Origin of the sequence: Domibacillus tundrae (genome assembly GCF_000970675.1) — a bacterium.
Taxonomy (GTDB): Bacteria; Bacillota; Bacilli; order Bacillales; family Domibacillaceae; genus Domibacillus; species Domibacillus tundrae.
This window is the reverse complement of record NZ_LAJA01000012.1, coordinates 1-83,553: the sequence shown is the minus strand read 5'-3', so window position 1 is coordinate 83,553 and position 83,553 is coordinate 1. Positions and strand designations below refer to the sequence as shown.

Below are 83,553 nucleotides of genomic sequence, written 5' to 3'. Positions count from 1 at the left end.
TCGCCGGCTTTTGTATGTAGGAAAACAAGAAAATTATGCATGCATCGAAGTGGACTATGATCCGATTTTCGCATTCTCGATGCACGAGAATGCGAATCTCAAGCACGGTTAAAAACGAATATTTTTTAAATGATCATGCATCCGGTCTTCCTGAATTCGCTCCAAGTATAAATTAGTGGTGGAAATATCTGCATGTCCAGCAAGATCTTTTACAACGGCAAGAGGCACGTCCTGTTCAAGGAGTGATGTCACAAAAGTGTGTCGAAACCAGTGTGGGCTCACAGCGGAATTGCTGCCTGCAAGCTGAACAGCTTCTTTCACAATTTTATAAAGAGCTGCATATGATAACTTTTTTTTATCTGTAAGTGGATCCACTTTGTTATACATGGCATAAAACAATGGCTCGCTTGAATGCGGGTCAAGATCCTCGAAGTCACCGCAAATGTTTCGATAGTTAAATAAAAGAGACTCTGTTTCGTTCATAACCGGCAGTGTCCGCTCTTTGCCGCCTTTTCCGACTACGTCTACAAGCAAATCTCCCCGCCGATTGCGCCGAAAGCTTCCCCAGTTTAATTGAATGAGCTCGGATGCTCGAATGCCGAGTGTTAACAATAAAAAGCCGATCAGCCGATTGCGCGCTTTCAATTGTTTGTCATTTTTATCTGTTTTGACAGTTTTTGCGAAGCAATCGATAATATGTTTTGCTTCATTAGAAGACAACTCACGCATTTCAGTCCTGTTTTCGCTTGAATGTGACACGTGTCCTTTTTGGATAAGTGGCTTTTGAATCCAGACAGACAGCCGTGTTCCATAAAAGTGAGTGTTAAAGCCAAATTCGAGAAAACGGCGAAAGAATTCCAGTTTGCGAAGTGCACTTTTTGGCTTGTATGATTCAATGATTAAGCGATTATAAGCTTTTACTTCCGGAAAGCCGATATTTCGGAAGGTGAGAGAGTGGGCAGCGAGATACGAAAGCAATGTTTTCGCATCACTCCGATATGCTTTTATCGTATGAGGGGAAAAGGTCCGGTTTTCTTTTAAAATCCCTATCGCAAAAAAATATTCCAAAAATTCTTCATCGGTACAATGGGTCAATGATAAATTGCGTTCTTCATCGAGTAAATGTTGTTTGGATTGAAGCAGCTGCAAAAAAGCGTCGTATGAAGATAAAATTGCGGGTACATTCATGCCTTTCCCTCCTTTACAGTAATATTATTATGTATAGTAAAGATAATCAGACATTATCTTTACTTCTAATTATAACAGTTTTAAATTTGCAAAGAAAGCATGTATTCATGTATATTGAAGCGGTTCACTCGTTTTAAAACAAGGAAAACGTAAGGGGAAAGTGACGAAAAGGAGACTGAATATGAGAATTGGCTACGCCTGTATCAATATGAAAATGCCTTCTAAGTTTAAAACGTGCCGGCTGAAAACGGCCGAGCTGGAAGGGATGCAAAAAGTAAAAGAACTTACACTTCATAATTTAAATGAAACGCTGCAGATCATAAAGTGGAACATTGCACATAATATTTATTTTTACAGGATGAGCAGCAATCTCGTGCCGCTTGGAACGCATCCGGTTATGACATGGGCATGGGAAGAGGATGATGAGGTCCGCTATATTACTGATCAAATCAAAGAACTGGTTGAAGCGTATAAGCTTCGTTTATCTGTTCATCCCGGACAATATACGCTTATCAATTCACCCAATGAAGGAGTCGTCCGCAAGTCCATTTTGGACTTAAAACATCATCAACAATTGCTGGCGCTTACCGGAGGATCGGATATGATTTTACATGTTGGCGGTGCATATGGAGATAAAGAAGCCGCGAAAAAACGCTTCGTTTCTGCTTACCAGCTGCTTCCTGATGCTATTAAAAATGTTCTGCGAATTGAAAACGACGATAAAATTTTCACGATTGATGATGTACTGAATATTTGTCAACAAACAGGTGCGGCCGCTTGTTTTGATATTCATCACCATACGTGTCATCATGAAGAAGAAGCTGACATTAAAAATGTGATGCAGCGGGCAATAGCCACATGGGAAAAGATCGGCATCCCGCCGAAAATGCACATCAGCTCCGGAAAAACAGGGAAAACAGACCGGGCGCACCATGCATATATTTTAGAAGAGGACTGGCATTATTTTCTGAAACACCTGCCGGATCATTCGGTGGATGTAATGGTGGAAGCGAAAATGAAAGAACAAGCCGTGTTAAAAATAAGAGAAAGAACCCAGTGAAAAAGCGCTCATCCAAAAATGGAAGGGCGCTTTTAACGTAACAATGGAATTCGTTGTTGATATTGATGAATAAGAGATTGATTGTATTCATCGGCATCTGGCCGGTTGCCGCTTAAAAAAATCGGCGGGTTAAAACCGCACTTGATCATTTTTTCGATTGAGGCTGCGATGATGCCATTTAATAAGGCTACGCCAATCACCGTTGAAACCGGTGAAAACGGGGCAGGAGCCTTCTCGTGTGTTAAAATCGCGTCTCCGTACGGGGCGCCATTATCGATCACAAGGTCAGCGGCATCACCCAGTTTAATCTGTTTCTTATGTCTAGACAGGGCATTTTCTGAATATGCCGCTGATGTAATAGCGATCGTTTTGGCACCGGCTTTTTGACCTTGAAGCAGCATATCAACTGGAACAGGATTGATGCCGGATGTGGAGATGACAATCAACATATCGCCAGAACGTATATCCAATTCGTCTACAAATGAATCTGTGTAGCTGTTTTGGCGCTCGAGCATTGAAGAGTGAACGGCTCCTTTATGCAGCATCAACTCGTCCAATAAAATTGGACAGATGCAGGCGAGCCCGCCAGCCCGGTAAAATAATTCCTCCGCCAGCATATGAGAATGACCGCAGCCAAATCCATGAATAACGCCGCCTTTTTGAACAAAATCAAATATCCACTCAGCCGCAAGATCTGCCTGCTTTGTTTGTTTTTGTGCAGTCTCCACCAGCATATTCGCTGCCTGTTGAACATATTGCAAATACATCCTGTCCTCCCTTTACCGGTTAATATCGATCGTGAACTTGTAGCGGTCCGCCCGGTAAGATGATTTCACGTACTCAAGTGGTGTTCCATCTTTTAAAAAGGTATTTCGTTCAATTAATAAAACGGGCGCGCCTTTTTGAACGAGCAGATGCGGCCGTTCTATTTCATTAACAATAGCCGCTTCAATGGATTGAACGGCATGTCCAATCGCAAGGCCGAGCTCCTCTTCAATGTAATGATAAAGGGACGCGGCGGTAATGGTTTCAGTCAGTCCTTTTACGAGGTTCGCTGAAATATAAACGGTTTCAAGTGCCATCGGAACATCGTCTGCCAGTCGAATCCGCTTAATTTCATAAACCGGTGTGTGTTCTTTTAAAGAAAGCCGTTCTGCGACTTTTGCATCCGCTGGAATGATTTCAAAGGCAAGCAGCGTATTAGCTGGGGTCATCCCACGCGCTTTCATATCTTCTGTGAAACTTGTCAGCCCGGAAAGCTTTTGCTCAAGCTTCTGTTCTGCCACAAACGTGCCGCGCCCTTTTTGGCGATACAACAGTCCTTCGTTCACAAGATTGGTGATCGCCTGCCGAACCGTCATTCGGCTCACATCAAGCAGCTCTGCATATTCGCGTTCAGAAGGAAGCAAATTGCCCGGTGTCAGTTCACCGTTTTCAATTTGCTGGCGGATAGAATGCTCCAGCTGAAAATAAATCGGCATAGGCGAGTGTTTATCAATCATCGTGTTCTTCCTTTCACGTAACTATTGAGAGCGCTTCATCATCTGCTATTATTGTAACATGGGGGTGATGATGCAACACGGACGCAGGAAAGTCTTCCGAAATTTTCCCTGACAATAACTGATGGACTGCTTCTGCTTTTTTTGCGCCGGAAGCCAGCAGCAAAATCTCGCTGCTTTTCATAATAGAAGCAATGCCCATTGTGATCGCCTGCTTTGGTACCTCTTCAATCGATTGGAAGAACCGGGCATTCGCTTGGCGGGTTGACTGGGCTAATGTTGTAATATGAGTCGTTTGATTAAAAGAGGTGCCGGGTTCATTAAATCCGATATGCCCATTTTGTCCGATCCCGAGAACCTGTACGTCAATGCCTTTTTCATCAATGATGGATTCGTAGCGTGTACATTCTTTTTGTAAGTCTGCTGCTTCTCCATTTGGAAGATAGCTATTTGATAAAGGAATATTCAGATGGCGAAAAAGGTTTTCTTTCATAAACGAGTGGTAGCTGTTCGGATTTGAAGCAGGCAGGCAGATGTATTCATCTAAATTGATCGTTGTAACATGCTCATAAGATGTTCCATGTTCCTTGCGGTCGAGAATTAATTGTTCATACAATCCTTTTGGCGTGGAGCCGGTTGCCAGGCCAAGGGCGAGGCTTGGGTTCTTCTCTATCTTTTTTAATAAAAATTCAGCGGCTCTTTTGCTCATTTCTTCGTAGTTAGACACTTGAATAATCTCCATCATTTTGTCTCCTTTTGAAAAGCGATCATGCCGCGGCAAATCGTTTTTTGGACACGGAACTCCTTGTCGTAAATAACAATGTCCGCATCTTTTCCGATCGTGATGCTGCCTTTGCGGTCATATAGATTGGCTTGCTTCGCAGGGTTTTCTGCGGTCATTTTTATAATGTCCTGCATAGTGCAATCTGTGAATTTTCTCATGTTTTGAATGGCTTTTTGCATCGATAATGTACTGCCGGCGAGTGTGCCATCACGAAGAACGGCTTTTCCATTCGTGACGCTGACCGCCTGGCCGCCTAATTCATACTCCCCATCCGGCAAGCCTTTTGCGCGCATGGAATCCGTAATAAGAATGGTACGATTGGCCGTTTTTTGGCTAAATGCAAGCCGGACCATATGCGGGTGAATATGAATGCCGTCCACAATCATCTCCGTATACAGCCCATTATGGAGCAAAGCGCCGCCGGCAGTGCCTGGTTCACGGTGGTGCATGCCACGCATTCCGTTATATAGATGCGTAATATGTGTTAAACCGACTTTTGCGGCTTCATTAAGCTGGGCAAATGTTGAATCTGTATGGCCGGCCGAAGCGGTAATATGTAACTGGGCTAAAAATGATACAAGTTCTAAGCCATTTTGTTCCTCGGGTGCCAATGTGACCAGCCTGATTTTTTCTCCTGAGAGTAGGTGCCATCTTTTGAAAAGAGACACATCTGGTTTTAATATAGCATCGCGCGGCTGCGCGCCGGGGTGTTTTTTTGAAATAAACGGACCCTCTAAATGAATACCGGCAATCTCTGCTGTTCCCGGTGTCTGCTCATAAGCAGCAATGCAGCTGAGTGCTTTTTCAATGGCTTCTATTTGCTGTGTCATGGTCGTCGCTAGAAAAGTGGTCGTTCCTTCTGAAGGGAGATAAGCCGCCATTTTATGCAGAGAATCAAGGGACGCATCTATCACGTCCGCGCCCGCTGCACCGTGAATATGAATATCAATAGCCCCGGGCAAAACGAGCGCTTCATCCGAAACGGTTATAACTTCAATCGATTCATGCTGTGGACTTTGTGAAATGGGTCCCACTGCGGCAATTTTGCCATCCGTTATACGGATAAAACCGGGTTTGAACACCACATTTTCCGCATAAACCGAGCCGCCTTCAATTACATAATCATTCATTGTAACGCACCTCTTATTTTCTTTTAGTATAAACAGTTTAAAGGAATAAAAACTAGTTGTCTATACCAATATTTGATGGTTTTTAAAAAATATTCGAGGTTTTAATTTGAAATATTCTTCAATTGGTATAGACAACTATACTTATATATGAAAAAGCGCTTTCTGATTGTTGTCTTGTTTATCTTCTGACGAAAATTTCGAGTTTCTCAAAATGCAAGACACCGTTCGAATTAATGAACGGTGTCTCTTTTGAATTCATTGTCTTAGTTAGAAGGAGAATCATCATCTTGAGAACTTGCCGGGGCAGGATCCTCCTCACTATGTGTGTCTCCAGCATGAGGAAGCTGCACAGGGTGGGAAGCCAAGGTGCTGTGAGAATGTTGCAATCGCGGGGACAATTTTATCGGTTTTGCATACTTTATAAAGAAAACCTTAAGAAAGGGGAGAAAGTACCTGATGAAACCTGATAAAAATAACCTTCCAAGCCTATTTGATGGATCTTTTAATCATTTTATCAAGACTTTTGATTCTTTTTTTGACGAACCATTTCGACATTTCGATGATTTTCTTAGCCGAGATTCTTTTTCTGTTAATGTCCATGAAACAGCCAATGACGTTGTGATTGAAGCAGAACTTCCAGGCTGCAAGAGAGATCAAATTCAGGTAGAAATTTTACGCAATGATCGATTAAGGATTCTTGTAGAAAATGACGTAACAACAGAAGTAAAAAAGGATGAAAATATCCAGTATTATAAAAAACGAGCAGCGGGAAAAATGGAAAGAATCATTCAATTGCCGTTTCCTGTCACAGATGAGGCTCCGAAAGCGACTTGCCGAGATGGATTATTAAAAGTTGTCCTTAAAAAAGGAAAGCGACGATTTGTTGACATTGAATGAATTCCTTAAAATGGAGGCTTTGTCTATAAGCTGAAGGGGGCCGGTACTTTAACGGCCTCTTTTTTCTTTGATTAAAAATATTTCTATATTTGTAACGGTATAAGAATGGGGAATTAATAAATAATAAACCCAAGTACTACATTTTTCATAAGAACGAGGTGTTTTATGCTTTGGAAACAAGATGTTTTAGCTATCTGTTTATTTTCTCTGCAGTTATTCCAGATTTTCTTTCCTTCTCCTGCTAATGGACAAGTGCTGGACCGGCCTTACTATGAGGAAAAAGGTGATGTTATTTGGGACATACCAACAAAGGAAAAGATTGTAGCAATTACCTTTGATGATGGACCAGACCCTATTTACACACCGCAAATTTTAGACGTATTAAAGAATAATAACGCTCACGCTACCTTTTTTTTATTAGGGCACCGCGTAAAAAAATATACAGAAATTGTCCAGCGTGAAGTACGAGAGGGTCATGAAATTGGAAATCATACCTATACGCATCCGAGTTTTTACAATATCTCACAATCAACATTATTAAATGAGATCGACAAGACAGAAAAGTTAATGAATTTCCAAGAAAGCTACAACGTGAAATTATTTCGACCACCTGGGGGCGCTGTAAATAAAGGAATAATTGATGCGTTAAAGAAACAAAATTACACGATCATTTTATGGTCGTGGCACCAGGATACAAAAGATTGGTCCAATCCAGGGGTGGATACCATCGTAAACCAGGTGCTTTCAGACGTTCGAAACGGTGACATTATTTTATTCCACGATTCTGGCGGCAATCGGACTCAAACAGTCAAAGCATTGAAGGTTTTATTACCTGAACTAAAAGAAAGGGGATATAAATTTGTTACAGTAGGGCAATTGCTGCAAAATCACCCTAAATTTCAAATCCCACTAAACGAATTCGGATAAACAAAATCATTGAAAGCAAAAAGAACCTTAAAACGATCAATAATAATCAAAAAAGGTTGGTTTAATGAGCCGACTTTTTTAGCTTTGAAAAAAAGCTTGCTGGACGTGAAGGGGATTTATTCAACTGAACAGTATCTTGTTTTTAATAAGGGCTTATATGAATGCCGTCATCATTTTTCCAATCAGCAAAAAATGTGTTGGTATTAAAAACTGCAAGAGATTTGAAACGAAAGAACTACAATGAAACATTAAAAATAAATACAAAGAATTAAAAAGCAAGTATCTTGGTTTTTAAAGAAATGTGCGGGGTATAAAAGCAATATAGCAATAAAAATTGTAATACTGGGTGGGATGGCATGAGTGGCCTTCAAGGTATCCGGCGTAGGTGGGGCCGATACGAAGAACAGAAATAATTTTTCGTTCTTTTTGTTGCTAGCAAATGAAAACTGCATTTAATTTTGATCCGTTACTATCCTTGAACGTTTATATTTTCAGAATAGATCAAGCCCTATCTAATGCGGATAGGGCTTGATTTATTTTACGGCTTCTAATCGGCTCTTTTATTCTTTTCCTTCTTGAGAGAAGAATCCTCCTAATGGTGTAGAAGAAGGTTATAAAAGATATAGATAATCCCTTGTCGTCGGTAATTCATTATTCACTCCTTTGCTAATGAGGAATTGATGCAAATCTGAGTTTCCGATGTGAAAATTGGCTGCGCATGCATTTAAATAAAGGCGCCACATGCGGATAAAACGGTCATCGAATTTTTTTTCGACTTTATCGATATTCTTTTCAAAATTCATAATCCAGTGTTGAAGTGTCCGATAATAATGCAGACGGAGGCTTTCAAGGTCGATGATTCGAAAATTATGAAGTGACATGTGATTGATCAGTTCTCTTACGGAAGGGATATATCCGCCGGGAAAAATGTATTTCCCCAAAAATGTATTTACCTCTGTCTCAAATAGGCCCGTAATACAGTGAATCAGCGCTATCCCTTTTTCTTTTAACAGCTTATCAACTTCATCCATAAAAATAGGGATATTTGCTTGTCCAACATGCTCAAGCATGCCAACACTGACAATCCGGTCAAACATCATTTTTTCCTTCCTTAATTCACGATAATCGACAAGACGTACTTCTACCTGGCCGACAAGTCCATTTTCCTCAATACGCTTTTTTGTTTCCAGGTATTGCTCCTCGCTCAATGTAATCCCCACGGCCTTCACCTGATAGAATTTAGCCGCTTCGATAATCAAATATCCCCATCCGCATCCAATATCAAGTAATGTCTGGCCGGGTTTTAGATTTAATTTCTTTAATGTATGGTGAATTTTGTTCATTTGAGCTTCATATAAGGTGTCTTCTTTTGTTTTAAAATAAGCGCATGAGTAACTCATAGTCTCATCAAGCCATAAACGATAAAAATCATTACCTAAATCATAATGATAAGAAATGTCTTCTTTTGACTTCTTCACCGTGTTTGATTTGATTTTGGATATCTTTCCAAGGACTTTATGCTGGTTTAAGAAACTATCTTTATTACTGAAAATAGATTCAATAATTTTCTCTATGTTCCCCTCGATGACCAATTCACCGGACATGTAAGCTTCAGCAAGTGCCAACGTCGTGTCGCTTACTAATTTTTTTGTGTTCAGCGGTTTTTTGAAAATCAGTCGAAAGGCAGGTTCCCCTTTATTGAAAGCTTTTTCTTCTCCGTCCCAGAAAGTAACGAGAAACGGGTCGTTAGAGGCTTTTTCTAAAATTTTTTTGTAAATGGGCTTTTCTAGGATTGCAGCCATATTTCATCTCCCCAATTTTTTTGGAATTTTCAGAATTAAAACTCCGCATTAGGTTAAGTTAATTTTCCCCTTCAATAATAAGCTGATCGATCAAATAACTGGAGATTAATGTATTTTGGTTTAGTATGGGCTGTTATAAGTAAAATCATACATATTGGAATGGTGTTTTAAAGTAATAAATAGTTATATGCAATCGATGTTTTAAAAAGAACACACTGTTAAGATACTATTCGCGCTTTCATTATTTTTTTAGCGTCCAACATTTGGTTTATGCCGGATTTCATGCTTCATCATTCCCTGATTTCCTTTCTTATGATTGCCCCTTTTTTAGAAGGGACATAATGAGTATGAAATTTATAAATGAGGTGATGGGTTGAAACGTAAATTAATCATAATTCTAGGCGCGATATTTGTTCTGCTAATGACTGTTGCGTTGATCATTCATATCATGCATGATAATGACTCCGGCCGTCGTGTAGCAATTGGAGGAATCATTGTTAGTGCTTTGCCCATGATGTTGTTATTTTTAAAAAATAATCCATTTAATATTCCTATCATTATGGGGTATTATGTTTTCCTTTTTTGTGCGACTTTTTTGGGCGCCACTTTGCATTTTTACGTCACGTTCAAATGGTGGGATATGGCCCTTCATTTTTATGCGGGACTCTTCACGGGGTTTATTGGGATTGCGCTTTATAAGCTTTTCATCCCGCCAGAGGTACGAAAAGATGTGTCATGCTGGATTCTTTTTCTTTTTGTCCTTTCGCTCGGAACATTTGCGAATGCCCTTTGGGAGATCTATGAATTCGCAGGAGACCAGACGGTTACCCGCACTATGCAAAAAGGCGGAAATACAGACACTATGGGTGACCTGCTTTTTGGAATAGCAGGGGGCCTTCTGGCAGCAATTTATGCAAGCAGTCAAAAACAAAAGGTATGAGAAATAAGAGGGGAAGGCGAACAGATGAAAAGCAGGATAGTTATTTTCCTTAGTGCTGCATACGTTCTTTTCATGGCTGTATTAGCTTTTTTTTACTACGCCAATGGTGATCATAAAAAGGCTCTTGTTGCAGCAGGCGGCGTTGTATGTGGAGCAATTCCTCTCCTTTTGGCGCTTTTTATCAGGCTCCAATTTAATTTGCCCCTTATCGTTTTTTATTTTTTGTTTCTCTTGGGTTCACAATATTTTGGATCGATTTTAGGATGGTACGGGCTTGGCTGGTGGGATTTCTTTTTGCACGTCATGAGCGGAGTCCTTCTTGCATTTGCAGGTATTGCTTTGTATGAGCGCTTTGTTCATAGAAGAGCGGGCAAAGAGATCTCATCTTGGTTTGTCTTTCTATTTACTCTTTCTTTTGCCGTATTAGGCGGCGTTGTGTGGGAGATTTATGAATTTAGCATGGATCAATTTTTCGGAATGACTTTGCAAGGCGGCGGGAATAAAGATACCATGCTGGATTTAATAGCAGATACGCTTGGAGGAATCGTTATTGCGTTACAGGCTGGTTTAAGGAAGCATTTGAATACGTCTAAAGACAAGGAAAAGCAGGAGGGATAGGGGCATGACAGCGGCATATTTACTCCGTTTATTGTAGTCAGGTAATGGTAAATTAACAAAGAAAAAACCCAAAATTTTGGCTCAAAAGGCCAAAATTTCGGGTTTTTCAATTACACGACCGGAATCCAGCCCGGGATACTTTGATAGTACTCCATCATTTCATCCGAAAGGACCAATTCTTTTTGATCTTCTTTCGGTAAAGTGGTACGAATTGTTTCTTCCTGACCTTTTTCTACCTTTTGTATCCACTTAGGCTCCATAATTAAGGCGCGGCCTAACGCAATTAATGGTACGCCCGTATCCAGTGCTGCGAGTACATCCTCTGGTGTGTGCAGCATGCCGACACCGATTACTGGAACACGGTCTCCTACACGCTCTTGAATCATTACGACACGAGATGTTTTGTCATTTGTATCACGGATGGATCCGTTCCAAAACGCGCCAACGGAAATGTGAAGATAATCCAATTGTTGGTCAGCTAACTTATCCACTAATACCAATGTATCTTCCATGGTGATACCAGGATTTTCTCTTTCTTCAGGGGACAAACGGTAACCAACAATAAAAGGTTTTTCAGCGTGGTCAGCAACGGCTTTTTTCACTGCCTCTACAACTGCCAACGGGAAAGCCAAACGCTTTTCAAGTGTGCCTCCCCATTTATCTGTTCTTCGGTTTGAATGCGGGGAAAAGAACTGCTGAAGCAAGTAAGTATTCGCTCCGTGAATTTCAACTCCATCAAATCCCGCTTCAATTGCTCTGCGAGTCGTTTCTCCAAAGGCTTGCACCATTTCCGCAATTTCTTCAGCTGTCATCTCGCGAGGTACCATAGCGTCATCACGTTCTGCTGCTACTGCACTCGGGCTAATAGGCTGGCCATCCGGTAAAAGTTCAGGCGGACACATTCTCCCGCCATGAAAAATTTGCAAAATGGCTTTAGCGCCTTCTTCTTGAATGGTTGTTGCTAATCGTTTTAGACTCGGGATCAATTCGTCAGAATCTGCTCCAAATTCACCCGGGAATCCTTGGCCGTTTCTTTTTACATACGTGCAGGCAGTGATAACAGTACCAACGCCGCCAGAACGCGCGCGATAATAAGCGAGCTCTTCATCTGACACTTCTCCGTTATCGTAGGCAGCAGTGTTCGTCATCGGTGCCATCACTATACGATTTTTAATTTCGACTCCAGAAGGGAATGTAAAAGGTTTAAAAGCTGGTTCATATTTAGAATTCATTGTTAAATCTCCTTTTGGTATAGTACGCTGCACACGTTTTCCACATATAAACAACGTGTGCAGCGTACTTAATTAATGAATAATCCAGTTGTTGCAAGTTGGTGTTTTTTATTTTGTAATATCGGCCACAATTTCATAAGAACGAAGACGCGCCTGATGATCAAAAATTTGACCGATGACCATCATTTCGTCCGCCTGGGTATCATCTAAAAACGCCTGCATTTTTTCTTTCACGGTTTCGGGGCTGCCAACGATGGAAGAGCCCAGCTGATGCTGCAAAGCGTCGATTTGATATTTGCTCCAATGATCTTCCAAATTTTCTACAGGTGGCTGCAACGGCACTTCATTCCCTTGGCTCAAGTTTAAAAATTGCTGCTGCAGGGTAGTGGCCAATAGTTTTGCTTCCGCATCCGTATCTGCGGCAATGACGTTAACCCCAACCATTGCATACGGTTTGTCAAGAATATTCGAAGGCTGGAAAGAACGACGGTATAAATCCAGAGCTCCCAGTGTGTTGTTAGGAGAGAAGTGGCTGGCAAAGGCGAATGGCAGACCGAGCTGGCCAGCCAGCTGTGCGCTGAATCCGCTTGAACCGAGCAGCCAGACTGGAATATTCAGACCTTCTCCAGGAATAGCTCGTACATGCATTTTTCCTGCCGCCAAAGACGGGTCAAAATAGGCGAGAAGTTCCATCAATTGTTCCGGAAAATCCTCACCATTACTTCCAAGGTTACGCCGCAAAGCCTGTGCGGTACGCTGGTCAGTGCCCGGCGCACGGCCAAGGCCGAGATCGATACGTCCTGGAAACAGTGATTCGAGTGTCCCAAACTGCTCGGCGATGACGAGGGGAGCATGATTTGGCAGCATAATCCCGCCAGAACCAACCCTGATTTTTGATGTGGCGGCTGCCACATGACCGATTACGATAGAAGTGGCCGAACTGGCAATGAAGGGCATATTGTGATGTTCAGCGAGCCAGTACCGGTTAAAGCCCCATTTTTCAGCATGCTGGGCAAGATCCAGCGTGTTTTGAAACGAAATGGCGGGAGTACCACCGACTACAATCGGCGAAAGATCCAATACTGAATATTTAATATCGCGTAGTTGTTTTGTGTTTTTAGAGCCAGACATAGTTTCAACTTCTTTCTATTTATAATACAAGCTAAAGGAAATTTTTTTGTCTCTTTTATTTTTCTTAAACAACTTCTTTGCCGCTACGTTCAACCTTTTAGTAGTTTGCAGCTTTAGCCAAAATTTCATAAGAGCGCAGCCGGGCCTGGTGATCAAAAATTTCGGTGTGGGCCATTATTTCGTCTGCTTCCGTTTTTTCAATCAACTCTGATAATTGTTGTTTAATACCAGATGGATCGCCAATGAGGGACGTGAAAAGCTGTTCTTCTACTGCTTCGCGCTCACGCTCACTCCAAATTGTCTCCATGCTGTCCACAGGAGGCTGCAATGGTGCAGGCTGCCCACGGGTTAACAATAAAAATTTTTGATACATGGAGGTGGCAAGCCTCTGCGCTTCTTTCTCCTCATCTGCTGCAACTACTTGAACAGATAAAAGTACATATGGTTTATCAAGCACTTCGGACGGGCGGAAATGCTTCCGGTAAACGGCCAGTGCTTCCATCATATTGCCTGGAGCAAAATGGCCGGCAAAAGAAAACGGCAGCCCAAGTTTCCCAGCCAGTTGGGCGCTGTAAAGCCCTGAGCCCAACAGCCAAATCGGCACTTCGCTATTCTCGCCAGGAATCGCATGGAATGTGTGTGATCCATTAGCCAATGATGTTCCTGAACCGTATAAGTAAGCGGTCAGTTCTTGAAGACGCTCTGCAAATTCCGGTTCTCTGGCAGCACGTGGACGCAATACTTGGGCTGTGTAGGCATCGGTGCCTGGCGCGCGGCCTAAGCCAAGATCAATCCGTCCGGGAAAAAAGGCTTCTAGCGTCCCGAATTGTTCGGCCACCGACAATGGAGAGTAGTGAGAAAGCAGCATTGCACCGGAACCAATACGCATTTTTTCGGTTACAGATGCTACTCTTCCAATGACAACCGGCGAAGCAGAACTGGCCATTCCCACCCAATTGTGATGCTCAGCCAACCAAAACCGCTTGTACCCCCATTTTTCTGCTTTCTTAGCTAAATCAAGGGTATTATGAAGGGACAGCTCAGCAGAACCTCCTGCTATAATGGGAGATGGATCAAGTACAGAAAGCGGTGTTTTTACTAAATCAGCCATAAATAAAGATATCCTTTCCTAAAACATATATAATTTTCAACACTTCATCTTTCTCCTTACTTTTGCTCTTTTGCCGCATGTTTATGTGTGGGGAAGTAAGGTAAAACGTCCTCACCAAGCTCCTGAATAATATCCTCAGCCGGACGCTGGGCAAAGTACAAGACGAATGCCAGATGATTAACACCTATTGTCTGAAAGTCCTGAAGCAGTTCGATTAAATAGTTGCGTCCAAGATGGAAACCCAGTGGGATTTTCACCGGTTGTTTATCGGGATTTTCCGATAAGTCGATAAATAAAGTCTGCGTAAAAGGCTTAAATTTTCCTGGTGCTTTTACATTTGTCAATCCACGATAATCCTGAATCAGCCTTGCTTGCTGCTTAATGTCTCTAGGATATTGAATCCATCCATCCCCATGTTCAGCAATCCACTCAATCGACTGGCTGCTGAAGCCTGTCGGCATGACCGGAATAGAAGAGTAAGGCTTCGGAAACATTCTCATCTCTCTGCCGTCAATGACGCCTGACCCCGAATGGATGGTCGGGCTTTCTTCATGGAGTAATCGATCAAGAGTAGTGTAATTCTCATTAAATATAACGCCGCTTTTTTCTTTTGATACACCAAGAGCGAAGAAATCTTTTTCCCGGTCGCCAGAAGCGACCCCCATGATGAGACGTTCAGGAAACAATCGATCAATGGAGACGGCTTCCTTTGCGACTCGTACAGGATGGCGAAGGGGAAGGACGACGCTTGCTGTACCTAATGCGATTTGTTTTGTTTGTGCAGCCAGATACGTTAAATAAATCCAGATATCATACATTTGGCCATTATCATCAATCATAAGGTTCTGCATCGTCACATCCCGCAGCCAAAGTGCTGAAAATCCAAAGTCTTCAATTTTACGGGCCAGATTCAATTGATTTTCCATAATAGGCATCTTGCTCATTTTTGCAGTCGGCAGGACAAAGCCAAGTGTCATTTTGTTCTTTTGGTACATTCTTTGATAGGCACCATGTTCTAATAAGCTCATTTGGTTCCTCCTTCGCCGTGTGTTATAGATTTAAACCGATGTATTGGCTGAATTGTTTAATCATTTCTTCATTTCTTCGATAATACGTCCATTGCCCGATTCTTTTCGTTTCCAGTAACCCGCTCTGCAGAAGGATGGATAAGTATTGGGAAGTTGTGGACTGGGAGGTGCCTGTTTTTTTATGAATATCGCTCACACAAACGCCGCCTTCAAAATCTGCCTCTTTAATCACATGTGCCTGCGCTGAAAAGTTTGTTTCCGCATTTTTAAGCATTTGGAGGATATTTAATCTTGTCTGATTAGAAAGTGCTTTAAAGATTTCAACTGCTTTTTCGTCATTCATCGCATGTAATTCCTGTTTCAAAATTGTCAGCACCCTTCTTTCTTCAGTATGTCCAGAGATTTTAAACTAACCATATGATAATATTTACATATCGGCAAATAACGATATACCGATATTATGCCTGTTTTATCAAAATGTCAAATAGTATGAACTTTTTATGTCCAGCCAAATAAATGCTAACAATGATGCGAAATTTGTCGATAAATAAATATGATAACAAAAAAAGAATGAGGTGCACAATTTTGAATTGGTTTTACAATTTAAAAACGTCGGTGAAATTAGTATCAGCGTTTGCAATTATGGCGATTATCGTCGGGTTAGTGGGTATCTTTGGTTTAACAAACTTAGGGAAAGTGAATGAACAGCTTACTTTCATGTATGATGAACGGGTTGTCCCAATCAGTGATTTGGGGAGTACTGAAACGAATTATCAGCGTATTCGTGTTAATATTCGCGATATGGTGTTTGTAGCAAAAACACCTGAGGAAAAGAAAGAGTTGGAGGATAGATTGAAGGAAATTCAAGCAGAAATTGATACCAGTATTGAAAAGTTTGAAAATACATATGTGGTAGAATCTGAACAACAGCTGCTTGATCAATTACATCCCGCATTAGAAGAATACTATGGCTATTTAGACGAAGCAAAAGGGTATGCTTACGCGAATGATACGGAAGCTTATCTTGCATTAGCGCCTACGTTTAAAGCAGCTGGTGATAACGTACAGGCTACTTTAAAGGGATTAATCCAATTAAATATAGAGCTTGGCGAAAAATCAAATGCAGAAGCGGACGCATTAGCACATTCTGCTCGTACAATAACAATAATAGTCATTGTTTTGGCGGTATTATTTAGTATTGGATTCGGATATTCTATCGCCCGTATCATTTCAAAACCATTAAAGAATGTTGTGGCATTAGTGGAGAATGTGTCCAAAGGTGATTTAACGAAAACAACAGACATTCATACAAAAGATGAAGTAGGACTATTAGCAGTTTCAGTCAACAACATGATCATGAGTTTGAGAAAAACAGTTGGAAGTATTATTGTATCATCTGAAAATGTGGCTGCATCCTCACAAGAAATTTCAGCTACGACCGAGGAAATCGCAGGCAGTGCCTCTAATCAAGCCAATGACGCGCAGACCATCACAGAATTATTCCGGGACATTGCCAATAGCACAGAAAGTCAAGCCAATGATACCCATGTAATGAAAGAACAATTTAATGAGTTAAACGAGGCCATTAATTCCATCTCGAAAAGCGCAGAAGAAACATCAAATCTTTCAGAAGGAATGCTTCAAGTCTCAAATGAGGCAGGGAAAATTGTTAAAACATCTATGGATGGCATGAATCAAGTAAGTGCTCAAATGAGCCTTCTTGAGGAAGATGCAGAGAAAATTGGTCAGATTATCACCGTTATTAGCGGAATCGCGAATCAAACGAACCTATTAGCCCTAAATGCGGCGATTGAAGCGGCACGTGCAGGAGAGCAAGGAAAGGGATTTGCCGTAGTAGCAGATGAAGTTCGAAAATTAGCAGAACAGAGCAGTACGGCGACAAAAGAAATAACGGATATTATTAAAGAAATTCAAAGTAATACGAAACAAAGTGTTATATATGTGAATGACGGGGTAAGTGCAACGAATGAGACGGAGAAAGCATTCGACTATATTTCTGAGATGGTTCGCGAGTCCGTTACAAAGATAAATGAAATTGCAGCAGCCAGTGAACAGCAGTCCGCCCAGTCAAGTGAAGTGATGCGTTCTATTGAGAGCATTGCAGCAGCCAGTGAGCAGCAGTCTGCTCAAACAGGGAATGTAATGCGTGCGATTGAAAGTATTGCTGGCGCCAGTGAAGAAGCAGCTGCAGCCAGTGAAGAAACGGCGGCAACAACCCAGTCCCTTGCAAGTCTTGCTGAGGATTTGAATCAAACAGTATCTGGCTTCAAACTAAAATAAACATACTAGTAATTTTCTTGGATTAATTGTTTTAATTAATTGAAAGGAACACTTACCATATATTACTTTTACACAAAAAGGACTGTCTATTTTTTCAGACAGTCCTTTTCTAATCCAAATTTAAGCGCTCGTATTGCCGCTATATGTATGAGGATGGGGTTGAGTACCATTACTGGACGTGTTCTTTTGTGAGAATTCGAAGAGGAATTTGGCCTATCGTTTTCTGAAACTGATGAGGATATGATGTGTCAGGTGCATTTTACTTTCATGAGAGAAAGATGAAGAGTAAGATGTAGTTTGAAAAAGAAATTTTATTTTAAGTATGCAGGCAGGTAACATGGTAAAACTAACGAAAACATAAAAGGGGATAATTTCTATGTCATTGAGTGCAAAACGTGTAGTTGTTGTTGGAGGTACTTCTGGTATTGGATTAGCTGCCGCGAAGGCCTTTCTTGATGAATCAGCACAGGTTATTATCGCAAGCAGATCTGCTTCAAAACTATCTGAGGCAAAAAGTGCGCTGGATGGAGATGTTGAAGCATATGAAATTGATTTTCGCAGTGAAGAGAAAGCAGCCCAATTTTTCAACAAGGTTGGGAAATTTGATCACTTGGTGATTACGGCGGGAGAGGGCGCAATGGGTTCATTCAGCGATTTGCCTGTTAAAGATGCAAAAGCTGCTTTTGACAGCAAGTTCTGGGGACAATATATTACCGTTCATGCAGCAATCCCGTTTTTGAATACTGGAGGATCTATTACGTTAACATCAGGTGTTTACGGCAAACGGCCTCCTGTTGGTGCTTCTACCTTAGCAGCTATTAATTCAGGTATTGAAGGATTGGTACGTGGCCTTGCAGTGGATTTGGCTCCGACACGAGTAAATGTTGTTTCACCTGGAATTGTAGACACACCTCTTTACGCCGGTATGCCGGCAGAACAGCGTGGGGAATTGTTTACTGGGATCGCGCAGCAGTTGCCAGTAGGACGTGTCGCAACATCTGAAGACATTGCAGAATCATATGTTTACTTGGCCAAAAATGGATTTACAACAGGCTCTGTTGTTCTCATTGATGGCGGCGCTCACTTGGTGTAATGATGGAAATTAAGCGATATCAAGCATGATTTATATGCATAAGTCTCTTATCATTTGAAGAAATAAAATTATTAAAAAAGAGTTATTCGGCAGCTTTACACCACGTAGAGCTGCCTTTCATTTTGAATAAAGGCGTGATTGAACAGCGGGCGTTCACGGTTCATGAGCAAAACTATTTCCGCTTACGCTTGGCGATACACACGTTTATTTAGATAGAAAAATAGAGTAGATAAACCGCCAAAGCGGATAAATCGTTTGGCGGTTCGTTTTAGTTTCTTATCTTCTTGAACTTTCTTATCAGCTAGATAAATGGCGATAAGACCTTTGTTAATAAGTTGATGAAATTTCCAATCCGGCAAATTGCGAATACTTAACTCGGCTTTTTCTTTGAAATATTTGATTCTTTGTACCATCTTTTCTTCATTTTCGTAGTAGAAGATAAAATTTAAATCATTCTCTTTCCGATCCTCTTCTTGATCAATGAAATAATCCAGCATAATATGGAGCCCCTGAACCCAAGGGAAATATCCATTTTTTATTGTGTTCACTTCTTCGGTTTTCAAAGAATTTGAGGTGTAGGCAGCCAAACAAAAAATGCCTAATGTAGAACCTGCACAGGCTGAAAACTCATACCAAGTCATTGCAGATACTTCCTGCTTGTGCCGCGCAAACCAATTTTCTAATAATTCAACACGTTTATTTTTTTCGACGTGTTTGAAAACCTGTAAGTCACAATAATACCTTGCTAATTGATGCATTGAATCTTGAGCACTTCGAAATCCAGGAAGGTCTTTTAAAATATTTTGACAGGTTAACACAAGAGAAGCCAAATACCCGCCATCATCTTGATTTTGCCGATATCGATAATAATTTACCGGTTCTTCTCCAGGGGTTAAGGCGTGCTGCATAGACTGATGAAGCATCCGGAAATCCCTTTCTTCCAAAGAGGTACTCCTATCACAAAGATTATCCAAGTAATCACTGATCGTTTGATAGGCCACAATAAATCGAATAATGTTTTTGCGCTCTTGTCCAGCAAGCAGTCCATAAACAGCCCCGCCTTCACAGTGGAAAGTCTTTTCTTTAATGCTGGAAAGAGCTTGTTTTCGTAATTCGTCATCCGGGATTTTGTCTGCCTTCACCTTCCACTCGTTTAAATAATGACGAGTGTCCGGAAGTACCTCCTGTTGTATTTTATACAACAATGTCCATGGTTTCGTTGGTACTTTCAAGTGCATACCCTCCTAAACTGAATTATTAACTTATTCGACTTTATAGAAGATACTCCTTCTTTTAAAATCCATACAGCGGAATGACAAGTAAGGTTTACAAAAGATTGTATGAAAAAAACTAGGACGGTTATCTTAATTATGAAACGTTTTTCATTAACTGGGAAGTATCGATATGCAATCAAAAGCAGCCGTTACATTTGGAAAAGGTGAACCATTTCAAATTACAGAAATTTCAATCGATGACCCTAAACCAGGTGAGGTTTTAGTCCGCCTTGTTGCGTCGGGAATTTGTCATACAGATGTTCTTGCACAAAATTAAGCTTACCTAGTGCCACTTCCTGCAGTGCTGGGACATGAAGGTTCTGGGGTAGTGGAAAAAGTAGGCATGGGTGTAACAACGATTCAGCCTGGTGATCACGTAGTTTTATCGTATAGTTCTTGTGGCGGCTATCCGAACTGTTTAAAAGGAAAACCGTATGCATGCGAAGTATTTTATGATTTAAATTTTACTGGCAAAATGGCAGATGGCACGTCTCGTTTACACAAGGATGGTCAAGAACTTTCTAACTTTTTTGGCCAGTCAAGCTTCTCCTATTATTGCGTAGCAAATCAACGAAATGTTGTAAAGGTGCAAAAAGATGTTCCTCTTGAAATGCTCGGACCACTCGGCTGCGGTATTCAGACAGGAAGCGGTGCTGTACTAAATAATTTAAAGCCTGATCCTGGTTCCAGTATTGCTGTTTTTGGAATTGGTGCAGTTGGCTTAGGTGCAGTTATGGCCGCTAAAGTATCTCATTGCGGCATAATTATTGCGATTGATATTCAAGATAACCGCCTTGAATTAGCAAAAGAATTAGGTGCAACTCATACCATCAACGCAAAGGAACAAAATGTTGTGGAAACAATCATGAGCATTACTGGCAAAGGTGTCAATAATGCCGTTGAAGCTAGCGGCCGTCCTGAGAATACACGTTTCGCGGTTGACTCTCTTGCTGTGCTGGGACATGTCGTACAAGTTGGGGCTCCAGCATTAGGAACTGAAGTTACATTGGATATGAATACAATCCTGTTTGAAAGAAACCTAAATGGATTCTTGATGGGGAAAGCGTTCCGCAATTGTATATTCCGATGCTGATTGAGCTGTATAAACAAGGGGTATTTCCTTTTGATAAATTAATCAAATACTACACGTTAGATACTATTAATGAAGCTATCGCAGATTCTAAAAAGGGGACAACTCTTAAGGCAATTATGAAATTTAGTTCATAAGATTTAAATGATGAACTAGAAAAGATTCCTGCAAAAGAAAAAATACCGATTTATTATTGGTTCATAAATAAATCGGTAATTTTTATGATGATAAATTTTCTGTTACGTCTGTTTATTTTCTTGGAATTAAGGTTGAACAGCTAAAGAAACCCTTTTAACGTTTAATAAAAGTGGTGTTAAACCGGGTGAAAGGAGAAGATTTGATGGATGTTGGCTTATTATTGGAGTACGGCTGGGTTCTGATCATTTTAATCGGACTGGAAGGAATATTAGCTGCGGATAACGCTCTTGTTATTGCCACAATGGTGAAACATTTACCGCCCGCGCAAAGAAAGAAAGCTTTATTCTATGGTCTTGCTGGAGCATTTATTTTTAGGTTTGCCTCCTTGTTTATTATTTCGTATTTAGTTCACATTTGGCAGGTGCAGGCAATTGGCGCCCTGTATTTGTTTGGTATTGCTCTTTATCATTTAGTAAAGAAGTTTGTGCTAAAAAGCCATTTAAAGAAAGAAGAAAAGGACAAAAAGGGTTCTGGTTTTTGGATGACTGTTATCAAGGTGGAGCTGGCGGACATTGCATTTGCCGTTGATGCGATTCTGGCCGCTGTGGCATTAGCCATTACGCTTCCGGGGACAAACCTGCCGACAATCGGCGGGCTGGATGGCGGTCATTTTGCGATCGTACTTGCCGGTGGAATCATTGGACTCGTTATTATGAGATTTGCGGCCGGATATTTTGTGATTTTGCTGGACCGGAAGCCCGGTCTCGAAACAGCGGCGTTTCTTGTTGTTGCGTGGGTAGGGGTGAAACTCGGCGTTTATGCCTTATCTCATCCAGAGCTGGCCATTATATCAGAAGACTTCGGAAAAGGAACAACATGGAAAATGTTTTTTTGGTCGGTCCTTCTCCTGATCGGCGTAGGGGGCTGGTTCCTTTCGAAAGATAAACCGCCTAATGATTTGAAAGAAAAGGAAGAAAACGAAGAAGTATTAAAAGAAACCAACGTGTTAAAAAAATAAAAGAAAAATAACTATTACTTAAAAGTTCATACGTGATTAGTATGAAAAAAGAAAAAGACGAATACTAAAATTTTTAAAAAGCTTATAGACCGCCGACAATATGGGCTGAGTCTATAAGCTGATTTTTTTTATTAGGCTTATTCCGACTTATAGTTCCACTTCGTTTAGAATTGTTCTATTATTGACTTGATGGCAGCCACTTAAATAAGGTGGTTCTTTTTGACGCGAAAATGTACCAGATAAGCATAGGAGTGATTTCAAAAGGGTAAAAAGGGATAGGAATGGAGTGTGATAATATGATTCAGTTTGACCAGGTGGAAAAGAAATACCCGGATGGCACCCAAGCGGTCCAGCAACTTGACTTAATCATTAAAAAAGGAGAATTTTTCATTTTAATTGGACCAAGCGGCTGTGGGAAAACGACGACGCTGAAAATGATCAACCGGCTCATTCCAATTTCTGACGGCACGCTGCGGATTGACGGAAAAAAAATCAGCGAATTTGATATTCACGAACTTCGCTGGAACATCGGCTATGTCCTGCAGCAAATCGCCCTGTTTCCACATATGACGATTGCGGAAAACATCGCGGTCGTTCCAGAGATGCGCAAGTGGAACCGCTCGAAAATCAGCCGCCGCGTCGATGAGCTGCTTGAGATGGTCGGCCTTGAACCATCCGTTTATCGAAACCGGAAACCGTCTGAGCTCTCGGGAGGCCAGCAGCAGCGAATAGGCGTTATCCGGGCGCTTGCAGCCGATCCGGAAGTGATTTTAATGGATGAACCCTTTAGTGCGCTTGACCCGATCAGCCGGGAAAAGCTGCAGGATGACCTTTTAGAGCTGCAGCGTAAAATTCAAAAAACAATTGTGTTCGTGACACATGACATGAAAGAAGCCATCAAGCTCGGTGACCGTCTTTGTGTAATGAAAGATGGCAAGGTTGTCCAGGTCGGTACGCCCGAAGAAATTATCGAACATCCGGTGAATGATTTTGTGAAAAGCTTTATTGGTTCGCATGACCGGATAGAAGGCAGAAAAGTAAAAGAAGTAGTGGTGCAATTTCCAATTGGACTAAAAGAAGGACGGACGATTTCTGCAGGCGCACCGATTAGTGAAGCGCTCCAGCTGTTAGCGGAAACGGACGTCCTAATCATCGAAGAAAATGGACAGCCAATCGGCTCCGTGACGAGGGAAACTATTATTCAGTTTCTTGCCGGGGAGGTGCGGGCATGAATGGGCTGACAACCGTTTTTTTCGAGCGGAAAGAAGAATTACTCGCAGCACTTCTTGAACATATTCAAATTTCATTTATTGCTCTTTTTTTCGCGGTTTTAATCGCGATTCCACTTGGCATTTATTTAACGAGAAAGCAAAAAGCGGCGGAAAGCATTATCGGGATTACAGCCGTTATGCAGACGATCCCGTCTTTGGCGCTGCTTGGTTTGCTTATTCCTCTTTTCGGCATTGGAAAGGTTCCCGCTATTATCGCGCTTGTTGTCTATGCATTGCTGCCGATTTTGCGTAATACATACACGGGTATTAAAGAAGTTGATCCTTCTTTAATTGAAGCGGCACGGGGAATGGGGATGAACCAAAAACGCCGGCTTATGAAGGTGGAGCTGCCACTGGCAATGCCGGTGATTATGGCGGGAATTCGAACAGCCATGGTGCTGATTGTCGGCACGGCGACACTTGCCGCCTTAATCGGCGCCGGCGGTCTCGGTGATATTATTTTACTTGGTATTGACCGCAACAATACAGCGCTTATCGTTCTTGGAGCGATTCCGGCTGCGCTGCTGGCGATTTCGTTTGATATTCTATTACGCCGATTTGAGACCCTTTCCTTTAAAAAAGCGGGGGCGATGCTTGGCATTTTGCTTGCTGCCTCACTGCTTGTCATCGTAGGACCGTTTTTCGGAAGGCAGGATAAAGAAATTGTCATTGGAGCAAAACTTGGCACGGAGCCGGAAATTTTAATCAACATGTATAAATTGTTGATTGAGCAGGACACGGATCTTTCGGTTGAGTTAAAGCCGGGACTTGGCAAAACGTCATTTGTCTTTAACGCGCTTGATTCTGGCAGCATTGATCTATATCCGGAGTTTACGGGAACTGCCATTTCGGAATTTTTAAAAGAAACGGCCGAAAGCACTGATTCCCGAGCTGTGTATGAGCAGGCGAGAGACGGCATGAGCGAGCAATTTGACATGACCATGCTTGAGCCGATGCAATACAATAACACATATGCGCTTGCGATTCCAACCGCTTTAGCAGAGCAAAATGACATTCAGACGATTACAGATGTAAAGCAAATTGAAAGCCAGATTAAGGCTGGCTTTACACTTGAATTTTCAGACAGGGAAGATGGTTATCTCGGCATTCAAGAATCGTACGGCATTGATTTCCCATCTGTCGTCACAATGGAGCCGAAGCTGCGCTATCAGGCGCTTCAAAGCGGAGACATCAACCTCATTGATGCATATTCAACAGACAGTGAGCTGCAAGTGTATGACTTAACCGTTTTAGAAGATGATCAAAACTTATTCCCGCCATACCAAGGCGCGCCTCTTTTAATGGAGGAAACGGCAGAAGAATACCCGGAGCTGGTTGAATCGTTGAATAAGCTCGCCGGCAAAATTACCGACGATGAAATGCGTGCGATGAACTATCAAGTCAATGCGGAAAGTAAAAGTGTTGAAGCAACAGCACGTGAATTTTTAGAAAAAGAAGGTCTCCTGCAGGAGTAAACAGTAAATACTGATTGAAAAAAATGCAAGGATACAGTACAGAATGAAAAGCTGCGCAAGACCATCCTGGCGCAGCTTTTTTGTTTATAAACGCATTTTAATCTGCACGAACTCATCGGTCATCCGCTAAATACTCTACTACGGACAATTGCCAAGAAAGACACTTTCAGAAATATTTACCAACTCTATAAATAAGAAAAAACATAGCTTTACTTTTTCGCTATGTTATAACATTAAACCGATATATTTAAATCTAATAAAGATTGGACGGAATTATTGTGCTATGAGCGAATTTGGCTACTTTGCAATATGTATATTATTTTTAATAGGGATAACAATGATGTGGAGAATGAGAAGTTTGGAAAATCAAAAAAGGCTGGGAATGCTTAGCGAGGAGTTGTTGGAAAGTAAACAACAATTGCAAACTGTTTTCAATAATATTGATGTAGCGGTTTGGTGTTATGATGGGCGGTCTCAAAAAATACCTTATACGTCAAAAGGGATGAAGAAGATTACAGGGTATCCATCGGAACAATTTATAGATCGGGAATCTTGGAAAACAATCATTCATCCTGATGATGTATCCATTTTCGAAGCCTCATCAGGAGATAACAGAAATGGTATTTCGCGTATTAGTGAATATCGAATTATTCATGCCGATGGCCATATCCGATGGATTCAAAATAGGATTACGCCAACAATGGATCTGTCTGGAAAGATCATCCGTTTAGATGGAGTTGTTATTGATATCACCTCAAGAAAAGAGATGGAAACAGCACTTGTCGAGAGCGATGCCAAAAATCGATTCATTGTTGAAAACATAGCTGATTTAAACGGCGTCTTAGAACCAGATGGAACGATACGTTATGCTTTTAGAAAAGGAGCAGGATTTTATAGTGAAGGTGTAGAGGGTGTTTCACTATTTCAATTTATTGACCCAGAAGATCTTAGTTATGTTCAAGAAATATTTTCTAACTTGACGGAGAAAAAAATCAACCAGCTGTTTCAATTTCGATTTGTTCATGCGGAAGGCTATTCTGTATTTGTAGAATGCATGGCGACGCCTGTTCTTAATCATGACGGGGAAGTTGAAAGTATTGTAGCTGTCGCAAGGGACGTGACGGAAAAAGGACGAATGGAAAAGGAATTGAAAGAAAGTGAAGAGCTGAACCGGCTTCTTGTTGAACTTTCACCGGAAGCGATTATTTTTCATTATGATTATAAATGTATTTATATTAATTCAGCTGCTCTTGTATTTATTGGCGCTTCAAGTGCAGAAGATATTATAGGACGGTCTATCTTTGATTTTATTCACCCCGATTTTCAAAAAATGGCGAATTCCCACTTGAAAGGAGTATACGAGCAGCAAACCGGTACGTCTCTTATTGAACTTAAAATGATCCGCAAAGATCAAACGGTTATAGATGTAGAGGCTATCGTTACGCCTATTTCATACATGGGCAAAAACGCTGGTTTCTCGCTAATTCGGGATGTAACAAAACAAAAAAAAATGGAAGAAGAAAGGAATCGCGCAGAACAAAAAATTCGAGAAAGTGAAGAACGCTATTCCTGCTTACAGACAAGCCTGGACCGCTTTTCGCATGATCTTTTTGGGATTATGAAGGTATCTGAACTTAATCGCCGTTTTGTAAAAGAAGTGCAGAACGTGATTAAAATAAAACATGTCAGTGTCATTGAAGTACAGGAGGATAAGACATTTATAACAAAAAGCGGCAATTCTGATCTACAACAAGAACTGCAGGGAGATATTGGAACACTTCCGATAAGTAATCTTCCAGTAAACGAACTTATCGAAACATTAAACGGCTACGTATTAAAAATTGGTGAAATTAGCGGGAAAAACTATTTACTTTACATTGGGGGAAAACCTGAATCTTTAACGTTCTCATCAAAGAAAGTGTGGCTTAAGACGGTAAGCCGGTATATTAACGTTTTATATGACAATTTCCGGCTGATTGAAGATTTAACGAAGGAGCTGGATACGATCACCTCTAATCAAATGGCTCCCGCTTGGCTTTTGCGTCTATTATTTAAATTGTCTGAAAATGAAAGAAAGCATTTATCTCAGGATTTGCATGATTCTGCGCTGCAAGAGCAGATTATCTGGTATCGGAAGCTTGATCATCTATCGACAGATCCACTTATTCCCCCACAGATGCGGGAACAGCTGCAGCAAATTGTGCAGGGCTTATTAGATGTCATTTATCAAATACGCATAACGTGCAATGAATTGCGGCCGCCTATGCTTAAAGAGGAAGGACTCATTTCATCCTTAGAGGCGTTATTTGAATTTACTCAATTGCGGGCTAATTATTCTATTCAGTTTGATAAGGTCTAGTTTTATCATACGCTGACGGACGATCTGTTAATTGGCTTATATCGTATCGTCCAAGAGCTTTTAGCGAACGCCACGAAGCATTCCGGTGCAGCAGAAGTTCACATCACACTTGCGAGCTATCCCGATCGAATTAAATTGGTCTACCGAGATGATGGAATCGGAATGGATGTAAAAGGGATAGAAGACTCCTTTAGCAGTATGGGGGTATATGGAATGAAAGAGCGAGTGCGCAGTATGGACGGGAAAATTGACTTCCATTCCCTGCCTAATAAAGGGCTCACCATTTCCATTTCACTGCCATCACTTTTAGGAGGGGGCCACACCACTCTTACCCAGGGAGGGTTCGATCATGATTGAGATTTTACTGGTTGACGATCATCCAACCGTTATGGAAGGTACAAAAATGCTCCTGGAACAGGAAGAGGATATAAAAGTGTCTTTGGCGTATTCGGGCAATCAAGCACTCGAGATGGCAGGTACGCAGCAATTTGACATTATGTTATTCGATTTGCATATGCCGGACATTAATGGAATTGACCTTACAAAGCAAGTATTAACCCTGAAGCCAAATGCAGTCATCTTAATTTACAGCGGCTTTGAATTTAAAAACCATTTTAACCTGCTAATTGAATCTGGTGTATCCGGCTTCGTGCAGAAAACAGTTAATAAAGAACAGCTTGTCAGAACCGTTCGGTGTGCTTTGAAGGGTGAAGTAATTTTGCCGCTTTCTTTAGTAAAACAACTGAGAAGAACCACTCTTCATGTGTCGGATGTAAAAAAAGAAATTGATGTGCAGGCGATAAGTAACAAAGAATATAAGATATTAAGAGAAATATCCAAAGGAAGGAGCAATAAAGAAATTGCGGATAGTTTATTAATGAGCCAACGTTCATTAGAATACAGCTTAACGAATATTTTTCAAAAATTAAATGTGAAATCGCGCATTGAGGCAGCAATGAAGGCTAAGGAAACCGGACTATTATCTGACCAGGACATTTCCCCGCTTTAACATTCATGGGGCCTTCAAAACAGATATTGCTTTTAACAGCATGCTCTCCCGTACGCCAGCTTGGTGGTGCGGGATTTTTAACCGCTTTTTATCATTCTTCAAAAATCGACAAAAACTGCGTGGTACCGCAAAAAGAATTGCGCCATCCCGCCAATGATTTTCGGTTACGAAAGTCCTGCTTCAATATATAATTAAATCAGCTTATTAAAAGGAAACTGTAGCAATGGCTCATTCTTTTATTGAACTCGCAGAAGAACTGGATCATTCTACCCTGGTTTTTAAAGTAAGTTGATTTGCCATATGAAAAAATATGAACCCCAGTCCAAATATGGATTGGGGTTCATATATAAAAATAAAAGAAATTGAATGGATGATAGCAATTGAGTTAACTTTGCAGGAAATCTGCTGTTTTTAATTCTATAACAGGGATGGGTGAAAGGTGAAGAGATACAAAGGAATGACGCTTCGGTTCATGATTGGTGTATTAGTACTGGTTTCTGCGTTGTTAACAGCAATAGTAGGCGGTTATTCGGCTTTTAGTTCAACACGAAACTCATTGGCATTAAATCATTTGGAGAACAACTATCAATATGCCAAAAAGATTTCATCAGAAACCCATATATTATTAACCAGCATGCAGGAGAATATGAATTTTATTGCAAATAACGCTCAAGAACAAACATTAACACAGAAAGAAACAGACCTTTTGCTGCAGGCGAATAAACAGTATTTTAATTCAATTTTTTTCGCTGATTCAAATCGGGTGATTCAACAAGTTAGCCCAACTGGTTCAGGTTTGGCCGTAGGGACCCAGTTAACTTCCGAAGTATCGATTGAGGCAGTCGAGTTGAAGAAACCATTTATTTCAGACCCTTATTTGGCGACATCAGGAAGGCTTATTCTCCTCGTTTCTTCTCCTGTTTTTGATAAAGAAGGAACATATAAAGGATTTGTAGGCGGAACGATTTATTTAGAGGAAGACAATGTGTTAAGCAATATGCTGAATGAACACTTTTATGGAAACGGCTCCTATGTGTATGTGGTCGACAGGCAGGGCCATTTAATCTTTCATCCAAATAAGAAGCGCATCAATGAATTTGTATCTGGAAATGCCATCATTCAAAAAGTAATATCAGGGAAAAGCAGCTTCGAGCAAACAAAAAATTCATTAGGAACTGAATATTTTACTGGATACTCCTATGAAAAAAGCAGTGGCTGGGGAATTGTTTCTCAAACGCCTGTTTCAGTATTAAAAGAACCGTTGAATAAATTAATTGTTTCAATGATTATGCAAGGGCTGCCATTTCTTCTTTTTATTTTGCTGATAGCATTTGGGGTTTCTTTCATCATTTCAAAGCCTCTTTATCAGCTGGCTAAATTTTCAGAAGATGCGATTGCAGACAATAAAACTGCTCCTCTTGACCGGCCAATCATTCGTTCGAGAGTATATGAAGTGCGCCAGCTTGCCCATCATATCCATAATCATTTTGACCAGTTGAATAGTGAGAATCGAATCGATGGATTAACAGGGATAGCAAACCGCAAGACATTCGAACAGGTCATGCAAGGATGGATTGAAAGCCAACTTCCTTTTTGCCTCATTTTGCTGGATATTGATCATTTTAAAAAGGTGAATGATACATACGGGCATGTAAAAGGGGATGAGGTTTTAGTGTTTACAGCGTCCATTATGCAGAAGTTTTCTAGAGTAGAAGATGTATGCTTCCGATTTGGAGGAGAAGAGTTTGGGATTCTTGTCAAGACAGGAAACATGGAAACAGCAGCCAGTTTAGCAGAACGCTTAAGAAGTGAAATAGAAACAAGTAAAAGTCCTACAGGAGGGGCTGTTACGATCTCTCTTGGTATAGCTGTTTACCCGGAAAATGCCGGGCAATCAACTGAAGTGATAGAAAAAGCGGACTTTGCTCTTTATCAATCAAAAGCAGATGGCCGAAACAAAACAACGATTTATGCAGATTGAGAAAATAGTTCTCAGGAGATGTGATGAATGGAAGAATGGAATGAAACGCCTCACCCATTAAGGAAAGACGACCATTATTTGCGTGATTTTATTACTCAATTAACGGATCATAATGAAAAAAATCATGCTGAACTTTCTTTTTATCAAACCATGTTTCATACGCTGATTGAAAACGCTTCAGTAGGTATGTACATACTAGGAGATGAAACGTATTCATACGTTAATACCTATTATGCTGACCTTTTAGGTTATACAAAATCAGAATTAACAAACGGGGAAGTGCCATTAGATAAAATTATCCATCCAGATGATTTTCCGATGATACAGAAAAAGATTGAAAAAAGGAAATTAAAAGAAAAAATTGAGGGAAGCTACAGAATTCGCAAGCTTAAAAAGGACGGTAGTTTAATTCACACTGAAATTCATTCTACACTGGCAGAGATCGATGGGAATGTTACGTTATTCGGGACTGTTATTGATATTACAGAACGAGTGTTTGCAGAAAATCTGCTTCAGGAAAGCAATGAGCGATACGAGTCCCTCTTTCATAACAGTCCAGATGCTATTTTCACGTTTGATGACGACGGGAAATTTATTCATGCGAACCCTGCTAGTGAAGCGATCACGGGCTATTCAGTAAATGAATTGTTGAAAATGTCTTTCGCGCCCCTCGTTATCCCAGAGGATCTGCCAAAAGCCATTACGCATTTTGAAAAAGCAAAGAAGGGAATATCGAGCAGTTCCGAGATCATTATTACGAAAAAAAATGGAGAGGAAATCCATTTAAACGCTACTCATTTTCCGATGAAAGTAAATGAAGAAATTATTGGCACGTATGGGATCGCAAGAGATATTACGCAAAAAATTCTTCTGGACCAGCAAATGGAACAGCTCGCTTTTTATGACACACTGACAAAGTTGCCAAATCGGAAGCTGTTTGAAGATCGGCTCAGCCAAATGGTTCGTTTTTCAAGTGAGAATGGGCGTTCATTTGCCGTTTTGTTTCTTGATATCGATCGTTTCAAGCTCATTAATGATTCATTAGGCCACCATATTGGCGATGAGCTGCTGAAAATGTTTGCGGAAAGGCTAAAGCAAAATCTCCGAAAAACGGATACGATCAGCCGGCTGTCTGGAGACGAATTCACCATTCTTCTGCCAGAGGTTTCTCAGGAAGAAGCGATTAAATTGGCTGAACATATTAATCAGATCATGAAAGAGCACTTTGATGTTGCCGGGCATTCAATAACTGTAGACATAAGTATAGGGCTGGCTTTTAGCAGCGGTAAAGAAGAAAATAATGCTCAAGAATTGATCAGGCATGCCGATACAGCGATGTATTATACGAAAAAATATAAAAGGAACAGCTATACAATCTTTACGAAAGAAATGGATTTAAAGGCATCCTATAAACTTACCATTGAACGCGATTTAAAGAGTGCCGTTTCAAATAATGAGCTGGAATTATACTATCAGCCGATTATGGATTTAAAAACAGGAAATCTGACGGCGCTGGAAGCGTTAATTCGATGGAATCATCCGGAATTCGGGCTGATCCCGCCAAATGATTTTATCCCTGTTGCCGAGGAAAGCGGCCAGATTATCAGCATTGGGACTTGGGTACTCCAAACCGCCTGCCGGCAAAGTAAAATATGGCAGGATTCAGGAATTCCTTCCTTCAAAGTAGCCGTTAATATCTCGACGAAACAACTGCAGCAGACGGAATTTGTTGATGACGTTTTAACTATATTAGAAGAAACAAACCTAGAATCAAAATGGCTGGAGCTTGAGGTAACGGAAAGCATTTTGCTGGATGACGTAGGATTAATAAAAGAAAGCCTTTTAAAATTAAAACAAGCAGGCATTTCGATATCCATCGATGATTTTGGAACAGGCTACACCTCTTTAAGTTATTTACGGCAATATCCATTTGATAAAGTGAAAATAGACCGCTGTTTTATCGATGATATTAACAATGACTTGAATGGTAAAAGAATTACATCCGCGATCATATCATTAGCCCATAGTCTGGAAATGAATGTGGTAGGGGAAGGGATTGAAGATGAAATCCAGCTGGAGTATTTAAAAGAAGAAAACTGCGATGAAGGGCAGGGATACTTTTTTAACCGTCCTTTGCCTGCTCATTCACTGCCGTTTAACCAACGGTGAATCCCAAAAAGCTGCCTGTAAATAGGCAGCTTTTTAAATCTCATTATGTGAAATAGAAAAAGGCGATTTTCTAGTGAATACCGTCCTTTTTAAAATAAACTCATTACGGTATTTTAATCGTTAGGTTGGGGCAAATCAACATTTTCAATCATCTCTTTTAATTGAATTTTCAGGCTTTTCTTGACATATCCGATGTCTTTTTTTGAAGCATTCAGCTTGTTTCTATATTGTTTCACTTTATTCAGCCAATCCTGCACATCATTTATAGCTCCAAATTGAGTTTGTATTTTTTTATAGTACTCTTTTTCTGAAGTGAAATTTTGATCCATCAGTTCGCTTAATTCCTTATAAATATACCGCAAGGATTTTGATTGGATGCGAACTTTATGCAGTGCCTCGATCGATTTTGAATTTTGTTTTCCATGCATTCTAACTGCTTTATGATAAGCATCAACTTTATGGGAAAAACGCTGTTCATATTCATTGAGTCTTTTTTCTTTTTCAAGCGTCAGAACATAGAAAGCTAACTCTTTCGATAAAAATTGCTCCCAATCATGAAAAAAGTCTGCATTCATAATGAAAGGCATTTGTGACTGGAGCTCTTTTTGAATATTTTTCCGCTTTATCGTTACTTTTTTTACCATTCCTTTATAAATTTTGTTTTCCTTTTCCCGTTTTTCAAATGCCTCAATGAAGACATCTGCTTCCCGGATGGTATTCAGTAACTTGTGAATACGCTTTATTCTAATTAGAACAGAATGTTTTTTCTTTACTTCCAAAAATTGAAGGATTGATTTTAGTTTGCGGCCACTCACACGTGCCTGATGGATGTCTTCTGAATGCCCCACCTTTACACAGCGCTTACAAAAATGTTTATAATCGTTCATTTGTTTTTGAAGCAATGCTTCCCATTGCATCATCCGTTCACCATTTCCTTCATTTAGGCACTCATCACAAATATATTCTTGTTTTATGGGAAGTAATAAATGTTCCCGTTGGCAAAAGAGACATGATTTCCTTTCATTTGTCATTATCTCGTCACCTGCTTTCATATTTTTATTTCTGTTTTCCCGTTTTTTACGAAAAAGCAACAAAACGTTTATTGACGAATAATAGTGTGTTTTTCTCTTAATATGTTCGATGTTTACGTGTTATAATGGGTTCGAATTCATGTTAAAAGCAAAAAGGAACCATAAATAACGGATATTAAGGAGAATGCTTAGATGAATGGATTACAGTCAAAAACAATCATGATGCTCGGATCGGGAGAACTTGGCAAAGAAGTCGTATTAGAAGCGCAGCGGCTCGGGGTGAAGACGATTGCTGTGGACCGTTATGAAAACGCACCGGCGATGCAAGTGGCTCATTCTTCCCATGTCATTAATATGCTTGATGGTACAGCATTACGCGCATTGATTGAGCAGGAAAAACCCGATTACATTATCCCGGAAATTGAAGCGATTGCGACGGAAACACTCATTGAGCTTGAAAAAGAAGGCTTTAACGTCGTTCCTACGGCGAAAGCGACGAATTTGACAATGGACCGGGAAGGCATTCGCCGTTTGGCAAGCGAAACACTGGGATTGCCGACAGCAAAATATGAATTCGCTAATACACTCGAAGAACTGGAAGAAGCGGTACAAAAAATCGGTACCCCATGTGTCATTAAGCCGATCATGAGCTCGTCCGGAAAAGGGCAAAGTGTCTGCCGTTCGTTTGATGATGTGGCATTGTCTTGGAATGCTGCGATGGAAGGCGGACGCGCGAAAAAAACACGTGTCATCGTAGAAGAATTTATTACATTTGAATCTGAAATTACACTGCTGACAGTTCGTTCTGTATCGGGCACCTCATACTGCGCACCGATCGGCCACATTCAGCAGGACGGCGACTACATCGAATCATGGCAGCCTCATAATATGACGGATATACATATTGCGGAAGCAGAAGAGATTGCCAAAAAAATTACTGACGCGCTCGGCGGCTATGGCTTATTTGGTGTGGAGCTGTTTATTACAAAAGACGGCATCTACTTTAGTGAAGTGTCGCCGCGTCCGCATGATACCGGTATGGTGACGATGGTGACGCAGGACTTGTCGGAATTCGCCATTCACATTCGGGCGATTCTTGGGTACCCAATTCCTGCGATCCGTCTTCTTTCACCTGGCGCAAGCCGTACGATAAAAGCGTGGGAGGAACAATCTTCTTACGAGATCAATGGGGTTGAAAAAGCGCTGGAAACACCGGATACGCAAGTGCGTGCTTTCGGAAAACCGGAAACAAAAGTCGGCCGCCGCATGGCAGTCGTGTTAAACGCGGCAGAATCAGTGGAAAAAGCACGCAAGCAGGCGGAACAAGCTGCATCCGTTATTTCTGTGAAATATAACTAAAAAACAGGCTGTCTGGGAAACCCAGGCAGCCTGTTCTATGAAGCATCAGATGTGAGCGAAGCTAAAATCGCTTTTGTTTCCGCTATTTTTTCTTTATTACCCTGCTTCATATAGTCATGAAGCTCACTTAAATAATAGTCGAGTTCTTTATAGTGCACTTCTTTTGAAAGAGCCGCTTTTTTCTTTTCGTGCTGCTCTGCCTGTGTTGTAAATTGAATAGTCCGGTTCAGTCGGGTTAAGACATCATCATCGACAATTTTAGCATAGATAAGCTCCATCGTGTCGCGGTGACGGACGAATGCAAACTGATTATTCGCAGCGGCATGATAAACATTTAAAATCATCGTGCCCCGGTCAAAGCCCCAGAAAATTAAATAGTGCTGCTGTGCCAGCTCATGAACGATGCCTTTTAACTGGTCCTTTGACAAGTGAAGAGACAAGTTTTTATGTTCAATCATACTTGAAACCTCCTTCTGTTAAGTAAGCGTTTTCATCATCTATATTATATGCTAAAAGACCGTATTTGTTCAAGGAATCGAACTGCATAATCACCAGTCCGACCGCTCTTTATCCTGTAATTCTTCCGCTGCAACCTGTAAATCATACATGGAGACTATAAAAATTGGATAATCCCCTTTTTTAGTCCGCTTGTCTGCGGCCTCTTTTAAAAATTTAGGTGACCCTTCTTTTTCTTCATCATAAACAAGCAAAAGCGCCTCCGTGTTGTCTAATGAAAATTCATCTCTTGCCTTAAACTGCCACGGCCCGATGTATGGTTTTTTGGAAACAGCCTGGGCGAAATCCGCCTGGGCGATGATGCTTTTGTAATGTTCCTGCCGCTCTTCCTTCCAGTTTTTCTCCTGTTCCAAAAACGGCATGAGCACGCCGAGCTTCAAGTCAGGAAATTCTTCTTTTAATGAAAAAACAACCTCTGCGCCCCATAATTCAATGCCTGGCTGCCCGCCAATAATCACCCATTGGAGTCCTTCATCGATCAGCGTACGCAGCTGCTGCTCAATCGCATTTTTGATGATAAAAATCCCCGGATGCTTCTGATCCCATATGCCAAGCTCATGGCTTTTATAGCCCGAAAGCAAAATCGTTTTGATCAATTGAACCACCTCGCGTCCATTATACATGGAACAATGGTAAAATGAAAAAAGACCAGCAGGAGAAGGAGAAAACTATGAACGTTTTTACTATAGAAGCATTAACAAAAACATTAGGTGAAAAAACGCTGTTTCACGATATTTCGTTTTCCATTACAGAAGGAGATAAAATTGGTGTTCTTGGCATTAACGGCACCGGAAAATCCACGCTGCTAAATGTGATTGCAGGGCTGGATGACTATGATACGGGAAAAAAAGATCATCCGAATGATTACTCGATTTCGTATTTGTCTCAAAATCCTGAATTTGATGAACGTTTGACGATTATCGATTATATGTATGCAAGCCAGTCGCCGGTTTTTACAGCTATTAAGGAATATGAACTGGCATTATTGAAGCTGCAGGAAAAACCGGAAGACGAAACGGTTCAGCAAGAATTGATGACGCGTCAACAGCGAATGGATGACCTTAACGCATGGGATACGAGCGCCGAAGCAAAAACCATTTTAATGAAACTCGGTTTGCCTGATTTCACCCGTAAGCTGTCTGAACTGTCCGGCGGCCAGAAAAAGCGGGCGGCGCTGGCGAAAACACTTATTGATACATCGGATCTGCTTATTTTGGATGAACCGACTAACCATCTGGACTACGACAGCATCAAGTGGCTGCAGGAGTATTTAAAGAAAGCGCAAAAAGCGGTTTTGTTCGTCACGCATGACCGGTATTTCCTTGATGCAGTGGCCGATAAAATTTGGGAGCTTGAGCGTGGGAAATTATATGAATATAAAGGGAACTATGCAGATTTCCTAGAGTCGAAGGCAATTCGAGAAGAAAATGAATCGCTTGAACAAAGCAAAAAAGAAAGCTTGTTTAAAAAAGAGCTCGCCTGGATGCGAAAAGGCGCCAAAGCGCGGACAACAAAACAAAAAGCCCGCATTCAGCGCTTTGAAACGCTCGATGCCGATGTGAAGAATAAAACGGAAAGCGGGTCGCTCGAAATGGATCTGGGCGGCGCCCGCCTCGGCAAAAAAGTATTAGAATTAAAAAATGTTCAAAAATCGTTTGGCAGCCAGTCTATTTTAGCTGATTTTTCATTTCTCTTTAAACGGGGAGACCGGATTGGCATTGTCGGCCACAACGGCAGCGGGAAATCGACGCTTCTAAACATCATCGCCGGACGCGAAGCCGTTGATGCAGGAGAGCTGGATCTGGGGCAGACCGTGAAAATTGGCTACTACACACAGGAAAATGAGGATATGGATGAAGGCAAACGCATGATTGAGTACATTCGTGAAACGGCGGAATCAATTCAGCTAAAAGACGGCAGCTTTATTTCCGCTGCGCAAATGCTGGAGAAGTTTTTGTTTCCGATGCATACGCACGGCACGCTCATTCGCAAGCTGTCTGGCGGGGAAAAACGGCGTCTTTATTTATTGAATATTTTAATGTCAGCCCCAAATGTCCTGCTTTTGGATGAACCGACCAATGACTTGGACACACAGACGCTGACGATTTTGGAAGAGTACCTCGAGCACTTTCCGGGCGTCGTTGTAACAGTGTCACATGACCGGTATTTTCTTGATAAAGCGTGTCATCAGCTGCTTGTTTTTAAAGGACATGGTGTTGTGGACTATTACTATGGCAGCTACTCTGACTTTCTTGAAGAAGAACAGGAGTCTCCTGCTTTAGAAGAAAAAATGAAAACAGCCGCAGCACCACCGCCCCGTCCGGAACGAAAAAAGAAAATGTCGTACTCGGAAACACGGGAGTGGGAAACGATTGAAGACGACATGGAAGCAGCAGAAAGGCGATTAGAAGAGATCGCTGCTGAAATGGCAACAGCCGGCAGTGATTTTGAAAAATTAAACAGCCTAATGGCAGAAGAAACAGCGTTGAAAGAAAAACTTGATCATATGCTGGAGCGGTGGGAGTATCTGGCCCAAAAAGTGGAAGGATAAAAGGAAGGGCTTCCGATTTTTCGGAAGCCTTTTAAATTATCTTAAAATCGTTGCACGCCAGCCGCCGCCGCCCTGGTCACAGGTGAATTGACCGGAGGCAGTTCTGCCGTCACTCGAGAGCGTGCCTCTGTAATCACAATTGTTCCCGTCGCTGCTATTTCGTCTCTCAATCCGAACATTATTTCCTTGCAGATAGATGGTCAAAACAGCCGTTACATCTCTGTGGCCGGGCTGTGTCCATCTGGCGTCAAAAACATTGCTGTTTCCGCGCCGTGTCCATACGCCGTTCCAGCCGCCTTCTTGTTCATTCCATCTTCTTCCTAATCGGTCCTGTGGCTGCGGTGGCTGCGGCTGATCACGTCGTTCAATGACCGCACTCCATGCTCCGCCACCGCGGTTGCAGACGTTTTGGCCGCTTGCGGTTCTCCCGCCAGCACCAAACGTTCCTGTGTAGGTGCAATTATTCCCATCACTGCTGTTTCGCCGTACAATTAAAACATTGTGCCCGAATGTATACATGGTCAGTACAGCTGTAATATCCGTTTGTCCTGCCATGGACCATCTTCCATCAAACACGTTGCTATTTCCGCGCCGTGTCCATACGCCGCGCCAGCCGCCTTCCTGCACAATCCAGCGCCGTCCTAATCCGAATGACTGAGGCAGTACATCTCCCACAACTACAGGGAATGCCTCATAGGGAGAAACACCAAAAAACCCTGGATTTACTTCGGAATATGGGTACCAGTATGGATACATGCTTTTTTCTCCTCCATCTGTACAAAATTAAAAAACATCGCCCTCCATCATATGTAAAAATGCAGCTGGGTGTACATGAGTCAGTTATTCATTGTAAAAGCCTTAGAGCTGAAAGGAAACTTGATCATAACCGGGAATCGCAGAAGGTTAAGTCGACAAAACATGCTAAAAAAATCGGTTTTCGTTTGACACAATTTTCTTTTTTCGCACGGTATGATAAAAGAAAAAAAGGGTGAGTGGAAGTAATGAACCGAAATATTAACTGGTGCTGCAGCACATGTCAAAAGCCAATTCTTGCAAATGACCTGATTGCCTGGACGAAAAAAGAGACGCTCGTTCATTTGATTTGCGACGCCTCACAGCTGATGCAGGGTGTTCACTATATTGGGCGGGCGGAACAAGTGATGAATGAAGCAGTATCGGACCAGCGACAGGCTTAAAAAGAGTATAAATGAAACGCATTGCTTTATTTATTAATAGAGAACCCCTATTTCAAGTACATTTGGACTCTGCTGGTTTTTATCAGTGCTCTTTCCCCAACATAATAAACTCTATTGTATCCGCTTACACCGTCATTATTTTTGACGGTTTTTTTTCATTCCATAATCCGTTTATATGGACTGGGGAACCGATCCTGATGCATAATTTTCCCCTTTCAAACAAAGGATATCTTTTGTATTGATAAAACTAATTTTGGATTGAAGGAATTTACAAAATTAAAAAAATGTCCAACAAAAGATGAACAGAGGGACTTTATATGACAACGATTTTAATTGCGCTTATTCCCGCAATTGCCTGGGGAAGTATTGTGCTTGTAAGTGTTAAATTAGGAGGCGACTCTTACAGCCAGACGTTAGGTATAACGATTGGCGCGCTGGTATTTGCATCCGGCATTTATGTATGGGCTCATCCTGTTATCAATATGACCGCATGGATAGCCGGTATTATATCCGGCCTTTTTTGGGCGGTTGGCCAGAAGAACCAGCTTGGCAGCGTCCCATATCTTGGCGTATCCAAAACGGTACCTATTTCAACCGGCATGCAGCTTGCTGCGACAACTCTTTTTGGCGTGATCGTATTTAAGGAGTGGGCGACAACTACAGCTATTTTGCTTGGCAGTGCGTCCATCATTCTTATTATTGTGGGGGTTATTCTTACCACGATGACAGGAAGTGGAAACGAAAAAGACTTGAAATCCGGCAAAAGGCGAAAAGGGATCATGCTCCTGCTTCTTTCAACGGCGGGATATCTTGGTTATGTCGTGATCATCCGCTGGTTTAACATTGATGGCTGGACGGTCATTCTGCCCCAGGCTATTGGGATGTTCGGCGGGGCCATCGTTCTTACATTTACACATAAACCATTTAACAAATATGCTGTCCGGAATACTCTTTCCGGCTTAATCTGGGGAATCGGCAACCTTGGCCTGCTCCTATCCCTGCCGCGTATAGGGGTCGCTACCAGTTTTTCTTTATCGCAGACAGGAATCGTCATTTCCACGTTTGGCGGTATTTTTCTGCTGGGGGAAAAGAAGACGAAAAAACAGCTTCTCTTTGTCATTATTGGAAGCATCTTAATCATTGCCGGCGGGGTGATGATTGGTTTCACTAAAAAATAACTCAAATATGGAGGGATGAGAATGTATAGAGATTTGGAGGGGAAAGTGGTTGTGATTACTGGTGCCTCTTCCGGACTCGGGCGGGCTATGGCCATCCGCTTTGGACAGGAAAAAGCAAAGGTCGTTGTGAATTACTTCAAAAATGAAGCAGACGGAGAAAAAGTGGTGAAAGAGGTTCAGGCGGCAGGAGGCGAAGCGATTCATGTTCAAGGGGATGTTTCTAAAGAACAGGATGTTAAAAGCCTGATCGCCAAAGCGGTCGAAACTTTTGGTGCCCTGGACATCATGATTAATAACGCGGGAATTGAAAATGAAGTACCTTCTGACAAATTACCGATAGAGGACTGGAATAGAGTCATCGAAACGAACTTGACTGGTATGTTTCTGGGATGCCGGGAGTCTATCGCCTATATGCTGGACCATAATATAAAAGGGACTGTTATCAATATGTCCAGTGTTCATGAGGTCATTCCCTGGCCGCACTTTGTCCATTATGCAGCAAGCAAAGGGGGCGTCAAGATGCTGACACAGACGCTTGCGTTAGAATACGCACCAAAAGGAATCCGTATTAACAGCATTGGTCCGGGTGCCATTGACACGCCGATTAATGCCGGAAAATTTTCCGATCCGAAAGCAAAAGCGGATGTCGAATCATTGATCCCAATGGGGTATATCGGAAAACCAGAAGAAATTGCCGCAGTGGCCGCATGGCTTGCTTCTTCAGAATCGAGTTATGTAACAGGGGTTACGTTATTTGCCGATGGAGGAATGACGAAATATCCGGGCTTTCAAGCCGGCAGAGGATGAGTCAAATGAAACGGCAGCGTTGGATAGTGGATTCATGAATGTTATCTACTAATAGAAAAAATATTAAGTGATATATACAAACCAAAGCCGCTTTCAATGACAATTGAACGCGGCTTTACGTTTTATGTAAGTATTCTAGATTGCGGCAATGGACTATGCTTTTTGTGTTTTGCTCTGTACCCAGGCGGAGCGGGTCAGTTTTATAGGCAGCGTTGACGCTTTATATTTGAAAACGGAGGCAGCCAATAAAGCACAAAAGGAGTATACAAGCTGGCCCGAATATACAGCAGCTTTTTTAGCCGGTATCCAGTTTACAAAAGGGACAGATGAAGCTTTTCGCGAGTCAATGAAGGATAAGGAAGCATTTATCGTCAAGCTGCTGGCATCAGATCACAGCCCCTTGCAGAAATTAAGCTGGAACACAGATCTTTTCGTACTGAAAGAGAGGAATGAGGAGAGCCGGCTCAAAATCCAGTAAAAACTGTCTTTTAAGCCGGCTCTGGTTTTATTCTTTTAAGCAGATTTTGTTCGGCTGATCATCTTTGGTTTAGTGCCGAATGAATTTTTGTAAGCAATGAAATATAATAACGAAACCAAAACGGCGCCGCCAATGACATTACCTAGAAATACTGCGATGAAATTAGGCACATATTCAGCCCATGTGACCTGACCGGCGAAAATAGCCGCAGGAATGACAAACATATTGGCTACAACGTGCTGAAATCCAATCGCGACAAAGGCCATGACCGGAAACCAAATACCAAGAATTTTGCCGGTAAAATCTTTGCTTCCCAGTGCCAGCCAAACCGCGAGGCAAACGAGCCAGTTGCATCCGATTGCAGAAATAAATGCCTGAAGGAAACTTTCATCTAATTTTGCTTGTGCGATTGCTGTTGTTTTGGCTAGAAACGGACCTTCTTCTGTTAATCCGACAATATGACCAAAGAAATAAGCCACAAAAATAGCACCAATAAAATTAGCAATTGTAACCAAAAATAAATTTCTCAGCACTTTTAAAAACGTGATTTTTTTAGAAAGCCAAGCCATCGTAACGGTCATCATGTTTCCTGTTACAAGCTCAGCACCGCCCAGGATGACTAAAATGAGACCGACCGGAAAAACAGCAGCTCCTAAAAAACTGGTGAATGATCCCCATTCTTTTGGAACATTTGCGATAACACGAATGTCTAACAAAAAACCAAGAGAAATATAGGCTCCTCCTAAAAATCCAAGAATTAAAAGTGTTACTAAAGGTAAATTCGCTTTCTTTTCACCTGATTCTGAAGCCATTACCGCAATTTCTTGTGGCGAATACAAGGACATACATAACCCCTCCAAAGTAAAATAAAAAACAGCACAAAGCAACACCCTCTTTATAAAAGGATGTTGTTTGTACTGGTTAATTTTTCTACACAATTCCTATAGAATAATCAATCGAACAAATGATGGTGTTCTCGTAAATAAAATACAGCGCCTATATTTTATTCATTTGAAACATGCAAAGGCAAATCATATCCTAACATTATCTTTTTAAATTTGTCAAGGATGTGAACAATCATGATCGAATAAATGTTGACTTGTTAAGCAATCGGTTTCTCGAAAATAAAAACAGAGATCGCAATATCTTCTTCCACTTTAATATCATTAAACAAATGAACCAGTTTAGCCCCGATAAGTTCTTCTAAACCTTCAGGTATGTTTTCTTTGTACAATTTTTGTATCATAAGCGTTCGTGCATTATGAACCATTTGTTGTCCTTCTGCTGTCTGTGAAATAAACTTTTCAGACATGGTCAAATTGCCATGCATTTTCGTGATTGCCATATTTTCGATGAAATGGGTATAAATTCTTTCGGGACCTTTTCCAAATAAATCCCGTCTCACTTTTCGAATAATGTCATTAAATGCCGCTTCTTTTTTCATTTCATTCACCCCTTCCAAAGAACCATTATACGTCTAAAATAACAAAACCAAAAATAAAATTATTGCCATCTTGCCTTTTTAAACAAGAAGAGTATAATTATTTCTGGAAAGAAAACAAGACAAATGGATTTCTTAATAATTTTTTGTTAAGGCTCTATTGAATGATTTTATGGCGGAATGGCAGATTAGTAGGCATATGCTAATTGGTTAATCCAGCACTATGGGCACCTTTTTGGTGTTTGTTGTGCTGGATTTTTTTATTCCCAAATAAAGAGGAGAACACGACAATGAATCAGGAATACATAAAGATTTATTTAAATAATCAAGAGTATAACGTTCAGCCAGGTACAACCATTTTAGAATCGGTTAACCAGGCAGGCCTTGAACTTCCGCAGGTGTGTTACGTTCCGGAAGTAGACCCGATCCAAACGTGTGATACATGTATCGTGGAAGTAGACGGAAAGCTTGTCCGTTCTTGCGCAACAAATGTTTCAGCTGGAATGAATATTTTACTGTCATCTGATCGGGCAAAAGCGGCACAGACAGAAGGAATGGACCGGCTGCTGGAAAATCATATGCTGTATTGTACAGTATGCGATAACAACAACGGAAACTGCACGTTGCACAATACAGTTGAAATGATGGGCATTGAGCATCAAAAATATCCATTTGAACCAAAGGTAGATCCGACGGAAGTCGATATGTCACACCCTTTTTACCGGTATGATCCAAACCAATGTATTGCCTGTGGGCAGTGCGTGGAAGTATGCCAAAACCTTCAGGTGAACGAAACCCTTTCGATCGATTGGGAAGCAGAACGCCCGCGCGTTGTTTGGGATGCAGGCACAGCGATTAATGATTCTTCATGCGTGAGCTGCGGACAGTGTGTCACGGTTTGCCCTTGTAACGCATTAATGGAAAAATCAATGCTCGGTGAAGCCGGCTTTATGACAAAAATTGAACCAAATCTTCTTGAGCCAATGATTGATTTGGTAAAAGATGTTGAGCCTGGATACAGCGGTATTTTTGCAGTATCCGAAATTGAAGCAGCTATGCGTGAAACAAGAACGAAAAAAACCAAAACCGTCTGTACATTTTGCGGTGTCGGCTGCTCGTTTGAAGTATGGACAAAAGGCCGCAAAATCCTTAAAGTTCAGCCAAGCTCGAAAGCGCCTGTTAATGCAATTTCAACTTGTGTGAAAGGGAAATTCGGCTGGGATTACGTCAATAGCGAAGAACGTATTACAACTCCTTTGATCCGTCAAGGCGATGAATTTGTGGAAGCAACATGGGATGAAGCACTGGATCTTGTTGCAAGCAAGCTTGGCGGCATTAAAGAGCAGTACGGCAGCGATGCCCTCGGCTTTATCTCTTCTTCAAAAATCACGAATGAAGAAAATTACTTGATGCAAAAAATGGCACGTCAGGTATTTGAAACAAATAACGTCGATAACTGCTCACGCTACTGCCAGTCACCAGCATCATGGGGCTTGCAGCAAACAGGAGGCATTGGCGGTGACTCTGGAACAATTAAAGATATTGCGGCTGCAGGTCTTGTCATTTTAGTCGGCTGTGCGCCTGCGGAAGGACATCCGGTGCTTGCGACGCGTATTAAACGCGCGCATAAGCTGCACGGTCAAAAGTTAATTACGGTCGATTTGCGCAGACATGAAATGGCGGATCGTGCTGACATGTTTATCCGTCCAAAACAAGGGACAGATTATGTATGGATTGCGGCTGTGGCCAAGTATATGATCGATCAAGGCTGGCATGACCAGGCATTTGTCGATGAAAAAGTACATTTCTTTGATGATTACGTAAAAGGTCTTGAGCGTTTTACGCTTGAATTTGCGGAAAAAGAAACAAATATCCCGAAAGAAACATTAATTCAAATGGCGGAAATGATTCGTGATGCAGACGGAACAGCAATTTGCTGGGGAATGGGTGTCACGCAAAATAATGCCGGTTCTTATACGTCAGCCGCTATTGCGAACTTGCTTCTTGTGACAGGAAACATGGGCCGCCCAGGTGCGGGTGCATATCCGCTTCGTGGCCATAACAATGTACAAGGCGCTGCTGATATGGGAACTATGCCGAATATCTTCCCTGGATACCAGTCAGTGACGAACGATGAAATCCGCGCTAAATTCGAAAAAGCATATGGCGTAAATATTTCACCGAAGCCAGGGCTTGATAACATTGAAATGCTTGCAGCAATTAATGAAGGCAAATTAAAGGCTATGTATATTGCCGGTGAAGATATGGCATGGGTAGATGCGGATTCTAATCATACCCAGGATATGCTGGCGAAGCTTGACTTTTTAGTTGTTCAAGAAATTTTCTTTACGACGACTGCACAATTTGCGGATGTGATTTTGCCGGGTGTTCCATCATTAGAAAAAGACGGGACGTTTACAAATACAGAGCGCCGCGTACAGCGTTTGTACCAGGCTCTTGAGCCAACTGGTAACAGCAAGCAGGACTGGTGGATTCTTATGCAAATAGCGAAGCGGTTTGGCTATGAGTGGAACTATTCTCACCCAAGTGAAATTTTTGCGGAAATGGCGAGCTTAACACCATTCTTCAGCCAGTGTGATTATGATGTATTAGAAGGATGGAACAGCTTTAACTGGGGTTCACCAGACGGAAAAGATACACCGCTTTTGTTTACAGATGGATTTAATTTCCCGGACAAAAAAGCGCGCTTTGCTCTGTTTGATTATGTTCCTCCGGTAGAATACCCGGCTGAATTTGATTTAACTCTTAATAATGGCCGTCTGCTTGAACAGTTCCACGAAGGAAACATGACAAATAAATCAAGCGGCATGAACAAAAAGCTGCCAAAAGTTTTCGTAGAGGTATCACCGGAACTCGCTAAAGAGCGAGGCGTGGAAAGTGGTTCACTCGTTCGCCTTTTATCTCCTTACGGTCAGATTAAGCTGAATGTATTGGTGTCGGACCGTGTTTACGGGAAAGAAATATATGTGCCTATGCACTCGAACAGTCATGAAAGTGCGGTCAACCTTCTTACTGGGAATGGATTTGATATTATTACCCATACACCAGCTTATAAACAAACGAAGGTACGGATGGAAGTACTGAGCGTTAGCGGGGAAAATCCACTGCCAAAAACAAGTCCAAGAACGAAAGAACGTCATCCTCAAAATGGGGTAGAGGCAGAACGCAAGTGGAAACGTCCTGGATATATTTCATTGGTTGACTAAACATTGGAGGTGAAAGAATTGGCAAGTCCGATTACTACGTTAAAAAAACGTGAATGGAACGAAGAAGAAATAAAGCATCAGTCGCTCAATAAACTGACAGACAGTTTAACAGAAAATGAAGAAGCCCTTCAAAAAACAATGGCCATTGTCCGTGAACTTCATGACAGCGGAATTCTTGAAGCGGCAGAATCGATGCTGAAAGCAAAGGAAAATATCGCAGAGGTAGCATTAGGGCAGGTCGGCCGAAAAGAAATGACCTCTTTAATCAACAACGCCATGGCTGCGGCGGGTATTTTAACCGCCATTGATCCGGAGCAAACAAAAAAATTGTTAGCAGGCGTTGCCATTGGTTTGGAAGATGCAAAGGAAAATAGTGATCAAAAGGTCGGCGTGATGAATTTAGTTAAAGCGCTGAAAGATCCTGATATTAATCGGGCTGTTAATTTCGGTCTTCATTTCTTAAAAGGAATTGGAAAAGGACTAAAAGAATAAATATTTAGACGGGAAGGCAGAGGATACATCTGCCTTCCCGTTATTGTGTGACTATATGGGAGTGATAAGGATGACGACAGAACAAGTATTAAAAGCCCTTCAGCATGTTCAGGACCCTGAGCTGCATCGGTCCGTTGTGGATTTGAACATGGTTCGCAATATAAAGATTAGTGGGAACTCAATCAGTTTGGATGTAATTTTGACCATACAGGGATGTCCATTAAAAGCAAAAATTCAGGAAGACATTGAGTCCGCCTTGCGTGAAATCGGTTTGACGGATATTCAACTTTCATTTGGAAGTATGACAGATGAAGAGCGAAAAGCATTATCTGCCACTTTGCGTCAGGCGGAAACAACAGAAAGCGGGATGCCCGCTTTGTTAAAACCGGACTCTGGTGTTACGTTTCTTGCAGTTACAAGCGGAAAAGGCGGCGTAGGGAAATCAACGGTGACGATTAACCTGGCTGTTTCCCTCGCGAAACTTGGCAAAAAAGTAGGCATTATCGATGCTGATATTTATGGGTTCAGTATTCCAGTGATGATGGGCATTACGGAAAAGCCGGTTATGATTGACCAAACAGCTATTCCTATCATGAGCCATGGTGTATCGGTCATGTCCATGGGCTTTTTCTCGCCTGACAACGGGCCCGTTATGTGGCGGGGGCCAATGCTGAATAAATGGATCCGAAATTTCTTAGTAAACACACACTGGGGAGAGCTGGATTACCTTCTTTTGGATCTGCCTCCAGGAACGGGAGACGTGGCAATCGACGTGGCAGCTATGATTCCGCAAGCGAAAGAAATCGTCGTAACAACCCCTCACCAGGCCGCTTCCTATGTGGCGACGCGTGCCGGTGTCATGGCAAAGCATACGAAGCACGAAATCGCTGGTGTTGTGGAGAATATGTCTTACATTGAGGAAAGAGACGGAACAAAGCGGTACTTATTCGGACAAGGAGGCGGTGATCAATTGGCGGAACGGCTGCAGGCCGACGTTATTGCCCGCGTTCCATTCCAGCCGGTTGATCAAGGTTTTACAACATCCATTGCCGATGAAGACAGCCCAGCAAGAGAGGCGTTTGAACTGCTGGCAGAAACAATTGACTTTACTTATAAACAGTAAGAGCGCTTGTCATTTGTGATTTCATGGAGGGTCAAGATGATACGAAAAGAAAAACTGATTCCGTTACTGCAAGTCACGGAAGACATACGCGAAAAGTATTCAATGCTGAAATTTCCTAATGAAGAAGCAGTCAATCAGGCAGTTGATTATTTAAGCATATCTTCATCCGATTTATATTTTAATTCGAATGGGGAAAGTGCGCCTTTCCTTTATTATAAAAGTATTGTTATCATAGAGCTGCCCCGGCAGCTCGACATTGAAGAATTGGAACTAAATAAAACAAAACGGCAAATTAAACAGACACATGCCAGCTTGCAGCAATTTATTAATCGAAATGAATGGAAGCGGCTGTTTTTATTTATAGACCAGCGGATTTTAGCGCCGGCTTTTGATGAGCTCTTTGATGAAATTCCCAAAGAGCAGCTCTCAGAAGTCCTCTCAGCTATCCAAAAACGCTTAGGGAGATTTCCGGTGCTGAGAAATGAAAAAGCCCTGCAAATGATTGCGGATCAATTAATTTAAAAGATAAGAGTCCAATTTGATACAGTATGGTAAAGGGACTAGTGTTCAAGAACACTAGTCCCTTACATTGTTTTATTCTCTTAATGGAGTCTTTCATCATGCTTCAACCATACCTGGGCAGTTGCGCTGCTAAATCAAGTGTTCAATTTACTTTCTTTCTTTTTCTTGTACATTTTATCATCTGCGATTTTATTTAAGTTATCTAACGTCATTCCTTCACTCGGGTAATCTGCAGCACCAATCGAAAGACTTAAATAAGAAAGTTCTGAATGATTTTTTTCAATTTCTTTTCTAACTTTATTTTCTAGTCTTAATACTGTTTTTTCTGCTTCTTCCCGGCTCGTTAAAGGTAAAATGATTAAAAATTCGTCTCCACCCCACCTGGAAACAATGTCTTGTTTTCTAACAGTGCGTGAAATAACCTGTACAAGACCTTTTAGGGCATTATCTCCACACTCATGCCCGCACGTGTCATTGACCATTTTAAAATTATTAATATCAATAATTAATACACTGAACATTTCATATTTTGCACATAACTTTGGAAACCGTTCATACATATATCTTCTGTTATAGACCCCTGTAAGAAAGTCTCTTTCAGATAAAAACTTTACTTTGTCAAACTGCTTGCCAAAAAACCATCCTATTATGAGTGTAATAAGGATGGTTGGTATTTCTTCCACTAATGATTCGTTTAAGAAAAAAATAGAAATGCTGCCGAAAAAAATACTAACACTAACGAGTATAATCCTTCCCGTATATCTCAAGTTTCTTACCACCTAAATTTATGTCTTGTTCCCAATATAAATCATTTTATGAGAGAAATAAAGGTATCCTCATTCCTTGTTTACTATATGAGCCGGTTGTTGTTTCAAAAGAAAAAAACTATGCCTAAACCAGCCATTTCTCAAATGTAAAAGCAGGACTGCCATTTACGGCAGTCCTGTTTATTTTTTGAGCTCGAATCCAATTTGATTCAGTGCCTGTTCTAAAGTCGTCACGATCAAAATATCATTCAGCTCTGCGTTCATTTGGACAGTTTTCATTGCAAGGTCCGGACGAAACCCGGTCAAAATCGGCGTTACGCCAATCAATTTTAAAATGGCGGCAATTTTTAAAAGTGACGCGACTACGGTTTCATTTATGTACATAACACCGGATAAGTCAATGACAAGGTGATCAAGCCCAAGCTCTTGACTTTTAAACAGCGCCGTTTCAATGATGCTTTCCGCCCGCCGCTCATCAATATCGCCAACAACCGGCAGGATTGCGACCCCGCTCGTAATCGGCACAACCGGTGCAGCTGTTTTGTACAACTGCTGATGGGTGTAGTCCAGCTCGAGCACATAGGTCAGCAAAGAAGACATCGTTTCAAACAGCTTCACCTGCTCGTCTGAGAACGTTCGATTTTTCGTATCGAGTCCACAAATCGTTCCGTAATTTTCGCCGTCCTCATAATTAATCGGGATCGCAATAAATGTTCCCCCGCCTAAATTTTCGGTGACTTTCATGCTGCTTGTCTGTTTATCAAGCGTAACATCCGGAATGATGAGAACCCGTTCGCCATTTTGTACGCTTAAGCTGCAATAGCTTTCGTGAAATGGCAGTTCCTCTCCTTCTGAGACAAGCGTATTTTCTTTATTCAGCACTTTTACCATTCGGTTCGTTTTGCCGTCATTTCGGGCAATAAATAACGTGTTTATGTCTACAAACGCTGCCATGATTTGAAGAACACGTACTGCCGCCTCCTCGAAGTCACGAAACTGGCTGTTATTTTGTCGGGTATATTCTGTATTCATAGAAAAGTCCTCAATTCTTCTGCAAACAATTTCATATTTCTTCTTCTATCATACCATGAGAACGAGCGATCCAAAGAAATTTAAACTTGTGTCCATATGAAAATGTATAATTCGTGCATAGGATGATTCGGATGTTTGATGTGAAAGAAGACCGCTCCATACCAGCGTATACGTACCAAGATGGCGTTAAGGCCGTGTATCACCTTTTATCGGTTGAAATTTTCTGCAACTTCCACCAAAAACCCTGTACTTATTTCAAATTAAGCACAGGGTTTTTTAGCATGAAGATAAAAGTAACACGGAAGCGGATAAATTAAACTGTTTTTTCCTGTTTTTTAAACTTCCTGGATATTGCTTTGATTTTCTATTTATTCATTTGTTTGAATAGGTTTATGGCAAATAATAAAACCCCTATCACGATTAAAAGAGAGCCAATAATTGCTGCCGGCATGAAAGCAGTGTCACCAGTCCAAATTTGAAAGCTGATTGCCATCATCATAATCGGCAGGCCGATATTGTGGAACCAGAAATGAGTTTGTGCCAGCTTTGTCCGGGCAGCAGCGGGATAAAAATGATAAATAAGACCGAAAAGAGTCATTGAAACCCATCCAAGCAAATTAATGTGGGCATGTACTGAAGTTAATCTGAAATCATGAATGATACCCATCGTCATTCCAAGCAAGACACCTGCAGCAAAATAACAAACAGCAATCTTCAAATACAGCTTTTCCATCAATTCCCCTCCCTATGTCATCATATTTAGTCCTTGTTTATTATAGTAAGTGCATCAAAAGAAAGAACCTTAAGCTTTTTCTTTTTTTAAATATCGCTGCCCGAGAATAAATGACCATGCTGTTGGGTATAGGGATATATAAGTAATAAAGGAGGCAGTCTATGGCGATTGTTCAATTATTGAGAAAGGGAAATACATCATCCGGCATTGCGTCACTCGGGAATACGGTTCTCGCAATTTTAAAATTTATTGCCGCTGCATTCAGTGGCAGCGGAACGATGTTTGCGTCAGCGATGCATTCACTTGCGGATGCCATTAACCAGGGATTTGTTTTCTTTGGAAGCTCGCTCGCTGAAATGAAGCCGTCTAAGCGGTTTCCGACCGGATTCGGCCGCGTCGTTAATATTTTTTGTATGATAGCGGTCATTGTTGTGTCGATTATGGCATATGAAACGATTTTAAAGGGCTGGAAGCTGCTTCAGCATCCGGAAGAATCAACCGATTTTTTATTAAACGCAGCGGTATTGCTGGCCGCGTTTATTATTGATGGATTTATTTTATTTAAGGCAATGAAAGAGATTTTGCATGAAGCACGCGTGGAGAAAAAAGGGAATATTGTCGCGCAGGCATTTAAAAATGTCGGCAAGGCGTCCCCAGCCACCCGCCTCGTATTTTATGAGGATATAGTGGCGACGTCCGGTGCTGTGCTGGCATTTATCGGGATCAGCCTTGCACAAGTCGGCGTGTTGGCGGCAGATGGAGTGATTACTATTTTAATCGGCCTGTTAATGGTTTTCGTCGCATTTCGGGTCGGCTATGACAATATGGTCGGTCTCATCGGTGTAGCGGCACCGGTTGAAGTGGAGACAAAAGTGGGCCGGGTGATTTTAGAGGATGCGGATGCTGTTGATATCCATTCGCTGCGGATTATGCAGGAAGGCCGTTCATACCACGTGGATGGCATCGTAGAGCTGCGTAAAGGACTGACCCTTGCGGATGCAGATGACATTAAATTTAGAGTCAAGAACCGTCTGCTCGATGAACCGGAAATAAGCGACGTAACACTAGGCATTATTGAAGATGATGGAACAGCCAGCTGGTCTTCTTCACCTAATCCTCTATAAAAAACCGGATGGCAGCTGCCATCCGGTTTTTCTAGTTAAAAAGGCGGATATATCCTATAATAAAAATCAAGATCTGCATGCACTGGATCAATCTTCTATTTTGACCGTTACAGATGAAAACGGTATCTTGAAGGAGCCTTGTTTCAAACGGCGCTCATCAACCTGAAAAAGTTAAATATTCATGTTAGTATGGATGATTTCGGAACCGGCTATAGCTCATTTTATTCTCTCCGCCATTTACCGATCAATAAATTAAAAATCGACCAGTCTTTTATTAAACAGCTGGATGATACGAACAAAGCCATCGTTTCAACAATTGTGACACTTGCTAAAAACCTGCGGATTGCCTAATCAATTTTTGAATAAAATGAACGCTGTGCCGCACACTATACAGGCAATACATTTTATTCAGGAGGCGATTTTGAATGACTTCACCACAATTTAATCATGGGGCACATGAAGTACTTGACGTTCATGAAGTGTTATCATGTGCAGTTGGCGCATTAAACAAATATACAATGCTGCGCTCAAAAGTACAGGATCCGGAACTTTTAGATATTTTGAATCGTCAGTATGCATTTATGCTGCAGGATTATAATACAACTGTCGATTGCTTCCAGTCTGGAAAGGACCCGGCTGTTCCCACAAAAAGCTATAAGATGAAACAAGACAACGAATTTATATACGGCCTTGAAACAAAACAGCCGACAAAACCCATTCAAGCAGAAATGGAAATTAATGATGAAATAATCTCTGGATTTATGCTCAGTGCGCATAAAACCGGGGCAGCTTTAAAAACATACGCTGCACTAGAATCGACAAACCCAGTCGTTCGCCGGGTTTTAGCAGACTCTGTGCCGAACTGCATTGAAATGGCGTATGAAATTTCGATTTATCAAAACAAAAACCGCTATTATCAGGTGCCGCAGCTTTCTGAAGCAGACATGCAAAAGATGCAGCAATGCTATGCACCAGCAACACAGACTTTAACTTAATAAGAATAAAAACCGTCCTTGCGTTTCGGGACGGTTTTTTTGTACGATAAAAAGAAGAAAGGAGAGCTGGATACAAGTTACTGCGCGAAGCAGCACCAGAAGAAATGCCCTGCTTGTATAAGCTTGGCTACAAGGAGTGGCCAAAAGGAAGACCGCTTGATCAATACATAAAAGATAATCAAAAAGAAAAATCGTACAGAACACGTAAGGAGCGAAAAGTATGAAATTGATCTCGTTAAATATCGGCAAGCCGGCTGCGCTGCCGTATAAAAAGAAAACCGTTTTATCAGGTATTAAAAAAAGATCGGTTCAGACGCCATTGTATTTGTCCAAAACCGGATTTGAGGGAGATGGGCAGGCAGATCTCATTCACCACGGCGGGGAAGACAAAGCAGTTTGTGTGTACGCACTTGAGCATTATGCGTATTGGAAAGAAACATTAAATCGGGCGCTCCCGTCTGCCGCTTTTGGTGAAAATGTAACGGCTGCCGGAGCGCTTGAAACAGATGTCCATATAGGCGATGTCTTTCAATTGGGAGAAGCAGTTGTGCAAATCAGTCAGCCGCGTCAGCCGTGCTTTAAGCTTGCTGCGCTGCATCATGAACCGAAGCTGGCTCTTTTGGCAGAGGAAACAGGTTATACAGGTTTTTATTTCCGTGTTTTAACAGAAGGAACAGTTGACATCACCAGTGAGCTGAAGCGGACGGAGATCCATCCAGCCAAAATAACAATAAGTAAAGCAAATAATATCATGAATAATAAAAACGCTGATCAAGAAGATCTTCACATGCTGCTTCAGTTAGAAGAATTAGCCGAAAGCTGGAAAAAACCGCTTCGTATTCGGGTACAAAAATAACAAATTGGCAGGGGAAAATGAAGCTCCCTGTTTTTTTGTGATCATTTTATGAATAAATTTTGACGATAATATGAAATAAGTTTGACAATTTTGTGAATATGGGTAAAATAGAAAGTAAGAAGGAGCTGATTAAGAATGACAACAGAACAAATGAAAGTGCTATCATTTATTAAATACTTTTCAGGTGCGGGCTGTATGATTGGAGCAGGTATCTTCCTTATTAGTTTATTTGCAGGCGGTCTCAATGAAGGATTTATGATGTCGATTGTTGGAGCGACCATTCTCGTCAGCTCCATGTGGGTGTTCGGGATTGGTTTAATGTTTGTGTTAATTCAAAATCTTAGTGTAAAACGCCGGGATTTACAGTAATAAAAAAAACCGGAGCGGTTTATTCCGCTCCGGTTTTTTTATTGGTAGCCCCAGATCATTGTAAGTAATGTTCCAAGGATCGTCACTACACCGACAAACAAGGCGTAGATGATATTGGTATACAATGTTTTTTTATCTTCTGATTCGCCGATATGCATGAAGAGAAGAAGCTGAACGCTTGCCTGGGCAATCGCTGTAACAAGCAAAATAGCCATTCCCATTTTGTATGACATATCAAAAGCGAGAACCGATAATGCAACGACAGACAGGACAAGAGAGAACACAAAGCCCATAACGTGCTGCTTCGGGAACAATTGCTTCATCATAGTACCATCAGTCCTTTCAAATAAACGAAGCTGAAAATGAAAATCCAGACGACGTCAAGGAAATGCCAGTAAAGCGAGAAAATAAACGATTTATTGGCTGTTTGCGGCGTCAGTCCCCGTTTTCTTACTTGAAGCAGGATTGACGTTCCCCAGAAAAGGCCAAACGTTACGTGTAAACCGTGCGTTCCAAGCAGTGTCATTAAGCTTGAGAGAAACGCGCTCGTTTGAATCGTCGCACCTTCATTTACATACGTTACAAACTCATAAATTTCAACGCCGAGGAAGCCAAGACCGAGCACAAGTGTAATAACAAAGAACGTCATCATCGCTTTTTTCAGTCCAAGACGCATGGCATGAATACCAAGCCCGATGGTAAAACTACTTGTTAGGAGTAAAATCGTTTCAATCATAACCGGCGGCATATGGAAAATTTCCTGCGCGCTCGGTCCAGTACCAAATCGGTTTTCGAGTGCAAAGTAAACCGCAAATAATGTGGAAAACAAGGCGATCTCCGCCCCTAAAAAGATCCAGAAGCCAAGAATTTTCAGCCGGTTTTCTTCGGTACTGTATTCAAGCGGCAATGATTCATCTATTTTCATTCTTTGTCACCTCCAAGTTCCCGTTCAGTCCGTTCAATTTCTTCTACTGAAATGTAATAGCCATGATCTTGTTCAAACGAACGCAATGCCATGAAAACAAAAATGGCAATTGTGAATACGATAGCCGGAATCCACCAGCTGAAAACAGCACAGAAGCCTGCGGCAAAAAAGGCGCCGCTCATTAGGAATGGCATACCACTGTTGCTCGGCATATGAATTGGCTCATATGGACCATCGCTAAGCGGCTGGTTGTTTTTCTTCGCAAACCAGAACGCATCCAGTTCTTTAATTTTCGGCACACGTGCAAAGTTGTAAACCGGTACAGGACTGTGTGTAGCCCACTCAAGAGAACGTGCATCCCATGGATCTCCCGTTTCATCACGCGGGCTGTAGCGGATACTCCAGTACAAATTATAAACAAGAATGATGAAGCCGATTCCGAGACCGACCGCACCGATAAAGGAAAGCATGTTAAGCGGGCCGTAGCCAGTGCTTTCAGAGTACGTATACATACGGCGTGTCATTCCGTTCAGTCCAAGGATAAACAGCGGGAAAAACGCCACATTAAAGCTGATTGTGATAAACCAAAAAGCGAGTTTTCCAAGCTTTTCATTTAAGCGGAAACCGAATACTTTCGGGAACCAGAAATGGAAACCGGCAATAACCGCAAACACGGTTCCTGGAATTAATACGTAGTGGAAATGCGCTACAAGGAACATTGTATTATGGTATTGATAATCGGCACTCGCCATGGCAAGCATAACCCCTGTAACTCCGCCGATTGTGAAAATCGGAATAAACGCAAGAGAATAAAGCATTGGGGTTGTAAAGGAAATCTTCCCTTTATGCAAGGTAAGCAGCCAGTTAAATATTTTCACCCCGGTCGGTACAGCAATCGCCATTGTTGTAATAGAGAATATGCTGTTGACCATAACACCGTGGCCCATCGTGTAAAAATGGTGCGCCCAAACAACGAAAGAAAGAAGGGAAATCGCAACCATACTAACAACCATCGACTTATACCCATATAAGTTTTTACGGGCAAATGTGGAAATGATCTCACTGAAAATACCGAAAGCAGGAAGAATAACAATATATACTTCAGGATGTCCCCAAACCCAGAACAGATTCGCCCAAAGCATGTCCATTCCGCCGTCCTGCATCGCGAAAAATTTAGTGCCAAACTGACGGTCCATTGTCATCAGAGCAAGCGCCACGGTCAAAACAGGGAATGCGAACACGATAATAACGTTTGTGATTAATACTGACCATGTAAACATCGGCATTTTCATTAACGTCATACCTGGTGCACGCATTTTTAAGATCGTAACGACAAAGTTAATACCTGTCATCAATGTACCAAGACCGGCAATTTGCAGGGAAAGTGAGTAATAGTTATTCCCGACAGTCGGGCTGAATTCAAGACTGGCGAGCGGGAAATAAGCAGACCAGCCGGCATCCGGTGATCCTCCAATAATAAACGAGATGTTAAACAGTCCCGCACCGGCTGCAAACAGCCAGAAGCTGACTGAGTTCAATCGCGGGAACGCTACGTCGCGCGCGCCAATTTGAAGCGGCGTGACAACGTTAATTAAACCGATAATAAACGGCATTGCCATAAACAGGATCATAATGACGCCGTGAGTGGTAAAGATTTCATTGTAATGCTGGGCATCAAGCAGCCCGTTTTCCGGCATGGCGGTCTGGCCGCGCATTAAAAGAGCGTCGACGCCTCCGCGGAAAAGCATAACGAGAGCCACTAGTATATACATAACGCCGATTTTTTTATGATCGACGGTCGTGATCCATTCGCGCCATAAGTAGCCCCACTTTTTAAAGTAGGTCAGGCCGAGCAGAATGGATAGCGCACCAACGACAATGCTGATCATCGCTCCGACAATCATTGGCTCATTGAGAATAAGAAACTGTTGCTCATGCGATTCCATTTTGTGTAGCTCCTTTCATCATTGTTCCGCATCCTTATGGTGGAAGTGATCGGTTTCAGAAGAAGGAGCAGTCTCCATGTCTTCTTCATTGGATACTGGTGATCCATGATGTTCCCCTTCAGGTGCTGGGCTGAATTCAAGATGGGTGGATGAATACGATTTACGTCCTACGAAATCTGTTTCCAGCAATTCATCAAAGTCTGATTCCGTTAATTCAGGTGCCGTATCTTTTACATCGTTTACCCATTCATCGTAATCTGCAGCCGTCATTGCCTGCGCTTCAAATTCCATTTGAGCGTAGCCTTGTCCGTTAAAGTTTGAGTTCCGGCCCATAAACGATCCAGGCACATCCGCAGCCATATTAATTTTGGTTACATGGGCGCTCATGGCATATTTTTGACCGGCAAGCTGTGGAATCCAGAAGCTTGTAATCGGTCCGTATGAATAAAGCCGGAATTCAACAGGACGATCCACGGGCATATTCACATAGTTCACCGTTTCAATTCCTTCTTCTGGATAGCTGAAGTGCCACTTCCAGTTCGATGATGATGCATAAATAACAAGCGGCTCCTGGTCTTCATAGCCTAATGGCTTGCTTTCAACTTCGCTCGTCGTCCGAACGGTCACAACAGACAAAAACAAAACGATAATGATCGGAATAACCGTCCAAATAATTTCAAGTGTTTTGCTGCCGTGTTCATGAGGAGGTTCATAATCGTCTCCCATTTTTGAAGCCCGGTATTTAATAAGCATAAACGCATATAACACGTAAACGACAAATAAAATGCCAGCCATCACAATGATGGACAAAATGATTGTGTCAGATAACGTTTTGGCCTGCGGTCCTTTTGGATCAAGTACCATAAGCGGGTTTTCACACCCTGCAAGCACCGTAGCAATAGTGAACATTGCTGACAGTAACAGCCATTTCTTTTTCATGCTATACCCCTTTCTTATATAGTTACCTAGTAAAGCGAAAAGATTGTTAATATATTCACAATTAAGCGGTTTAAGGCAGGTAAACAAGAATTACAATGATCTTTTCGCCTTCTCCTATGCTAATCCTATTAGTAGTAAAAAACAATCCTTTAGCGGCGGTGTCACAAAAAATTCAACAGTTTGCATTTCCGTTTCCGAAAAAGGAAAATTGCGGATGGATTCTTTACCAAATTTATGTCCAAGTGATTATTTCTTATAAAACCGGGTATCTTGTAGATGAAGATGTAGAGAAGGAGTGTTTTTTTATGGCGAACATTATTGCAATTTTATCAAGTGGACATAAAGATGAGAAAAATAATTATGAAACCGGCTGGTGGGCAGAGGAACTTTTTGCACCGCTTGAACTCTTAGAAGGAGCAGGCCATACTGTTGATCTCGCATCGCCACTTGGCGGCAAACCAGTGCTGGATCAAGTAAGTCTGCAAGAAGACTATGATCCAACAGGCAAATATAAAGCATTATACGAGTCCGGCCGCGCAGATAATACGTTAAAACTATCAGAAGTAGACGCGCTTAAGTATGATGCGGTTCTGATTGTGGGCGGGCACGGGGCGATGTATGACTTAGCAAAAGACGAATCCCTTCATAAGCTGGTCAATACCATTTATGACAATAAAGGAATTGTGGCAGCGGAATGCCATGGCCCGGCACCGCTTATTTGGACAAATCGTCCAGACGGCAAAAGCATTATTGCAGGCAAAGCGGTGACCGGTTATCCGAATGAAATTGAGCCGGAAGGATTGCTTGATATTCTGCCGTTCAGTCTTGAGGACGAATTAACAGAAGTAGCACAGTACAACCAAGGCAGTCTTGAAAAGAAAGCACATGCCGTTTGGGCAGACGATCAAATTGTTACGAGCCGTGATCCATTTTCATCTGAATTAATGGGTGAGGAACTGGTGAATGCCTTAAAAAAGGTAAATAAGTAGGGCAAATATCTTTCTTTATTTAGACACTTTCACTAAAATCAAGTGAAAGTGTCTTTTTTTGTATTGAAAAGCAAAACAGGAGGAATGAAAGATGACGTTAGGTCCGCGCGTCTTTAAAACAGGCATTGCCGTAACACTATCGCTATACATATGTTTGTTCTTAAACCTTGAGCCGGCTGTTTTTGCAGCAGTGGCAGCTGTTTTTACGATTCAGCCATCCATTTACCGTTCTTGGAGACAGCTGCTGGATCAGGTTGTAACCAATACGATTGGTGCTGCAGTAGCCCTTTTTTCCATTTACTTTTTAGGGGACAATCCGATTATCATTGGGCTGTTGATGATGCTGGTTATTTCATTAAGCTTAAAAATGAAAATGGAAAGCACGATCCCGCTGACGCTCGTTACTGTACTGGCCATTATGAGTGCTCCAGGCAATGAAGATATCGATTTTATACTCAACCGCTTTTTCATCATCCTGGTCGGGATTGGGTCTGCTTTGGTCGTCAACCTGCTTATTATACCACCAAACTATAAAAAGAATTATCTTGAAAAAACAACGTCTGTTTTTCAAAATATGTCATTGCTGCTGCGTACAGCTGTTTCTAATGAATTAACTGAAACGTCTTTCCACGGGCAAAGTAAACAGCTTCAGCAAGATATTCGAAAATTGGAAGATCAGTATAAAATTTTCGATGAAGAACGTGCAAAACTGTCCAAATTAAAACCGCTTGATGTGCGGGAAATCGTTGTGTTTAAACAGATGCTCAAGACGCTTCAGCAGGGGGAAGAAATATTAGAGAATATCGAAGAGCACTATTTTCAAAGCGGGGCTAGTGACGAAGAGGATCATTTTTTTGATCGTCATATTGAACAGCTCATAAAATACCATGAATATTTATTTTTAAAATACGAAGGAAAAACAAGGAAACTAGAAGGTGAATATGAAATGAATATTATGAAGGAAAGTGCAGCATTTTTTGAGCGGTCACAGGATATTTACATGCAAAACAAAGAACGAAAATCCCGTTTATTTATTGTAGCCTCTTCCATTATTGAATATTCGTTTTACTTGCAGCGGCTGGATCAATTAATTGATCAGTATTACAAGGTAAGAAAGAATTGAGAAAATTGAAGACAATCGTTTAAAACAGGTAGAAATAAAAAACATGACTTGGCTGATTAACAGTTACAAAAAAGTATCCTTCTGTGAAAAAGGATGCTTTTTTACATTTATTCTATAAATATCTCGAACTGATATTCGGGCATGTGTTATAATTAAGAAGCAATAGTAAAGGTTTCTCAAGGGTGGTCGGCTCACTCCACTGTCAAAGCATGTCTTTGCAGGAATGGAGGTGAGGCTGTATGACTGTATTTGAATCACTTATGTTCACCGTAGCATTTACGGGGCTGGTTATTTCAATTCTGTCATTCCAGAAAAAAGATTAAAACCGCCCTTGAGGTTTTAGCGAGCCCGGGCGGTTTTAGCCTGTTGTGACGCCGATTCCCATAATGGAAACCAGCTATTGTGATCGCCGTTTCGATGCTGGACACATCGAAACGGCTTTTTTAATGTATGCTGATCTACTGTCATTATACCCGATTGAAGCCATTTTGAAAACGAAAATAGTTTTGCTATGATAAAGACCAACAATATTAAAATGGAGTGGTTGACATGGACTCATTTCGTATTGCAGAAGAGCGAATCAAAAAAGCGCTTGAAGAAGGCGTGTTTGACAATTTGCCTGGCGCCGGCAAGCCGCTGCCGAAGGATGAATTCGAACATTTGCCGCCAGAGCTGCGTATGTCGGTTAGAATGATGAAAAATGCAGGATTTACACCGGAAGATGCAAATCTTCGCCAGGACATACGCAATCTTGAGCGGCTCATAAATGACTGTATAGACCCTGAACAAAAACAGGAATTGAAACGCCAATTAAACGAAAAAATGCTTCGCTACAATCAAATGCTGTCCAAAAAGAGAATCGATACAAATTCAGGCATTTTTAAAAATTATGAGCAGAAAATCGAGAAAAAGCTTTTTGGTAAATAAGCATTGAAAATAATTTATTCGTATAGATAGTCTGAATAATTAATCATATAATACATATCCTACTCCTGTTTAGGAGGTGAAACTTAATGACTAACCAAAGAAACAATCAAAATCAAAAAAATGACAAAAGTGTCGCAGAGAGCATTAAGAACACAGCAGGATCTGCATTTGAAACAGTGCATAATGCTTTAGAAACAACAGAAAATGTTGCAATGAATACTGTTGATGCAACTAAAAACGCTGCAAACAATTTAACAGGCAACAAAAAAAACAATCGAGACAATCAATAATGAAAAAAACGCCATTTATCTGGCGTTTTTTTCATTAAATCAGATTTTGATTTTTGCAATAATTCTATTTCTATTAGAACGATAATTTGCCGCTTCCATCATAATACGACGGTTTTTGTGTGGCATCCTGAATTGCAGATACCGTAATGTTTTGTGGTTTCACAACGATTGTCTTGTAATTTTTTTGCACCCCAAGATCTACAATTTCTCTTCCATCATATGAACTAGTTTTAGACTCCATTGACATGTAAACGCCTCCATTTACCTATTTATATACTATAAATATTACAAAGCAAAGAAAAATATTACTTTTTATTTAAAAAATATTATAAATGTTAATTATTCAAACAGGTTACATGCTCAAAAGTGCAAAAACAAGCTATTCCTTTTTGAACATTTTCTTTTTTTTGCAATCTATAGAAGTACTATAGTTACATCCATTTTAAAACAGACATAAATAAAAAGGAGTTCCCCAAAAATGGCTAACACGAAATGCGGCACTGCAAAGTCCTGGGTTTGAAACTATGATTTTGGACTTGGTCTTGAATAAATCTTTGGCTCGTCGAAGGTGTTAAATCATTAAGTTCCAGTGAGCGCTTATGACTGTGCAAGAGATCTTCGCAACACTTTAAATCATTTGCATAACCAGCGAATGAAGAAAGAGGCTGTTGGAGGAGACCGGAGATTTGTTAAGGAGAACTTCTGATTACTTGAAAAGTTTTCTTTTTAAAAATATAATGGAACAGTTCACATTATTTTGTATGTCCCAGTAGCTCAGTAGGATAGAGCAACAGCCTCCTAAGCTGTAGGTCGTAGGTTCGATTCCTATCTGGGACGCTTTTTTTGAAAAAGGGTTGATGTACTAAGGTTCTCAAGGTTAGAAATAATCTGAGTGTCCGACATATATCAACCTTTTTTTTCGTGTTTTTTGGTTGGGCTGTAGGACAAAGCTTTGGACGTTTTTGGGACAGATGGCTGCCTTGTGGTGTCCTCCATTACAATTAGAAGGGCATAATAGTATGGCAAGAGCATATGTAATGTAGAAGGAGTACGTCCACGAACCATTGAGGAGTATAGGCATCATATAAGATATTTAAAATTATTTCTAGAAGAGTTTGGGTACGAAGTGACATTCATTACAGACCTATCAGCTCGTCCACTCATTTTTCAATTTCATCTGATGTAGTTCTGCTTTTTTATTTGTATTCCTGTTTCTTTCGAAGAGTCCGAAAAAAACATTTTTCCCTGTTTTTTTCAAATGGCTGTATAATGAGAAACAAACAATGAGAAAGGCAGGATACTGTGAATTACATCGTACTTGATATTGAATGGAACGCATCGAAATGGGACCCGCACCACCTGGAAGAAATTATCGAACTCTCGGCCCTGAAAGTGTCGCCCGCTACATTGGACGTGGTCGATGTCTTTTCATCCCTGGTGAAGCCAGCAGAACGGTTAACATCGTTTACGAAAAAACTAACAGGCATCACGCAGCGGGATGTGTCTTCCGCGCCGGCCTTTCCGCACGTATTAAAGAAATTCAAGGCGTTTCTTGGCACGGAGGAATCTTGTTTTGTGACATGGGGGAAAGAAGATTTTCGGTTCTTGGAAAAGGAATGCGAACGTTACAGACTTCCTTCCCTGAACCTGTCCAGCTATATTGACATATTGCCGATTCTTCAGTTTGGCCTGTACGATACCTTCAACGGCAACACCCCCAGCCTGGCCAAAACGATGGAGGTGTTCCAAATCGAAGCAGACGGGCAGGCACACAACAGCTTGGATGATTCGATGAATACCTTAAAAGTGTTTCGCTATCTTCACGGAAAACTGGATGTTCATGCGACGTACAAATCAAACAAAACACCTGAAGAACGGTATCTGTATGAAGATACACTGAAATCCAGCGGGAAAAGGCAATTAATGAAATGCATCTTTGTGTATATGAAGAAGCATGACGTAGACGATGTGGCATTCGATGCCTTCTTTACCAGCCCCATCTGGCTGGATCGGGCCGCTGCACTTGATCTGAATGAACACGTAACGGCTGTTTTTAAAACCGAGTTTGACGCGCAAAAACAAGAGGCATCTGAGAAATATGTATCCCAGAAAGCATTGCTGCTTGCCAAATGCTGAAATGTCAACACGATAGTCTGCGTGAAAAGAGGTGTCTCAATAAGGCATCTCTTTTTTGTTCTAAATTATTTGTACTTATTCTGGCATTGCAATTGTGAAAAAGCCTTCCTGATTCAACTGCAGGAAGGCTTCTTGGGTTATAAGGTATTCAATTATTTTTCTTGTTACTTATATAATGAATGTACACAGAGCGAGGCAGATTATTACCCCGCTTCTTTCTATTTTTCATATGGGGGGTGTTTTAGGAAAATGGGGTACACCTTGACTGCGGGTTGAATACAGATATATATCAACCTTTTCTGAACGTAAAGACATTAAACGAAAATAACCCTTACCAAACGGGGAGCATTGCTGCTTTGATTTGGTAAGGGTTATTTGAATTTTAAGAACAAATATTATTTTCAATTGTATAATCTGGATTAGAGTTTGATGTCATTATTGTGGTACCTGACACATTTTATATATTATTTATCTGGATCGCCGCCAAAAGCTTCTGGAATCATAGTAAAGCCTTCGATCACGGTATCTTCTTCCACTTCGATCATGAGGTAGCGTTTACCGTTAAAAAAAATTTGCCTCACATATCTTAAATCTTGTGGACTAATAGAAATGTTAGCTGCTTTCGTGTTGATTTTAATCGATTTTGAAGTATATTTCGGCAGGATGCTGCTGGCTTTGATCTCATATTTGTCATCATCAATTATTTTTTGGTAAGCTGATTCAATCTTTTCCGAATTTATATCTTCAAGGCCGCTCATCTTTAAAACACGTTCTACGCTTTTGGAATCTAATTTTGGCGGTTCTTCCTCTTCATTTTCCTCGATCATTCGATTAATCTCTTCATATACATTGGAGAGTGTAGACGTGCTTAGCTGATTTCCTGTTACGTCTTTAATAATTTCTTCAAAAACGATTTTATCATCTTTTGCAGTCATCGTTTCTTCCCCATTTAATACTTCCTCTATCAACTGGTGATCGGGCTCATGAACCTTTCCTGCTGAATATAGAATGTGATTGACATCTGCTGCGTTATCGGTGAAGCAGGGAAACAGAAACCCTGAGATGGGAGCATGGAGGTTGATAATTGGATCAACGACAAAATGATATTTGAATTCTTTTTCCACATAGTCAAAAAGCAGTTCTTTTTTCGGCTCTTGTGTGTTATTTATGCTGCATAGAATAAACGGATGAGAATAAACTGTATCCCGTTCGCTTTCCTCAGCCTCTTCACTTCGGCGTTTCATTGGCTTAAAATATTCTCCACGAATGAATGTTAGGACAATATCCTTCTCATATTGCCGAAGTACAAGCATTTTACCGACGATTTGAAGCATTTGCTCTTTCCAGCCTTCTACATCACTGCTTAATAATCCTTGATGCAAAATGAGCTGACTATTATTTTCAGCTTCCCGTTGAAACTTTAACTCAAAGAGCTTCTCATCCAATTGGCCGGCAAGTAATTTTTTGAAGTTATTCATAAATAACTCCTGTTGATCTTGGTCTAGCATTTCAAAAGGTTGACTTTGATGATGATAAATGTCACTTGATTCCTTCATAATATAGACATTTAAAATGTCGGAGATTTTGAGTAAATCATTGCCTACTTTGAATTGTTTTCGAATATGTGCTATGTCTTTTTTGTTCATGGTTAAATCCACTCCTAAGCTGCCCTGATTTGTATACTTACTAGAATAACAAATAACCTTTGCTCTTTAAATTATTCATTCGTTTTAAACGAAAATTTTTAATTACGTGTCGTCTAACGTTTGAAAATCTTCCGAAGGGGAGGTGCTTACAAGTAAAAGGCATTTTCGATAACTGGGTTAAAGAAAGGCTCATTCAAGGATAATATAGATTTTCTTACTTAACTAACGAAGCAGGTTAGTTGAAGAATAAGGTTTGATCTTTGTTCAATAACCAGACCATTTAATAAAATAAGTGTTTTAGGCTAAAATGCTTGCTTTAAATAAGTCACCCTGAATCTAAGTACATTCCCTTAACAGGTGCATAGGATAATTTTATAAACTGTGAAGGGATTGAGTAAATGTATTACGTTCCTTATATATATCGATATCGATATCAATATCCTTATTATGTTAATGTACCAATGTATAACGGTGGAAGACAGTCCGTTTACCAGACTTTTCCTAATAGGATAGAGCAGGCAAACCGATTTGATTCTTTTCGCCCCTCCAAAGGTAATGAAAGTATTTTGTTAACAGATTATGGCCCAAAACCATTTGTCGTTAATATCAATGAAGCCACGAAGCAAAACAATACGTATCGTACTGCATTATGGACAGGAACACATTTACAGGTTACTTTAATGAGTCTCAATGTTGGCGAAGATATCGGTTTGGAAATGCATCCTAACGTTGATCAATTCTTACGTATTGAGCAAGGTCAGGGGATTGTTCAAATGGGCAAGAGTAAAGATAATTTAAACTTTGAAAGAAATGTCTATGATGATTCTGCAATAATGGTACCTGCTGGAACATGGCATAATCTAACCAATACAGGTAATGTTCCGCTAAAACTTTACTCCATATATGCTCCTCCTAACCATCCATTTGGTACTGTTCATGTTACCAAAGCAGATGCATTAGCTGCGGAAGAAGACTAGGGTGATTAATTAATATCTTCCTGTCCTAACGGGTGCGTTAGGACAGAAGTACATACAAAAAAGGTCATTTTTGGTTTTTTTATTTGGTCAAAATTGACAATGAAATTTTAAAAGAACCTTTTTAGTAAATATAATTATTTAGGTTATATTATAAACTCGTGTTTGGCTGCTACGCTTATTTACATATAAACGCATATAAAAGCAAGTATCGTAGAAGCCTAGAGTGAAGCGGATTCAAGTAACGGCGAATTTCATGATGGGACTGAAAAACAATTAAACTGAAACAGATAGATTATGACGAGCAAGCCTCTAGAAACACGTGTAGCCTATTTTATGAAGAAGGTAGTGTAGTAAGAAGGGAACATGGGAAAATGCCTAGAGGATATACACTGCCGTCAGATAATCACTGTGGTTTATAAAGCAGAGACGATCATATGTCATAAAGACTGGTGATGATTTTCTTCTTGAACTAACGGAGCAGATTAGTTGAACAAGAAAAATAAAAAGCATTCTATATAGAATGCTTTTTATTTTTATCATGATTTGGTGATGTACTAGAGTGTATTAATACGCGGTCTAATACTTTTTCAGTAACCGGCGTAAAGTAATTAAGTATTAGCCCTCCTAAACAAACGGTTAATAAAGTTCCAACCCCAATTGGTACATTTAAAATCATTGCCATTATCAAGAATACGAGGTAAATGAATGTTCTCGAAAAAAATATATTTGTTCTAGTTAATTCTTGTATGATTAATGCTAATCGGTCAACTGGAATCGGTGCAAAATTTGTATGCAAATACGTTGCAGTTCCTAACCCTATAACAACTAAACCAATTCCAAAACAAACAACTTTGCCGTACCATAGTTCAGGTGTTACCAAATTGGGCAATAAAAAAAGCCACATATCAATACCAGTACCCGCTATAAATGCTGTTAACAGCCCCAAAACTTCTGGTCTTTGTCTTTTTAAAAATGAATTACAACAAATCAATATTAAAGCTATTATTATTTCCCAACTTCCCACAGTAAGCCCCACATTTATGGACAGTCCTACCAACAGTGCATCAAAAGGTGAAGTTCCAAGGTCTGATTGTATAGTGAAGGAAATACCAAGGGTTAATATTAAAATTCCTAATACATAAAAAACATATTTCACTTTACTCGACCCCTTCATTATTTTTTGTTGCAAATGCAACAAAGTTGAATTAAATTTAATGTATATTATTTTTACTGTATTTGCAACAAAAATCATATGCTAAGGAGCTAATTATGGAGGAAATTCTGCGTGAAATTGGGATGATAGCAAGGGCATTAGATTCTATAAGCAATATAGAATTTAAAGAATATCACCTTACAAAAGGACAGTATTTATACCTTGTGCGAATATGTGAAAACCCAGGAATCATTCAAGAAAAGTTAGCTGAGATGATAAAAGTAGACCGAACAACAGCCGCTCGTGCTATAAAAAAACTTGAAATGAATGGATTTATTGAAAAGAAAGATGATGAACATAACAAAAAAATAAATAAACTCTTTCCAACAGAAAAAGGAAAAAATGTATTTCCTTTTATAAAAAGAGAAAATGATTATTCCAATATCGTTGCATTAGAGGGATTTACCGAAAGAGAAGTAGAAACCATTTTCAATCTTCTTCAAAGAGTGAGAAAAAATATAGAAAAAGACTGGGAATTTGTAAAAAAAGGAAACAAAAGAAATTATTGATTATATAAAGGAGCGACATATAGATATGACTGTAAATATAAAAAAGTGTACCCTTGAAGATTTACATAAACTTCAAGAAATTAGTTATGAGACATTTAATGAGACATTTAAGCATCATAATTCACCCGAAAATATGAGCGCCTATTTGGAACGGGCATTTAACTTAAAACAATTGGAAAAAGAATTATCCAATATCTCTTCACAATTCTTTTTTGTTTATTTTAATAAGGAAGTCGCTGGATATTTAAAGGTCAATACCGATGATGCTCAATCTGAAGAAATGGGTGATGAATCACTTGAAATCGAAAGGATTTACATAAAGAACAAATTTCAAAAACAGAGGCTTGGTAAATATCTGCTAAATAAAGCTATGGAAATGGCAATGGAAAGTAATAAAAAGAAAATCTGGCTGGGCGTATGGGAAAAAAATAAAAATGCTATTGCCTTCTATAAGAAAATGGGGTTTGTTCAAAACGGAGCCCACTCTTTTTATATGGGTGATGAAGAACAAATTGATTTTATCATGACTAAAACACTGATATAAATTTAGTAAAGGCGGGTTATTATGTATATTCCTAAATACTTTAAGGTTACCGATGTTAGTGAAATTTGGGATTTTGTTCAAAAAAATTCTTTTGGCACGATGGTTACAACAAAACAAGGGAAACCAATTGCTACTCATTTGCCGTTGCAGTTGATTAAAGAGGGAGATCCTTGCTACATAACGGGGCATATGGCTTATGGGAACCCTCAATGGAGAACATTCGAAACCTGTGAAGACGTATTAGTAATGTTCCAGGGACCACACGCTTATATCTCTTCTTCCTGGTATGAACAGGAAAATGTTCCGACATGGAACTATCAAGCCGTACATGTATATGGTACAGCCAGCATTTTGAACGAAGAAGAGTTAAAACAGGACCTGACAATGTTGCTGCAAAAATACGAAGAAAACCGTGAGAATCCAGTTTTATGGGATAAGCTTTCTCCTCAACTCTTAGAAAGTCAACTGAAAGGAATTGTTGGATTTAAGATTAAGGTGGGAGAAATTCAGGCTGCATATAAATTAAGTCAGAACCGAAATGAAACGGATTATATTCACATCATTGATAAATTACAAAATGAAGGAAATCCAAATTCGAAACAAATGGCAGAACTGATGGAAAAGAGATTAAAAAATCACATATAAGCCGATTTTTATTCAACCTTCAGATACAAGAATTAAAGAATGGAACGGAGCTTTCATATTAGCAGCTCCTCTTCAGATTGTGAAAGATTGTACTTAAAGTAACGGGGGCGTTAGTTAAAGAAAGAACAAATAAGGGAATGTACTTGCTCCTTTATTTGTTCTTTTGATGAAATATCAATACTGTCGTTTAACAGTTCCTAAAACATTAAAAGCAAAACAACTCAAATTGTTACTCAACAGTGCGTCCGTATAAATGAACAACCTTATTTTCAGATTGAGCAGCAGTTGACCAATACTGTTGATTAGTAGTCCGTATCTTCATTAGTATTGAACACATTAAAACCTTTTAAATCACTCTTATTTGGTTTCCTGACATATTTAATAAAATCTTTTTCGCAAGCACCGAGTTTAGCGAAGTTTCGCTGTGCTTGTCTGAGCGAAACAACATTTGCTCCACCTTCAAAGTCTGGGTCATCAAATTGAACGTTATCATCTTCCCAATAACAAATTTCACATATATCAAACGTTCCTGGCGGTTCTTCATCTAGTGTTTTATATCCACAACATGGACAAGTGTATTTCATTTTTTCACCTCTATTATTTTATCTGTACTTTAGATATTAATATTTCTTGCTAATGGAAGCTTTCAAGTAAATTTATATGCTCAACAGTACGTTCATATAAATGAACCACCCTATTTTCAGATTGAGCAGCAGTAGACCGGTACTGTTGAGGTAATAACAGTCTAACGTTAAAATGGCAGAAGGTGTTTAATCCATTTTTGGAGGGATAGGTCAACCATGAAAACCATATGGCGAGATGATGATTATTATAAGTTACTACCTTTAACGGATAAAGCAGTTGAAGATGCAGAAGAAAAACTTAAAGTAAAGCTACCTGAATCGTATCTTAATCTTCTTAAAGAACAAAATGGCGGATACATTAACTATAATTCATTTCCTTCTAGTGTCCCAACCTCTTGGGCAGAGGACCATATTCATATAGACCACATTTTAGGTGTGGGTGAAGAAGACGGTATACTACAAAGCGAATATCTAATAAAAGAATGGGGACTGCCCACAAATATTGTTTTATTCTCCGGAGAGGGACATTCGTGGGTGGCATTTGATTATCGGAATACAAAAAAAGAACCTCCTATTATATATATTGACTCGGACTCTGAACAAGTTATTGAATTAGCGCCTAATTTTGAGACATTCTTAAATGGATTATACGTTGAAGAAGAAAAAGAAGAAGAACTTGAAGATGCTTATATCGAACCAGTTGTAACACATTTGACTCTTGATGAAGTTGACACAGCTTTATCAACGAGTAATGAACAAGAGGTTATTCGTGCTTTGAACTTTCTTTATGAAAATACGAAAGAAAATGAATACTTTATTGAGCAAAAACTGATTGTTCTTCTTCAAAATCCAATTCTTGAGATTAAACAGTTAGCAGCCAATTATGCTAATCACTTCAATGAAGTAGGGATACTATCTTCTAAAGGGGTCGAGGAAATGGTATCCATCATACGGAAGGATAAAGAAATAGAGTATTATGCAGATATGTATTTCGATGAAAATTGAGTTAAAAAACAAAGCTCTTTTCGTAAAGTTTGTTGCTTTTTTACACACATTCAGATTGGGTAGTATAATTATTCCAATTCGGATACTATAATGTTATTATACAAATCTAAAAACATAAAAGAGGTGTATCAGTATGAATGACAAAAAAGATGTCTTAGATAATGGTCCTTTTTTTCATGGTACTAAAGCAGAACTAAAAATTGGAGATTTATTAGAACCACAACACATATCAAATTACCAAGATAAAAAATCTAACTATATATATTTTACTGCAACATTAGATGCTGCTAAATGGGGTGCTGAATTAGCAACATCCAAATCAAAAGAAAGAATTTATATTGTAGAACCATTAGGTGAATTTGAAAATGACCCGAACGTAACTGACAAAAAATTTCCTGGGAACCCAACACGTTCCTATAGGTCTAAATAACCATTGAAAATAATAGCTGAATTAGGTTCATGGGAAAGACATTCCGATGAACAAATAAATCATATGATTGCATCTATAAATAAGTTACGTGAAGAAGGAAAATTTGTAATATACGATTAATCCATAAATATACAATTCACAACATATTTAACGCAGGTAAGATTAATGATTATGGAAAAGTCCACGCTCCACAAGAAAAGATTGTTATTGAAGCTGGATTATAAAAGTCAATATATTCAAGAATATAGCCTTTAATTGATGTTCTGCTAAATGTTCTTTGTACTGATGAAATAAAGGTACTACAATCATATGCATAGGGAGGAGGCGTTCTTTTTTTCCTTTTCCAAACACTCTGATAGTCTGATTATCCAGGTTTACTTGCTCCCATGTTAAATCAACAAGCTCCTGTCTGCGCATTCCTGACGTAGCCAGCAGCTTAAATAACAAGTTATTTCGGTAAGCAAGCGTTCGCTCATCTTTTTCTAAAAAGTGAAAGAGTTTTTTTAGTTCTTCTAAAGACATATAAACAGGAAGGTTTTTATCGGATTTTGGAGCTTGAATGCCCGCCATAAAGTCTGATTCCATATACCGCTCTTTTAAACAAAATGAACACAATGATTTTAAAACAGGAAATGCGGCGCTGTAAGGTCCGGGGTTTGGCGTTATGATTCAATACCTGGTCCTGAATAAATCTCCGGCTCGTTGATGGTGTTAAGTCATTCAGTTCTAATGACCGCTTATGGGCACGTAAAAAGTCTTCATAACATTTTAAGTCATTTGCATATCCAACGATAGTGTTTTTCGAATAATTTTTTTCTACTTCGAGTGACATCAAAAAATCATCGGTAGCTTGTGTGAAATTCATACATAACGACCTCCAAAAAAGTTAGTTATCAGTACGGACCCGAAAATTATGGAACGTACCTGAATGTTATGGGAGTGACTGCAAAGCTTATTGGAATAGACCTAATGATTATAGTCAACTTGGAGAGGGGAAGTTTTTAATAACGAATATTATAAAAACTTGAGGGAATGACTTATTGTTCTATTTGAGGTTTTTTGAAGTTAACATAATATCTATTATAGAAAGTCAGGTATGTTTTTTCTCATTTCAAAAGTAAACTTCTAATAATGAGAAAAAAGAAAAATTTCAGTAAGCTTGTTTGCTTTAAGATTGCTGTCATTCTTGAATCCATTTATGTGTACTTGTTTTAATGGATTCTGCTTTTAAGTACTCATGGTCAATCAAGTCATCTTTATGGAGCAAAAACATCCGGTATGCCCATTGATAATCTTCGGGAAATTGAGCGTTTGAGACGAGAAAGGATTCTAGCCGGTGAATAATAATATCTTCCACAGCAATAACAAAAATGCTGCGGCCGCTTTTTAATTCAATTTCAACAAATTTTTCTTCGTTACCTTCCAGGTCACTGTAAGGTATTTTCAATCGCAATTTCGAGTTTTTCATGATATCACTCTCGTGACGTTCTGCTGAATCCGAGTTCTTCTGTCAGCAGCTTATCAAATTGCTCCCACCCTCTGGAAATAAAATCAATATCGTGCGTTGTGTAGTGGTTCAACGTGTACAATTCAACAGCGAGACCTCCTACAACTACTGGTTTTATATTATGGCTGGCCATATATACTCTGTTAAAAGTCCGGCAAATTCAAACATGCGCTCACGTATCGGAAGCTGCAATAAAGAAGTCAACTCTTTTTTAAGGCGATCAATAGGCGTCAAAATAAATCTTCCCCGGCTCTTTAATCATAAAGGTCCCTTCTTGAACAGCACGCTTTTTCTTGGCGAGAATAAGCGCTGTGAGGGCGTCAGATTCTCCGCGGGATCGCATTCTTGAACGTTTCACAGTGGAGCCTCCACTTTTCATGGCGTAAAGCCGGGCATTAACTGCCGGACGTTTTGCATTAACGGAAGCTTCCAGTGCGCCAAATTGAATTTTCATGCAGATCCCTCCTTTGTATTATTACTAGTATACCCAATTTTAACCAATTGGCGATAAAAAAAGACGTGACCCAATTTATATGGGCCCCGCCTTTAAGAGGTTCTTTTCACTGTATTCATTTCTTGCTTTTCTTTTTGCGCAATGCGTTTTTCTTTTCGCACTATATACCATGTAAGAGGAATCCAAATAATTACTAATACAATAAAGATCGCGGTTTCCACAGAATCTGAAATGCTTGTGTAATTCAAAACTGCATTTAAATTGGTCATAATAAGCATGCCACTGACGATGACAGCTAATACGCGTGTCGGCAGACTTTTTACGATCCAGGCGGCAAATGGTGCGGCAATCACGCCGCCAAGCATAATGGCACCTGCCCAAAGCCAGTTAATTTTGTCCGGACCAAGTGAAATCATAAAGCCGATTGTGGCAGCAGTTGCAACGGCAAATTCACTCGCTGCAACAGTTCCGATGACCATACGCGGCTGCATGCCTTTTTGGGAGAGTAAAGCAGGCGTTGCAATCGGTCCCCATCCGCCGCCGCCACTGGCGTCAAAAAAGCCGCCTACAAAGCCTAACGGAATAAAGAATCGGTTCGTTGGCGGTTTTGGTTTTTGTTTCCGTGCATCTTTTAAGAAAAGAAAGCGTCCAAGAATAAACAATCCGAGACAAAGCAGGAATCCAGAAATGTATAGGCGTACATAATCTCCAGTCAGGTTGCTTAAAAATGTCGCGCCGGCGAATGCACCAATTGCACCTGGCACAATGAGTTTTCTCAGCATCGCTTTATCTACATTGCCGAACTTACGGTGGCTGATGCCGGATGCTGCCGTCGTAACGACTTCTGCCATATGAACAGAAGCGGATGCAATGGCCGGCGCAATCCCTGCTGTTAGCAACAGTGTTGTCGATGTGAGGCCATAGCCCATTCCAAGCGACCCGTCAACGAGCTGGGCAGCGAGCCCGACGAGTGCAAGAATTAAAAAACGTTCCATATTGGTTCCTCCTGTTGTCTATAAAGCGGGATAGTGTGCAAAAAGTTCTGCCATATAGTATTCCCGCTCCTCCGGATATTCTAAGTAGCGGGTTTCCGCCGCTTTTTTAAGCCAAATTCTCCGCTCTGGCCGATCATGAATGTGACTCTTAATGTATTGTCGTGCATCAAATAAAAAATCCAAATAGTCTTCATACCGTTCATCAAATTCATGCTCAAGCTGGTTCCGTATTTGAGTCGACAATGTCGGGCTTGCACCGCTAGTCGACACACTAATCATCAGCTTGCCCCGAATTAATACAGCGGGGATCTGCGCGTTGCCAAGGTCATTATGCTCCGCATGCACGACAAGTTTTCCGTGCAAAACAGCAAGCTTCGCCATCTCGGCATTGGCCTCTTTGTCGTCCGTAACGAGCATAATTAAAAACGCGTCTTCAAGATCAGTCCACTCGACTTTTTTACGGTGAATAAAAACTTTTTCCTCAGCTGCCAGCTGTTCAATAGCCGGATGGCATTTTGGGCTGACAATGTGGGGTCGGATGCCAAAGCGAAGCAGGTTTTCAACTTTATGAAACGCGATCGATCCGCCGCCGGCAATGACGACTTTTTGATCGCTTAAATCAATCATAATGGGAAACATACCGGCTCCGACTGTGAGGCTTCTTCCACACGCTCTGCTAAAATATTTGCGATCACGGGGGTATAGCCAAGATGCCTGCATAAATAGACGTCTCCATCCAATTTAAGTTTCTTGACGGCCCGGTCCATTGTTTTTGTCAATACGCCGGTAAAAAGCAGATATGGAACGATAAACAGCTGTTTCGGATTTGCTGCAGCCGCTTGCCCAAGGGCCTCTTCAAAAGCAGGCTCGCAAGCTGCCATATATCCAATATGCACATCAGTTAACTTGGTTTTATTTTTAAAAAGATGAAGAATACGGCTGAAATCTTCTTTTGTCGCCGGGTCACTACTGCCGCGGCCAACGAGAAGAACACTCGCATCCGGTTGTATTGAAGCTGCTTCCTTCATCCGGTCGATGAGTACGTCGATGATCTGTTCATGTACGCCAAGCGGATGGCCATAGCGAATAACGGCCTGGGGGAAGTGTTTTGCTGCATTCGCGAGTTCACCCGGAATGTCTTCTTTTGCGTGTCCCGCTGTTAAAAGAAGAAACGGAATCGCAATGATATCCGTTGCTCCTCTTTCAATACAGGCACGCAGTCCTTCTTCAATGGATGGTTCAGATAATTCAAGATAGCAAATTTCCTGGATGGGTGCGTCAACAAGCGGCATCGTTTCTTTAATGAAATCAGCTGCCTGTTTCGCGCCTTCTTTCACACGGGTGCCATGACAAATGTAAAGTACAGCTTTCACCCATTTACACCTCCTGATACATTATCCGTGTTTTCTTTAAACCATTGAAGCTCACTGCGCATCTTCACGACCTCACCGATAACAATCATGCTTGGATTCGTAATGCCTTCTTTTTGAGCAACATCATGTATATCCAAAAGCGTACCTGTGACTGTTTGCTGTTTTGCTGTCGTCCCCCAATGAATAAGGGCCGCGGGTGTTTCAGGAGACTTTCCATACTTCAGAAGCTGTTCTTGAATATAAGGAAGGTTTTTCACGCCCATGTAAATAGCGATCGTATCGATTCCTTTTGCTAAGGAAGCCCATTTCATTTCTTCTCCTGCACCTTCTTTACGGTGGCCTGTCACGATAGCAAAAGACGCCCCGTGATCACGGTGGGTAACAGGGATGCCAGCATAAGCAGGAGCTGCAATACCAGATGTAATACCTGGAACAACTTCAAACTCAACGCCGTTTTGAACAGCAAATGCCGCTTCCTCACCGCCGCGCCCGAAAACATAAGGGTCGCCGCCTTTTAAACGGACAACCTGTTTCCCTTGCTTCGCATGCTCCACAAGAAGTTCATTAATGTTTTCCTGCTGAACAAAATGACGATCCGGCAGCTTTCCGCAAAAAAGAAGTTCTGTTCCTTCTTTTGCATGCTCAAGAAGCTCCATGCTGATCAAACGATCATATAAAATGACATCCGCTTCCTGTATCGCCCTTAACCCTTTAACCGTAATTAAATCCGGATCTCCCGGACCTGCACCGACAAGCCATATTTTGCCCATCGTGCCACCTCCGTTCATCGTGCATTTCTCTCTATTTCTATCGTCTGCATGACCCTCGTCATGAGAGCTCTTACAGCCAGTTATTTTGCTTTAAGTAATCAACGAGCTGATCCACGCACTCTTCAACAGTATAGCGGTCAGTGTTCAAGACAAGCTCTGGTTTTTCCGGTGCTTCGTATGGAGACGAAATGCCCGTGAATTCAGGGATTTCACCTGCTCTTGCTTTTTTGTACAAGCCTTTTGGATCACGCTCTTCACATTTCTCGATCGGGCACTCAACGAATACTTCGATAAACTCATCTTTTTCAAGCAGCGCACGAACGGTATCACGGTCTTCACGGAATGGCGAAATAAAAGCGGTAAACACAAGCTGGCCGCCGTCTACAAATAGCTTTGCCACTTCGCCGATGCGGCGGATGTTTTCTTTGCGTGCTTCATCTGAAAAGCCGAGGTCTTTATTTAAGCCATGGCGGACGTTATCGCCATCCAATACATACGTGCTGACGCCAAGGTCAAATAAGCGGCGGGCCGCTGCGTTTGCAACGGTCGATTTGCCGGAGCCGGACAGCCCGGTAAACCATAAAACCGCGCTGTGGTGTTTGTTTTTTTGACGGCGTTCTTCTTTTGTTAGTGACTGTTCGTGCCACACGATATTGTTGTTTGTCATCTTCATTCTCCTTTTATGCGTTTGCTGTTTCTTTCATGCCGCGGATAAGTACTTCCACGACTTCTTTACGGCTGAATTCTGCTGGTGGAATATCGCCTGCGCGGAGCATTTCACGCACTTTAGTACCAGAAAGAATGACATGGTCTTCTTTGCTGTGTGGGCATGTTTTCGCTGACGCCATGTTGCCGCATTTTTTGCAGAAGAAGCTGTGTTCAAAGAATAAAAGGGTAATGCCGATTTCTTCTGCTGTAAAGTTTGAGAAGATTTCCTGTGCTTCATACGTGCCGTAGTAGTCGCCAACCCCCGCGTGGTCGCGGCCGACGATAAAGTGTGTACAGCCATAGTTTTTACGAACAAGCGCATGGAAGATTGCTTCGCGTGGTCCTGCATAACGCATCGCTGCTGGGAATACCGCCAGTTTTACACGGTCAGCCGGGTAGTAATCACGAAGAAGTACTTGATAGCTTTCCATACGGATATCTGCAGGAATGTCATCGGATTTCGTTTCGCCAACAAGTGGGTTTAACAGGAGCGCGTCAACGATTTCAAGTGCTGATTTTTGAATGTACTCATGCGCGCGATGAACCGGATTCCGTGTTTGGAAGCCAACGATTTTATTCCAGCCATTTTCTTGGAAAATACGGCGTGTTTCCGATGGATCAAAATAAAATTCCGCAAATTGTTCGCGTTCAATGCGCTTTACAAGTGTAATCGGGCCGCCTAAGTAAACCGGACCGCGGCTGTATACTTTTTTCACGCCTGGATGTGCTTCTTCTGTTGTTTTATATACATTTTGAGCTTCTAGCTGCTGGTCAGGCTCATAAATGTCTTCAATGTTCAAAACACCGTACACCGTGCCGTTTTGTTTTAAAAGAACGGTATCGCCTTTTTCATATCCGGATGCATCATGTACAGGAAGCGTGATCGGTATGCTCCAAACCGTTCCGTTTGCTAAACGCATGTCTTTCACGACACTCTCATAATCAGCTTGTGTTAAAAAGCCGGTTAGAGGGCTGAACGCACCTGTCGCAATTAACTCAAGGTCACTTAATGCTGTTGCATCAAGTTCGACTTCTTTTGAAACGCCTGATAGATCAAGATCCGGGTTGTACTGATTAATAAGTTGGCCTCCGTGGGCAGCAATGTTTGTCATAGAAATATACCTCCGATAGTAATTAAATCATATATAAATACTTGGTTTTAGTGTGAAAAAAATTAAGATGTTGTATGAAGACCGCATTCTGTTTTTCCAGAACCGCTCCAGCGACCGGAACGAATGTCGTCCATTGAAAATGCCGGTTTCGTACATGGTGCACAGCCAATGCTTGGGTATCCCTGGTCGTGTAGCACATTGTAATCAAGTTCGTGTTTTGTCACGTAGCGCCATACTTCTTTCCACGTCCAGTGAATAAGCGGGCACACTTTAATTTTTTTGAACCGGTTATCAAGATTTAAATAGTTTGTATTGGCTCTTGATTCCGATTGCTCGCGGCGCAGCCCTGAGATCCAGGCCGTTGATGGCGCCAATGCTTTTTGAAGCGGAATAATCTTGCGAATTTCACAGCACTTATTCGGGTTTGTCGCAAACAAGTCTGGCCCGAATTGTGCAGCCTGTTCCTCAATTGTCATCTCCGGCTGCTGCATACGAATATTCAGCTGCGGATAGCGTGCTTTTACTTTATCAATCGTTTCGTATGTTTCTTTAAAATGATAATGTGTATCAAGAAAAACGATTTCTGCATCTGGTTTTACCTGTGCAATTAAATCGATTAACACGATCCCTTCGATTCCGAAACTACAGGCATATACTAATTTCTCTCCATAAGTATCATATGCCCATTGCAATGTTTCGAGTGCCCCTTTTGTTTCTGAGTCCACTGGAAAATCAGGAACTTGATTTTGAAGCTCGTTCCACGATTCAAACGTAATCATTAATGCCCACCTCTCTTGTCGGTATTCTTTATGAATGAGTTTAGTTTATCAGAAAATAAAGGAAAGTCAATCCTATTTACTTACTCGGGATTTAAAAAAAGATTTGGTTTCGTTTTCAAATGACTGTCTGTTCTTTTTTTAACGCAGGAATGATATAATCAGAGGCGATGAATTCATTTTGGGAGGAAAACAAATTTGATTACAGTACAAGATGTCAGCCTTCGCTTTGGCGACAAAAAATTGTTTGAAGATATTAACTTAAAATTCACACCGGGGAATTGCTACGGATTGATCGGCGCAAACGGTGCCGGAAAATCAACTTTCGTAAAAATTCTGTCTGGTGATTTAGAACCACAGACCGGCCATGTATCCATGCCGAAAGATGCGCGCCTTACTGTTTTAAAGCAGAACCATTTTGAATATGAAGAGTTCAGTGTGATGGAAACGGTCATTATGGGCCATGCGCGTTTATATGAAGTGATGAAAGAAAAAGACGCAATTTATATGAAAGCGGACTTCACTGATGAAGACGGCATGCGCGCAGCAGAGCTTGAAGGCGAGTTTGCAGAAATGAATGGCTGGGAAGCTGAGCCGGAAGCAGCGATATTGCTTTCAGGTCTCGGCATTTCAGATACAATGCATGATAAACTAATGGCGGACTTGGACGGTTCGGACAAAGTGAAAGTGCTTCTTGCACAAGCGCTGTTTGGGAAGCCGGATGTTCTCTTGCTAGATGAGCCGACCAATCACCTTGACATACAGGCGATCCGTTGGCTGGAAGAATTTTTAATCAACTTTGAAAATACCGTTATTGTCGTATCCCATGACCGTCACTTTCTAAATAAGGTATGCACGCACACAGCAGATCTTGACTTTGGCAAAATTCAAATTTACGCAGGTAACTATGATTTCTGGTATGAATCAAGTCAGCTGGCGCAAAGACTTCAGTCGGATTCCAATAAGAAAAAAGAAGAAAAAATTAAAGAGCTTCAGGCATTTATCGCGCGTTTTAGTGCAAATGCGTCCAAATCAAAACAGGCAACCTCCCGGAAAAAGTCGCTTGATAAAATTTCGCTTGATGACATTAAGCCGTCTTCCCGCCGCTATCCATACGTTCAGTTTACGCCGGAACGTGAAATTGGCAACGACGTACTTCGTGTCGACGGCTTGTCGAAAACGATTGATGGCGTGAAAGTGCTCGATAACGTCAGCTTTATTATGAATAATGATGACAAAATTGCCTTTGTCGGTACAAACGAAGCTGCAAAAACAGCGCTCTTTAAAATTTTGGCGGGTGAAATGGAGCCGGATGAGGGTTCATACAAATGGGGCGTCACAACAACGCAAGCCTATTTCCCGAAAGATAACTCCGAGTATTTTGACGGATCGGACATTACACTGGTTGAATGGCTGCGCCAATTTTCACCAGCTGATGAAAGCGAAAGCTTTTTGCGTGGATTCCTGGGCCGTATGCTCTTTTCGGGTGAAGAAGCACTGAAAAAAGCAAGTGTGTTATCCGGTGGTGAAAAAGTGCGCTGCATGCTGTCAAAAATGATGCTGTCCGGATCAAACATCCTTCTTTTGGATGAGCCGACGAACCATTTGGACTTGGAATCAATCACAGCGCTTAATAATGGCTTGATCAATTTTAAAGGCGCAATGATTTTCGCGTCCCATGACCATCAGTTCGTTCAGTCAACAGCCAATCGCATTATTGATCTTACGCCAAAAGGAATCGTAGATAAATCAGTTACGTATGATGAATATTTGGATGATGCGGAACTTCAGAAAAAAGTAAAAGCGATGTACGCCTCTTAATAAAAAACGAAACGGCACCTCACAGGGGTGCCGTTTTTTTACTTTACAATCATCACCGGACAGTTCGTCCGCTTCATCACTTTATGGCTGACACTGCCAAGGACAAATTGCTGCAGATTGTTTAGCCCTCGGCTGCCGAGAATGACCAGGTCCGCTTTATGGTCATTCGCATATTTTACAATGGCAGGTCCCGGATCGCCGTCTTTGACAAGAATCGTATAGGGAATGCCTTTTTCTTTAAAAAGCGCTTCGTGGCGGCCTAGTTTTTCCTGGCGTTCCCGCTGGACAGCGGCTAATCGTTCTGCTTGAAGTGCTGCCCCTCTTGACTTGTCTCGACTTGGGACAAATAAAATCGTGACGGTGCAGTGATCAGAAAAATGTGCCAATGCTGCGGCTTGCTCGGCAGCGCGGTAAGAATGCTCTGAGCCGTCGGCTGCCAATATAATAGAGTTGTACATAAGCGGTTCCTCCTGTTACGTTGCCCGGCGTGCCGCTTGCTGGATAGGGTCCCAAACGCCATTAACAGGCGGCGAGTAGCTTAAATCCAGATCTTCCAGTTCTTCAATTGTCATCTCGTTGAACAGCGCGGCTGCCAGCACATCAATCCGTTTTTCAGCTCCGTGTTTACCAATCGCCTGCCCGCCAAGCAGCCGGCCGGAATCGGGATCATACATGATTTTCACGCGTAACGGTGATGCTGTTGGATAATAGCCGGCTTTGTCTTTTGTCTCAATTGTAGATGTTTTATACGGAATACCCGCTTCCCGTGCGTCTTTTTCTGTTAAGCCGGTGGAGGCGGCAATCAAATTGAAAAACTTCATGACTGATGTACCGGTGATACCTTTAAACGAGCGTCGCTTTCCAGCCATATTTAATCCGGCGATCCGCCCTTGTTTATTGGCGGTTGTACCAAGCGGAATGTAATCAGGTTTTTGCTTCACAAGATGAAAATGAGTCGCACAGTCACCAGCAGCGTAAATACCTGGAATTGAGGTTTCCAACCGGTCATTGACGACAACCGCCCCATTTTGGAGCATGTTCATGCCGGTTTTCTTTAAAAAAGCGGTATTTGGGCGAATGCCGACCGCAACAATAACTAAGTCGGCGGCGTGTGATTGGACGTCCGTCACAACATGCCCATCCTCAATCGCTTTTACTTCTTCGTTTACCGCCAGGATGATACCATGTCTTTCCGCTTCCTGGTGAAGAAGTTCAGCCATATCCGGATCAAGCATTGTGGCAATATGCCCACTCCTTTGAATGATCCGAATTCGCTTTCCGAGCCGGTGAATATTTTCAGCCAATTCAAGGCCGATGTAGCCTGCTCCAATAATGATGACTTCTTTTACCTGGTCCATTTGTAAGTCTTGAATGAGGCGCTCGGTATCCGGAATCGTTTTAACAACGTGAACCCGTTTTTCCGATGCTCCCTTCCATGTCGGCAGCATCGGACTCGCGCCAGTGGCGATCAGCAGGCGGTCATATGAAATGGTAAAAGCAGTTCCTGTTTCATGGTTTTCCCCCGACACCTTTCGCATAGAAGGACTGACAGACGTTGCTTCATGCAGAATGCGGGCATCAATGCCATATTTAGACCTGAATGTCTCTACGCTCCGGGCAATTAAGTCATCGGTCGATTTAATAAGTCCGCCGACTACATAGGGCAGCCCGCATTGACCATATGAGTAAATGTGCCCTTTTTCAAGCACTGTAATTTCCGCTTCGCTGTCGTTATGAACGATTTGCATCGCCGCGCTCATTCCGGCTGCATCGCCACCGATAATCACGTATTTCATTTCGCTAATGCGTTTACATCGTCATATTTACCGCCTCTTGAAAATTCAGCGACGACATATGAGCAGGTAGGCAGAATTTTCAGATTCTCTTCTCTTGCATAATCAGCAAGCGCATCAAGCAGTTGTCCAGCTATACCGCCGCCGCGAAGCTCGTTCGCTACATACGTATGATTGGCGTTTATTTTTCCGTCGCCGGCAGGGGCATACGTAATTTCTGCTACACGCTGTCCATCCTTCTCCATATAAAAAATGCCTTCTTCATGTTTAATTGGTTCCATAATCAAAAACCCCTTTCCTTGTTCTCTTTTTCAGTATACCCTTTTTAAGACGGTACACTAACCTCTTTTAAAGTGCGGAACAAGAACAATTAGAGCTGAATATGCTACAATATGAGTGTAATAGTGATTGAACGAAAGGAGTTGTCGCTTGTGAAGGAATCTACGAAAACACATGTGTTTTCCAAGGGTGAGGAAATTGCAAACTCCATCACTCACGGAATTGGCGCTCTGCTCAGTATTGCCGCACTCGTTATCTTAATCGTCTTTTCCGCTATTTATGGAAACGGCTGGCACTTGGCAGGGTTTATGGTTTTTGGGATTACCATGGTACTGCTTTATTTGTCCTCCACGCTCGTGCACAGTTTTCCCCAGGGTAAAGTGAAAGATTTGTTTGAAATCTTCGATCATGCGTCTATTTATTTGTTTATCGCGGGTACCTATACACCATTTTTATTTATCGCGGTACAAGGAACACTCGGCTGGACGCTATTTGGTCTCGTATGGGGGATGGCCATCGTCGGCACCGTCTTTAAATGTTTTTTTGTGAAGCGGTTTGTGGGCTTTTCGACCTTTTTGTACGTTGTAATGGGCTGGCTGATCGTTTTTGCGTGGGGACCCCTCACGGAAATGTTATCTCCTATGGCGATGTCTTTCCTCGTAACTGGCGGGATTTTGTATACAGCAGGAGCGGTTTTTTACGTCTGGCGCGGTTTTCCATATCATCATATGATTTGGCATTTGTTTGTACTCGCCGGAAGTGTCTTTCACTTTTTTGCTGTACTTGGACTGCTTCCAGATGCATAAAAGGCTGTC

General features: G+C 41.2%; 87 protein-coding genes, 1 tRNA gene and 2 pseudogenes. 46 read left to right on the top strand and 44 right to left on the bottom strand.

What is annotated here, in order from left to right; all coding sequences use genetic code 11:
- Window positions 1-108: 108 nt before the first annotated feature.
- Window positions 109-1,188, bottom strand: a complete 1,080-nt coding sequence (locus VQ00_RS11675; RefSeq protein WP_046180317.1) for a tyrosine-type recombinase/integrase — start codon at window positions 1,186-1,188, stop codon at window positions 109-111.
- Window positions 1,189-1,369: 181 nt separating this feature from the next.
- On the opposite strand from VQ00_RS11675, the gene uvsE reads away from it, so the two are divergent.
- Window positions 1,370-2,248: a UV DNA damage repair endonuclease UvsE gene (gene uvsE, locus VQ00_RS11670; protein ID WP_046180316.1), complete on the top strand. Its 879-nt coding sequence runs from the start codon at window positions 1,370-1,372 to the stop codon at window positions 2,246-2,248.
- A gap of 32 nt (window positions 2,249-2,280) precedes the next feature.
- Here the strand turns inward: uvsE and VQ00_RS11665 are convergent, their stop codons facing one another.
- The 4 genes from VQ00_RS11665 to nagA are packed head-to-tail and all read right to left on the bottom strand — an operon-like array spanning window position 2,281 to window position 5,661.
- Window positions 2,281-3,015: an SIS domain-containing protein gene (locus tag VQ00_RS11665; protein ID WP_052728502.1), complete on the bottom strand. Its 735-nt coding sequence runs from the start codon at window positions 3,013-3,015 to the stop codon at window positions 2,281-2,283.
- A gap of 12 nt (window positions 3,016-3,027) precedes the next feature.
- Entirely contained in the window at window positions 3,028-3,750 is a 723-nt protein-coding gene (locus VQ00_RS11660) for a GntR family transcriptional regulator (RefSeq protein ID WP_046180315.1), read from the bottom strand.
- Window positions 3,751-3,763: 13 nt separating this feature from the next.
- Window positions 3,764-4,489 carry a glucosamine-6-phosphate deaminase gene (gene nagB, locus VQ00_RS11655; RefSeq protein WP_046180314.1) on the bottom strand — a complete coding sequence of 242 codons (726 nt, stop codon included), beginning with the start codon at window positions 4,487-4,489 and terminating at the stop codon, window positions 3,764-3,766.
- On the bottom strand, window positions 4,489-5,661 hold the full coding sequence (gene nagA, locus VQ00_RS11650; protein WP_046180313.1) for an N-acetylglucosamine-6-phosphate deacetylase: 1,173 nt from the start codon (window positions 5,659-5,661) through the stop codon (window positions 4,489-4,491). Before nagA ends, nagB begins: the two co-directional genes overlap by 1 nt.
- Before the next feature lie 456 nt (window positions 5,662-6,117).
- Between nagA and VQ00_RS11640 the strand changes: the two genes are divergently transcribed.
- Together VQ00_RS11640 and VQ00_RS11635 are read left to right on the top strand one after the other, a co-directional pair.
- The gene (locus VQ00_RS11640) at window positions 6,118-6,558 is read left to right on the top strand and encodes an Hsp20/alpha crystallin family protein (protein ID WP_046180311.1); all 441 of its coding nucleotides are present in this window, start codon (window positions 6,118-6,120) and stop codon (window positions 6,556-6,558) included.
- 165 nt (window positions 6,559-6,723) lie between these two features.
- Window positions 6,724-7,485: a polysaccharide deacetylase family protein gene (locus tag VQ00_RS11635; protein ID WP_052728497.1), complete on the top strand. Its 762-nt coding sequence runs from the start codon at window positions 6,724-6,726 to the stop codon at window positions 7,483-7,485.
- 611 nt (window positions 7,486-8,096) lie between these two features.
- On the opposite strand, the gene VQ00_RS11630 is transcribed toward VQ00_RS11635, so the two are convergent.
- On the bottom strand, window positions 8,097-9,278 hold the full coding sequence (locus VQ00_RS11630) for an SAM-dependent methyltransferase (protein ID WP_156154054.1): 1,182 nt from the start codon (window positions 9,276-9,278) through the stop codon (window positions 8,097-8,099).
- 382 nt (window positions 9,279-9,660) lie between these two features.
- Between VQ00_RS11630 and VQ00_RS11625 the strand changes: the two genes are divergently transcribed.
- Together VQ00_RS11625 and VQ00_RS11620 are read left to right on the top strand one after the other, a co-directional pair.
- The gene (locus VQ00_RS11625) at window positions 9,661-10,227 is read left to right on the top strand and encodes a DUF2238 domain-containing protein (RefSeq protein ID WP_046180309.1); all 567 of its coding nucleotides are present in this window, start codon (window positions 9,661-9,663) and stop codon (window positions 10,225-10,227) included.
- Window positions 10,228-10,251: 24 nt separating this feature from the next.
- Window positions 10,252-10,845, top strand: a complete 594-nt coding sequence (locus VQ00_RS11620; RefSeq protein ID WP_046180308.1) for a DUF2238 domain-containing protein — start codon at window positions 10,252-10,254, stop codon at window positions 10,843-10,845.
- Between the two features lie 110 nt (window positions 10,846-10,955).
- Here VQ00_RS11620 and VQ00_RS11615 read toward each other — a convergent pair whose 3' ends face one another.
- The 5 genes from VQ00_RS11615 to VQ00_RS11595 all read right to left on the bottom strand — a co-directional run bounded on the left by VQ00_RS11615 (window position 10,956) and on the right by VQ00_RS11595 (window position 15,690).
- Window positions 10,956-12,077, bottom strand: coding sequence for an NADH-dependent flavin oxidoreductase (locus tag VQ00_RS11615; RefSeq protein ID WP_046180307.1), 1,122 nt, complete (start codon window positions 12,075-12,077; stop codon window positions 10,956-10,958).
- A 108-nt stretch (window positions 12,078-12,185) separates the two neighbouring features.
- Entirely contained in the window at window positions 12,186-13,208 is a 1,023-nt protein-coding gene (locus VQ00_RS11610) for an LLM class flavin-dependent oxidoreductase (RefSeq protein ID WP_046180306.1), read from the bottom strand.
- 97 nt (window positions 13,209-13,305) lie between these two features.
- Window positions 13,306-14,319 (bottom strand): LLM class flavin-dependent oxidoreductase, encoded by a 1,014-nt coding sequence (locus VQ00_RS11605; RefSeq protein WP_046180305.1) that lies wholly within the window; start codon window positions 14,317-14,319, stop codon window positions 13,306-13,308.
- A 56-nt stretch (window positions 14,320-14,375) separates the two neighbouring features.
- On the bottom strand, window positions 14,376-15,347 hold the full coding sequence (locus VQ00_RS11600) for a TIGR03571 family LLM class oxidoreductase (protein WP_046180304.1): 972 nt from the start codon (window positions 15,345-15,347) through the stop codon (window positions 14,376-14,378).
- A 22-nt stretch (window positions 15,348-15,369) separates the two neighbouring features.
- Window positions 15,370-15,690 (bottom strand): ArsR/SmtB family transcription factor, encoded by a 321-nt coding sequence (locus VQ00_RS11595; protein WP_046180321.1) that lies wholly within the window; start codon window positions 15,688-15,690, stop codon window positions 15,370-15,372.
- A 242-nt stretch (window positions 15,691-15,932) separates the two neighbouring features.
- Between VQ00_RS11595 and VQ00_RS11590 the strand changes: the two genes are divergently transcribed.
- Window positions 15,933-17,648 (top strand): methyl-accepting chemotaxis protein, encoded by a 1,716-nt coding sequence (locus VQ00_RS11590; protein WP_046180303.1) that lies wholly within the window; start codon window positions 15,933-15,935, stop codon window positions 17,646-17,648.
- Between the two features lie 376 nt (window positions 17,649-18,024).
- Window positions 18,025-18,741, top strand: a complete 717-nt coding sequence (locus tag VQ00_RS11585; protein ID WP_046180302.1) for an SDR family oxidoreductase — start codon at window positions 18,025-18,027, stop codon at window positions 18,739-18,741.
- Window positions 18,742-18,923: 182 nt separating this feature from the next.
- On the opposite strand, the gene VQ00_RS11580 is transcribed toward VQ00_RS11585, so the two are convergent.
- Window positions 18,924-19,973 (bottom strand): tetraprenyl-beta-curcumene synthase family protein, encoded by a 1,050-nt coding sequence (locus tag VQ00_RS11580; RefSeq protein WP_046180301.1) that lies wholly within the window; start codon window positions 19,971-19,973, stop codon window positions 18,924-18,926.
- 172 nt (window positions 19,974-20,145) lie between these two features.
- Between VQ00_RS11580 and VQ00_RS19445 the strand changes: the two genes are divergently transcribed.
- From VQ00_RS19445 to VQ00_RS11540, 10 genes are all read left to right on the top strand, one after another.
- On the top strand, window positions 20,146-20,292 hold the full coding sequence (locus VQ00_RS19445) for a hypothetical protein (RefSeq protein ID WP_342667016.1): 147 nt from the start codon (window positions 20,146-20,148) through the stop codon (window positions 20,290-20,292).
- Window positions 20,293-20,343: 51 nt separating this feature from the next.
- A complete protein-coding gene (locus VQ00_RS11575) occupies window positions 20,344-21,108 on the top strand; it encodes a zinc-binding dehydrogenase (RefSeq protein ID WP_342667015.1) in 765 nt (254 codons plus the stop codon).
- A 337-nt stretch (window positions 21,109-21,445) separates the two neighbouring features.
- A complete protein-coding gene (locus VQ00_RS11570; RefSeq protein WP_046180300.1) occupies window positions 21,446-22,261 on the top strand; it encodes a TerC family protein in 816 nt (271 codons plus the stop codon).
- A gap of 296 nt (window positions 22,262-22,557) precedes the next feature.
- A complete protein-coding gene (locus VQ00_RS11565; RefSeq protein ID WP_046180299.1) occupies window positions 22,558-23,493 on the top strand; it encodes an ABC transporter ATP-binding protein in 936 nt (311 codons plus the stop codon).
- Window positions 23,490-25,007, top strand: a complete 1,518-nt coding sequence (gene opuFB / locus VQ00_RS11560) for an osmoprotectant update ABC transporter permease/substrate-binding subunit OpuFB (protein ID WP_046180298.1) — start codon at window positions 23,490-23,492, stop codon at window positions 25,005-25,007. Before VQ00_RS11565 ends, opuFB begins: the two co-directional genes overlap by 4 nt.
- Window positions 25,008-25,365: 358 nt before the next feature.
- Complete coding sequence (locus VQ00_RS11555) at window positions 25,366-27,366, top strand: sensor histidine kinase (protein WP_052728494.1); 2,001 nt, start codon at window positions 25,366-25,368, stop codon at window positions 27,364-27,366.
- A 12-nt stretch (window positions 27,367-27,378) separates the two neighbouring features.
- On the top strand, window positions 27,379-27,723 hold the full coding sequence (locus VQ00_RS19180) for a sensor histidine kinase (RefSeq protein ID WP_342667017.1): 345 nt from the start codon (window positions 27,379-27,381) through the stop codon (window positions 27,721-27,723).
- The gene (locus VQ00_RS11550) at window positions 27,716-28,375 is read left to right on the top strand and encodes a response regulator transcription factor (protein WP_046180297.1); all 660 of its coding nucleotides are present in this window, start codon (window positions 27,716-27,718) and stop codon (window positions 28,373-28,375) included. Before VQ00_RS19180 ends, VQ00_RS11550 begins: the two co-directional genes overlap by 8 nt.
- Window positions 28,376-28,814: 439 nt before the next feature.
- Window positions 28,815-30,356, top strand: coding sequence for a sensor domain-containing diguanylate cyclase (locus VQ00_RS11545; RefSeq protein ID WP_172645573.1), 1,542 nt, complete (start codon window positions 28,815-28,817; stop codon window positions 30,354-30,356).
- A 27-nt stretch (window positions 30,357-30,383) separates the two neighbouring features.
- Window positions 30,384-32,525, top strand: coding sequence for a sensor domain-containing protein (locus tag VQ00_RS11540; protein ID WP_082091545.1), 2,142 nt, complete (start codon window positions 30,384-30,386; stop codon window positions 32,523-32,525).
- A 113-nt stretch (window positions 32,526-32,638) separates the two neighbouring features.
- On the opposite strand, the gene VQ00_RS11535 is transcribed toward VQ00_RS11540, so the two are convergent.
- The gene (locus tag VQ00_RS11535; protein ID WP_172645572.1) at window positions 32,639-33,556 is read right to left on the bottom strand and encodes a CHAD domain-containing protein; all 918 of its coding nucleotides are present in this window, start codon (window positions 33,554-33,556) and stop codon (window positions 32,639-32,641) included.
- A 192-nt stretch (window positions 33,557-33,748) separates the two neighbouring features.
- Here VQ00_RS11535 and purT point away from each other — a divergent pair, with 192 nt between their 5' ends.
- On the top strand, window positions 33,749-34,915 hold the full coding sequence (gene purT / locus VQ00_RS11530) for a formate-dependent phosphoribosylglycinamide formyltransferase (RefSeq protein WP_046180294.1): 1,167 nt from the start codon (window positions 33,749-33,751) through the stop codon (window positions 34,913-34,915).
- Between the two features lie 35 nt (window positions 34,916-34,950).
- Here purT and VQ00_RS11525 read toward each other — a convergent pair whose 3' ends face one another.
- Window positions 34,951-35,373: a hypothetical protein gene (locus VQ00_RS11525; protein WP_046180293.1), complete on the bottom strand. Its 423-nt coding sequence runs from the start codon at window positions 35,371-35,373 to the stop codon at window positions 34,951-34,953.
- A 90-nt stretch (window positions 35,374-35,463) separates the two neighbouring features.
- Window positions 35,464-36,036, bottom strand: coding sequence for an SLOG family protein (locus VQ00_RS11520; protein WP_425388378.1), 573 nt, complete (start codon window positions 36,034-36,036; stop codon window positions 35,464-35,466).
- A gap of 65 nt (window positions 36,037-36,101) precedes the next feature.
- Here VQ00_RS11520 and VQ00_RS11515 point away from each other — a divergent pair, with 65 nt between their 5' ends.
- On the top strand, window positions 36,102-37,982 hold the full coding sequence (locus tag VQ00_RS11515) for an ABC-F family ATP-binding cassette domain-containing protein (RefSeq protein WP_046180291.1): 1,881 nt from the start codon (window positions 36,102-36,104) through the stop codon (window positions 37,980-37,982).
- Window positions 37,983-38,018: 36 nt separating this feature from the next.
- On the opposite strand, the gene VQ00_RS11510 is transcribed toward VQ00_RS11515, so the two are convergent.
- Window positions 38,019-38,738 carry a hypothetical protein gene (locus VQ00_RS11510; RefSeq protein ID WP_046180290.1) on the bottom strand — a complete coding sequence of 240 codons (720 nt, stop codon included), beginning with the start codon at window positions 38,736-38,738 and terminating at the stop codon, window positions 38,019-38,021.
- 245 nt (window positions 38,739-38,983) lie between these two features.
- Between VQ00_RS11510 and VQ00_RS11505 the strand changes: the two genes are divergently transcribed.
- The 4 genes from VQ00_RS11505 to VQ00_RS11490 all read left to right on the top strand — a co-directional run bounded on the left by VQ00_RS11505 (window position 38,984) and on the right by VQ00_RS11490 (window position 41,641).
- A complete protein-coding gene (locus VQ00_RS11505; RefSeq protein WP_046180289.1) occupies window positions 38,984-39,178 on the top strand; it encodes a hypothetical protein in 195 nt (64 codons plus the stop codon).
- Between the two features lie 317 nt (window positions 39,179-39,495).
- Window positions 39,496-40,356: a GRP family sugar transporter gene (locus tag VQ00_RS11500; RefSeq protein ID WP_046180288.1), complete on the top strand. Its 861-nt coding sequence runs from the start codon at window positions 39,496-39,498 to the stop codon at window positions 40,354-40,356.
- Window positions 40,357-40,377: 21 nt separating this feature from the next.
- Entirely contained in the window at window positions 40,378-41,163 is a 786-nt protein-coding gene (locus tag VQ00_RS11495) for a glucose 1-dehydrogenase (RefSeq protein WP_046180287.1), read from the top strand.
- 148 nt (window positions 41,164-41,311) lie between these two features.
- Window positions 41,312-41,641 (top strand): DUF1266 domain-containing protein, encoded by a 330-nt coding sequence (locus tag VQ00_RS11490; RefSeq protein ID WP_046180286.1) that lies wholly within the window; start codon window positions 41,312-41,314, stop codon window positions 41,639-41,641.
- A 35-nt stretch (window positions 41,642-41,676) separates the two neighbouring features.
- On the opposite strand, the gene VQ00_RS11485 is transcribed toward VQ00_RS11490, so the two are convergent.
- Window positions 41,677-42,486 carry a formate/nitrite transporter family protein gene (locus tag VQ00_RS11485; protein ID WP_046180285.1) on the bottom strand — a complete coding sequence of 270 codons (810 nt, stop codon included), beginning with the start codon at window positions 42,484-42,486 and terminating at the stop codon, window positions 41,677-41,679.
- Between the two features lie 257 nt (window positions 42,487-42,743).
- Window positions 42,744-43,085 (bottom strand): Na-translocating system protein MpsC family protein, encoded by a 342-nt coding sequence (locus VQ00_RS11480; RefSeq protein ID WP_046180284.1) that lies wholly within the window; start codon window positions 43,083-43,085, stop codon window positions 42,744-42,746.
- A gap of 287 nt (window positions 43,086-43,372) precedes the next feature.
- Here VQ00_RS11480 and fdhF point away from each other — a divergent pair, with 287 nt between their 5' ends.
- The 4 genes from fdhF (at window position 43,373) to VQ00_RS11460 (ending at window position 48,446) form a co-directional block, all read left to right on the top strand.
- The gene (gene fdhF / locus VQ00_RS11475) at window positions 43,373-46,309 is read left to right on the top strand and encodes a formate dehydrogenase subunit alpha (RefSeq protein ID WP_046180283.1); all 2,937 of its coding nucleotides are present in this window, start codon (window positions 43,373-43,375) and stop codon (window positions 46,307-46,309) included.
- A gap of 18 nt (window positions 46,310-46,327) precedes the next feature.
- Window positions 46,328-46,801 carry a helical membrane plugin domain-containing protein gene (locus VQ00_RS11470; protein WP_046180282.1) on the top strand — a complete coding sequence of 158 codons (474 nt, stop codon included), beginning with the start codon at window positions 46,328-46,330 and terminating at the stop codon, window positions 46,799-46,801.
- A gap of 70 nt (window positions 46,802-46,871) precedes the next feature.
- Window positions 46,872-47,924, top strand: coding sequence for a P-loop NTPase (locus VQ00_RS11465; RefSeq protein ID WP_425388377.1), 1,053 nt, complete (start codon window positions 46,872-46,874; stop codon window positions 47,922-47,924).
- A 36-nt stretch (window positions 47,925-47,960) separates the two neighbouring features.
- Complete coding sequence (locus VQ00_RS11460) at window positions 47,961-48,446, top strand: hypothetical protein (protein WP_046180280.1); 486 nt, start codon at window positions 47,961-47,963, stop codon at window positions 48,444-48,446.
- Between the two features lie 134 nt (window positions 48,447-48,580).
- Here VQ00_RS11460 and VQ00_RS11455 read toward each other — a convergent pair whose 3' ends face one another.
- The 3 genes from VQ00_RS11455 to VQ00_RS11445 form a co-directional block, all read right to left on the bottom strand.
- Window positions 48,581-49,213, bottom strand: coding sequence for a GGDEF domain-containing protein (locus VQ00_RS11455; protein ID WP_046180279.1), 633 nt, complete (start codon window positions 49,211-49,213; stop codon window positions 48,581-48,583).
- 180 nt (window positions 49,214-49,393) lie between these two features.
- Window positions 49,394-50,245, bottom strand: coding sequence for an STAS domain-containing protein (locus VQ00_RS11450; RefSeq protein ID WP_046180278.1), 852 nt, complete (start codon window positions 50,243-50,245; stop codon window positions 49,394-49,396).
- Window positions 50,246-50,609: 364 nt separating this feature from the next.
- On the bottom strand, window positions 50,610-50,978 hold the full coding sequence (locus tag VQ00_RS11445) for a cytochrome-c oxidase (RefSeq protein ID WP_046180277.1): 369 nt from the start codon (window positions 50,976-50,978) through the stop codon (window positions 50,610-50,612).
- A 161-nt stretch (window positions 50,979-51,139) separates the two neighbouring features.
- Between VQ00_RS11445 and VQ00_RS11440 the strand changes: the two genes are divergently transcribed.
- From VQ00_RS11440 to VQ00_RS11420, 5 genes are all read left to right on the top strand, one after another.
- The gene (locus VQ00_RS11440; protein WP_046180276.1) at window positions 51,140-52,102 is read left to right on the top strand and encodes a cation diffusion facilitator family transporter; all 963 of its coding nucleotides are present in this window, start codon (window positions 51,140-51,142) and stop codon (window positions 52,100-52,102) included.
- A 138-nt stretch (window positions 52,103-52,240) separates the two neighbouring features.
- Window positions 52,241-52,453 (top strand): EAL domain-containing protein, encoded by a 213-nt coding sequence (locus VQ00_RS11435; protein ID WP_046180275.1) that lies wholly within the window; start codon window positions 52,241-52,243, stop codon window positions 52,451-52,453.
- A gap of 74 nt (window positions 52,454-52,527) precedes the next feature.
- Window positions 52,528-53,097, top strand: a complete 570-nt coding sequence (locus VQ00_RS11430) for a spore coat protein (RefSeq protein WP_046180274.1) — start codon at window positions 52,528-52,530, stop codon at window positions 53,095-53,097.
- A gap of 220 nt (window positions 53,098-53,317) precedes the next feature.
- Window positions 53,318-53,953 carry an MOSC domain-containing protein gene (locus VQ00_RS11425; protein ID WP_046180273.1) on the top strand — a complete coding sequence of 212 codons (636 nt, stop codon included), beginning with the start codon at window positions 53,318-53,320 and terminating at the stop codon, window positions 53,951-53,953.
- 135 nt (window positions 53,954-54,088) lie between these two features.
- On the top strand, window positions 54,089-54,322 hold the full coding sequence (locus VQ00_RS11420; RefSeq protein WP_046180272.1) for a hypothetical protein: 234 nt from the start codon (window positions 54,089-54,091) through the stop codon (window positions 54,320-54,322).
- Between the two features lie 38 nt (window positions 54,323-54,360).
- Here VQ00_RS11420 and qoxD read toward each other — a convergent pair whose 3' ends face one another.
- From qoxD to qoxA, 4 genes are read right to left on the bottom strand one after another with little or no spacing between them, the layout of a single operon-like run.
- The gene (gene qoxD, locus VQ00_RS11415) at window positions 54,361-54,645 is read right to left on the bottom strand and encodes a cytochrome aa3 quinol oxidase subunit IV (protein ID WP_046180271.1); all 285 of its coding nucleotides are present in this window, start codon (window positions 54,643-54,645) and stop codon (window positions 54,361-54,363) included.
- A complete protein-coding gene (gene qoxC, locus VQ00_RS11410; RefSeq protein WP_046180270.1) occupies window positions 54,645-55,247 on the bottom strand; it encodes a cytochrome aa3 quinol oxidase subunit III in 603 nt (200 codons plus the stop codon). The genes qoxD and qoxC overlap by 1 nt, the downstream gene beginning before the upstream one ends.
- Window positions 55,244-57,193 (bottom strand): cytochrome aa3 quinol oxidase subunit I, encoded by a 1,950-nt coding sequence (qoxB, locus tag VQ00_RS11405; protein ID WP_046180269.1) that lies wholly within the window; start codon window positions 57,191-57,193, stop codon window positions 55,244-55,246. The genes qoxC and qoxB overlap by 4 nt, the downstream gene beginning before the upstream one ends.
- Window positions 57,194-57,211: 18 nt before the next feature.
- Window positions 57,212-58,132: a cytochrome aa3 quinol oxidase subunit II gene (qoxA, locus tag VQ00_RS11400; RefSeq protein ID WP_046180268.1), complete on the bottom strand. Its 921-nt coding sequence runs from the start codon at window positions 58,130-58,132 to the stop codon at window positions 57,212-57,214.
- 305 nt (window positions 58,133-58,437) lie between these two features.
- Here qoxA and VQ00_RS11395 point away from each other — a divergent pair, with 305 nt between their 5' ends.
- From VQ00_RS11395 to VQ00_RS11380, 4 genes are all read left to right on the top strand, one after another.
- On the top strand, window positions 58,438-59,121 hold the full coding sequence (locus tag VQ00_RS11395; RefSeq protein ID WP_046180319.1) for a type 1 glutamine amidotransferase domain-containing protein: 684 nt from the start codon (window positions 58,438-58,440) through the stop codon (window positions 59,119-59,121).
- Window positions 59,122-59,212: 91 nt separating this feature from the next.
- A complete protein-coding gene (locus VQ00_RS11390) occupies window positions 59,213-60,244 on the top strand; it encodes an FUSC family protein (protein ID WP_046180267.1) in 1,032 nt (343 codons plus the stop codon).
- A 549-nt stretch (window positions 60,245-60,793) separates the two neighbouring features.
- A complete protein-coding gene (locus VQ00_RS11385) occupies window positions 60,794-61,171 on the top strand; it encodes a DnaJ family domain-containing protein (RefSeq protein WP_046180266.1) in 378 nt (125 codons plus the stop codon).
- Window positions 61,172-61,257: 86 nt separating this feature from the next.
- Window positions 61,258-61,461, top strand: a complete 204-nt coding sequence (locus VQ00_RS11380; protein WP_046180265.1) for a hypothetical protein — start codon at window positions 61,258-61,260, stop codon at window positions 61,459-61,461.
- A 73-nt stretch (window positions 61,462-61,534) separates the two neighbouring features.
- Here VQ00_RS11380 and VQ00_RS18625 read toward each other — a convergent pair whose 3' ends face one another.
- The gene (locus VQ00_RS18625; RefSeq protein ID WP_156154050.1) at window positions 61,535-61,708 is read right to left on the bottom strand and encodes a hypothetical protein; all 174 of its coding nucleotides are present in this window, start codon (window positions 61,706-61,708) and stop codon (window positions 61,535-61,537) included.
- A 516-nt stretch (window positions 61,709-62,224) separates the two neighbouring features.
- Here VQ00_RS18625 and VQ00_RS11375 point away from each other — a divergent pair.
- A tRNA-Arg gene (locus VQ00_RS11375) sits at window positions 62,225-62,298 on the top strand.
- A 465-nt stretch (window positions 62,299-62,763) separates the two neighbouring features.
- Window positions 62,764-63,597, top strand: coding sequence for a 3'-5' exonuclease (locus VQ00_RS11370; RefSeq protein ID WP_046180264.1), 834 nt, complete (start codon window positions 62,764-62,766; stop codon window positions 63,595-63,597).
- Window positions 63,598-64,061: 464 nt separating this feature from the next.
- Here the strand turns inward: VQ00_RS11370 and VQ00_RS11365 are convergent, their stop codons facing one another.
- Complete coding sequence (locus VQ00_RS11365) at window positions 64,062-65,243, bottom strand: DUF4317 domain-containing protein (protein ID WP_046180263.1); 1,182 nt, start codon at window positions 65,241-65,243, stop codon at window positions 64,062-64,064.
- 398 nt (window positions 65,244-65,641) lie between these two features.
- On the opposite strand from VQ00_RS11365, the gene VQ00_RS11360 reads away from it, so the two are divergent.
- Window positions 65,642-66,220, top strand: coding sequence for a cupin domain-containing protein (locus VQ00_RS11360; protein ID WP_046180262.1), 579 nt, complete (start codon window positions 65,642-65,644; stop codon window positions 66,218-66,220).
- A 511-nt stretch (window positions 66,221-66,731) separates the two neighbouring features.
- On the opposite strand, the gene VQ00_RS11355 is transcribed toward VQ00_RS11360, so the two are convergent.
- A complete protein-coding gene (locus VQ00_RS11355) occupies window positions 66,732-67,376 on the bottom strand; it encodes a YczE/YyaS/YitT family protein (protein WP_046180261.1) in 645 nt (214 codons plus the stop codon).
- Window positions 67,377-67,489: 113 nt separating this feature from the next.
- Between VQ00_RS11355 and VQ00_RS11350 the strand changes: the two genes are divergently transcribed.
- From VQ00_RS11350 to VQ00_RS11340, 3 genes are read left to right on the top strand one after another with little or no spacing between them, the layout of a single operon-like run.
- The gene (locus VQ00_RS11350) at window positions 67,490-67,942 is read left to right on the top strand and encodes a MarR family winged helix-turn-helix transcriptional regulator (protein WP_046180260.1); all 453 of its coding nucleotides are present in this window, start codon (window positions 67,490-67,492) and stop codon (window positions 67,940-67,942) included.
- 25 nt (window positions 67,943-67,967) lie between these two features.
- On the top strand, window positions 67,968-68,486 hold the full coding sequence (gene paiA / locus VQ00_RS11345; RefSeq protein ID WP_046180259.1) for a spermidine/spermine N(1)-acetyltransferase: 519 nt from the start codon (window positions 67,968-67,970) through the stop codon (window positions 68,484-68,486).
- 21 nt (window positions 68,487-68,507) lie between these two features.
- Complete coding sequence (locus VQ00_RS11340; RefSeq protein ID WP_046180258.1) at window positions 68,508-69,131, top strand: FMN-binding negative transcriptional regulator; 624 nt, start codon at window positions 68,508-68,510, stop codon at window positions 69,129-69,131.
- Window positions 69,132-69,433: 302 nt separating this feature from the next.
- Here VQ00_RS11340 and VQ00_RS11335 read toward each other — a convergent pair whose 3' ends face one another.
- On the bottom strand, window positions 69,434-69,715 hold the full coding sequence (locus VQ00_RS11335; RefSeq protein ID WP_046180257.1) for a CPCC family cysteine-rich protein: 282 nt from the start codon (window positions 69,713-69,715) through the stop codon (window positions 69,434-69,436).
- A 216-nt stretch (window positions 69,716-69,931) separates the two neighbouring features.
- Between VQ00_RS11335 and VQ00_RS19440 the strand changes: the two are divergent.
- Window positions 69,932-70,387: pseudogene (locus tag VQ00_RS19440) on the top strand (SMI1/KNR4 family protein); the annotation flags it as partial.
- Between the two features lie 466 nt (window positions 70,388-70,853).
- A pseudogene (gene arr / locus VQ00_RS11325) lies at window positions 70,854-71,270 on the top strand (NAD(+)--rifampin ADP-ribosyltransferase).
- Between the two features lie 84 nt (window positions 71,271-71,354).
- Here the strand turns inward: arr and VQ00_RS11320 are convergent.
- The 12 genes from VQ00_RS11320 to VQ00_RS11270 form a co-directional block, all read right to left on the bottom strand.
- Entirely contained in the window at window positions 71,355-71,735 is a 381-nt protein-coding gene (locus tag VQ00_RS11320) for a tyrosine-type recombinase/integrase (protein ID WP_046180256.1), read from the bottom strand.
- Entirely contained in the window at window positions 71,689-71,982 is a 294-nt protein-coding gene (locus tag VQ00_RS19525; protein WP_425388379.1) for a site-specific integrase, read from the bottom strand. The genes VQ00_RS11320 and VQ00_RS19525 overlap by 47 nt, the downstream gene beginning before the upstream one ends.
- A 348-nt stretch (window positions 71,983-72,330) precedes the next feature.
- Window positions 72,331-72,618 carry a hypothetical protein gene (locus VQ00_RS11310; protein WP_046180254.1) on the bottom strand — a complete coding sequence of 96 codons (288 nt, stop codon included), beginning with the start codon at window positions 72,616-72,618 and terminating at the stop codon, window positions 72,331-72,333.
- 4 nt (window positions 72,619-72,622) lie between these two features.
- On the bottom strand, window positions 72,623-72,790 hold the full coding sequence (locus VQ00_RS18620) for a hypothetical protein (RefSeq protein WP_156154049.1): 168 nt from the start codon (window positions 72,788-72,790) through the stop codon (window positions 72,623-72,625).
- A gap of 87 nt (window positions 72,791-72,877) precedes the next feature.
- Complete coding sequence (locus tag VQ00_RS11305) at window positions 72,878-73,111, bottom strand: hypothetical protein (RefSeq protein WP_046180253.1); 234 nt, start codon at window positions 73,109-73,111, stop codon at window positions 72,878-72,880.
- Window positions 73,112-73,203: 92 nt separating this feature from the next.
- Window positions 73,204-74,106 (bottom strand): sulfite exporter TauE/SafE family protein, encoded by a 903-nt coding sequence (locus VQ00_RS11300; RefSeq protein WP_046180252.1) that lies wholly within the window; start codon window positions 74,104-74,106, stop codon window positions 73,204-73,206.
- Window positions 74,107-74,124: 18 nt separating this feature from the next.
- Window positions 74,125-74,745: a precorrin-2 dehydrogenase/sirohydrochlorin ferrochelatase family protein gene (locus tag VQ00_RS11295; protein ID WP_046180251.1), complete on the bottom strand. Its 621-nt coding sequence runs from the start codon at window positions 74,743-74,745 to the stop codon at window positions 74,125-74,127.
- Complete coding sequence (locus VQ00_RS11290; RefSeq protein WP_046180250.1) at window positions 74,730-75,479, bottom strand: sirohydrochlorin chelatase; 750 nt, start codon at window positions 75,477-75,479, stop codon at window positions 74,730-74,732. Before VQ00_RS11290 ends, VQ00_RS11295 begins: the two co-directional genes overlap by 16 nt.
- A complete protein-coding gene (gene cobA / locus VQ00_RS11285) occupies window positions 75,476-76,249 on the bottom strand; it encodes a uroporphyrinogen-III C-methyltransferase (RefSeq protein WP_046180249.1) in 774 nt (257 codons plus the stop codon). Before cobA ends, VQ00_RS11290 begins: the two co-directional genes overlap by 4 nt.
- Window positions 76,250-76,319: 70 nt before the next feature.
- Window positions 76,320-76,916 carry an adenylyl-sulfate kinase gene (gene cysC / locus VQ00_RS11280; protein ID WP_046180248.1) on the bottom strand — a complete coding sequence of 199 codons (597 nt, stop codon included), beginning with the start codon at window positions 76,914-76,916 and terminating at the stop codon, window positions 76,320-76,322.
- A 13-nt stretch (window positions 76,917-76,929) separates the two neighbouring features.
- Entirely contained in the window at window positions 76,930-78,069 is a 1,140-nt protein-coding gene (gene sat, locus VQ00_RS11275; RefSeq protein ID WP_046180247.1) for a sulfate adenylyltransferase, read from the bottom strand.
- Window positions 78,070-78,131: 62 nt separating this feature from the next.
- Entirely contained in the window at window positions 78,132-78,848 is a 717-nt protein-coding gene (locus VQ00_RS11270; protein WP_046180246.1) for a phosphoadenylyl-sulfate reductase, read from the bottom strand.
- A 195-nt stretch (window positions 78,849-79,043) separates the two neighbouring features.
- Here VQ00_RS11270 and VQ00_RS11265 point away from each other — a divergent pair, with 195 nt between their 5' ends.
- Window positions 79,044-80,666, top strand: coding sequence for an ABC-F family ATP-binding cassette domain-containing protein (locus VQ00_RS11265; protein WP_046180245.1), 1,623 nt, complete (start codon window positions 79,044-79,046; stop codon window positions 80,664-80,666).
- Between the two features lie 38 nt (window positions 80,667-80,704).
- On the opposite strand, the gene VQ00_RS11260 is transcribed toward VQ00_RS11265, so the two are convergent.
- Genes VQ00_RS11260 through VQ00_RS11250 form a run of 3 tightly spaced genes read right to left on the bottom strand, consistent with a single transcriptional unit; the run spans window position 80,705 to window position 82,740 of the window.
- Complete coding sequence (locus tag VQ00_RS11260) at window positions 80,705-81,124, bottom strand: universal stress protein (RefSeq protein ID WP_046180244.1); 420 nt, start codon at window positions 81,122-81,124, stop codon at window positions 80,705-80,707.
- Between the two features lie 15 nt (window positions 81,125-81,139).
- A complete protein-coding gene (locus tag VQ00_RS11255) occupies window positions 81,140-82,462 on the bottom strand; it encodes an FAD-dependent oxidoreductase (RefSeq protein ID WP_046180243.1) in 1,323 nt (440 codons plus the stop codon).
- Entirely contained in the window at window positions 82,459-82,740 is a 282-nt protein-coding gene (locus tag VQ00_RS11250) for a GNAT family N-acetyltransferase (RefSeq protein ID WP_046180242.1), read from the bottom strand. The genes VQ00_RS11255 and VQ00_RS11250 overlap by 4 nt, the downstream gene beginning before the upstream one ends.
- A gap of 123 nt (window positions 82,741-82,863) precedes the next feature.
- Between VQ00_RS11250 and trhA the strand changes: the two genes are divergently transcribed.
- Window positions 82,864-83,544, top strand: a complete 681-nt coding sequence (trhA, locus tag VQ00_RS11245; RefSeq protein ID WP_245618108.1) for a PAQR family membrane homeostasis protein TrhA — start codon at window positions 82,864-82,866, stop codon at window positions 83,542-83,544.
- Window positions 83,545-83,553: the final 9 nt, after the last annotated feature.

Excerpts from the sequence above, each read along its gene's own strand:
- VQ00_RS11675 (WP_046180317.1), bottom strand. The coding sequence starts at position 1,188 with ATGAATGTACCCGCAATTTTATCTTCATACGACGCTTTTTTGCAGCTG.
- purT (WP_046180294.1), top strand. The coding sequence starts at position 33,749 with ATGAATGGATTACAGTCAAAAACAATCATGATGCTCGGATCGGGAGAA.
- VQ00_RS11365 (WP_046180263.1), bottom strand. The coding sequence starts at position 65,243 with ATGAACAAAAAAGACATAGCACATATTCGAAAACAATTCAAAGTAGGC.
- VQ00_RS11550 (WP_046180297.1), top strand. The coding sequence starts at position 27,716 with ATGATTGAGATTTTACTGGTTGACGATCATCCAACCGTTATGGAAGGT.
- VQ00_RS11535 (WP_172645572.1), bottom strand. The coding sequence starts at position 33,556 with ATGACAAATGAAAGGAAATCATGTCTCTTTTGCCAACGGGAACATTTA.
- VQ00_RS11460 (WP_046180280.1), top strand. The coding sequence starts at position 47,961 with ATGATACGAAAAGAAAAACTGATTCCGTTACTGCAAGTCACGGAAGAC.
- VQ00_RS11380 (WP_046180265.1), top strand. The coding sequence starts at position 61,258 with ATGACTAACCAAAGAAACAATCAAAATCAAAAAAATGACAAAAGTGTC.
- VQ00_RS11300 (WP_046180252.1), bottom strand. The coding sequence starts at position 74,106 with ATGGAACGTTTTTTAATTCTTGCACTCGTCGGGCTCGCTGCCCAGCTC.
- VQ00_RS11585 (WP_046180302.1), top strand. The coding sequence starts at position 18,025 with ATGTCATTGAGTGCAAAACGTGTAGTTGTTGTTGGAGGTACTTCTGGT.
- VQ00_RS18620 (WP_156154049.1), bottom strand. The coding sequence starts at position 72,790 with ATGGCCAGCCATAATATAAAACCAGTAGTTGTAGGAGGTCTCGCTGTT.
- cobA (WP_046180249.1), bottom strand. The coding sequence starts at position 76,249 with ATGGGCAAAATATGGCTTGTCGGTGCAGGTCCGGGAGATCCGGATTTA.
- VQ00_RS11250 (WP_046180242.1), bottom strand. The coding sequence starts at position 82,740 with ATGGAACCAATTAAACATGAAGAAGGCATTTTTTATATGGAGAAGGAT.
- VQ00_RS11445 (WP_046180277.1), bottom strand. The coding sequence starts at position 50,978 with ATGGAAAAGCTGTATTTGAAGATTGCTGTTTGTTATTTTGCTGCAGGT.
- VQ00_RS11565 (WP_046180299.1), top strand. The coding sequence starts at position 22,558 with ATGATTCAGTTTGACCAGGTGGAAAAGAAATACCCGGATGGCACCCAA.
- nagB (WP_046180314.1), bottom strand. The coding sequence starts at position 4,489 with ATGGAGATTATTCAAGTGTCTAACTACGAAGAAATGAGCAAAAGAGCC.
- fdhF (WP_046180283.1), top strand. The coding sequence starts at position 43,373 with ATGAATCAGGAATACATAAAGATTTATTTAAATAATCAAGAGTATAAC.
- VQ00_RS11335 (WP_046180257.1), bottom strand. The coding sequence starts at position 69,715 with ATGAAATACACTTGTCCATGTTGTGGATATAAAACACTAGATGAAGAA.
- VQ00_RS11525 (WP_046180293.1), bottom strand. The coding sequence starts at position 35,373 with ATGATTGAACATAAAAACTTGTCTCTTCACTTGTCAAAGGACCAGTTA.
- VQ00_RS11620 (WP_046180308.1), top strand. The coding sequence starts at position 10,252 with ATGAAAAGCAGGATAGTTATTTTCCTTAGTGCTGCATACGTTCTTTTC.
- VQ00_RS11255 (WP_046180243.1), bottom strand. The coding sequence starts at position 82,462 with ATGAAATACGTGATTATCGGTGGCGATGCAGCCGGAATGAGCGCGGCG.
- VQ00_RS11360 (WP_046180262.1), top strand. The coding sequence starts at position 65,642 with ATGTATTACGTTCCTTATATATATCGATATCGATATCAATATCCTTAT.
- VQ00_RS11440 (WP_046180276.1), top strand. The coding sequence starts at position 51,140 with ATGGCGATTGTTCAATTATTGAGAAAGGGAAATACATCATCCGGCATT.
- qoxD (WP_046180271.1), bottom strand. The coding sequence starts at position 54,645 with ATGAAGCAATTGTTCCCGAAGCAGCACGTTATGGGCTTTGTGTTCTCT.
- VQ00_RS11480 (WP_046180284.1), bottom strand. The coding sequence starts at position 43,085 with ATGAAAAAAGAAGCGGCATTTAATGACATTATTCGAAAAGTGAGACGG.
- VQ00_RS11615 (WP_046180307.1), bottom strand. The coding sequence starts at position 12,077 with ATGAATTCTAAATATGAACCAGCTTTTAAACCTTTTACATTCCCTTCT.
- VQ00_RS11570 (WP_046180300.1), top strand. The coding sequence starts at position 21,446 with ATGGATGTTGGCTTATTATTGGAGTACGGCTGGGTTCTGATCATTTTA.
- paiA (WP_046180259.1), top strand. The coding sequence starts at position 67,968 with ATGACTGTAAATATAAAAAAGTGTACCCTTGAAGATTTACATAAACTT.
- VQ00_RS11430 (WP_046180274.1), top strand. The coding sequence starts at position 52,528 with ATGACTTCACCACAATTTAATCATGGGGCACATGAAGTACTTGACGTT.
- VQ00_RS11485 (WP_046180285.1), bottom strand. The coding sequence starts at position 42,486 with ATGTCCTTGTATTCGCCACAAGAAATTGCGGTAATGGCTTCAGAATCA.
- VQ00_RS11350 (WP_046180260.1), top strand. The coding sequence starts at position 67,490 with ATGGAGGAAATTCTGCGTGAAATTGGGATGATAGCAAGGGCATTAGAT.
- VQ00_RS19525 (WP_425388379.1), bottom strand. The coding sequence starts at position 71,982 with ATGTCACTCGAAGTAGAAAAAAATTATTCGAAAAACACTATCGTTGGA.
- VQ00_RS11395 (WP_046180319.1), top strand. The coding sequence starts at position 58,438 with ATGGCGAACATTATTGCAATTTTATCAAGTGGACATAAAGATGAGAAA.
- VQ00_RS11505 (WP_046180289.1), top strand. The coding sequence starts at position 38,984 with ATGAACCGAAATATTAACTGGTGCTGCAGCACATGTCAAAAGCCAATT.
- VQ00_RS11635 (WP_052728497.1), top strand. The coding sequence starts at position 6,724 with ATGCTTTGGAAACAAGATGTTTTAGCTATCTGTTTATTTTCTCTGCAG.
- qoxA (WP_046180268.1), bottom strand. The coding sequence starts at position 58,132 with ATGAAAAAGAAATGGCTGTTACTGTCAGCAATGTTCACTATTGCTACG.
- VQ00_RS11610 (WP_046180306.1), bottom strand. The coding sequence starts at position 13,208 with ATGTCTGGCTCTAAAAACACAAAACAACTACGCGATATTAAATATTCA.
- VQ00_RS11510 (WP_046180290.1), bottom strand. The coding sequence starts at position 38,738 with ATGTATCCATACTGGTACCCATATTCCGAAGTAAATCCAGGGTTTTTT.
- VQ00_RS11465 (WP_425388377.1), top strand. The coding sequence starts at position 46,872 with ATGACGACAGAACAAGTATTAAAAGCCCTTCAGCATGTTCAGGACCCT.
- VQ00_RS11295 (WP_046180251.1), bottom strand. The coding sequence starts at position 74,745 with ATGTTTCCCATTATGATTGATTTAAGCGATCAAAAAGTCGTCATTGCC.
- VQ00_RS11660 (WP_046180315.1), bottom strand. The coding sequence starts at position 3,750 with ATGATTGATAAACACTCGCCTATGCCGATTTATTTTCAGCTGGAGCAT.
- VQ00_RS11390 (WP_046180267.1), top strand. The coding sequence starts at position 59,213 with ATGACGTTAGGTCCGCGCGTCTTTAAAACAGGCATTGCCGTAACACTA.
- VQ00_RS11385 (WP_046180266.1), top strand. The coding sequence starts at position 60,794 with ATGGACTCATTTCGTATTGCAGAAGAGCGAATCAAAAAAGCGCTTGAA.
- uvsE (WP_046180316.1), top strand. The coding sequence starts at position 1,370 with ATGAGAATTGGCTACGCCTGTATCAATATGAAAATGCCTTCTAAGTTT.
- VQ00_RS11260 (WP_046180244.1), bottom strand. The coding sequence starts at position 81,124 with ATGTACAACTCTATTATATTGGCAGCCGACGGCTCAGAGCATTCTTAC.
- VQ00_RS11605 (WP_046180305.1), bottom strand. The coding sequence starts at position 14,319 with ATGGCTGATTTAGTAAAAACACCGCTTTCTGTACTTGATCCATCTCCC.
- VQ00_RS19445 (WP_342667016.1), top strand. The coding sequence starts at position 20,146 with ATGCAATCAAAAGCAGCCGTTACATTTGGAAAAGGTGAACCATTTCAA.
- VQ00_RS11305 (WP_046180253.1), bottom strand. The coding sequence starts at position 73,111 with ATGAAAATTCAATTTGGCGCACTGGAAGCTTCCGTTAATGCAAAACGT.
- sat (WP_046180247.1), bottom strand. The coding sequence starts at position 78,069 with ATGACAAACATTGCTGCCCACGGAGGCCAACTTATTAATCAGTACAAC.
- VQ00_RS11340 (WP_046180258.1), top strand. The coding sequence starts at position 68,508 with ATGTATATTCCTAAATACTTTAAGGTTACCGATGTTAGTGAAATTTGG.
- VQ00_RS18625 (WP_156154050.1), bottom strand. The coding sequence starts at position 61,708 with ATGTCAATGGAGTCTAAAACTAGTTCATATGATGGAAGAGAAATTGTA.
- VQ00_RS11320 (WP_046180256.1), bottom strand. The coding sequence starts at position 71,735 with ATGGAATCAGACTTTATGGCGGGCATTCAAGCTCCAAAATCCGATAAA.
- VQ00_RS11310 (WP_046180254.1), bottom strand. The coding sequence starts at position 72,618 with ATGAAAAACTCGAAATTGCGATTGAAAATACCTTACAGTGACCTGGAA.
- qoxC (WP_046180270.1), bottom strand. The coding sequence starts at position 55,247 with ATGAAAATAGATGAATCATTGCCGCTTGAATACAGTACCGAAGAAAAC.
- VQ00_RS11420 (WP_046180272.1), top strand. The coding sequence starts at position 54,089 with ATGACAACAGAACAAATGAAAGTGCTATCATTTATTAAATACTTTTCA.
- VQ00_RS11270 (WP_046180246.1), bottom strand. The coding sequence starts at position 78,848 with ATGATTACGTTTGAATCGTGGAACGAGCTTCAAAATCAAGTTCCTGAT.
- VQ00_RS11450 (WP_046180278.1), bottom strand. The coding sequence starts at position 50,245 with ATGAATACAGAATATACCCGACAAAATAACAGCCAGTTTCGTGACTTC.
- nagA (WP_046180313.1), bottom strand. The coding sequence starts at position 5,661 with ATGAATGATTATGTAATTGAAGGCGGCTCGGTTTATGCGGAAAATGTG.
- VQ00_RS11425 (WP_046180273.1), top strand. The coding sequence starts at position 53,318 with ATGAAATTGATCTCGTTAAATATCGGCAAGCCGGCTGCGCTGCCGTAT.
- VQ00_RS11490 (WP_046180286.1), top strand. The coding sequence starts at position 41,312 with ATGGACTATGCTTTTTGTGTTTTGCTCTGTACCCAGGCGGAGCGGGTC.
- VQ00_RS11540 (WP_082091545.1), top strand. The coding sequence starts at position 30,384 with ATGGAAGAATGGAATGAAACGCCTCACCCATTAAGGAAAGACGACCAT.
- qoxB (WP_046180269.1), bottom strand. The coding sequence starts at position 57,193 with ATGGAATCGCATGAGCAACAGTTTCTTATTCTCAATGAGCCAATGATT.
- VQ00_RS11495 (WP_046180287.1), top strand. The coding sequence starts at position 40,378 with ATGTATAGAGATTTGGAGGGGAAAGTGGTTGTGATTACTGGTGCCTCT.
- VQ00_RS11515 (WP_046180291.1), top strand. The coding sequence starts at position 36,102 with ATGAACGTTTTTACTATAGAAGCATTAACAAAAACATTAGGTGAAAAA.
- VQ00_RS11640 (WP_046180311.1), top strand. The coding sequence starts at position 6,118 with ATGAAACCTGATAAAAATAACCTTCCAAGCCTATTTGATGGATCTTTT.
- VQ00_RS11595 (WP_046180321.1), bottom strand. The coding sequence starts at position 15,690 with ATGAATGACGAAAAAGCAGTTGAAATCTTTAAAGCACTTTCTAATCAG.
- cysC (WP_046180248.1), bottom strand. The coding sequence starts at position 76,916 with ATGACAAACAACAATATCGTGTGGCACGAACAGTCACTAACAAAAGAA.
- VQ00_RS11600 (WP_046180304.1), bottom strand. The coding sequence starts at position 15,347 with ATGAGCTTATTAGAACATGGTGCCTATCAAAGAATGTACCAAAAGAAC.
- opuFB (WP_046180298.1), top strand. The coding sequence starts at position 23,490 with ATGAATGGGCTGACAACCGTTTTTTTCGAGCGGAAAGAAGAATTACTC.
- VQ00_RS11500 (WP_046180288.1), top strand. The coding sequence starts at position 39,496 with ATGACAACGATTTTAATTGCGCTTATTCCCGCAATTGCCTGGGGAAGT.
- VQ00_RS11665 (WP_052728502.1), bottom strand. The coding sequence starts at position 3,015 with ATGTATTTGCAATATGTTCAACAGGCAGCGAATATGCTGGTGGAGACT.